General features: G+C 69.1%; 103 protein-coding genes and 2 pseudogenes (1 of these 105 running past the window's edge). 59 read left to right on the plus strand and 46 right to left on the minus strand.

The genetic code is table 11. The features are described 5' to 3' along the window. Nucleotides 1-510: 510 nt before the first annotated feature. From ACZ5IK_RS26295 to ACZ5IK_RS26305, 3 genes are all read right to left on the minus strand, one after another. Entirely contained in the window at nt 511-1440 is a 930-nt protein-coding gene (locus ACZ5IK_RS26295) for a S66 peptidase family protein (RefSeq protein WP_465490099.1), read from the minus strand. Nucleotides 1441-1452: 12 nt separating this feature from the next. After that, nucleotides 1453-1848: an ATP-binding protein gene (locus tag ACZ5IK_RS26300; protein WP_465490100.1), complete on the minus strand. Its 396-nt coding sequence runs from the start codon at nt 1846-1848 to the stop codon at nt 1453-1455. 76 nt (nt 1849-1924) lie between these two features. Beyond that, the gene (locus ACZ5IK_RS26305; RefSeq protein ID WP_465490101.1) at nt 1925-2350 is read right to left on the minus strand and encodes a Rid family hydrolase; all 426 of its coding nucleotides are present in this window, start codon (nt 2348-2350) and stop codon (nt 1925-1927) included. Nucleotides 2351-2442: 92 nt separating this feature from the next. Between ACZ5IK_RS26305 and ACZ5IK_RS26310 the strand changes: the two genes are divergently transcribed. The 5 genes from ACZ5IK_RS26310 to ACZ5IK_RS26330 all read left to right on the plus strand — a co-directional run bounded on the left by ACZ5IK_RS26310 (nt 2443) and on the right by ACZ5IK_RS26330 (nt 7911). Then, on the plus strand, nt 2443-2919 hold the full coding sequence (locus tag ACZ5IK_RS26310; protein WP_410598491.1) for a MarR family winged helix-turn-helix transcriptional regulator: 477 nt from the start codon (nt 2443-2445) through the stop codon (nt 2917-2919). A gap of 191 nt (nt 2920-3110) precedes the next feature. After that, nucleotides 3111-4001 carry an 8-oxoguanine DNA glycosylase OGG fold protein gene (locus ACZ5IK_RS26315; protein ID WP_465490102.1) on the plus strand — a complete coding sequence of 297 codons (891 nt, stop codon included), beginning with the start codon at nt 3111-3113 and terminating at the stop codon, nt 3999-4001. Between the two features lie 9 nt (nt 4002-4010). After that, nucleotides 4011-4265 (plus strand): hypothetical protein, encoded by a 255-nt coding sequence (locus ACZ5IK_RS26320; RefSeq protein ID WP_465490103.1) that lies wholly within the window; start codon nt 4011-4013, stop codon nt 4263-4265. Nucleotides 4266-4490: 225 nt separating this feature from the next. Beyond that, nucleotides 4491-6908: an ABC transporter permease subunit gene (locus ACZ5IK_RS26325; protein WP_465490104.1), complete on the plus strand. Its 2418-nt coding sequence runs from the start codon at nt 4491-4493 to the stop codon at nt 6906-6908. A 28-nt stretch (nt 6909-6936) separates the two neighbouring features. Next, nucleotides 6937-7911 carry a glycine betaine ABC transporter substrate-binding protein gene (locus tag ACZ5IK_RS26330; RefSeq protein ID WP_465490105.1) on the plus strand — a complete coding sequence of 325 codons (975 nt, stop codon included), beginning with the start codon at nt 6937-6939 and terminating at the stop codon, nt 7909-7911. On the opposite strand, the gene ACZ5IK_RS26335 is transcribed toward ACZ5IK_RS26330, so the two are convergent. From ACZ5IK_RS26335 to ACZ5IK_RS26350, 4 genes are all read right to left on the minus strand, one after another. Then, nucleotides 7904-9037 carry a hypothetical protein gene (locus tag ACZ5IK_RS26335; RefSeq protein ID WP_465490106.1) on the minus strand — a complete coding sequence of 378 codons (1134 nt, stop codon included), beginning with the start codon at nt 9035-9037 and terminating at the stop codon, nt 7904-7906. The genes ACZ5IK_RS26330 and ACZ5IK_RS26335 overlap by 8 nt on opposite strands. Before the next feature lie 44 nt (nt 9038-9081). Beyond that, a complete protein-coding gene (locus ACZ5IK_RS26340) occupies nt 9082-10035 on the minus strand; it encodes a hypothetical protein (protein ID WP_465490107.1) in 954 nt (317 codons plus the stop codon). After that, entirely contained in the window at nt 10032-10370 is a 339-nt protein-coding gene (locus ACZ5IK_RS26345; protein ID WP_465490108.1) for a PadR family transcriptional regulator, read from the minus strand. The genes ACZ5IK_RS26340 and ACZ5IK_RS26345 overlap by 4 nt, the downstream gene beginning before the upstream one ends. Nucleotides 10371-10459: 89 nt before the next feature. Further along, on the minus strand, nt 10460-10939 hold the full coding sequence (locus tag ACZ5IK_RS26350) for a MarR family winged helix-turn-helix transcriptional regulator (protein ID WP_465490109.1): 480 nt from the start codon (nt 10937-10939) through the stop codon (nt 10460-10462). Nucleotides 10940-11026: 87 nt separating this feature from the next. On the opposite strand from ACZ5IK_RS26350, the gene ACZ5IK_RS26355 reads away from it, so the two are divergent. Continuing rightward, nucleotides 11027-12310, plus strand: coding sequence for an amidohydrolase family protein (locus ACZ5IK_RS26355; protein WP_465490110.1), 1284 nt, complete (start codon nt 11027-11029; stop codon nt 12308-12310). Between the two features lie 178 nt (nt 12311-12488). Here ACZ5IK_RS26355 and ACZ5IK_RS26360 read toward each other — a convergent pair whose 3' ends face one another. Further along, nucleotides 12489-13472: a GlxA family transcriptional regulator gene (locus ACZ5IK_RS26360; RefSeq protein WP_465490274.1), complete on the minus strand. Its 984-nt coding sequence runs from the start codon at nt 13470-13472 to the stop codon at nt 12489-12491. Nucleotides 13473-13587: 115 nt separating this feature from the next. Here ACZ5IK_RS26360 and ACZ5IK_RS26365 point away from each other — a divergent pair, with 115 nt between their 5' ends. Both ACZ5IK_RS26365 and ACZ5IK_RS26370 read left to right on the plus strand, forming a co-directional pair. Continuing rightward, nucleotides 13588-14568 carry an NADP-dependent oxidoreductase gene (locus ACZ5IK_RS26365; protein WP_465490111.1) on the plus strand — a complete coding sequence of 327 codons (981 nt, stop codon included), beginning with the start codon at nt 13588-13590 and terminating at the stop codon, nt 14566-14568. A 302-nt stretch (nt 14569-14870) separates the two neighbouring features. Further along, nucleotides 14871-15551: an alpha/beta hydrolase gene (locus ACZ5IK_RS26370; protein ID WP_465490112.1), complete on the plus strand. Its 681-nt coding sequence runs from the start codon at nt 14871-14873 to the stop codon at nt 15549-15551. 121 nt (nt 15552-15672) lie between these two features. On the opposite strand, the gene ACZ5IK_RS26375 is transcribed toward ACZ5IK_RS26370, so the two are convergent. Together ACZ5IK_RS26375 and ACZ5IK_RS26380 are read right to left on the minus strand one after the other, a co-directional pair. Further along, nucleotides 15673-16416 (minus strand): SDR family NAD(P)-dependent oxidoreductase, encoded by a 744-nt coding sequence (locus ACZ5IK_RS26375; RefSeq protein WP_465490113.1) that lies wholly within the window; start codon nt 16414-16416, stop codon nt 15673-15675. 16 nt (nt 16417-16432) lie between these two features. After that, on the minus strand, nt 16433-16786 hold the full coding sequence (locus ACZ5IK_RS26380) for a hypothetical protein (protein WP_101608416.1): 354 nt from the start codon (nt 16784-16786) through the stop codon (nt 16433-16435). Between the two features lie 85 nt (nt 16787-16871). Between ACZ5IK_RS26380 and ACZ5IK_RS26385 the strand changes: the two genes are divergently transcribed. Further along, nucleotides 16872-17228, plus strand: a complete 357-nt coding sequence (locus ACZ5IK_RS26385) for an ArsR/SmtB family transcription factor (protein WP_465490114.1) — start codon at nt 16872-16874, stop codon at nt 17226-17228. Nucleotides 17229-18079: 851 nt separating this feature from the next. On the opposite strand, the gene ACZ5IK_RS26390 is transcribed toward ACZ5IK_RS26385, so the two are convergent. From ACZ5IK_RS26390 to ACZ5IK_RS26405, 4 genes and pseudogenes are all read right to left on the minus strand, one after another. After that, a complete protein-coding gene (locus ACZ5IK_RS26390) occupies nt 18080-18286 on the minus strand; it encodes a hypothetical protein (RefSeq protein WP_465490283.1) in 207 nt (68 codons plus the stop codon). An 81-nt stretch (nt 18287-18367) separates the two neighbouring features. Beyond that, nucleotides 18368-18490: pseudogene (locus ACZ5IK_RS26395) on the minus strand (ATP-binding cassette domain-containing protein); the annotation flags it as partial. Beyond that, nucleotides 18484-18642: pseudogene (locus ACZ5IK_RS26400) on the minus strand (hypothetical protein); the annotation flags it as partial. The pseudogenes ACZ5IK_RS26395 and ACZ5IK_RS26400, both read right to left, overlap by 7 nt. Before the next feature lie 141 nt (nt 18643-18783). Then, nucleotides 18784-19524, minus strand: coding sequence for an SDR family oxidoreductase (locus ACZ5IK_RS26405; RefSeq protein ID WP_465490115.1), 741 nt, complete (start codon nt 19522-19524; stop codon nt 18784-18786). Nucleotides 19525-19551: 27 nt separating this feature from the next. Between ACZ5IK_RS26405 and ACZ5IK_RS26410 the strand changes: the two genes are divergently transcribed. After that, nucleotides 19552-20151: a TetR/AcrR family transcriptional regulator gene (locus ACZ5IK_RS26410; RefSeq protein ID WP_465490116.1), complete on the plus strand. Its 600-nt coding sequence runs from the start codon at nt 19552-19554 to the stop codon at nt 20149-20151. Here ACZ5IK_RS26410 and ACZ5IK_RS26415 read toward each other — a convergent pair whose 3' ends face one another. From ACZ5IK_RS26415 to ACZ5IK_RS26425, 3 genes are all read right to left on the minus strand, one after another. Then, nucleotides 20152-21036 carry an alpha/beta fold hydrolase gene (locus ACZ5IK_RS26415; RefSeq protein ID WP_465490117.1) on the minus strand — a complete coding sequence of 295 codons (885 nt, stop codon included), beginning with the start codon at nt 21034-21036 and terminating at the stop codon, nt 20152-20154. Between the two features lie 181 nt (nt 21037-21217). Continuing rightward, nucleotides 21218-22162, minus strand: coding sequence for a sensor histidine kinase (locus ACZ5IK_RS26420; protein ID WP_465490118.1), 945 nt, complete (start codon nt 22160-22162; stop codon nt 21218-21220). A 101-nt stretch (nt 22163-22263) separates the two neighbouring features. Then, nucleotides 22264-22923 (minus strand): response regulator transcription factor, encoded by a 660-nt coding sequence (locus tag ACZ5IK_RS26425; protein ID WP_465490119.1) that lies wholly within the window; start codon nt 22921-22923, stop codon nt 22264-22266. Between the two features lie 100 nt (nt 22924-23023). On the opposite strand from ACZ5IK_RS26425, the gene mptB reads away from it, so the two are divergent. From mptB to ACZ5IK_RS26440, 3 genes are all read left to right on the plus strand, one after another. After that, nucleotides 23024-24442: a polyprenol phosphomannose-dependent alpha 1,6 mannosyltransferase MptB gene (gene mptB, locus ACZ5IK_RS26430; RefSeq protein ID WP_465490120.1), complete on the plus strand. Its 1419-nt coding sequence runs from the start codon at nt 23024-23026 to the stop codon at nt 24440-24442. Nucleotides 24443-24457: 15 nt separating this feature from the next. Next, nucleotides 24458-25552 carry a winged helix DNA-binding domain-containing protein gene (locus tag ACZ5IK_RS26435; RefSeq protein ID WP_465490121.1) on the plus strand — a complete coding sequence of 365 codons (1095 nt, stop codon included), beginning with the start codon at nt 24458-24460 and terminating at the stop codon, nt 25550-25552. 339 nt (nt 25553-25891) lie between these two features. After that, complete coding sequence (locus ACZ5IK_RS26440) at nt 25892-27766, plus strand: Calx-beta domain-containing protein (protein ID WP_465490122.1); 1875 nt, start codon at nt 25892-25894, stop codon at nt 27764-27766. Nucleotides 27767-27819: 53 nt separating this feature from the next. On the opposite strand, the gene bla is transcribed toward ACZ5IK_RS26440, so the two are convergent. After that, nucleotides 27820-28737, minus strand: a complete 918-nt coding sequence (bla, locus tag ACZ5IK_RS26445; protein ID WP_465490275.1) for a class A beta-lactamase — start codon at nt 28735-28737, stop codon at nt 27820-27822. Between the two features lie 95 nt (nt 28738-28832). On the opposite strand from bla, the gene ACZ5IK_RS26450 reads away from it, so the two are divergent. The 8 genes from ACZ5IK_RS26450 (at nt 28833) to ACZ5IK_RS26485 (ending at nt 37024) form a co-directional block, all read left to right on the plus strand. Continuing rightward, on the plus strand, nt 28833-29723 hold the full coding sequence (locus ACZ5IK_RS26450; RefSeq protein ID WP_465490123.1) for a LysR family transcriptional regulator: 891 nt from the start codon (nt 28833-28835) through the stop codon (nt 29721-29723). Next, entirely contained in the window at nt 29720-30622 is a 903-nt protein-coding gene (locus ACZ5IK_RS26455; protein WP_465490124.1) for a serine hydrolase, read from the plus strand. The genes ACZ5IK_RS26450 and ACZ5IK_RS26455 overlap by 4 nt, the downstream gene beginning before the upstream one ends. A 78-nt stretch (nt 30623-30700) precedes the next feature. Next, on the plus strand, nt 30701-31156 hold the full coding sequence (locus ACZ5IK_RS26460; protein WP_465490125.1) for a flavodoxin family protein: 456 nt from the start codon (nt 30701-30703) through the stop codon (nt 31154-31156). Nucleotides 31157-31186: 30 nt separating this feature from the next. After that, entirely contained in the window at nt 31187-31804 is a 618-nt protein-coding gene (locus ACZ5IK_RS26465; RefSeq protein WP_465490126.1) for a LysE family translocator, read from the plus strand. Between the two features lie 42 nt (nt 31805-31846). Next, on the plus strand, nt 31847-32824 hold the full coding sequence (ppk2, locus tag ACZ5IK_RS26470; RefSeq protein WP_465490127.1) for a polyphosphate kinase 2: 978 nt from the start codon (nt 31847-31849) through the stop codon (nt 32822-32824). 347 nt (nt 32825-33171) lie between these two features. Next, nucleotides 33172-33972, plus strand: coding sequence for a siderophore-interacting protein (locus ACZ5IK_RS26475; protein ID WP_465490128.1), 801 nt, complete (start codon nt 33172-33174; stop codon nt 33970-33972). 158 nt (nt 33973-34130) lie between these two features. Beyond that, nucleotides 34131-35900: an alpha/beta hydrolase gene (locus ACZ5IK_RS26480; RefSeq protein WP_465490129.1), complete on the plus strand. Its 1770-nt coding sequence runs from the start codon at nt 34131-34133 to the stop codon at nt 35898-35900. Between the two features lie 206 nt (nt 35901-36106). Next, nucleotides 36107-37024: a helix-turn-helix transcriptional regulator gene (locus tag ACZ5IK_RS26485; protein ID WP_465490130.1), complete on the plus strand. Its 918-nt coding sequence runs from the start codon at nt 36107-36109 to the stop codon at nt 37022-37024. On the opposite strand, the gene ACZ5IK_RS26490 is transcribed toward ACZ5IK_RS26485, so the two are convergent. Next, nucleotides 37009-38286 carry a PucR-like N-terminal domain-containing protein gene (locus tag ACZ5IK_RS26490; RefSeq protein WP_465490131.1) on the minus strand — a complete coding sequence of 426 codons (1278 nt, stop codon included), beginning with the start codon at nt 38284-38286 and terminating at the stop codon, nt 37009-37011. The genes ACZ5IK_RS26485 and ACZ5IK_RS26490 overlap by 16 nt on opposite strands. Nucleotides 38287-38476: 190 nt before the next feature. On the opposite strand from ACZ5IK_RS26490, the gene ACZ5IK_RS26495 reads away from it, so the two are divergent. From ACZ5IK_RS26495 to ACZ5IK_RS26515, 5 genes are all read left to right on the plus strand, one after another. Then, entirely contained in the window at nt 38477-39883 is a 1407-nt protein-coding gene (locus tag ACZ5IK_RS26495) for an MFS transporter (RefSeq protein ID WP_465490132.1), read from the plus strand. A 169-nt stretch (nt 39884-40052) separates the two neighbouring features. Next, complete coding sequence (locus ACZ5IK_RS26500; protein ID WP_465490133.1) at nt 40053-41813, plus strand: fatty acyl-AMP ligase; 1761 nt, start codon at nt 40053-40055, stop codon at nt 41811-41813. Then, nucleotides 41810-48256, plus strand: coding sequence for an SDR family NAD(P)-dependent oxidoreductase (locus tag ACZ5IK_RS26505; protein WP_465490134.1), 6447 nt, complete (start codon nt 41810-41812; stop codon nt 48254-48256). The genes ACZ5IK_RS26500 and ACZ5IK_RS26505 overlap by 4 nt, the downstream gene beginning before the upstream one ends. Continuing rightward, nucleotides 48253-49836, plus strand: a complete 1584-nt coding sequence (locus ACZ5IK_RS26510) for an acyl-CoA carboxylase subunit beta (protein WP_465490135.1) — start codon at nt 48253-48255, stop codon at nt 49834-49836. The genes ACZ5IK_RS26505 and ACZ5IK_RS26510 overlap by 4 nt, the downstream gene beginning before the upstream one ends. A gap of 13 nt (nt 49837-49849) precedes the next feature. Then, a complete protein-coding gene (locus tag ACZ5IK_RS26515; protein ID WP_465490136.1) occupies nt 49850-50827 on the plus strand; it encodes an alpha/beta hydrolase in 978 nt (325 codons plus the stop codon). A gap of 147 nt (nt 50828-50974) precedes the next feature. On the opposite strand, the gene ACZ5IK_RS26520 is transcribed toward ACZ5IK_RS26515, so the two are convergent. Genes ACZ5IK_RS26520 through ACZ5IK_RS26530 form a run of 3 tightly spaced genes read right to left on the minus strand, consistent with a single transcriptional unit; the run spans nt 50975 to nt 52921 of the window. Then, a complete protein-coding gene (locus tag ACZ5IK_RS26520) occupies nt 50975-51934 on the minus strand; it encodes a pyridoxal-phosphate dependent enzyme (protein WP_465490137.1) in 960 nt (319 codons plus the stop codon). After that, nucleotides 51931-52575 (minus strand): helix-turn-helix transcriptional regulator, encoded by a 645-nt coding sequence (locus ACZ5IK_RS26525; protein ID WP_465490138.1) that lies wholly within the window; start codon nt 52573-52575, stop codon nt 51931-51933. Before ACZ5IK_RS26525 ends, ACZ5IK_RS26520 begins: the two co-directional genes overlap by 4 nt. Beyond that, nucleotides 52568-52921, minus strand: a complete 354-nt coding sequence (locus tag ACZ5IK_RS26530; protein ID WP_465490139.1) for a RidA family protein — start codon at nt 52919-52921, stop codon at nt 52568-52570. Before ACZ5IK_RS26530 ends, ACZ5IK_RS26525 begins: the two co-directional genes overlap by 8 nt. A 113-nt stretch (nt 52922-53034) precedes the next feature. Between ACZ5IK_RS26530 and ACZ5IK_RS26535 the strand changes: the two genes are divergently transcribed. Then, a complete protein-coding gene (locus ACZ5IK_RS26535) occupies nt 53035-53796 on the plus strand; it encodes a GntR family transcriptional regulator (RefSeq protein ID WP_465490140.1) in 762 nt (253 codons plus the stop codon). Nucleotides 53797-53842: 46 nt separating this feature from the next. Here the strand turns inward: ACZ5IK_RS26535 and ACZ5IK_RS26540 are convergent, their stop codons facing one another. Continuing rightward, nucleotides 53843-55192 carry an SLC13 family permease gene (locus ACZ5IK_RS26540; protein ID WP_465490141.1) on the minus strand — a complete coding sequence of 450 codons (1350 nt, stop codon included), beginning with the start codon at nt 55190-55192 and terminating at the stop codon, nt 53843-53845. A 152-nt stretch (nt 55193-55344) separates the two neighbouring features. Between ACZ5IK_RS26540 and ACZ5IK_RS26545 the strand changes: the two genes are divergently transcribed. The 4 genes from ACZ5IK_RS26545 (at nt 55345) to ACZ5IK_RS26560 (ending at nt 60568) form a co-directional block, all read left to right on the plus strand. Then, on the plus strand, nt 55345-56511 hold the full coding sequence (locus tag ACZ5IK_RS26545) for a pyridoxal-phosphate-dependent aminotransferase family protein (RefSeq protein ID WP_465490142.1): 1167 nt from the start codon (nt 55345-55347) through the stop codon (nt 56509-56511). A gap of 10 nt (nt 56512-56521) precedes the next feature. Continuing rightward, nucleotides 56522-59440: an FAD-binding and (Fe-S)-binding domain-containing protein gene (locus tag ACZ5IK_RS26550; RefSeq protein ID WP_465490143.1), complete on the plus strand. Its 2919-nt coding sequence runs from the start codon at nt 56522-56524 to the stop codon at nt 59438-59440. After that, nucleotides 59440-60177, plus strand: coding sequence for a fumarylacetoacetate hydrolase family protein (locus ACZ5IK_RS26555; RefSeq protein WP_465490144.1), 738 nt, complete (start codon nt 59440-59442; stop codon nt 60175-60177). The genes ACZ5IK_RS26550 and ACZ5IK_RS26555 overlap by 1 nt, the downstream gene beginning before the upstream one ends. Nucleotides 60178-60364: 187 nt before the next feature. Beyond that, entirely contained in the window at nt 60365-60568 is a 204-nt protein-coding gene (locus tag ACZ5IK_RS26560) for a hypothetical protein (protein WP_465490145.1), read from the plus strand. A gap of 69 nt (nt 60569-60637) precedes the next feature. On the opposite strand, the gene ACZ5IK_RS26565 is transcribed toward ACZ5IK_RS26560, so the two are convergent. Together ACZ5IK_RS26565 and ACZ5IK_RS26570 are read right to left on the minus strand one after the other, a co-directional pair. Then, on the minus strand, nt 60638-62206 hold the full coding sequence (locus ACZ5IK_RS26565; protein WP_465490146.1) for a multicopper oxidase family protein: 1569 nt from the start codon (nt 62204-62206) through the stop codon (nt 60638-60640). Beyond that, the gene (locus ACZ5IK_RS26570; RefSeq protein WP_101608389.1) at nt 62203-62583 is read right to left on the minus strand and encodes a hypothetical protein; all 381 of its coding nucleotides are present in this window, start codon (nt 62581-62583) and stop codon (nt 62203-62205) included. Before ACZ5IK_RS26570 ends, ACZ5IK_RS26565 begins: the two co-directional genes overlap by 4 nt. Before the next feature lie 80 nt (nt 62584-62663). Between ACZ5IK_RS26570 and ACZ5IK_RS26575 the strand changes: the two genes are divergently transcribed. Further along, on the plus strand, nt 62664-63599 hold the full coding sequence (locus tag ACZ5IK_RS26575; RefSeq protein WP_465490147.1) for a LysR family transcriptional regulator: 936 nt from the start codon (nt 62664-62666) through the stop codon (nt 63597-63599). Here the strand turns inward: ACZ5IK_RS26575 and ACZ5IK_RS26580 are convergent. The 3 genes from ACZ5IK_RS26580 to ACZ5IK_RS26590 all read right to left on the minus strand — a co-directional run bounded on the left by ACZ5IK_RS26580 (nt 63589) and on the right by ACZ5IK_RS26590 (nt 66727). Continuing rightward, nucleotides 63589-64647 (minus strand): S1 family peptidase, encoded by a 1059-nt coding sequence (locus tag ACZ5IK_RS26580; RefSeq protein ID WP_465490148.1) that lies wholly within the window; start codon nt 64645-64647, stop codon nt 63589-63591. The genes ACZ5IK_RS26575 and ACZ5IK_RS26580 overlap by 11 nt on opposite strands. 368 nt (nt 64648-65015) lie before the next feature. Then, nucleotides 65016-66146: an SGNH/GDSL hydrolase family protein gene (locus tag ACZ5IK_RS26585; RefSeq protein WP_465490276.1), complete on the minus strand. Its 1131-nt coding sequence runs from the start codon at nt 66144-66146 to the stop codon at nt 65016-65018. An 8-nt stretch (nt 66147-66154) separates the two neighbouring features. Next, nucleotides 66155-66727, minus strand: a complete 573-nt coding sequence (locus tag ACZ5IK_RS26590) for a TetR/AcrR family transcriptional regulator (protein ID WP_465490149.1) — start codon at nt 66725-66727, stop codon at nt 66155-66157. A 119-nt stretch (nt 66728-66846) separates the two neighbouring features. Here ACZ5IK_RS26590 and ACZ5IK_RS26595 point away from each other — a divergent pair, with 119 nt between their 5' ends. Together ACZ5IK_RS26595 and ACZ5IK_RS26600 are read left to right on the plus strand one after the other, a co-directional pair. Beyond that, nucleotides 66847-67695, plus strand: a complete 849-nt coding sequence (locus ACZ5IK_RS26595; protein WP_465490150.1) for a hypothetical protein — start codon at nt 66847-66849, stop codon at nt 67693-67695. A gap of 18 nt (nt 67696-67713) precedes the next feature. Continuing rightward, nucleotides 67714-68751 carry a hypothetical protein gene (locus ACZ5IK_RS26600; RefSeq protein ID WP_465490151.1) on the plus strand — a complete coding sequence of 346 codons (1038 nt, stop codon included), beginning with the start codon at nt 67714-67716 and terminating at the stop codon, nt 68749-68751. 213 nt (nt 68752-68964) lie between these two features. Here ACZ5IK_RS26600 and ACZ5IK_RS26605 read toward each other — a convergent pair whose 3' ends face one another. Beyond that, entirely contained in the window at nt 68965-69360 is a 396-nt protein-coding gene (locus ACZ5IK_RS26605) for a hypothetical protein (RefSeq protein ID WP_465490152.1), read from the minus strand. 129 nt (nt 69361-69489) lie between these two features. Here ACZ5IK_RS26605 and ACZ5IK_RS26610 point away from each other — a divergent pair, with 129 nt between their 5' ends. Next, the gene (locus tag ACZ5IK_RS26610; protein ID WP_465490153.1) at nt 69490-70350 is read left to right on the plus strand and encodes an endonuclease/exonuclease/phosphatase family protein; all 861 of its coding nucleotides are present in this window, start codon (nt 69490-69492) and stop codon (nt 70348-70350) included. 247 nt (nt 70351-70597) lie between these two features. On the opposite strand, the gene ACZ5IK_RS26615 is transcribed toward ACZ5IK_RS26610, so the two are convergent. Together ACZ5IK_RS26615 and ACZ5IK_RS26620 are read right to left on the minus strand one after the other, a co-directional pair. Then, complete coding sequence (locus ACZ5IK_RS26615) at nt 70598-71014, minus strand: Dabb family protein (protein ID WP_465490154.1); 417 nt, start codon at nt 71012-71014, stop codon at nt 70598-70600. Further along, nucleotides 71011-72183, minus strand: coding sequence for an MFS transporter (locus tag ACZ5IK_RS26620; RefSeq protein WP_465490155.1), 1173 nt, complete (start codon nt 72181-72183; stop codon nt 71011-71013). Before ACZ5IK_RS26620 ends, ACZ5IK_RS26615 begins: the two co-directional genes overlap by 4 nt. Before the next feature lie 117 nt (nt 72184-72300). Here ACZ5IK_RS26620 and ACZ5IK_RS26625 point away from each other — a divergent pair, with 117 nt between their 5' ends. Further along, nucleotides 72301-73065, plus strand: coding sequence for an EI24 domain-containing protein (locus ACZ5IK_RS26625; RefSeq protein WP_465490156.1), 765 nt, complete (start codon nt 72301-72303; stop codon nt 73063-73065). Here ACZ5IK_RS26625 and ACZ5IK_RS26630 read toward each other — a convergent pair. Beyond that, on the minus strand, nt 73028-73666 hold the full coding sequence (locus ACZ5IK_RS26630; protein WP_465490157.1) for a DsbA family oxidoreductase: 639 nt from the start codon (nt 73664-73666) through the stop codon (nt 73028-73030). The genes ACZ5IK_RS26625 and ACZ5IK_RS26630 overlap by 38 nt on opposite strands. A gap of 54 nt (nt 73667-73720) precedes the next feature. Here ACZ5IK_RS26630 and ACZ5IK_RS26635 point away from each other — a divergent pair, with 54 nt between their 5' ends. Continuing rightward, entirely contained in the window at nt 73721-74191 is a 471-nt protein-coding gene (locus tag ACZ5IK_RS26635) for a MarR family winged helix-turn-helix transcriptional regulator (protein WP_465490158.1), read from the plus strand. Here ACZ5IK_RS26635 and ACZ5IK_RS26640 read toward each other — a convergent pair. Continuing rightward, the gene (locus ACZ5IK_RS26640; RefSeq protein ID WP_465490159.1) at nt 74180-75598 is read right to left on the minus strand and encodes an MFS transporter; all 1419 of its coding nucleotides are present in this window, start codon (nt 75596-75598) and stop codon (nt 74180-74182) included. The genes ACZ5IK_RS26635 and ACZ5IK_RS26640 overlap by 12 nt on opposite strands. Nucleotides 75599-75802: 204 nt before the next feature. Between ACZ5IK_RS26640 and ACZ5IK_RS26645 the strand changes: the two genes are divergently transcribed. Genes ACZ5IK_RS26645 through ACZ5IK_RS26665 form a run of 5 tightly spaced genes read left to right on the plus strand, consistent with a single transcriptional unit; the run spans nt 75803 to nt 79028 of the window. Continuing rightward, nucleotides 75803-76282 carry a hypothetical protein gene (locus tag ACZ5IK_RS26645; RefSeq protein ID WP_465490160.1) on the plus strand — a complete coding sequence of 160 codons (480 nt, stop codon included), beginning with the start codon at nt 75803-75805 and terminating at the stop codon, nt 76280-76282. Then, complete coding sequence (locus tag ACZ5IK_RS26650; protein ID WP_465490161.1) at nt 76272-77462, plus strand: PPE domain-containing protein; 1191 nt, start codon at nt 76272-76274, stop codon at nt 77460-77462. Before ACZ5IK_RS26645 ends, ACZ5IK_RS26650 begins: the two co-directional genes overlap by 11 nt. Further along, the gene (locus ACZ5IK_RS26655) at nt 77459-77758 is read left to right on the plus strand and encodes a hypothetical protein (RefSeq protein WP_465490162.1); all 300 of its coding nucleotides are present in this window, start codon (nt 77459-77461) and stop codon (nt 77756-77758) included. Before ACZ5IK_RS26650 ends, ACZ5IK_RS26655 begins: the two co-directional genes overlap by 4 nt. After that, complete coding sequence (locus ACZ5IK_RS26660; protein ID WP_465490163.1) at nt 77758-78486, plus strand: hypothetical protein; 729 nt, start codon at nt 77758-77760, stop codon at nt 78484-78486. The genes ACZ5IK_RS26655 and ACZ5IK_RS26660 overlap by 1 nt, the downstream gene beginning before the upstream one ends. Then, on the plus strand, nt 78483-79028 hold the full coding sequence (locus ACZ5IK_RS26665; protein ID WP_465490164.1) for a hypothetical protein: 546 nt from the start codon (nt 78483-78485) through the stop codon (nt 79026-79028). The genes ACZ5IK_RS26660 and ACZ5IK_RS26665 overlap by 4 nt, the downstream gene beginning before the upstream one ends. On the opposite strand, the gene ACZ5IK_RS26670 is transcribed toward ACZ5IK_RS26665, so the two are convergent. Next, entirely contained in the window at nt 79003-79812 is an 810-nt protein-coding gene (locus ACZ5IK_RS26670) for a helix-turn-helix transcriptional regulator (RefSeq protein WP_465490165.1), read from the minus strand. The two genes, ACZ5IK_RS26665 and ACZ5IK_RS26670, sit on opposite strands and share 26 nt — an antisense overlap. Before the next feature lie 97 nt (nt 79813-79909). Between ACZ5IK_RS26670 and ACZ5IK_RS26675 the strand changes: the two genes are divergently transcribed. Further along, nucleotides 79910-80680, plus strand: a complete 771-nt coding sequence (locus ACZ5IK_RS26675) for an ESX secretion-associated protein EspG (RefSeq protein ID WP_465490166.1) — start codon at nt 79910-79912, stop codon at nt 80678-80680. Here the strand turns inward: ACZ5IK_RS26675 and ACZ5IK_RS26680 are convergent. From ACZ5IK_RS26680 to ACZ5IK_RS26700, 5 genes are all read right to left on the minus strand, one after another. Continuing rightward, on the minus strand, nt 80675-80956 hold the full coding sequence (locus tag ACZ5IK_RS26680) for a hypothetical protein (RefSeq protein WP_465490167.1): 282 nt from the start codon (nt 80954-80956) through the stop codon (nt 80675-80677). The two genes, ACZ5IK_RS26675 and ACZ5IK_RS26680, sit on opposite strands and share 6 nt — an antisense overlap. Continuing rightward, nucleotides 80953-81219, minus strand: coding sequence for a YbaB/EbfC family DNA-binding protein (locus ACZ5IK_RS26685; protein WP_465490168.1), 267 nt, complete (start codon nt 81217-81219; stop codon nt 80953-80955). The genes ACZ5IK_RS26680 and ACZ5IK_RS26685 overlap by 4 nt, the downstream gene beginning before the upstream one ends. Beyond that, nucleotides 81216-82244 (minus strand): CHAP domain-containing protein, encoded by a 1029-nt coding sequence (locus ACZ5IK_RS26690; RefSeq protein ID WP_465490169.1) that lies wholly within the window; start codon nt 82242-82244, stop codon nt 81216-81218. The genes ACZ5IK_RS26685 and ACZ5IK_RS26690 overlap by 4 nt, the downstream gene beginning before the upstream one ends. 17 nt (nt 82245-82261) lie before the next feature. Further along, a complete protein-coding gene (locus ACZ5IK_RS26695) occupies nt 82262-82978 on the minus strand; it encodes a transglycosylase SLT domain-containing protein (protein ID WP_465490170.1) in 717 nt (238 codons plus the stop codon). 96 nt (nt 82979-83074) lie between these two features. Continuing rightward, the gene (locus tag ACZ5IK_RS26700) at nt 83075-86059 is read right to left on the minus strand and encodes a 3-keto-alpha-glucoside-1,2-lyase-like domain-containing protein (protein ID WP_465490171.1); all 2985 of its coding nucleotides are present in this window, start codon (nt 86057-86059) and stop codon (nt 83075-83077) included. 350 nt (nt 86060-86409) lie between these two features. Here ACZ5IK_RS26700 and ACZ5IK_RS26705 point away from each other — a divergent pair, with 350 nt between their 5' ends. Genes ACZ5IK_RS26705 through ACZ5IK_RS26730 form a run of 6 tightly spaced genes read left to right on the plus strand, consistent with a single transcriptional unit; the run spans nt 86410 to nt 94600 of the window. Further along, a complete protein-coding gene (locus tag ACZ5IK_RS26705) occupies nt 86410-87723 on the plus strand; it encodes a hypothetical protein (RefSeq protein ID WP_465490172.1) in 1314 nt (437 codons plus the stop codon). Next, entirely contained in the window at nt 87720-88775 is a 1056-nt protein-coding gene (locus ACZ5IK_RS26710; RefSeq protein WP_465490173.1) for a hypothetical protein, read from the plus strand. The genes ACZ5IK_RS26705 and ACZ5IK_RS26710 overlap by 4 nt, the downstream gene beginning before the upstream one ends. A gap of 1 nt (nt 88776) precedes the next feature. After that, the gene (locus ACZ5IK_RS26715) at nt 88777-91809 is read left to right on the plus strand and encodes a hypothetical protein (RefSeq protein WP_465490174.1); all 3033 of its coding nucleotides are present in this window, start codon (nt 88777-88779) and stop codon (nt 91807-91809) included. Between the two features lie 58 nt (nt 91810-91867). Beyond that, nucleotides 91868-92395, plus strand: a complete 528-nt coding sequence (locus ACZ5IK_RS26720; protein ID WP_465490175.1) for a hypothetical protein — start codon at nt 91868-91870, stop codon at nt 92393-92395. 9 nt (nt 92396-92404) lie between these two features. After that, nucleotides 92405-93265, plus strand: coding sequence for a DUF3592 domain-containing protein (locus ACZ5IK_RS26725; protein WP_465490176.1), 861 nt, complete (start codon nt 92405-92407; stop codon nt 93263-93265). A gap of 21 nt (nt 93266-93286) precedes the next feature. Then, entirely contained in the window at nt 93287-94600 is a 1314-nt protein-coding gene (locus ACZ5IK_RS26730) for an MFS transporter (RefSeq protein WP_465490177.1), read from the plus strand. On the opposite strand, the gene ACZ5IK_RS26735 is transcribed toward ACZ5IK_RS26730, so the two are convergent. Together ACZ5IK_RS26735 and ACZ5IK_RS26740 are read right to left on the minus strand one after the other, a co-directional pair. Further along, complete coding sequence (locus ACZ5IK_RS26735; protein ID WP_465490178.1) at nt 94593-95408, minus strand: MBL fold metallo-hydrolase; 816 nt, start codon at nt 95406-95408, stop codon at nt 94593-94595. The two genes, ACZ5IK_RS26730 and ACZ5IK_RS26735, sit on opposite strands and share 8 nt — an antisense overlap. Nucleotides 95409-95491: 83 nt before the next feature. Continuing rightward, the gene (locus tag ACZ5IK_RS26740) at nt 95492-96088 is read right to left on the minus strand and encodes a DUF6801 domain-containing protein (RefSeq protein WP_465490179.1); all 597 of its coding nucleotides are present in this window, start codon (nt 96086-96088) and stop codon (nt 95492-95494) included. 227 nt (nt 96089-96315) lie between these two features. Here ACZ5IK_RS26740 and ACZ5IK_RS26745 point away from each other — a divergent pair, with 227 nt between their 5' ends. Beyond that, nucleotides 96316-97116 (plus strand): adenylate/guanylate cyclase domain-containing protein, encoded by an 801-nt coding sequence (locus ACZ5IK_RS26745; RefSeq protein WP_465490180.1) that lies wholly within the window; start codon nt 96316-96318, stop codon nt 97114-97116. Here the strand turns inward: ACZ5IK_RS26745 and ACZ5IK_RS26750 are convergent. The 3 genes from ACZ5IK_RS26750 to ACZ5IK_RS26760 form a co-directional block, all read right to left on the minus strand. Next, entirely contained in the window at nt 97109-98503 is a 1395-nt protein-coding gene (locus ACZ5IK_RS26750) for a Gfo/Idh/MocA family protein (RefSeq protein WP_465490181.1), read from the minus strand. The genes ACZ5IK_RS26745 and ACZ5IK_RS26750 overlap by 8 nt on opposite strands. A 174-nt stretch (nt 98504-98677) precedes the next feature. After that, nucleotides 98678-99373, minus strand: a complete 696-nt coding sequence (locus tag ACZ5IK_RS26755) for a nitroreductase family protein (protein ID WP_410598570.1) — start codon at nt 99371-99373, stop codon at nt 98678-98680. Between the two features lie 48 nt (nt 99374-99421). Then, the gene (locus ACZ5IK_RS26760) at nt 99422-99814 is read right to left on the minus strand and encodes a hypothetical protein (RefSeq protein ID WP_465490182.1); all 393 of its coding nucleotides are present in this window, start codon (nt 99812-99814) and stop codon (nt 99422-99424) included. Nucleotides 99815-100163: 349 nt separating this feature from the next. Here ACZ5IK_RS26760 and ACZ5IK_RS26765 point away from each other — a divergent pair, with 349 nt between their 5' ends. The 3 genes from ACZ5IK_RS26765 (at nt 100164) to mprA (ending at nt 102868) form a co-directional block, all read left to right on the plus strand. After that, nucleotides 100164-100883 (plus strand): S1 family peptidase, encoded by a 720-nt coding sequence (locus tag ACZ5IK_RS26765; RefSeq protein WP_101608353.1) that lies wholly within the window; start codon nt 100164-100166, stop codon nt 100881-100883. Between the two features lie 343 nt (nt 100884-101226). Beyond that, nucleotides 101227-102204, plus strand: coding sequence for a hypothetical protein (locus ACZ5IK_RS26770; RefSeq protein WP_465490183.1), 978 nt, complete (start codon nt 101227-101229; stop codon nt 102202-102204). Between the two features lie 262 nt (nt 102205-102466). Further along, the gene (mprA, locus tag ACZ5IK_RS26775) at nt 102467-102868 is read left to right on the plus strand and encodes an MprA protease, GlyGly-CTERM protein-sorting domain-containing form (RefSeq protein WP_465490184.1); all 402 of its coding nucleotides are present in this window, start codon (nt 102467-102469) and stop codon (nt 102866-102868) included. Here the strand turns inward: mprA and ACZ5IK_RS26780 are convergent. After that, nucleotides 102849-103388 (minus strand): CGNR zinc finger domain-containing protein, encoded by a 540-nt coding sequence (locus tag ACZ5IK_RS26780; protein ID WP_465490185.1) that lies wholly within the window; start codon nt 103386-103388, stop codon nt 102849-102851. The two genes, mprA and ACZ5IK_RS26780, sit on opposite strands and share 20 nt — an antisense overlap. Nucleotides 103389-103452: 64 nt before the next feature. Here ACZ5IK_RS26780 and ACZ5IK_RS26785 point away from each other — a divergent pair, with 64 nt between their 5' ends. The 6 genes from ACZ5IK_RS26785 to ACZ5IK_RS26810 all read left to right on the plus strand — a co-directional run bounded on the left by ACZ5IK_RS26785 (nt 103453) and on the right by ACZ5IK_RS26810 (nt 111304). Continuing rightward, entirely contained in the window at nt 103453-104091 is a 639-nt protein-coding gene (locus ACZ5IK_RS26785) for a haloacid dehalogenase type II (RefSeq protein WP_465490186.1), read from the plus strand. Nucleotides 104092-104163: 72 nt separating this feature from the next. Further along, nucleotides 104164-104661: a hypothetical protein gene (locus tag ACZ5IK_RS26790; protein ID WP_465490187.1), complete on the plus strand. Its 498-nt coding sequence runs from the start codon at nt 104164-104166 to the stop codon at nt 104659-104661. Beyond that, on the plus strand, nt 104661-106043 hold the full coding sequence (locus tag ACZ5IK_RS26795) for a hypothetical protein (RefSeq protein ID WP_465490188.1): 1383 nt from the start codon (nt 104661-104663) through the stop codon (nt 106041-106043). Before ACZ5IK_RS26790 ends, ACZ5IK_RS26795 begins: the two co-directional genes overlap by 1 nt. After that, nucleotides 106040-107410: a VWA domain-containing protein gene (locus tag ACZ5IK_RS26800; RefSeq protein WP_465490189.1), complete on the plus strand. Its 1371-nt coding sequence runs from the start codon at nt 106040-106042 to the stop codon at nt 107408-107410. Before ACZ5IK_RS26795 ends, ACZ5IK_RS26800 begins: the two co-directional genes overlap by 4 nt. A 19-nt stretch (nt 107411-107429) precedes the next feature. Next, nucleotides 107430-108542, plus strand: coding sequence for an AAA family ATPase (locus ACZ5IK_RS26805; RefSeq protein WP_465490190.1), 1113 nt, complete (start codon nt 107430-107432; stop codon nt 108540-108542). Beyond that, nucleotides 108539-111304, plus strand: coding sequence for a DUF5682 family protein (locus tag ACZ5IK_RS26810; RefSeq protein ID WP_465490191.1), 2766 nt, complete (start codon nt 108539-108541; stop codon nt 111302-111304). The genes ACZ5IK_RS26805 and ACZ5IK_RS26810 overlap by 4 nt, the downstream gene beginning before the upstream one ends. Nucleotides 111305-111348: 44 nt before the next feature. Here the strand turns inward: ACZ5IK_RS26810 and ACZ5IK_RS26815 are convergent, their stop codons facing one another. After that, on the minus strand, nt 111349-112541 hold the 3' portion of the coding sequence (locus tag ACZ5IK_RS26815; protein WP_465490192.1) for a carotenoid oxygenase family protein. It continues 274 nt past the right edge of the window; 1193 of the gene's 1467 nt are visible here — the last part of the coding sequence; the start codon falls outside the window, past its right edge; it ends in the stop codon at nt 111349-111351.

A 112541-nucleotide genomic window follows, 5' to 3' on the forward strand; every position in this document is an offset into this window, starting at 1 on the left:
GTTAGAACGCTCTTTACCACTCACGACCCTCTCGTACGACTACGCAAAGCGCCCAAATCAGGCACTTCGATCCCGGCTGGCGTCCTCTGTAGACGGTCGCGCCCCGGGTTCGGTGGTGGCGACTTATCCAGCCTGATCGATCAGAGCGACAGTCATCGAAGGGCGCATTCCAGGATCAACTTAAGCTGCGTGGCAAGAGGGTTAGAACCCGCATTGCCACTCACGACCCTCGTCGCGAAGTGAACATATGGGCATTAATCAGGCATTTGTCCACCTGAAGATGTCCTATGTGGACAGTCGGACTGCGATCTACTCTCGTCGGCCTGTTCAGATCCGCCCCGGGCACGACCCGACCGCGAAACACGATGTCGCGAAAGCCACTTTCGGGACATCAGATGTCCCGAAAGTGGCTTTCGCGACATGGCCGCTCGGCATCGGACGCGTCGAAGGACGCTTTCGTCCCGTCGCCGGCCTCGCCCACGAACAAGCCACCCTGCCCCCCAATAGATCTCAGCGCACCGCCGGTTCGACGGTGAGTGTTCCCGACTCCGTGTCCAGGACGGCGGCCGGTCCCAGCGGGAGGGAAAGCGGGTCCGGGCCATGTCCGACGTCGAGCCCGCCGAGTACCGGCACCCCCAGTGAGCTCAGCCGGTCTTTGAAGACGTCGACGAGAGTCCACTCGCGATCGACATAGCCCTCGAAACCGGGAAACCGGCCGAGGGCGACACCCCGCACGCCTTGGAGCGCGCCGGATCGGATCAGCTGGGTGAGCTGGCGATCGACCTGTCCGAGACCGATGGCGCGCTCGGCTTCGAGGAACAGGATGGTTCCCGCCAGGGAAGGCAATCCGACGCCGATGGCGTGGGCGACGGTGCTGAGATTGCCGCCGACGAGGTGGCCGGCGGCGGTGCCGGATACTTCGGCCGCGACGGTCATGGCGCGCGGGTCGCGGCGCAGGGTGGCGGGTTCGCCGCTCATCAGCAACCGCCGCGTCGCGTTCGCGGACCTGGAGCCCGCCAGGAAGCCATGGATTCCGGTCAGTCCGCACTGCCGCCAGAGCGCGAGGTGCAAGGCGGTGATGTCACTGAAACCGACCATCGGCTTGGGGTCGGCCCGGACCGCGGCGAAGTCGATCTCGTCGGCGATGCGGTACGCGCCCGCGCCGCTGCGGGTGGCGATCACCGCGCGGACACCGGGATCACGGAACGCGTCGTTGAGATCGGCCAGACGGTCTTGGTCACGGCCCGCCATGTACCCCCACTGGTCGAGCGCGTGCGCGCCGACTTCGACCACGAGGCCCCAGCCTTCCAGGACCGCCGCGGACTCGGCGAGCAGCTCACGGCTCGGAAAGCTGGCGGGGGACACGAGGCGAACGCGATCACCCGGCCGCAGCATCGGTGCCACCAGAACACGGCGTTCGGTGCTTCGCGAGCCTGCCACCCGATGATCGTGTCAGAGCACCGGGATCTCCGCCCACACCGTTTTGTACCCGGCGCCGCTGTCCACACCCCAGGTGGTGCTGATCGCCTCGACCAGCGCGAGCCCTCGCCCGTGGGGGCTCGCCGGATCCTGTTTCGTCACGCGGCGTGGCTTCAGCCGCGGGCGGCGGTCGTCGACCTCGACGCGGACCACGTCGCGGCCGGAGGAGACGGACACCCTCAGTTCGGCGACGCCGTCCGCGTGTTCGTGCGCGTTGGTGAGCAGTTCCGTGGTCAGGAGTTCGGTGTCCGCCATGGTGGTTCGCCCGACGCCATCCAGCTGATCTCGCAGCCAGGCCCGGACCTGTCCCAGCGGCGGGGCGACGCCACTGGGAAATTCGTAAGCTTGCCTTGTTCCGGTTGTACCCACGCGTGTCTCCTTAGCGGGTTTCCCAGCTGGGCCAAGAGCATGGGCGCAGTGGGGGAGTACCCAAGGAGGACGGGGTTCACACGCGGGCGGGATCGGCGATCGCGGTGACCCGGATCTCCACTCGCATCTTCGGGGCGCCGAGCGCGGGAACGCCGATCTCGGTCCAGATCGGCGCCCGGTCGCCCATGTGCTCGCGGAACTGTTCGACCATGACGCGGTTGTGGGTCTCGCCGATGAAACCGGGGGATTCCGGGACGTGGTACGAGTTCACGGCGATGACGTCACGCCAGGTGGCGCCCGCGGTGGCGAGGGTCCGTTCGATGTTCTCGAAGGCCCGGACGATCTCGTCCTCCAGCGACTCCGGGAAGGTGAGGTCGTCGTCCCAGCCGCCCTGTCCCGAGATCTCGATGCGATCGCCGACGCGCACCGCTTGGCTGTAGCGCATCTCGGCCAGCTGCCGGTCGCCGTATCCGGGGGTGACGAAGAACTCCGGCTCGGTCATGGTGGATCCTTTCATTGACTTCATGCTTGAAGTCAACGTAGCACAGGATGACTTCACGTGTGAAGTTGCGCGATGCTGGGTAAGGTTCCGCCATGGCCACCTCCGACCAGGACGACGCGTTGTGGCTGAACCCTGCCGAAAAGGAGGCCTGGACCGGCCTGGTCTCGCTGGTCCTCCTGCTGCCGGGGAAGCTGGAGTCGCCGCTGCAGCACGACGCGGGGCTGACGCTGTTCGAATACCTGACCCTCAGTCATATTTCGGAGGCTCCGGAACGGCGTCTGCGGATGAGTGAGCTGGCCTACCTCGCCAACGGTTCGCTCTCGCGTCTGTCCAATGTGGTCAAACGCTTCGAGCAGCGGGGGTGGGTGGAGCGCTCGCCCGACCCCGATGACGGCCGGTACACCCTCGCCGCGCTCACCGATGACGGTTACGACGTGGTGGTGGCCGCGGCGCCCACGCACGTCCGGTCCGTGCGGGACCTCGTGCTCGACCCCTTGACCGCCGAGGATCAGCAGGCGCTGGCCCGGATCGCCGCCAAGCTGCGGACGAGGCCGGTCGACCTCGCCTAGGGCGTGTTTCATAAGCCATGTTCGCGGTCTCCGCGCCCAGGTGGCCCCTGACGGCACGGGCGGACGCGGCCGAGTACGACCCGGTACGAGGCCGATCCGCCCGCACCGTCAGGAACCACCTGGATCACGAAGCCCATCGAACAGACTTATGAAACACGCCCTAGGCCGACCCTCTTTGCCGGAAGGAACGTGTGACAGCCGAACCGCGTGAGACGCCGATACCGTCCGCATTGACCCATGCCGTCCGGCGATGGCGGGACCACGGCGAACCTTCGCAGCCGGCTTCCCGCTGGTCCCGCGGTTCCTGGCTCAAACGGTTCCCGGATCATCATTCGTTCCTCGACGCCCTGCCGGAGCACATCGATCGGGCCGAAGCGACACGGCACGCCGAGCGCGCCACCACACCGGAGGGCGCCGAACCGGCCTTCCTGGTCGCGATGATCTGGGGATACGGATCGGTCGGCTACGGCGCCTGGCGCACGGCGCGTGTGCTGGCCGAGAACCCGCACGCGGTCGATCGGCTGACGGAGGTGGCGCTCGTCGCTCGAGATCGCGGCGGCGTCGCCGCGTTCCACGAACTGGCGGGCAGGCCGCTGCGGTATCTCGGTGTTGCCTTCGGTACCAAGTACCTCCGGTTCGTCACCGCCGCGCTGGCTCCCGCCGACGTCGGCGCCCCGATCCTGGACGCCGTCGTCCGTCGCTGGCTCGCCACTCACGCAGGCCTGCGCCTGGACATCGACGCATGGCGGCCGGCCGTCTACGAAAAGTACGTCGCGTTGCTGGGGGCGTGGTCCGAGGAGCTCGACCTGACCGTGGACACGGTGGAGCAGATGATCTTCCGGTCGGCGATCAGCCAGGAAGGGTCGGCACTGTGGGGAGAGCGATGGGCGAGCTCCGACGAGTCGGTGACGCCACCGTCGCCCACGCAACTCGCGGAAGCCGCACTCCTCGAACTCGAGAGACTGTTCGACACAGCGGACACCGCACGCGCGCAGGAAGCCAGGCCCCACTTGGACGAACTGGCGCGGATCATCCCGAGAGGCTGGGCGGCCGAGACCCGGCAACCGCCCCGCGACGTCTAGCATCCGGGCATGAACAGGGCTGGGGAAGATGACCTCGTCATCGAATTCGTGCCGCCTTTGATCGCGCTGTTGCTGGCCGCGGAGCGCTCGAAGGGTGGTCCTCTCACGGAGGAGGAGGTCCTCGAAATCCGTGATGGGGCAACGTGCATCCGCTCGCCGAAGTCGTTGTCCGAGGCGATGGCGGAACAGCGCGGCTACACCGACCTCGACCCCGAGCGGTGCTGGGAGCAGTGGCAGTCCGTGCGGACCGAACTGACGGAGTGAGCGCTTCGTCGGCCGCGGCGCCCACCCTGGCGATCATGGCGTGACGCGGCCGAAGGTGACCGCCTGCTCACATGCGGTTCACGCCGAGCTGTGGACAGGAGCCCCGCGGGCATGTTGGCTTGAGACCCGGCCGTACCTGGCGTGGTCGGTTGTTTCTGCCCTGCGACGTCGAGGAGTGGCGCCCTGAGCCTGTCGGAGTACCTCCGAGCGAACTGGATCGACGTCGTGAACGACGCGATCCTGCACGTGGATCTCACCCTGGCGGCGATGGCGCTGGCCGTGCTGGTCGGCATGACGATCGGCCTGCTCACCTACCGGCGGCGGTGGCTCGGCGCGATGGCGACCACGACGACGGCGGCGTTCCTGACCATCCCGTCGATCGCGCTGCTGGGCATCCTGATCGGCCCGTTCGGACTGGGGCTGACGAATGTCCTGTTCGCGCTGGTGCTCTACGCGCTTCTGCCGATCACGCGCAACACGATCGTCGGGCTGCGTGGCGTCGACCCGGCCGTGGTGGACGCGGCGCGCGGGATGGGGTTCGGCCGCGCGCGGCTGCTGTTTCGCGTGCGCCTGCCGCTTGCCTGGCCGGTGATTCTGTCCGGTATCCGGGTCTCGACGCAGATCACGATCGGTATCGCGGCCATCGGCGCGTATGTCAAAGGCCCTGGCCTCGGCAACGAAATCTTCGACGGGCTCGGCCGGTTCGGCTCGGTCAACTCGCTGAACCAGGTACTCACCGGGACGCTCGGGATCATGGTGCTGGCGCTGCTGTTCGACCTGGCCTTCGTGGTGGTCGGCAAGCTGACCACACGGCGGCGACCCCGTGCCCTGAGAGCGGCGGCTTCGGCGATGCCGGGGGGAGCGGCCGGAAAGGGCGGCGAGACGATCGAGCTGCGGGACGTCAGCAAGCTCTACCCAGGACGAGCGGTACCGGCGGTCGAAAGCCTGACGATGCGCATCCCCGCGGGTGAAATCGTCGTGCTGACCGGTCCGTCGGGGTGCGGCAAGACGACGACCATGCGGATGATCAACCGGCTCGTCGAGCCCACCGCGGGCGTCGTCACGATCGGCGGCACCGACGTGTCGGCGCTCGACCTCGACGAACACCGGCGCAACACCGGCTACGTCATCCAGCAGATCGGGCTCTTCCCGCATCTGCGAGTGGACGCCAACATCGGCGTGGTGCCGCGGCTGCTCGGCTGGACTCGACGCCGCGTCTTCGACCGTGTGCGCGAGTTGCTCGACGTCGTCGGCCTGACCCGCGAGCACGGCGTCCGGTACCCACGTGAGCTTTCCGGCGGTCAGCAGCAGCGTGTCGGGGTGGCGCGGGCGATGGCCGCGGACCCGCCGGTCATGCTGATGGACGAGCCGTTCGGCTCCACCGACCCGATCACGCGCGCCCGGTTGCAGGACGAATTCCTTCGCCTGCAAAGGGAAGTGCGCAAGACGATCGTGTTCGTCACGCACGACTTCGACGAGGCGCTGAAGGTGGGCGACCGGATCGCCGTGCTGCGGCCGCGGTCGGTGATCGCTCAGTACGACACGCCCCAGGCGATCCTCGCCGCGCCGGCGGACGACTACGTCGCGAGCTTCGTCGGCTCGAAGCGGAACTTGAAGCGGCTCGCGCTGATCCGGGTGGGTGACCTGGGCCTCCAGCCGTCGGCCGAGCCGGACGGCCTGCCTTCTGTCCGCCCCGATGACACCCTGCGGGACGTGCTGGACGTGATGGTGCGGACCGGCAGCACCGCCGTCGTGGTCACCGAGGACGGCACCGCGCAGCCACTGGGGGTGTGCGACGTGCCCAGTCTCGTCGCGGCGCTGAGATCCACCGAAGAGGGGCCCACCGGCGAGGCGCCCGCGCCCGCGATCCCGGACGCGGCGGAGGCGCCCGGGCCGGACACGACGGTGCCCGCGCGGCCTCGACGGCGCCGGCTCGGCCTGCTGGTGCGTCCGGTCCTGCTGACCCTCGCCTTGCTGGCGCTCTTCCTGATCGTGCGCGCGCAACCGCTCGACTCGATCGAACAGCGCTTTCTCAACCCCGGCGAGATCTTCACCGAACTGGGTGCGCACCTGCGGCTCACCCTGATCTCGACGGTGTGCACCATCGCCATCGCCCTCCCGCTCGGCATCCTGCTCACCCGCGCCGGCGCCCGCTGGGCCCGGCCCCTCGGCCTGGGGCTGGGCAACCTCGGCCAGGCGATCCCGTCGATCGGGCTCGTCGTGCTGCTCGCGCTCTGGATCGGCACGGGCACCGCGACGGCGGTGGCGGCGCTCGTCGTCTACGCCACCTTGCCGGTGCTGCGCAACACGATCGTCGGGCTCGACGGCGTCGACCCGACCCTCGTCGACGCCGCGCGCGGCATGGGCATGGGCAAGGCGGCCATCCTGTGGCGGATCGAACTGCCGCTGGCCGTCCCGGTGATCCTCGCCGGTATCCGGACCGCGCTGGTGCTCACCGTCGCGAGCGCGACGCTGGCGACCTTCATCGGCGCCGGCGGTCTCGGCGGAGGGCTCGTCGCCGGGATCGGTTTGTACCGCCCGATCCTGAGTCTGACCTTCGGCATCATCGTCGCCGCACTGGCGCTCTTCGTCGACTGGCTGGGGCTGGTCGCCGAGGAGGTCCTGCACCCGCGCGGCATGTAGCTCGACCGACTTCAAGGAGGACCAACCCATGCGGATGCTCCAGCGCACGACCGCCGCCGTGCTCGCGCTCGTCGTGACGACGGCGCTCGCGGCAGGCTGCACGATCGGCAAGGACGAGACCGGCGCCCAGGTGGGCGCGGGATCCATCCAGAAGATCGACGCGCTGAACGGCGCCAAGATCCGCGTCAGCTCCAAGGAGTTCGACGAGCAGCTGCTGCTCGGCCAGATCGCCCTCGTCGCATTGCAGGCGGCCGGAGCGAGCCCGGAGGACAAGACCAACATCACCGGCTCGAGCAACGTCCGCCAGGCGCTCACCAGCGGCGCTGTCGACCTGTACTGGGAATACACCGGCACCGCCTGGATCAGCTACCTCAACCAGACCAAGCCGATCAATGATCCGCAGGCGCAGTACGACGCGGTCAAACAGGCCGACAACGCCAACGGCGTCACCTGGTGGGCACGCTCGCCGGCCAACGACACCTACGCCCTCGCCGGGAACCCGGCGACACTGGCCCGGACCGGCGTCAAGACGCTGTCCGACTACGCGGCCCTGGTGAAGCGGGATCCGGCAGCGGCCGCGACCTGTATGGGCCCGGAGTTCAAGAGCCGGGACGACGGGTTCCCCGGCCTGGCGAAGACCTACGGGTTCACCCTGCCCGACTCGCAGGTGCACCTGCTCAACGACGCCGTCGTCTACCCGAGCATCGGCAAGGGGGACCCCTGCGGCTTCGGCTCGGTCGCCTCCACCGACGGGCGCGTGGCCGGGCAGAACCTCACCGTGATCGAGGACGACAAGCACTTCTTCCCGACGTACAACCCCGCGATCACGATCGCCACGCCGATCGCTCAGAAATACCCGCAGCTGGAGCAGGTCTTCACGCCGATCGCCGCGAAGCTCGACACCGCGACGCTCACGGACCTGAACAAGAAGGTCAGCGTCGACGGCCAGAAGGCCGCCACGGTCGCTCGCGACTGGCTCAAGTCGGCGGGCTTCATCAGCTGACGTTCCCGCCGGCGTGCGGAGGGCCCACCAGCGTGACGTCGCGGGGCCGGTAGCCGTCGAAGTAGGGCATCGGCGGGTGGGTGAGGATCAGCAGGATCACGGCCAGCGCACCGAATCGCGGCAGGTCGAGTTCTCGTCTGCCCAACCGGAGCCACAGTACGAGGACGAAGTTCGTGATGAGCAGGAATCCCCAGCGTGCCTCGTCCCATCCGCCGAAGGCGAGCAGCACCGGCGCCACCACCGCGGCGAGCGACAGCAGGGTCGCCGCCGAAGGCCGGTGCAGCATCAGGAAACCGGCCACCACCACCAGCAGGATCGGCAGCAGATAGAGCAGGACGCCGGTGATCGAGTAGAGCTGCCAGCTCTGCGCCTGGGTGCGGTCGAACAGTTCGAGCGCGTCGGCGCGGTAAGGGAAACCCGCGTTCGCCAGTACCTGCTGGAAGCTCTGCACCGCACCCGCCTCGGCAGGCGGCACCGCCAGCACCACCAGCCCGGCGGCCACGGACGGCACGAGAACCGCGCAGGCCTTCCGGAACGGAAGCTTCCGCAGTGCCACGAAGCCGAAGACCGGAACCACCGTGAGCAACGCGATTTCGTGCGTCAGCACGGAAGCCACCATCAAGGCACCGGCGGATATCGGCCGGTTGCGGTGCAGCGCCCACAAAGCGGCGAACAGCAACAGGTACACCACCTGGTCGAGGTAGCCGACCTCGTGGAACAGGTAGCCGCCGGTCGGCAGCAGCAGCCAGCCGATGACGAGGAATCGCCTGCTCACCGAAGAAGCGCGGAAGAACGCGACCACCAGTGCCGTCAGCACCATCAGCAGCACGGCGAAGCCCGCGACGGCGTACACCACGTAGTGATACCCGAACAGCGCCGCGAACGGCCGCAGCACGGTGCCGACGAGGAACCGGCGGTGAAACCCGTCGGTCAGCGAAACGGATTCGAGCGTGACGGCCCAGTCCGAAGGCGATCGGAATCCGGTGTAGGCCGCGAGCAGCAACACGACCACGAACACCGCCGCGGCCACTCGTCGTGGCCCGTTCTCGAGCGGGAGCGCCCGCGATCGTGGTAGATCGAGCGACTGTAATCGGGCGTGAGAGGGCGCCACAGGAATGGTGCTCATAAGAACAAAATCCTTGCGTGAGAAGAAAAAGATACCGAGAAAACTCAGTGATTCACGACGGTCCGGCGGTAGTCACGGATTCCGGTGACGGTCAGGGCCGCCACGACCAGCCCGGCCAGGCTGACTTGGGCGATCGTAAGCAGGTCGAAAGTGATGATCCCGCGCTTCAGCACCAGGGTCTGCGCCACCACCAGCGCAAGACACACGGCCAGCGCCAGCGTCCACGCCGCCGTGCGCTGGTCGATGCGGCGCCGGAGAAGCAGGTATCCGGCACCGGACAGCGCGCACAGCCAGACGAGAGGGGACGTCCCGGAGAGCCCGCTGAGGTCGTTCGCGAAGAGGTACCCGGCTGTCACGGCGGCGACCAGGCTTCCGCCGATGGCCCACCACCACGGGCGCGCCGGCGGCAGCGGGGCGTCGGCATGGAAGGCCAACAGCAACAGCACCAGCGGAAGCCACTGCGGTGCGTAGTTCACGACCAGCTCTGGGCCGAGGCTGAGCGAGTACCTGGTCAGGCCCCAGAGCGCCCCGGCGGCCAGAATCGCGACGGCGGCGATCCGCGCCGCGCGGCGCCACCCGTCCACCAGCAGGGCGAGCGGGACCAGGGCGATCACCAGCAGGACGAGGTGCCTGCTCAGGTCGGACCTCAGCGCGGAGTGCATGAGCGGGGACAGGTCCCCGCCAGGATGCGCGAGCATGAGCCAGAGCCGGTCGCCCGCGTGGCCCGCGGATTTGAGCACGCCCCAGAGCAGGCCGAGGAGCACACCCACCCGCGTCAGGTCACCCAGTGCGACCGTGCGGGCGGGTGCCGCCCGGCCCGCGAGCCGCGTCCGCACACCCAAGGCCAGCAGGGCCCACAGTTCGCTCCACAGTGCCGCGCGCGCCCGCTCTCCGTGCAGGTCGAGCAGGGTGCCGACCATCTCGTCGCCGCGTTCGGCGCGATACCAGACCGGGAGTACCCGCACCAGCGTGCGGTACTGGGCCTCGGCGCCGATCATGCCCGCAGCTCCGCCGCCTGCGGCCACTGGCCGCGGGCTCGCAACACCGTGCTGGCGGCCTCGACGTTCGCGGCCAGCCTGCGGGTCTGATCGGCCAGTGCCGCGTTGCCCGCCCCGGTCAACCGGTAGTAGCGCCGGAGCCTGCCCTGGTGGATCTCCTCACGGTCGTGCTCGGCCCAGCCGTCGGCGACCAGCCTGTCCAGCACGCCGTAGAGCGTGCCGACCCGCAGGCGCACCCGCTCCTCGGACAGCTCCTGCACCCGCTGGACGACGCCATAGCCATGCCGCGGCTCGTCCGCCAGCGCGATCAGCACCAGGAACGTCTGCTCGGACATACTTCGATCCGCCATGAGTTCATATATATCACAAGCCGATATATAGCGGCGGGCGTTGCTTCGTCACCTAAAGACGGTTCGCCGTCAGGTCACGACCGGTAGCCGGGCGCCTGGTCCGCGGCGGATACGGGGCTGTCCGCCTCGTCAAGATTGGCGACCAGTCTTCTCAGCAGGTCCAAAAGGAGAGCGACGTCGTCGGCGCTGAAGCCTCGCAGAGCCTGATCGTTGGTCTCGAACAACGCCGAGTGCACCTGCGTGAGCTTTGCTCGTCCGGACTCGGTCAGCGAGATCAGGCTGACTCGTCGATCGTGCTCGGCAGGGGTGCGCCGGATGAGACCGTCGCGGTCCATCCGGGAGAGCAGCTGCGCCATGGACGGCTGCTCGATCCGGGCCAGCTCCGCCAGTTCCTTCTGGGAGAGCGCGTCGGCCTTGCTCAATGCCGCCAGTACGGGCATTTGCGCGAAGGTCAGCCCCAGTGGCCGCAGGCGCCGGTCGTTGATCCGGGACATCGCGCGCGAGGCGATGTTGATCAGCGCGGCGGGCGCGGAGTCGAACCTGGGGAGCGTCACGCCGGAAGTATATAGGATCCTATTGACCAATTACATAGGTGCCTATACGGTTCAACTCATAGGAACCTATGTAATCGAGGAGAGACCGTGATCATTCGCAACGTGACCGTCATCGACGGGCTGGGGGCCGCCCCGATCGCCGATGCCGAAGTGGTGGTGACCGACGGACGGTTCAGTGCCATCCGTTCGGCGTCCGACGCACGACCGGTGACCGAGGGCACTCCCGTGCTCGACGGGAGAGGTGGCTACCTGGTGCCGGGTCTGTGGGAGAGCCATACCCATTTGGGCGGGTTCGCCATGTTCAAGCCCGAAAACGAGCGGGCGAAGTATGTTTCGCAGCTGCTCACCGACTTCCTGGAGGTCGGGGTGACCACTGTCGTCGACCTCGGCGGTCCACTGGAGATGGAGCTGGCCGCCCGCGACTACCGGAACAAGGCCACCGACGCCGCTGCACGGTTGTTCTTCGCCGGGCCGGTGTTCACCGGTGTGGAGGGCTGGCCGATCCTGGACGATCCGAAGCGCGCCCCCATCGCCCACCAGATCGACGATGCCGACGTCGCCTATCGCCAAGCGCTGGAGCTGGCCGATCAGGTCGACTTCATCAAGTGCATTTACGACGGCGAACCCGGCGCTCCGGACAAGCTGCCCTTCGACGCCCTCAAAGCCATCGTCGCGGCCGCGCACGAGAAGGGCAAAAAGGTACTCGTGCATGTCCACGAACGCATCGATCTTGAGGAGGCGGTGGCCGCGGGCGCGGACGGCATCGAACACGCTTTCCAGCCGCAGGAACCCGGCAGTACCGCGGAGGCCCGCGACGTCGCCGCGCTACTGGCGGAAACGAACACCTATTACTGTCCGACGCTGGTCACCTGGGAGCAGCTCGCGAACAACGGCGACGCCGACTATTTGCGGCAGTTGGTCGACGACGGTTTCGCCACGCACGACGACATTCCGGAGATCACCGCCCGCCCGATCTACGGGCGTGAGTTCCCCCGGCATTCCGCGGAGGACTCCCACATCCGTTTCGACTACGCGATGCGCACGTTGGGATTGATGCACGACGCGGGAGTCAAGATCAGCGCGGGAAGCGACGTCGCCCTGTTGATGCCCTCGCCACCCATCGCACTCTTGCGAGAACTGCACTTGCTGGCAAAGGCGGGGCTGCCGCTGCCCGCGGTCCTGGCGGCCGGTACCCGGCATTCGGCCGAGAAGATCGGTCAGCAGGCGGCCATCACCGTCGGATCCGTCGCTGACGCGCTGCTGCTCGACGCCGACCCCTACGCGGACATCGCGCACCTGATCGACCGTTCCCACCACATCGGGACGGTGCGGGCCGGGCGGCCGAGCTGGGATGGGCACCTCGCGCGCTGACTCGCCGACGTCTGCTGTCATGCCGATGGGCGAGCGTTCGTCGTACGTCCGTTACTGCCGGTGCCCCAGGTCTGGTGGCTGGTGATGGCTCGACGGCCAGCCAGGACAGGCGAGGTGGGCTCGTATGTGCCCGTGAACCGGGGTGGTCGCGGTCGAGCGACGGTCTCCTTGGCTTGGTTTACCCGGTCGCGTCCGGAGCCGGGTCCGACGCGCGGAAGGTGCGCCGGTAGGTCGACGGGGCGACCCCCGCTTCCGCCGCCAGATGTCGACGTAGCGAGGTGGCGGTCGCGAAGCCGACCTCGTGGGCGACTCGATCCACCGGGAGGTCGCTGGACTCCAGCAGGTGCCGCGCCCGCCGCAGCCGGTGCTGGGTCAGCCAGCGACCGGGACTCATGCCGGTCTCCTCTCGGAAGCGCCGGGCGAAGGTACGGGTGCTCATTGCCGCGTGGGTGGCCAGTTCGTCCAGTGACAGCGGCGATTCGAGGCGCTGCAGCGCCCAGTCTCGCGTCGGCCCGGTGCCGGTCGTGCTCGCCAACGGCACGGGCTTTTCGATGTACTGGGCCTGACCGCCGTCCCGGTACGGCGGCATGACGCACTGGCGGGCGACCTGGTTGGCCACCTCGCTGCCGTGGTCCTGGCGCACCAGGTGCAGGCAGACGTCGATCCCGCTCGCTGCCCCGGCTGAGGTCAGCACGTCACCGTGGTCGACGAACAGTACGTCGGCATCGAGCTCGACCTGCGGGAACACTTCCTGGAAGTAGTCGGCCAGCGCCCAGTGGGTGGTGGCCCGCCGCCCGTCCAGCAGACCGGCCGCGGCCAGCAGGAAGGCACCGGTGCAGATGGACACCAGACGGGTGCCGGGGCGCACGCGGGACAGGGCTGCGACGGCCCGCGGGTCCGGGGCGGCGGCCGAGGCCAGGGAGATCGCGTACGGCGGGATGACGAGGGTGTCCGCCTCGGGCAGTACCTCGGGACCGTGTCCGGGGGTGACGGTCAGGTCCGCGTCGGTGCGTACGGGCTGTCCGTCCACGCTCGCGGACAGGACCTCGTAGCGGCCACCGGCTGATCCCAGAACCCGGTGCGGGATACCGAGTTCGAAGGGGTAGACGCCGTCGAGGACGAGGACGACGACCTTGTGTGCGTCCGGCCGCAAACGGCGCATCCGACGGTCGAGCTCGGCCACGCGGTCGGCAGAGTCGGAGGGCATGGCAAGAACATATCGGAACATGACCTTCTTGCCATCGTCGCGGATCGGGGCGTCCGGCCAGGATGACCACATGACCTCGACCGAAACCGCCGAACACCCCGGCCCCACGGGCGCCCCGGTGATGCTCGCCCTGCACCAAACCGCCCTTGGTGGTCCCGACGTCCTGCGGCTGACCGAACTCGCGCGGCCCGCACCCGGCCCGGGAGAGATCCTGGTCGCCGTGCACGCGGCCGGACTCAACCCCACGGACTTCAAACACCGCGCTCACCGCATTTTCCTGCCGCCACCGCCGATGATCCTGGGGTGGGACGTCTCCGGCACCGTGGTGGAGACCGGCGTCGGCGTCACCCTGTTCCGGCCCGGTGACGAGGTGTTCGGCATGCTGCCTTACCCCTTCGGCGCCGGTTCCCACGCGGAGTACGTGACCGGTCCGACTCGCGCCTTCGCGGCCAAGCCCGCCGGGATCGACCACGTCCAGGCGGCCGCTTTGCCGCTGGCCGCGCTCACCGCCTGGCAGGCTCTCGTCGACACCGCGGACCTGCGGGCGGGGCAACGGGTGCTGATCCACGCCGCGGCCGGCGGTGTCGGTCATCTCGCGGTGCAGATCGCCAAGGAGCGCGGCGCGCATGTCACCGGGACCGCGAGTGCCGCCAAACATGACTTCCTGCGCGAGATCGGTGTGGATGCCTGCATCGACTACCGCACCGAGGATTTCACCGACACTGAACAACGGTACGACGTCGTCCTCGACGCTTTCGGCGGGGCAACCGCGACCCGTTCGGTGGGCGTGCTCCGTCCCGGCGGGGTCCTGGTGTCCCTGGCGCCGTTCGCCGAAGACACCCAGGCCGCCGCGGAGAAGGCGCAGGTCCGCGCCGTCATCCTGCTCGTTGAGCACGACCAGGCCGGAATCCGCGCTGTCGCAGGACTCGCTGACCGGGGAAAGCTCCATGCGCACGTCTCCGGCACCTTCCCCCTCGCCGAAGGCGCCCAGGCTCACGCCCTTGGAGAGACCGGCCACACCACAGGCAAACTGGTCATCACCGTGCGCTGACGCCGATGGCCGGCCATCGCCCAATTCCGCGTCACGGTCAGCTCAGGGAAGAGCCAGTATCGGGTCCGTCCCTGAGCTGGTGATCTCCGACGGGCTCGCCGTGCCCTGCCCGACGCCTGTACTGTCCATAATGGACTGGAGACCCATGGTCAGTCGCATCGCCACCTGGGCTCATATCCGAAGGCGCGTGGGCCAGCCCCGCGGTTATCCGAGAATTCGCTTGGCTGAGTGTCCGGTACGGACGCGCGTACTGGCAGCGTGTCTATCATGATCGCTGGCCCGCGCCGGAAGGAGATCCACCCGTGACCACTTATCTGCTGGTACCCGGCGCCTGGCACGGCGGCTGGTGGTACGACCCCGTAGTCCCTGCTCTCAAGGAGGCCGGGCACACGGTCGTCGCGCTCACTCCCTTGGGCCTGGATCCGGACGCGAACCCGCCACAACAGGTGATCACCCTGGACGACCACGTGCACCAGGCCATCCAGGCACTGCGGGCAGTTCCGGCGGAGGCGGACGGCACGCGTGATGCAGTCCTCGTCGGCCATAGCTACGGCGGAAGCATCATCAGCGGTGTCGCGGACGCCGAATGCGACCGAATCCGAGCACTGGTCTATCTGGACGCTCTGATGCCCGAAAACGGGGATTCCAGCTGGTCGATGACCAACGACGAGGAACATGCCTGGTACGTCGACGGGGCGGCCCGTACCGGAGCTTTCGTTGACCCCTTGCCGTTTTTCGACAAGCGTGCACGCCCGCACCCGCTGGCCACACTGATGCAAGCCTCGAAACTCACGGGGGCGTGGCGCGGCGTACCTGTCAAGCACTATGTCGAAGCAACAGGGTGGCCTGGCGAATCCCCGCTCGCGACGGTGACGGCGAAAGCACGCGCCGACGAACAGGTCACCGTGCATGCCTGGGACACCACACACAACTTCATGCGCAACGCCTCAGAGCTGGTCCTGAAGCTCATCATCGACCTCTAACCGCGGCACCTGCGCGCAGGTGCCGCGACCCTCGGTACAGACCACATCCCGACGGTCGGGGGTGAGTCTCTTTCGGTGGGACGCGAGTGCCTCGTGGTCCTGCTTCACCTCGCGTGGCGGGTCAGCGCATGAGGACGCCGCCGTTGACGTCGTAGGTGGCGCCGGTGATGAAGCCCGCGGCGTCGGAGGCCAGGTAGGCGACGAGCCCGGCGATCTCGGCGGGTGCTGCGATGCGTCCGACCGGGACCTGGGCGGCGAGTTCCGCCTTCTTGTCCGTGCCGATGGTGTGCACCATGGGGGTTTCGATCATGCCGGGTGCGACGGCGTTCACAGTGACGCCATCGGGCGCGAGTTCGGTGGCGAAGCTGCGGGTCATGGCGATCAGCGCGGCTTTGGACGCGCCGTAGTGTGCGCCGGTGGGGCGGGCTTGCTGGCCGGACAGTGAGGCGATGTTGACGATGCGGCCGAACCCGCGTGCTCGCATGCCTGCGGCGATGGTGCGGGTGAGGAAGAAGGCGGCGCGGACGTTGACCGCGAATACGGCGTCCCATTCGGTGGGGTCGATGTCCCATAGTCCGCGCATGGGCGCCATGGCGGCGTTGTTGACGAGGATGTCGACCGGGCCGAGCTGCTGTACGGCCTCGGCGCAGGCGTTGTCGAGCCGGTCGAGGTCGGCCAGGTCCGCGGTGATCGCGACCGCGCGGGAGCCGAGATGTGCGGCGGTGTCGCGGTTGGCCTGTGCGTCGTGGTCGAGCAGTGCCACCTGCGCGCCGTGGGTGTGCAGGGCTTCGGCGATGGCGGCACCGAGGCCGTGGGCGGCCCCGGTGACCATGGCCGTCCTGCCGGAGAGGTCGAGGATGTTCATGTGGTGTCCCCGGGTGCTAGTGGGTGGCGAAGAACAGGTCGTGGCCGATGCGCGCGTCGATCTCGAGGTAGCGCCACAGCGGGAACCCGTCGACCCGCTCGGTGCGCACGATCCCGCAGACGGCCTGCACGGCGGTCAGGTCGGGTGCGTCGGCGAGGACATAGGAGACGGGCTCACGCGCGCCGGTGCCGACCTGGAGGAGGTCCTCGTCGAGGGTTCCGAGCACGGTGATGCCGAAGCGTTCGCCGAGCCGGTCGAACGCCGGCGGGAGCGCCTCGATGACCCGGGTCTGCTCGTCGGCCGGGGCGGCGTAGAACTCGCGGGTCACCCAGAGACGGAACAGGACACGCAGCTGACCGGATGTGGACATGCCGCTCCCTTCGCTTGCCACACAGGCATTGGTAGAGGATTATCGAACTGTCGCGACAGTATCAAACAGTTAGAAGGTTCTCTAAATGACGCGGGACACAGGGGCGCACCGCGCGGCCGCGGCGGACGCGGATCAGCCGGACATCGACGGGATCAGGCTCGACGCCGTACTGCAGGCCACGGCCGACCCGATCCGCAGGCATATGCTCGCGGTACTTGCCGAACGCGGTGAAGTGACGGCCGCGGAGATGAACCTGCCGGTGACCCGGGCCACCGGCAGCTACCACTGCCGGATCCTGCGCCAGGCCGGCTGGACACACACCCGGGTGCATGGCCGGGAACGGTACCTGTCGCTACGCCGCGAGGACCTCGACGAGCTCTACCCAGGCCTGGTGGACGCCGTGCTCGCCGCGGAACGGACCGAACAGACACGACCGAGATGAGCCACGACAACCAGACAGCCTCACGCCGTCCACGCAGAAGACGCGGAGAAGCCCGCCGTTCCCGGGATGAGACCAGGCGTCCGGGCTCGTCACGTTCGATCAAACCTTGCCGTGTTCAGTCGAACCCGCAGCCTGTGGACGCGCGGCCGGATAACAGGACGCCAAGCGAAAACCGTCGCGAGGACCGAGACACTCACGCCGCACTCGCCCGGTCCACCGAACCCGATCGCCCCTCGAACCCGTTACAGCCAGCAGCCCAGAACAACCGACCGTAACCCACACGAGCCCTTCTCGCGGTCGACGACCGCAAGGCCGGCCCGGTCGTCATGTTGGAGCACTACGCGGAAGGCTGCCACGGCCGGGTATTCGTGTGGACCCAACCGACGGTCGCCTTGACGGACACGTTCCTGCGGACGTGACTGTCCGGTCATGCCGCTGAGGTCGCGTCCTTGACTGCATCCCGCGTCCTGGGGTCAGCGCCGGGGGCGTGTTCCGGGCACCCAAACGACCCCTTTGCCTTATCCCTCAATACGCTCCAGGAACGCGCCGTGGCGGCGACTGTCGACAAAGGGGGCGGGGATGGTCATCAGGCGGCTGAAGCGAAAAGGATGTCGTTGCGATCCGCAGTGGCCGTCGCTGGTCACAGCGCAAAACGGCTATTCGATGCCCGCGATTCCGGACGAGCACGGCAGCCCGTGGACCCGGATGAATGATCTTCGTGCGCAGTGCGGAGTCTGCGGTGCCACCTACCCCGGGAACTTCGTCATAACACCGGGCACACCTCCTCCGTTCGGCTGGGCGAGAGAATCGGAAAGTTAGAGGCATCCATCCGCAGTTCATGCCGATGGGGGTCATCGCCCGAATTCGCGGAAGAAGCCCTGTACGTACGGATCGGTGAGACAGCGGATCTCGGTCGTGGGTCCGGCGACGGTGATCCGGCCGTTGCGCAGGAACACCATGCAGTCGGCGACGCCGGTGGCGGTCAGCAAGGGCACCTCCTGCGTGATGGCGAGTACCGCGGGACCGGAGTTCGCGTACTCGCGCAGGGAGCGCCACACCTCGTACGCGAGGCCTGTATCCAGGGAGGCGGCGGGTTCGTCGGCGATGAGCAGATCGGGCTCGGGCAGGAGGGCGGCGGCCAGCGCGGCTCGCTGGATCTGTCCGCCGGAGTGCTGGTCCGGATAGAGATCCAGCGCGTCGACCGGATAACGGGCAGGCTGCCGGTCAGTGCGGCGGCGATCATGGATTTGCCGGACCCGGATTCGCCCAGCAGAGCGGTGATCCGGCCTTCTGGCACGGCAAGGTCGACCGCGTCGAGAACGGTTTCACTCCACTGGCCGGTGTCGATGTGGACGGTCAGGTCACGCAATTCGGCAGTCACCATGCAGCCTCCCTGGTACCCCGTCATGGTCATCTAGGACAATTCCAGGACGACGCCGTCCTCCGCCTCGTCACCGCCGGGGCCGTGGTCCCGGACGATATCGACGATTTCGTCGAACAGCGTTCAGGTTCCCGCGCCAGGAAGGTCATCGCTGCGGCCGGACATGATCCGAGCTCAGCCTTGGCGAGCCGGTCGAATGGTCAGGTCCCCGATTTCGACATCCTCGGGCTGGTCGATCGCGAAGGCGATCGCCCGCGCCACCGCCGTGGGGTCGATCCCGAGATCGGCCATGCTCTGCCGGACCTGTTCGCGCACAGCCGGATCCTCGACGGCGTTGTCGACGAGCTCGGTGCGGACGTAGCCAGGGGAGATCGACGTCGTCCGGAGAACGCCGTCGGTGCTCTCCTGGCGCAGGCCTTCCAAGAGAGTGCGGACGGCGTTCTTCGTCCCGGCGTACACCGCCTGGGTGGGGACGATCTTCAGCCCGGAGGTCGAGACGACGGTGACGAGGTGGCCACTGCCTTGACGGCGGAACACCGGCAGGGCCGCGGCGATGCCGTGCAGGATGCCCTTGACGTTCACGTCGACCATCGCCGACCAGCCTTCGACGTCGAGGTCGGCGATCGTGCTGATCTTGCTGATCCCCGCGTTGCCCACCAAGACGTCCAGGCGGCCGAAGCGCTCGACGGCGACGTCGACCAGCGCCTTGAGATCGCCGGGATCGGTGACGTCCACCCGGGTGGCGGCCGCCTTGCCACCGGCGGCTTCGATTTCGGCGACCAGCCGGTCCAGCCGGTCGGTGCGGCGGGCGCCGAGGATGACGGCCGCGCCGAGTGAGGCGAGGTGGCGAGCTGTCGCTTCACCGATCCCGCTGCTGGCGCCGGTGATGGCCACGACCTTGCCGTGAATGGTCACGAGGGATCCTCCGCTTAGAATGGATACATGTCCGATTACCCCGGCGAGCCTAGCGGACACGTGTCCGCTTCAGTCAAAGGCGGCGGTCCGCTGCGTGCGGACGCGCAGCGCAACCGAGAACGGATCCTGCGAGCGGCGCACGAGCTCGTGCGGGAGCCGGGGGAGCTGAAGCTCAACGCGGTCGCGAAGGCCTGCGGCATCGGACAAGGCACGCTGTACCGGCATTTCCCGACCCGCGAGGACCTTCTCGTCGAGGTGTATCGCCGCGAAGTGGACGACCTGGTCGCCGCGGCTCCGCGTCTGCTGGCCGCTCATGAACCGCTGGACGCATTGGCTGCGTGGTTCGACCGGGTGGCCGCCTACGCCAGGGTCAAGCGTGACGTGTTCGCCGCCGTCGAGGCGGCGACGTGGCGTGACCTCGCCGCCCACAGTCTCGGCCCGATCGGTGAGGCGGTCGAACTGCTGCTGGCCGCCGGGCGCTCGGCGGGCAGTGTCCGCGACGACGCCGAAGCCCGCGACGTCATCGTGCTCATCAGCTGGTTGTCGCGGTTGGACGACGCCGAGCTCGACGCGCGCGGGCCGCGGTTGCTGTCGATCCTCGTCGACGGTCTCCGCCCGCATGGGTAGTCACGACCCGGGCAGTGCCGCCGTCCAGTCGCGGATCGCGGCGACGAACTCCTCGGGTGCGTCGGACTCCACGTAGAGGCCGGCACCTTCGACGATCACGGTCTTGTGCTCGGGGAAGGACGCTTCCAGGCGCTCACGTTCCTGGGTGCGGAACCCGACTTGGGCGTCACTCCACACGATGAGGGTCGGCAGGTGGGTGAGGTCGGCGAGACCGGCCTCGATCTCGGTGAAGAAAGCCCGGCTGCCGATCATCTGGCCGGGAAGTACGGCCGAGGCCTGACGCCGCCCGGGGGTGTCCATCGCCCGGCGGTAGTGGGTCATCTCGGCCGCGGTCACCTTGCGCCTTCGGTGGCCCAGGGGGACGAACGCTTTGACCACGAGGTTGAACCGCCGGGCCAGGAAACGGATCGGAGGTCCGCCGGCGATGCGGGAGAAGGATTCGAAATGGAGGATCCCGTTGACCGGCCAGGCCCAGCTGTTGGCGAGCACCAGCCGATCGAAGACGCCTGGCCGTCGCCGCGCGGCGGCCAGGCCGATCGGGCCGCCCCAGTCCTGTCCGACCAGGGTGACCCCGTCGAGGCCGAGCGCGTCGACGAACCCGGTGACCACGTCGGCGTGCTCCTCGGGCAGATATCGGTAGCCGGGTTTCGGCGTCGACAACCCGAAGCCCGGATAGTCGAGAGCGACGCAACGAAAGTCGTCGCGCAGCGCGCTGATCACGTCGCGCCAGAGGAACGACCAGGTCGGGTTGCCGTGCAGGAGCAGCAAAGTCGGACCCGAACCCTCGTCGACGTAATGCACGGTGTGCCCGTCGATATCGACGAAGCGGCTCTCGAACGGGAACAGGCTGTCGTCGACCCAGGAGGGTCGCGCGCTATCGGCCATGGCGGCCCCCTCTTGGCTCGGCCTTCCGGTAAATTTGAGCTTGTCACGCACGCCCGGTGCACGCACGCACGGTACCGGGACCTGATCGACGGACTCCCCGGCATCGCGACCAATCTGCTCGCAGATCGGCTCCGCGACCTCGAGTCCGTCGTCCTTACCGTTTTCGCCGCCTGACAGGGGTTCAGGGCAGGACCACGTCGACCCGCAGACCGCCGTCCTCGCCGGGAACGGCGGTCACCCGGCCGTGGTGCGCGGTGGCGATCGAACGCACGATGGACAGCCCGAGCCCTGCTCCGTCGCGGTGGTTCGTGCGATCGGCGGTGAGGCGGCGGAAGGGCTGGAAGAGCGAGCCGACCGCTTCGGCGGGCACGCGCTCGCCGGAGTTGCGCACGCTCAGCGCGGGCTCGACCCCGACGACCACCTCGACCCGGCCGCCCGGCCGGTTGTACTTGATCGCGTTGTGCACCAGGTTGGCGATCAGCCGTTCCAGCAGGACGGCCTCACCGGACACGGTGCGCTCGGCGATCTCGCGGCGCAGGGTGAGCTCGTGCTCGGCCAGCCGCTCGTCGAACTGTGTGAGCACCGAGTCCACCAGCTCGTCCAGCCGCACCGGCACGCTGCCGGGCAGCCCGCGGTCCGCCTCGGCCAGCACGAGCAGTCCTTCGATCAGCCGCTCGTTGCGTTCGTTGACCACCAGCAGTTGCGCCGCCAGCCGCTGGACGTCGTCGCCCCCGCCGGTGACCATCGCGACCTCGGCGAGCGTCCTCTGCACCGCGAGCGGCGTACGCAGCTCGTGCGACGCGTTCGCCGCGAATCGGCGCTGCCCTTCGAAACCGGCCGCCACCCGGTCGAGCATCCTGTTCACCGCGTCGGCCAGCGCCCGCACTTCGCCGTCGGTCTGCTCCAGCCGCATGCGCTGGCCGAGGTTCTGCGGCCCCAGCAGCTCGACGGTGGCGGTGAGCTCGGGCAACGGCCGCAGCACCCACGACGCCACCGGACGCCGTAGCCAGATCAGGAGCACGGCCGTCGCGACGAGCGGCAGGCTCCACAAGAGCCCGCCCGCCACATCGGCGCAGCCGGTGTCCCGCGGGCAGAAGTCGTGGTCCGCAAAGGTCCCGAGCACCATGCCCGCCGACTTGGCGAGCGGGTAGCCCAGCAGCAGAAGCGCGAGCAGGGCACCGAGGAAAACCAGTTCGACGCGGCCTCGTATCGACGCCCGTGCCCGCCTCAGGTACCCAGCCGGTAGCCCGCGCCGGGCACCGTGTGGATCACCCGTGGTGCGCCGAGTTTCTTCCGCAACGTCATCACCGTGACCCGCACCGTGTTCGTGAACGGGTCGGCGTGTTCGTCCCATGCCTTCTCCAGCAGCTCTTCCGCGCTGACGGCCCGTCCCTCGGCCCGCAGCAACACTTCCAGGACGGCGAACTCCTTGGGAGACAACGACAAGGGCCGTCCGTCCCGTGACGCGAACCGCTTCGCCGGGTCCAGTTCGACGCCGGCCCGGTCCAGCACCGGCGGTAGCGCCGGACGGGCTCGCCGGGCCAGCGCGTGCACCCGGGCGACGAGTTCGGCGAAGGCGAACGGCTTGGTGAGGTAGTCGTCCGCGCCGAGGCCGAGCCCGTCGACGCGGTCACGGATGCCCGCCGCGGCCGTGAGCATCAGCACGCGCGCCTCCCCGTCTCCTCCGGCGATCTTCCGGCAGACCTCGTCGCCGTGCACCAACGGGAGGTCACGGTCGAGCAGTACGACGTCGTACCGGTGGACCGCGACGCGTTCGAGCGCGGCATCGCCGTCGTAGCAGACGTCCACCGCCATGCCCAGGTGCCGCAGACCTTCGGTGATGGAGTCCGCCAGCATCCGTTCGTCTTCGGCCACGAGTACGCGCATCAACCATTCCCCACGTGGCCCAGTAGAACGCCGGACGGATAAAGGCCCGATAAAAGCCGATCTTAACGGCCCGGGATCACCGGCTGGCTAGACCTGCCGCATGATCTTCAACGGAAAGAGCGTCGGGACGGCCGGATCCGTGCTGATCTCGCTCGGCGCGTTCGGGGCGGGTGCCACCTTGCGGCACGGTCCCGTGCTGCCCGGGCACGTGCGTGCGCTCGCCACCGCCGTGCTGTACCTCGGTCTCGCCCTGCTTCTGGTGGCTTGGGTCCGGTTAGGACACTTGACACGCGCGGGGCGGACGAGCGCGCGCGAGGTCGTGCGGACGGCCTGGCTGTGGTCCGTCCCGCTGTTGTGCGCGCCGCCGTTGTTCAGCACCGATCTGTACACCTACCTCGCGCAGGGCGCGGTGGCACACGCCGGCCTCGATCCGTACACGCACGTTCCCGCCGAAGTTCCCGGTCCGATCACCGCCAACGCCACCGGCGACTGGTCGTACATTCCGTCGCCGTACGGGCCACTGCACCTCCTGATCGTGAAGAGCGTTCTCGCCGTGACCGGCGAGAACCTGGTCCTCGGTGCTTTCCTGACCCGGCTGGCGATGGTGGCAGGGTTGGCCTTGCTCTGTTTCGCGGTGCCTGTCCTGTGCCGTCATCTCGGCGCCCGGCCGGAAGGCGCGCTGTGGCTGACGGTGGCGAATCCGCTGCTGGTGCTCTGCGTGGTTTCGGGCGGGCACAACGACTTACTGATGGCCGGACTGCTCGCGGCCGGCGCGGCGCTCGTGCTTTCTCATGCGCCGGTGGCCGGGTTCGCGTCGGTCGCGCTGGCCGCGGCGGTGAAGGTTCCCGCGGCAGTGGCGTTGCCGTTCCTGGTGTGGGTGTGGGTGGCGAAAAGATCAGGCGGACCGGTTTCGCCGCGTGGGTTCTTCGCCGTGTGCGCGGCAGCTGTGTCCATTGTGGTCGTCACGTTCGGGTTGTGCTCCGTCGTCGCCGGGGTCGATCTCGGCTGGATTCGGGCGATGAGCGGGAATTCGCGGCTGGAACCCTGGCTGTCGATCCCGACCGCGTTCGGCAAGCTCGGCAGGGCGGTGCTGCCCGGCTCCGTGGACGCCGTCGCGGCGTGCCGGATCGCGGGCTTGGCCGCCCTCGCCGTTTTGGTGACGTGGCTGTGGTGGCGTTCACGGGCGGGCGGTGCGGCGGCGGTTCGCGGCGCCGCGCTGGCACTGCTGGCGACGGTCGTACTGGCGCCGGTGGTCTTTCCCTGGTACTTCGCCTGGCCGCTGGTGCTCGGGGCGGCGGCCGCGTGGACGGTCCCGCGTATCGCTGTCGCGGCCGCCGTCTCGACCTGGCTTGTCGTGAGCACCCACCCCGACGGGGCGACTCTGCTGCCGCCGTGGGGATTCGGGGTGCTGGCGGTGGTTTCGGCGGGCGTCGGCGTGCTGACGGCGTATGGCCCGGAGAAGAGGACACGAACTGACCGCATCTCCTGCGATAGTTTGTCGCAACCCCTTCGACGGTGAGGAATTCGTGACCCGATGACCGTATTGGACACCCGGGCACTCAACCGGGCGACGCTGGCCCGGCAGCTGCTGCTCGATCGCGCCGACACGCCGGTCCTCGACGCCGTCGCGCACCTGTGCGGCCTGCAAGCGCAGGAGCCGCAGGGACCGTTCGTCGGGCTCTGGTCGCGGCTGCGCGCGTTCGACCCGGCGGCGCTCTCCGACCTGCTGACCGGACGGCGGGTGGTGCGGACCCATCTCATGCGCCGCACCGTGCACCTCCTGACCGCGGAGGACGTTCTCGCCTGGCGCGCTCGCCACGATCCGATGCTGCTTCAGCGGGTTCTCGGGGTCTATCGCCGTGAGCTCGACGGGGTGGACCTCGACGAGCTCGCGGAGGCGGGGCGCGCGGTGCTGGCGGCCGGCGAGCCCCGGTCGATGAGCGAACTCGCGCGGGCGGTGGCCGAACGCTGGCCGGAGCCGGGGACGCGGGCATTGGGGGAGGTGCTGGTCGCCGCGCTCATCCCGATGGTGCAGCTGCCGCCGCGCGGACTGTGGCGGACGAAGGCGGGAGTCCGCAACGCCATGGTGTCCTCCTGGTTGGGGCGCGACGTCGACCAGGCCTCTTCGGACGGTGCCGATCCGGTGGGCCAGGTCTTGGTCCGGCGTTATCTGGCCGCGTTCGGTCCCGCGGCCACGGCCGATCTGCGTGCCTGGTGCGGTGTGGCCGGATTGCCCGCCGCCGTGGCGGCGATGCGGGAAGAGCTGGTGTCCTTCCGCGACGAACGCGGCCGGGAGCTGCTGGATCTGCCCGAGGCGCCACGTCCCGGCGCCGACATCCCCGCCCCGGTGCGGTTCCTGCCCGCGTTCGACAACGCGATCCTCGGCTATCACGACCGCGGCCGGATCATCGACGACGTCCACCGTGGGCTGTCGGTCGCCGGTGAACGCGTCGTCCTGGTCGACGGCCGGGTCGCCGCGAAGTGGACGGTCGTGGACGGCACCGTGGTCGTCACCCCGTTGCGGGAGCTGGCCCGCGCCGACCGCGCCGCGATCGCGGATCAGGGACAGGAACTGGCGTCGTTTCTCTCCGATAAGGACAGTGACCGCGTCGAAATCGTGTCTCGCTGAGATATCGGCGGGCGGACGACGTTGCGACATTCGGTGAATACTCGCCGGTGAACTCCGGACGAACTCGATTTTCGTCCGGCGAGGTGAGCACGGAAAACGCAGGAATATCCGGCGCCTCTCACGCCAAAGAGTGAGAGGCGCCGAAAGTCCTTCAACAGGACGGCGCAGTGCGGACATGGTCTGCGTAGCCCGCTTTCACGCCGATGACTCGTTGAGCGCCTTGACATACGGCGCTCCGGGTGACATCCGGGTCAAGCGCTAACGAAAAGCCGGGTATTCCGTCTTTCTCAGGCAACCCACAGGAATTCCGGCCGCCGCCGGGTCTCGAAAGGGAAGTCCATGACGCGAAGACCACTGCTCGTCGTTTTGACCGCCGTGACGGCGATGCTCGCCTCCACCGCGGTCGCCGCCGCGGCCCCACCGGGGGTGGACCCGGCCACGGTCGACCTCACCCTCGACGCGGGGCAGAGCACGACCGTGACCAAGAACGTGACGACCTCGGCGGTGCCGCCGAACCCCGACCTGGTCCTGCTCGCGGACACCACGGGCAGCATGGGCGGACCGATCGGCAACGTGCGGGCGAACGCCAACGCCATCACCGGTGACGTGCTCGCCGCGCAGCCGACCGCGCAATTCGGCGTCGCCGAGTACAAGGACTTCACCGACTCGGTGCCGTTCAAGGTCAATCAGGGCATCACCGGGAACACCGCCGCGGTCCAATCCGGCATCAACCAGTGGGTGGCGTCGGGCGGCGGCGACACGCCGGAAGCGAACCTGAACGCCCTGTTCCAGCTGGCCACCGGCGCGGTCACCTTCCGGCCGGACGGCACCCGCATCATCGCGTGGTTCGGCGACGCGCCGTCGCACGATCCGAGCGGCGGGCACACCCTGGCGCAGACCATCGCGGCACTGCAGGCGGCGAAGATCCGCGTGGTCGCCGTCAACGTCGGCGGCCTCGACGCCACCGGGCAGGCCAGCGCGATCACCTCGGCAACGGGTGGTGTGCTGCTGAACAACGTCCCCGCGGGCCAGGTCTCCCAGGCCATCCTGGACGGCATCAAGTCCATCGAGGTCACGGTGACCCCGACGGTGACCAGCTGCGATCCGCAGCTCACCGTCACGAACGTCCCCAGCAGCGTCAAGGTGACCAGCGGCGACGTCGCCACGTTCACCGAGACGATCGCGGCGTCGGCGAGTGCCGCTCCCGGCACCTACCACTGTGTGGTCGACTACCAGGTCGACGGCATTTCGCGCGGATACATCGAGACCACGACCGTGCGCGTGTTCGGCTTGAGCGTCGACGACGTGACGGTCAACGAAGGCTCGGGTGGTGCCCCGGTCCCGGCGACCTTCACGGTGTCGCTGCTCGGCGGCCCGAGCCCGAATCCGGTGACGGTCCAGTACTCGACGGCCAACGGCACCGCGACCGCGCCCGCCGACTACTCGACGGCCAGTGGCACGGTGACCTTCGCACCCGGCGAGACGACCAAACCGGTGACCGTCCAGGTCGTCCCGGACACCGTCGACGAGCCGAACGAGACGTTCACGGTGAACCTCTCGGCCCCGTCGGGCGCGGGCCTCGTCGATCCGGCCGGTGTCGGCACGATCCTCGACGACGATCGTGACGGCGTCTTCTCCTGCACGGGAACGGCGGCGAACGTGCTCGGCGTGATCGTGGCCCAGGCCAACCCGGCGAACCTGCCTTGTGCCGACGACTCCCGCACCGTCGCGGCCGCGACGCTCAACGCGGGCCTGATCAAGGTGGACACCCAGGTGCTGACCGCGTCGACCGATCTCACGCCGGACAACCAGTCGGTGGCCCCGGCCGTGGGCGATCGCGCGCTGGCGTCGGCCAAGATCGACAAGACGGTGATCAGCACGCTCGGGCTGACCGTCGAACTCGGCGTGATCCAGTCGCAGGCCACGGCGACCTGCCAGCCGGCGCCGGGCGGTCTCGCCCCGGTCCTGGCGGGCAGCTCGAACGTCGCCTCGCTGAAGATCAACGGCCAGGCGATCGCGGTGGGCTCGGCCCCGTTGACCATCCCTCTGGTCATCGGTTCGCTGAAGCTCAACGGCCAGACCGTGGCGAACGGCGTCGTCAAGCAGCAGGCCGTCGCGCTGGAAACCGTGCTCACGAAGATCGTGCTCGCGGAATCCCAGGCCGACGTGCACGGCACCGCCGCACATCCGGCGGGCAACCCTTGCCGCCGCTGATCCGGTGAAGCCGGCCGGGGCGGACGGGATTCCTGTCCGCCCCGGCCGGTGTGTCAGGAAAGAGCCTTGACCGCCGCCGCCGTGGCGTCCGCGAGGAGCTTGTTGTCGATCTTGGCGTCCGCGGTGGCCCGGTCGGTCAGGACCGAGATGACGATCGGGGCCCGGTTCGGCGGCCACACGACACCGATGTCGTTGCGTGTTCCGTAGCCCGCCGTGCCGGTCTTGTCGGCGACCGGCCAGCCGGGGACCCCGGCGCGGATGTTCGTGTCGCCGGTGGTGTTGGCGCGCATGATGTCGACGAGAACCTTGCGTTTGTCCTCGGGAAGCACGTCGCCGAGGGCGAAGGCGCGCAAGCTCACGGCGAGGGCGCGAGGCGTGCTCGTGTCCCGGAGATCTCCTGGAGCGGTGTCGTTGAGCAAGGGTTCGATCCGGTCGGCGTGGCTCGTGGTGTCGCCGATCCCGCGCAGTACCGCGTTGAGGCCCTCGGGGCCGCCGAGTTCGCGGAAGAGCAGGTTGCCGCCGGTGTTGTCGCTGTAGCGAAGGGTGGCGTCGATGACAGCACGCAGCGGCATACCGGTCGCGACGTGCTTCTCGGTCACCGGCGAGTTGGAAACCAGGTCCTTTTGGCTGTAGGTGACCGTCCGGTCCAGATCGGCGAGTGACGTCCGCTGCAGGACACCGCCCGCGGTGAACACCTTGTGCGTCGAGGCGTAGGCGAACCGCTCCTCGGAGCGGAAGGCGACCTCGCGGCCGGTCGCCGTGTCCACCGCGTACACCCCGAGCCTGGCGGCGAAGGCGCGTTCCAGCTGCTCGAAGTCGGCTCGCCCGTCCGCGGCGACCGGGGTGGCGGCGGGGGCGGCGGCAGGCGGCTGCGCGGGAGCGGGCGTGGAACACGCGGCGAGTGACACGACCGAGAGCGCCAGGAGCGCGGCTCGGCCTGTCCACCGGCGAGAAGTGACGGACACGGTGATTCCTTTCAAGATCGTTCGATGTCCGCAGTCTGGCCATCGCCGTTCATGCTGTCCAAGACATGAATGGCCTGTTCCATGCGAAAGCCGCATAGTATGTGGTCGTGGACCTGATCGGCAGCTGCCGGGCGTTCGTGAGCGTGAGTGAGGCCGGGACCTTCACCGCGGGAGCCGCGCTCGCCCGCATCCCCCAACCGGTGGCGAGCCGTCGGATCGCCGCGCTGGAACGGCACTTCGGCGAGCGGCTGTTCGACCGCTCCACCCGGCGCGCCCGGCTCACCCCGTTCGGCAGGGACATGTTGCCGTCGGCGAAGCGGCTGGTGACCCTGGCCGACGCCATGCAGCACGACGCGCAACGCGCCAAACTGCGTCCGCTGCGGCTCGCGATGCCGGAAACCTGCACCACTCGCGAACTCGCCGAACTCGACGCGGCGGCACGGGCGCTGGACGTCTTCCTGGAATTCCGGCAGGCCCCGCCGCGGGAACGGGCCGAACTCGTGCGCACCCAAGAGGTCCGTGCGGCTCTCACGGCCGTTCCGTTCGAAGAGGGTGCATGGCGAGTCCCTCTCGGTGTCGCCGGTGGAGGCAGGCCCCGAACGGGTTCGTTCCACCTGGAAACACTGCGTGTCGGCCGGTCCGGCCGGACGCCCCGGCGGGTCTGGATCCAGCCGGAGGACGACGTCCCGCATCTCCGCGACCGCTTGTTCCGGATCCGCGACTCGGTGGGGTTGCGGCCGGCGCAGGTCGCCGTCGCCGATTCGCTGACAGCGGCCGCGGCGGCCGTGTTCGGCTCGGACGATCTGCTGCTGTGTTCGACGGCCCAGGCCACCGAACTCGGCCTGGCCTGGCAGCCCATCGGGGAGATCCGGCTCGCCCGCGGTTTCGAGATCACGGCGGGGCTCGGCGAGGACGCGCAGCGGCTCCGTGCACGTTTGTGGTCCGACATCGCCCGGTGTCTCGGCGCGGACGAAACCGAGGAGACGACATGAACGCGGAAACGCTGCTCTCGCGGTTGCGCGCCGAACTGGACGACGGCGGGCTGCGGGGCTCGTTCCTGGTACGCGACCTGCGGACCGGGTATGAGATCGGCATCGACCCCGACCTGGAGTTCCCGAGCGCCTCGCTGGTGAAGATCCCGCTCGCCGCGGCGACCCTGGAGCGGATCCGCCGGGGCGAACTCGACGGTTCGGCGCCGATCGACGTCCAGCCGGGCCGCTCCACCGCGCCCGGGCCGACCGGGCTGACCCGGTTCCGGCATCCGGCCAGGGTGGCGATCGACGACCTGCTCTACCTCAGCATGGCCATCAGCGACGAAACCGCGGCCGACACCCTCTTCGCGCTGACGTCGCCCGCCGAAGTCACCAGGATGACGCGCGACTGGGGAGTTTCCGGGATCACCGCGCGGCATTCGGTCGCGGACCTCAGTGACACGCCCGCGGAACGCTTCGACCCCACGGACGTCCACCTCGCGCACGCCCTCGCGATCAACGCGGGCACCGCGGGGCAAGGACATCCCGTTCCCCAGCTCGACGTCACGCGCGCGAGTTCCGGCTCGGCCCGCGCGTTCACGGGCCTGCTCGAAGCGCTGTGGACACCGTCCAAAGTGGACGACGGGGTGGCGTCGAGGGTGCGTGAACTGATGGGGCTCAATCTGTTGCGTCAACGGCTGAGTCCCGACTTCGTCTCCGATGCCACGAAATGGTCGTCGAAGACGGGCACGCTGCTGAACCTGCGGCACGAGGTCGGGGTGGTCGAACACGCCGACGGCGGCATCTACGCGATCGCCGCGCTGACCGAATCCCGGGTGCCCGCGGCGATCCAGCCGGAGGCCGAGGTGCTGATGGCCCGTGTGGCGCGGGCTCTGCGCGACCACCTGCGCGCAGGGTGACGCAGGACACGGCACTGGGTGTCACGGTCTCGACCTCTGTCCGGTCCACAAGGAAAGGACCGCGAACTGGAGGATCGGATGAAGGTCGTCATCGTGTGTGTTTCGGTGTCCCACGGCAACACGGAAAAGGTCGCCGAGGTCATGGCGGGGGTACTCGGCGCCCGTGTCGTCAGTCCCGAGGAGGTCGACCTCGCCGACCTCGATTCCTGCGATCTCGTGGGGTTCGGATCGGGGATCTTCGGCATGGACTTCCATCCGCGGCTGAGCCGGTTCGTGCGGGAGATGCCGGAGAAGCGGGGACGGAAGGCGTTCGTGTTCAGCACGAGCGGTCTTCCGGAGCCGCGATTCCGGCGCTACACCCGGCGTCTGTCGCGGCTTCTGGGCCGGAAGGGGTTCGACGTGGTGGGTGCCTTTTCTTGCCGGGGCTTCGACACCTGGCTCCCGTTCAAACTCGTCGGCGGGATCAGCAAGAACCGCCCGGGCACGGCTGATCTCGACGCCGCGCGGCGCTTCGCCGAGAGCCTCGGGGGTTGATCGAGTCCGATCCGGGGTACTCGAATGTCGATGAGCACGGCAACTTTGGCGGTTTTCGCCGGTGTGGTCATGGTCGCCTACGTGATCCCCGGACCGGACTGGGTGGTGATCCTTCGCCATTCGGCCCGGAGCCGCCCGGCGGGACTTGTGGCGGCGGCGGGTGTGCAGTGCGGCCTCGCGGTGCACATGGCCGCCGCGGCCTTTGGTGTCTCGACTGCGCTGTTGCACAGCGCGGTGGCCTTCACCGTGCTCAAGATCGTCGGCGCGGCTTACCTCGTCTACCTGGGCGCACAGGCGCTGTGGAGGTCTTGGCACGACAGCGGTTCCAGGAAGACCGAGAAGGAGGAACCGCTGCCTGAAAGGATTTTCCGCCAGGCGTTCCTGTCCAACGTGCTCAACCCGAAGGCCGCCCTGTTCTTCGTGAGCGTGCTGCCGCAGTTCGTCGACCGGGAGGCCGCGGTGACCCCGCAGGTGCTCACCCTCGGCCTGCTCGACATCGGCCTGGGGGTCCTGTGGTGGGGCCTGTTCGTCCTGCTCACCGCCCGGCTTTCGGGTCTCATGCGCCGGAGCGGCCCGCGCAAAGTACTTGACCGGGTCACGGGCACCGCGCTCGTCGGACTCGGTGGCGCGCTGGCGGCCACGAACTGATCGCCGCGTTTGCGCGCCGCCGGACCCGGGTATCAGCGGCATGTGCTCGACCCATCGCCTGATCTCGCCGCGCACTTCCCGGAACTGAGGGACCAACGCCTCGTCGTCGACTACGAGGACGCCGACGACCCGGTCCTGCGCCGCCCGGACGGCTCCCCGATCGACACGTGGCGGGAGAACTATCCGTACCCGGCGCGGATGTCGCGCGAGGAATACGACGTGGTGAAACGGTCGCTGCAGATCGAACTGCTGAAGCTGCAGTACTGGATCAAGGACACCGGCGGCCGCATGGTGATCCTGTTCGAGGGACGGGACGCGGCGGGCAAGGGCGGCACCATCAAGCGGTTCACCGAACATCTCAACCCGCGCGGCGCGAGGGTGGTGGCGCTGAACAAACCCTCCGAGCGTGAGCAGGGTGAGTGGTATTTCCAGCGGTACGTGAACCATCTGCCCACCGAGGGCGAGATCGTGCTGTTCGACCGGTCCTGGTACAACCGCGCCGGTGTCGAACGGGTGATGGGTTACTGCGCGGACGACCAGTACGAACGGTTCATGCGGCAGGCGCCGACCTTCGAGCGGATGCTCGTCGACGACGGGATCATCCTGGTGAAGCTGTGGTTCTCGGTGTCGAAATCCGAGCAGCGCACCCGGTTCCTGATCCGGCAGGTCGACCCGGTGCGCCAGTGGAAGCTGAGTGCCAACGACGTCGAATCGCTGGACCGCTGGGACGCCTACACCGAGGCGAAGGTCGCGATGTTCCGTTCCACCGACACGGAGATCGCGCCGTGGACGGTGGTCAAGAGCAACGACAAGAAACGCGCGCGGGTCGAGGCGATGCGCAGCGTGCTCGCGCGCGTCGACTACGCTGACAAGGACAAGGACACCGTCGGTGAGCCGGATCTGAAGGTGGTCGGCGCCGCGGCGACCCTCCTGGAAGAGGGGGAGGACGAAGCGTCGCTCAGCCCGACCCCGATCGCGCGGCTGGAGAACCCCGATCACGGGCCGGGCCTGCATCCGTAATCGGGCGAGTCTCCCTAGGCAGCGACGTGCGTCCGGTGAGGCGTGGGTCCAGTACCCTGCGGCGCCGCGCTGCTGTCTACCGGGCAAGGCGTGAAGGTCGAGTTTCTCCGGCTGAGCCGAGGGAAGGGGTCCTTCACGCGCCACCCTTGTGACTTCACGGACCACGGTCCTGACCCAGCCGCCGTAGGTACCCTGGTCGCCCCGCCCGGCAAACGTGAGCAACCCGCCCCGCCGGCCGCGCAAGCCCTGGTCCGGACGCCTCCCGTGAGCCGGTGAAAGCGAGTACCCAAGAACTGAGGAAATACTCATAATAGTGTCATGACCTGCGAAAACATCTGGGGCGCGAAGTGATCCCACGCCTCCAGACCCCGACCTCGCGCAAGATGATCACGCTCGAAGTGAAGGAGCGCGTCAGCCTGAGCCCGAACTTCACGTCGGTCACCCTCGGCGGCCCGGCCTTGAAGGACCTCGTCGTGACCGGCGCGGATCAGACGGTGCGGCTGTTCTTCCCTCGCGAAGGTCAGCACCGCCTGCGGATGCCCAGCTTCTCGAACGAGGCCTGGATGCCGGAGCTGATGCTGCTGCCCAAGTCGGTCCGGCCCTGGGTGCGCACCCTCACCATCCGCCGGGCGAGGCCCGCCGACGACGAGGTCGACATCGAGTTCGCACTCCACGGCAGCTCGCCGATGAGCGACTGGGTACGGCGGGTGAAGCCAGGGGATCCGGCCGGCATTTTCGACATGGGCACGACCTACCGGCCACCGGACGACGTCGGCAGGCAGTTGATCGTCGCCGACGAGAGTGCTCTTCCCGCCGCGTTGGCGATTCTCGACGACGCCCCGGAATCCCTTGCCGCGGAAGTCTTCCTGGAAGTGCCCACCGCCGCCGACATCCGCCGGCACGAGAGCACCGACGGCGTCCGCGTCCATTGGCTCAGCCGGGACGATCCGGGACGTCGTCCGGGAAGTCTCGCGCTCGAGGCGGTCCAGCAGGCGTCGCTGCCGCCCGACCGGTTCTATACGTGGGTCGCGGGGGAGTCCCGTCTCGCGACGGCGGTGCGCCGCCACCTGGTGTCCGAGCGGGGTGCGGTGAAAGCGGACATCGCTTTTGCCGGATATTGGCGACACGGCTGGTCGAGCCCTGGCTGAACTCGGCGGTGTCGGTATCCTGCCATGTCGGGTATCCGCCATCACCCGGACGTGTAGGAAACCTGATCACCTGTCTTTACTTCACGTACGGACGTCGGGGGCTCCTGTCGAAAGGGATCATGGTGATCAGTAGTACGAGAAAGACGCGGAGAGGCACGGTGGCGGTGATCGCCGGCGCCTTCCTGGCTTCGGGCCTGGTGCTGGCTCCCGCGGCGGGTGCGGCTCCCTCCGCCAAGGCCGACCCGGACACCGCGGCGCTCGCGGGCGCGCTGACCAAGCAGGCCGTGGCCTGGGGCGAGTGCTCGTTCCCCTCGGTGGCTCCGGCGACGGAAGCCGCGCTGAAGAAGGTCAAGGGGCTCGCCTGCGCCACCATCCAGGTGCCGCGTGACTGGCACGACCCGCAGGACGGCAACACCATCGGCGTCCGTGTCTCCAAGACCGCGACCGCGTACCCCGGCACGGGACGGCAGGGGATCGCGCTGGTCAACCCGGGTGGACCCGGCGGCGAGGGCCTGCCGTGGGGTGCCGCGATGGCGATGCGCAGCCCGGTGCTGGCCTCGCAGTACGACTTCGTCGGCTTCGATCCGCGCGGCGTCGGTCTGAGCACCCCGCTGACCTGTACCTACACCGTCCCGGACAGCACGGATCAGAACGTGATCAGCCGGGCGAAGGTCGACGGCTGCCTGAAGAACCCGCTGACGAAGTTCATCACCACCGAGCAGACCGCGTACGACATGGACTTCATCCGGGTGCTGCTCGGCGAGAAGAAGACCAGCTACATCGGTTACTCGTACGGCACGTGGCTCGGCACCTGGTACGCCACCACGTTCCCGAGCAAGGCGCACCGGTTCCTGCTCGACTCGTCGACCGACGCGAGCCGCTCGACGCTCGAGAAGACCTGGGACCTGCAGCCGCGCAGTCGTGACCGCCAGTTCCAGGAGGCGCTGCTGCCGTACATGGCGCGCAACGACGCCAAGTACAAGACGGGCACCGACCCGCTCGAGATCCGCCGCAACTGGGAGAAGGCGGGCGGCACCCGGGAGTTCGCGGGCATGCTCTACGCCGCCTGGTTCATCATCCCGGCGATGTACGACACCACGCAGTACCCGTCGGCCGCTTCCATGGTCGCCGCGCTGGCCAAGAAGCCCGCTACCACCGGAACCGACGCGGAGAAGCTCGAACAGGTCGTCGCCGAGGCGCTGACCACGCCCGGCCTGACCGACGCGAACAAGGCGTTCCTGACCAAGGCCAAGGGCAACGCGCTGGAGGCCATCGCGAAGAAGGACTCGGTCGAGCGCAAGGCCTCCTACCAGGGCGGCGCCGAAGTCGAGACCTGGGACGCCGCGTTCGAGGCGATCCGCTGCCAGGACGGCCAGTGGAACCAGAACCTGCACTACTGGAATTTCTGGCAGGCCGACCTGACCGTGAACGCGCCGTTCATCGCGCCGATCATGGCCCAGTCGGGCGCGCCGCTGTGCGCGTTCTGGCAGACCAACAACGCCAAGCCGGCCCCTGACGCGAAGACGTTCCCGAAGCTGCTGATAGCGCAGACCGAACTGGACGCGGCCACGCCGTACGAGGGTGCGCTCGCCACCGCGAACGGCCTGCCGGGCGCCAAGATGATCAGCGTCGACAACGAAGGCAGCCACGGGATCTTCCCGTACAACACCGACTGCGTCGACGACCCGATCGTCGCCTACTTCCAGACCGGCCTCACCCCGAAGAAGAAGTTCACCGGCTGCCAGGGCCTGCCCCTGCCGGGTGAGGAGAAGACGGTCGAGGTCGGCGGCAACCTCGGGCACGACGGGAAGATCAAGATCAAGATGATCACGCCCCAGGTGCGCAAGGCGAACGAGATCGTCCGTGAACTGCTCGAAGGCACCGCCACTCCGGAGGCCGACGAGAAGGGGATGCCCGCCAACAGCTAGTCCCCGAAGGCGCTGAACGAGACTCCCGCGAGCCGTGCCGGCTCGCGGGAGTCTCTTCGGCGTGGATCTGTGATCCTTTCGTTACCGGTTCAGGCGCACGAACCCGGCGCTTTCCCCCTCAAGAACAGTGAGCGGACACCGTGGTTCCGCGAGGCTTGACATCGATGTCACGCCGTTCAGTCCTGGGGCGGGGGAGGAGAAGCGTCATGCTCGCCGAGTCGCGGGGCCTGTCGATGGAGGCCGAGCAGCTGTATCGGGCCATGCTGGACGGGCGCCCGATCACGCCCGGCGCCGAGCTGGCCGAGCTGGAGCGGTTCGGCCTGGTCCGGGCCGGTGCGACCGGGGTCGAGGTGTGCCCGCCGCGGGCGGCGCTGTCGGCGTTCGCCGCACAGCACGAGGCCGCGGCCATCCGCGCGCGGGAGGCGGCCGAGGTTCTCGGCGCCGCCTACTCGTTGAGGACCGGCCGGGACGCGGACTTCGTCGAGGTGCTGCGCAGCCGGGACGAGGTGATCGCCACCTTCGAGGCCATGCAGACGCAGTCGGGCGTGGACATCGTCGCGCTCGACCCCGGGTCGTACATGAGCCCGAAACCCGAGGTGAGCACGGTGCAGCCGGGATCGATGGCGCGCGGCATCGGCTACCGCGTCGTCTACGACTCGTCCGTGCTCCAAGACGACGACGGCTTCGCCCAGGTGCAGTCGAGTATCGCTCTGGGGGAGCAGGCGAGGGTCTTCCCCAGACTGCCCCTGAAGCTGGTGATCGCCGACAGCAACCGCGCGCTGATCGCCGTCCCGAACTCCGACGCCGGTGACGTGCTGGCGCTGCTGATCCACCCGTCGATGCTGCTGAGCGCGCTGATCGAGCTGTTCGAATCGTTCTGGCGGATGGCCGTGCCGGTGCGGGCGGGCGGTCCGGACGACGCGGAGGCGGCACAGGAGCCGACTCTCGCCACCCGCCGTCTGCTCGCCCTGTTGAGCGGGGGCATGACCGACGAGGCGATCGCCCGCGAGCTCGGCATCAGTGAACGCACGGTGCTCCGGCGGATCAGCCGTCTACAGCAACTACTGGGTGCGCAGACCCGGTTCCAGCTCGGCGCGCAGGCGTCCCGTCAGCGCTGGCTCTGATCGTCCGAAGTGGACTCTTCCGGTGGGCGCGTGCCCAGGAGCTGGTGTGCCCGCAAGGTCATCTGGATCTCCAGGCGCTGCGCGGGGTCCGCGAGACGGTCGCCGAACAGGTCGCTCAGCTGGCTGACCCGGTAGCGCACCGTCTGCGGGTGGATGCCGAGCGCCTGCGCGATGTCCGGCGTGCTCCCGTTGTGCTCCAGCCAGGCCAGCAACGTCTCCGCGAGCCGGATCTGCTGTTTCACCGTCAGGCCGGAGAACGGCGCGAGCACCTTGTTCGACACCTCGTCGAGCAGGAAGCGGTCGAGCAGGAGCCAATGGGTGGCGAGGTGGTCCGAAGTGCGGGTCACCGGCCGGTCTTCGAGTACGCCCCGGCTCACCAGGTCGAGCGTGCTTCTGGCCCAGCGCAGCGAATTCGCGGCGTCGGCAGGGTGGACTCGCGGGCCGACGGCGGCACGCCAGCCCGGCAGCCTGCCGTCGAGGCCGCGCAGATCGCGACCCGGATTCGGGGTGAGCAAACAGGGTTCGTTGCCCTCCAGATCGAGCAGGACGTCATCGGGGACGCGCGGAGCGGGGATCTGGTGTTGTTCGGCGCGTGGGTCGAGCGCGACGACGCAGACCCATTCCGGCATTTCCCACTTCGCGGCCTTCGCCATCGTCGCGATGGTCGCGGGGGAGGATGGAGGAGTGGCGAGGAGCAGTTCGAGCAGCCGTCTCCGTCGCCGTTCGAGCGTGCCCGTCGCGGTCGCCTGCGCGAGGGTGTAGCCCTCCACCGAATGGGACGAGATCTCGTCCACGTAAGCGAAAATCGCCTCCGCGCCGATGCAGAGGACGGCCGGGGGAAGGCGGTGTGCCTGGCCGAACTTCGCCACGTAGCGAAGCGCGGCGCGGCCCCCGGCGCGATAAGCGGCCTGCAGCGTGTTCAGGCTTCCGCCGTCGCGGTGCACGCGCTTGCCGACCTCGACGAACAGCCGTACCCAGTCGTCCGGGGGTGAGCCGAGACCTCCGATGCTGTCGATGCAGCTGACCACCGCCTGCTCGATCGCCCGCACGATGGTCTTGCCGAACTCGCCGTCCAGTGGTTTCCCGTACTCGGGGACGGCCTCTTGGATCTCTTCCAGGATCCGCCGCGCGAGTGGATCGGCGTGCGGCCGGAAGCGCCGGGCCACCTCGGCGGGCAGTGAGCACCAGAGCAGTTGTGCCTGCCCCGCTCCTCGGGGCCGCGGGACGAGATCTCGTCCGGGATTCGTGGCCGTTCGGGTCATGGCTACTCCTTGCCGCACGACGACGTACGCGCACGACATGTACTCACATGGGTGAGGAAGTTGGCAACCGCCGTAGGGGGTTTATGCCGCCGGTACCAAGAAGGGCAGCGAAAATTGTCACTCGGGAGAGGGGTCGCGTTTCGTGAGTGGTAAAGACGGTTCTAACCGTCATTACCACTCACGAGGTGAAATGAAATCGACGCTGGTCATGATCGCGCTCGGGGCGTTCGTCACCACCCTCGACAACACGATCGTCGCGGCGGGCGCGCCTTCGATCGCCCGCGACCTCGGCCTGGATCTGCCCGCCCTGCAATGGGTGAGCATCGGGTACATGCTCCCGTTCGCCGGATTGCTGCCGGTGGCGGGCACCCTGGTGGACCGCTGGGGACAGGCCGCGACCCTGAGGGCCGGGCTACTGGCGTTCGGCGCCGGCGCGGTCGCGGGCGGACTGGCCACGACGGCGTGGCTGGTGATCTCCGCGCGGGTACTGCAGGGCGCCGCCGCGGCGTTCCTCGTGCCGGCCCTGCTCAGCCTGCTTCGCACCAATCTCGACGCGCGAAGACGGGCTGTCGGCGCGACGGTGTGGACGGCCTGTCTCGCGGCCGCGCTGGCGCTCGGCCCGACCCTCGGCGGCGTGCTGAGCGAATACCTGGGCTGGGGCTGGATCTTCTTCGTCAATCTCCCTTTCGTGGCGGCGATGCTGATTTTGCTGCGCCGGGTCGCCACCGCCGGTCGCGATCCGGCGACGGGCAGGCCCGCCGTGCTCTCGATGCTGGTGGTGACCACCGGGATGGTCCTGGTCACCGCCGCCGTGGTGGAACTGGGCGAGGGCGGCGCGCTGCTGCCCGCGGTGCTCGGCGCGGCGGGAACGGGCTTCGCGATCTGGTTCGTGCTCAGGGAAAGACGCGCGCGCGAGCGGCTGGTCCCGGCGGAACTGACCGGTCAACGGGTCTTCGTCGGCGCGCTCACCGTGCAACTGCTGTGGGGTCTGGGGGTTTCGGGCGTCTTCTTCTTCACACCGTTGCTGCACCAGGAATCCCTCGGACTCGGCCCGGTGCTCGCCGGATTGCCGCTGGTCGTGGTGGCGGTCGCGGTCGTCGCGGCGACACCGCTGGTGCCCTGGGCGGTACCGCGATTCGGTCCACATCGGACTGTCGCGGCGGGGCTGGCCACGGTGGCCGCCGGACTGCTCGCGCTCGCCGCGGTCAACCATCTGCCGGAAGTGCCGCCGAGGATCCCCGGGCTGGTGCTGATCGGGGCCGGATCGGCCCTGACGACGCCGCTGACCTCGTACGCATTGGAAATCGTGGCCGAGCGGCACGCTGGCACCGCCTCCGGCCTGCTCACCGCGTCCCGGGAACTGTCGAGCGCGCTGGGTGTCGCGCTGATCGGGACGGTGCTGGCGGTGGTGCGCACGGCGAATCTCGGCGACGGCACGGCGTCCGCGCTGGCGAGTGGCTACACGGCGGGCCTGCTGACCGCGGCGGGGCTGGAACTCCTCGGCGCGCTGCTCGCGCTCCGGCTGCTGAACGACCGGGCCGGCCAAAGTCCGTCCCGAAGTGACAAGCGGGGTACCACGTTTCTCTCTTCCCGGTGAGCATGGCCGCGGCGCCGCCGGTGTTTCCCGCTCCTTTCATTGACACTCTTCCCGGGTGATCCATACAGTTCCGGACAGCTCAAGAACGGTCTCCGGAATGGAATCCGCTTTCGGCAACGGTGCCGTTCAGAATTCACCTGCTCCTGCTCACGTCGTCAAACGAGGGGCTATGGAAACCATTTCGGAAACGGTCGTCGCCGCCCACGGGCGGGATCACGCTCCCGGCGGGGAGTCGTTCGCGACCCTGCTGGAGTACTGGGCGCGGCGGCTCGGCGACGAGATCGCCGTGACCTACCTCGACCACCGTGCCGGCGCGGACGGCCGGGCGATCAGTCTCTCGTGGCGCGAACTCGACGACCGGGTCGATGTCCTCGCCACCCGGCTGGCCGCCTTCTCCGCCCCGGGGGAACGGGCGGCGATCCTGGCGCGGCAGTCCGCGGACTACGTTGTCGCTTTCCTCGGCGCGATCCGGGCCGGGCTGGTCGCGGTCCCACTGTTCGCCCCGGACCTCCCCGGGCACGCGGGCAGGCTGGCCGCCGTGCTCGCCGACTGCGAGCCCCGGATCGTGCTCACCACCGCCGACGGAATCGACGACGTCTCCGGTTTCCTCGCCTCGACGGACATCGAGCGCCCCGCGGTGCTCGCCGTCGACACCTCAGCCCCGGTCGCGGCCGGTGAACGTTCCTGGCCGCGACCGGAACCGGACGGACTGGCGTACCTGCAGTACACGTCCGGTTCGACGCGGACCCCGGCGGGCGTGATGCTGACCCACCGCAACGCGCTCACGAACGCCCGCCAGGCCTGCGACGCCTACGCGATCGAAACCGGGACGACGTCCACCGTCAGCTGGCTGCCGCTCTTCCACGACATGGGCCTGATCCTCGGCATCGGCGCGCCGATGGCCGCGGGCGCCGCCTCGGTGCTGATGGATCCGCTCGCGTTCCTCGAACGCCCGTCACGGTGGCTGCGCGCGCTCACGGCCAGCCCCGGCGCGATCAGCGCGGCGCCCAACTTCGCCTACGCCTACAGCGCTTCCCGCGTGACCGAGGACGAGAAGAGCTACCTCGAACTGAGCCGGGTCGTCTCGCTGATCAACGGAAGCGAGCCGGTGCTGCCCGCGACCATCGCGAAATTCCACGACGCCTTCGAGGACTGTGGGCTGCGTCCCGAAGTGCACCGTTCCTCCTACGGGCTGGCCGAGGCCACCGTGCTCGTCGCCGTCACCGAGGCGGGCGAGGCGCCGCGGCAGGTCACCTTCGACCGCGAGCGGCTCGCCGCCGGGATCGCGATCCCCGCCGCCCCCGGCGCGCCGTCCACCACACTCGTCTCCTGCGGATTCCCGGCGGGCCAGCGGATCCGCATCGCCGATCCGGTCACCGGCGCGCTCGTCGAACCGGGCAGGGTGGGGGAGATCCAGGTCAACGGCCCGAACATCGGCGTGGGCTACTGGGGACGGCCCGGCGAATCCGCCGCCGTCTTCGGCCTGCCGCCGATCGATCCCGAGTCCGGCGCGGGCTGGCTGGCGACCGGGGACCTCGGCGTGCGCCACGGCGGTGAGCTGTTCATGACCGGCAGGCTGAAGGACCTCGTCATCGTCGACGGCCGCAACCACTACCCGCAGGACCTCGAACAGACCGTGGAGACCCATCCCGCGGTCCGGCCGCATTCCGCCGCGGTCTTCGCGATCGACCACGGAGACGGCGAGGCGGCGGTCGTGGTGCTGGAACGGGCCAAGGCGATCGACGCCGATGTCACCGTGGCGGCCGCGGAGATCCGAAGAGCGCTCTCGGCCGCGCACGGGCTGCGCCCGCATGACGTCGTCTTCCTCGCCCCGGGCGAAGTCCCGCGCACCTCCAGCGGCAAGATCAGCCGGGCGCTGTGCCGGAAGTCCTATCTGGACGGTGCGCTCACCGCACGGCGGCTCGGGTGACCGCGGAGATCCGCGCCTGGCTCGTCGCGCGGGTGTCGGAGCGGACCGGGCTGCCCGCGGACCAGGTCGACCCGGACCGTCCGCTGCACGAAAGCGGGCTTTCCTCACGGGAGTCGATGGAGCTGGCCGCGGATTTGGGCCGGTACCTGGGCCGCCCGCTGGCACCGACCCTGGTGTGGCAGTACCCGACGATCGCTGCCCTCGCCGAGCGTCTGTCCACAACGGACGGTGACACCGTGGCGACCGTGGAAGGCCGGGAGGAGGAGCCGATCGCCATCGTCGGGGTCGGCTGCCGTCTGCCCGGCGGGGCCGGATCCCCGGAGCGGTACTGGCGCTTCCTCGACGCCGGGCGCGACGGCATCCGCGACGTCCCCGAAGACCGGTGGGAGGCGTTCGGCGACGACTTCGACTGGGTGCCAGGCCGGGGTGGATTCCTCGACGACGACATCGCCGGTTTCGACGCCGGGTTCTTCGGCATCACGCCGGGTGAGGCCGAAGCGATGGACCCCCAGCAGCGGATGCTGCTCGAGGTCGCCTGGGCGGCGTTGGAACACGCCGGGATCCCGCCGTCGAGCCTGCGGGGAACGCGGACGGGGGTGTTCGTCGGGCTCTCGGCCGGTGAGTACGGCCACCTGACGATGGCCGACGCCACCGCCGTCGACGTCTGGTCCGCCACCGGAGCCGCGACGAGCATCGCCGCCAACCGGCTTTCGTACCTGTTCGACCTGCGCGGTCCCAGCCTCACGCTCGACACCGCCTGCTCGTCTTCGCTGGTGGCGGTGCATCAGGCGGTGCAGAGCCTGCGTCGCGGAGAATGCGGGACCGCGCTCGCCGCCGGGGTGAACCTGCTGCTCTCACCCGCGGTCACCGCGACCTTCCAGCGTGCCGGGGTGCTCGCCCCCGACGGTCACTGCAAACCGTTCGACGCCGCCGCCGACGGCATCGCCCGCGGCGAGGGCTGCGGCGTGATCGTGCTCAAACCGCTCAAGGCCGCTCGCCGCGCGGGGGACCGGGTGCTCGCGGTGATCCGCGGCAGCGCGGTGAACTCCGACGGCCGGTCCAACGGCCTCGTCGCGCCCAGCCCCGGCGCGCAGGCCGCGCTGTTGCGGGACGCCTACGCCGCGGCGGGCGTCGAACCGTCCTCTGTGGACTACGTGGAGGCGCACGGGACCGGTACCGAGCTGGGGGATCCGATCGAAGCCGTCGCGCTCGGCGAGGTGCTCGGAGCCGGCCGCGAACCCGGCCGCCCGCTCCTGATCGGCTCGGTGAAGGGCAACCTGGGTCATCTCGAAGGTGCGGCGGGGATCGCCGGGCTGATCAAGGTCGTCCTCGCCATGGTCCACCGGCGGCTGCCGACGACCCCGCACCATCGCGAACCCAGCCCGCATATCGACTTCACCGGTCTCGGCCTGCGGGTGGTCGGTACCGGGACGGATTGGCCGCGGTACTCCGGCGTCGCGCGCGCCGGGATCTCCGCGTTCGGCTTCGGTGGCACCAACGCCCATGTCGTCCTCGAAGAGTGGCCCGCCGCGTCGTTCGCCGCCCGCGGGACCGAAACCGAAGGCCCGCGGGTGTTCGCGCTGTCGGCAGGGTCGGCCGAAACGCTCCGCGCGCGGGCCGCCGATCTGGCGGACTGGCTCGAAGACCCGGCCAACGCCGCGGTGCCGCTGGACACGGTCGCCGCGACGCTGGCGCGGAGCCGGGACCATCTGCCGGTGCGCGGCGCGGTGGTCGCCGGGGAACGCGGCCAGGTCGCCGCCGCGCTGCGGGAGATGACCGCGGTGGAGACCGGGCCCGTGCTCGGCGTCGTGTTCGTCTTCTCCGGCTACGGCTCCCAGTGGCCAGGGATGGGCCGCCGCCTGCTGAGCACCGAATCCGCTTTCCGCGCGGAGGTGGAGGCACTCGATCCCGTCTTCCAAGCCGAGGCCGGATTCTCTCTGCGCGAGGTGCTTTCCGGCGAGCGCGACCTCCCGGACCTCGGCGCGACACAACTCGCGTTGTTCGGCATGCAGCTCGCTCTCGCCGGACTTTGGCGTGCGCACGGCGTCGTCCCGGCCGTGGTGCTCGGGCATTCGATGGGCGAGGTGGCGGCCGCCGTCGTCGCCGGCGCCCTGGGCGTCGCCGGCGGCCTGCGCGTGATGGCCACGCGGGCCCGGCTGCTCGCGGAGGTGGACGCGGCCGGTGACGGCGCGATGGCCGTGGTCGAGCTGTCCCCGGCCGAACTGGCCGAGCTGGAAGCGGAGTTCCCCGGGATCACCGTCGCGGTCTACGCCTCGCCGGTCCAGTGCACCGTCAGTGGCGGCGCGGAGCAGGTCGAGGCGCTGGTCTCGCACGTCGAGAGCCTCGGCAGGCTGGCGAAGCGGCTGCCGGTCGGGGGCGCGGGCCATTCGGAGGCTGTCGACGCCGTCCTCGGCCGGTTCCGTGCCGAGCTCGGCGGGCTCTCGCCGCGGCCCGCTGAAATCCCTTGCTACAGCAGTGTTCTCGACGATCCGCAGCGGACACCGGTGTTCGACGTCGAGTACTGGGCGGCGAACCTGCGCCGTCCGGTGCGATTCAGCCAGGCACTCGCGGCCGCGACCGCCGACGGATACGGCGTGTTCGTCGAGATCTCGCCGCATCCGGTGGCGCTGGCCGCGATCGAGCAGAGCACCGGGGCGCTGGCGCTGCCTTCGGCGAGCCGCAAAGTCGACGAGCGGAAGGCGTTCCTGACCACGCTCGCCCGGCTCCACACGCTCGGACTGCCCGGTGTGCTCGACGCCCGCGGCCCCCGTCCGGTCCCGGTGGCGCTGCCCGGCCCGCGCTGGCGCCACCAGCGGTTCTGGCCCCGGCGCCCGGCCTCCCGGCCCGGATCCGGTGGCGCGCATCCGTTGCTGGGTGTCCACATCGAACAGCCGACCGGCGGCGGTCACCTGTGGCGGGCCGACGTCGGGACCGCGGTGCTGCCGTGGCTGGCCGACCACGCGGCGATGGGGGTCCCGTTGTTCCCCGCCGCCGGTTTCCTGGAGCTGGCGCTCGCGGCGGCCAAGGCGGTCCTGAGGCCCGGCGGGCAGCTTCGCGTCGGCGGCCTCGAACTGCACCGGGTGCTCCCGCTCGCCGCGCACACCGAGGTGACGACCAGTCTCAGCACCGGCTCCGGACAGTCCGAAGTGGACGTCTACGCCCGGTCCGCGCACGGCGGCTGGATCCGGCACGCCACCGCCCGCGTCCGTGACGGGGAGACCGCGGTGGTGCCGTTCGGGGCTGTCGCGGACGATGCCCGGCCTGTCGACCTCTACCAGGTGCTCGCCGGGATGGGGCAGAGCTACGGTCCTGCCTTCCGCGGGCTGCGCGGGGTTCTGGCGGCGCCAGGCCGGGCTTCGGCGTCGATCACGATGCCCGCCGACCACCCGGCCTACCTCCTGCACCCGGTGATCGCCGACGCCTGCCTGCACGCGCTGGCCGCGGCCGGAGGGGACACGCTGCGCGAAGCCGACGGCGTCTTCCTGCCGCTGACCTTGGGCGAGGTCGTCCTCGCCGGCGACCCACGCCGCGGTGTCCGCGTCGACGCCGTCCTCGACTCGCTCGATCCGGGGGGTGACGGCCTGGTCGGCAGCGTCCAGCTGGTCGACGCCGACGACGTCGTGCTGGTCGAGTTCCGCGAGGTCTATTGCCGCCGGTTCCAGCGTTCGGCGCTGCCGGTGCCGATGACGGACCTGCTGTTCGAGACGGTCTGGAGGCAGGTCGAGCTGCCGACGGCGGAACCGGACACTCGCAGCTGGCTCGTCCTGCACGACGACGCGCCTTGGCTGACGGCGCTGCGCGACAAGCTCGCCGAGTTCGGGGACGAGCTGGTGACGGCCCCGCTCGGAGACCGCGCCGCGCTGGCGGAACTCCTGCGATCGCGCGACGTGACAGGCGTCCTCGCGTGCGTCCCCACCGCGGACGATCTCGACCCGATGCGTGCCGCGCGAGCGGTCGCCATGCTCTCCGGTGTCCTCGCCGAACTGGCCGAAGCGGCGTCCGCCCCGCGTTTGTGGCTGGTCAGCGCGGGCGCGTCGGCCGTCGAGCCCGGCGAGTGTGGTGATCCCGGCCAGGCCTGCCTGCGCGGCCTGGTCCGGGTCCTCGCCTTTGAACATCCCGAGCTGCGTGCGAGCCAGGTCGACTTCGACGCCGAGCCCGATCCCGCCCGGCTGTGGGTCGGCAGGCTGGTGGCGGAGATCCGCGCGGACGCGCCGGACGACGAGATCGCTTGGCGCGAAGGCGTCCGCTACACGCGGCAACTGGACCGGCCGGAACTCGGCGATCCCGTTCGCGAAACCGTGGTGCGCGACGGTGCCTACGTGATCACCGGCGGTCTGGGCGGCCTCGGCCTGGTCGCGGCGGAGTGGCTGGCGGGACGCGGCGCGAGCAGGCTGGTCCTCTCCGGACGTCGCGGTGCGAGCGCCGATGTCGAACCGATACTGGCGGATTTGCGTGAACTGGGCGCCGACGTCCGTGTCGTCGCGGGCGACATCGCCGAACCGGGGACGGCCGAAGCGGTGGTCGCGGCGGCCACGGAAGGCGGTCTGCCCCTGCGAGGCGTGCTGCACGCGGCCGGTGTGCTGTCCGACGGCGCCGCCATCACCCTCGGGACCGAGGCCGTCGAGGCGGTCTGGCGGGCGAAAGCCCTGGGAGCGTGGCGGTTGCACGAGGCGACCACCGGGCACGAGCTCGACTGGTGGCTGGCGTACTCGTCGGCGGCCGCGTTGTTCGGGTCGCCGGGTCAAGCCGCCTACGCCACCGCGAACGCCTGGGTCGACGCGCTCGTCGAGTGGAGACGGGCCGCCCGGCTCCCGGCGGCGACCATCGGCTGGGGAGCCTGGGGTGAGGCCGGAGCGGCCGTCGGCAGCCGCAACCCGGTGCTCGAACCACTCGGTACGGAGGAGGCCCTGTCCGCGATGGACGCCGTGCTGGCGCGTGATCGCGGGACGACCGGGATCGCCCGCGTCGACGCGGGAACCGTACTGGCCCTGTTCCCGCGGCTGGCCGGACGCCCATTCTTCGAAATCCTGGTACCTGGCGAGGAACCGGCCGCCGGACCATCCACTTGGGACGGACTGGACGCGCTGCGGGCGGTCCTGCCGGAAGCCGCCCGCGAGATGCTCGCCGACTACCTGGCCGGGCTCGTCGCCGGAATGCTCGGCCTCGCCGCGGACGAGATCGACAGGCACGTCGCGCTCACCCGGCTCGGCTTGGATTCCCTCACCGCCATGCGCGCGAGAGGTGTCGTGGAACGCGATTTCGGCCTGCCGCTCCCGATTCCGTTGCTGTTGCGCGGTGCCAGCCTCGCCGAACTCGCCGACCATCTCGCCGAAGAGGCCGGATTCGGCGGGGCGGCTCCGCGGTCCGCAGTCCCGAACGTGGTGGTCGGGCCCCGTGATCCGGCCGAACGCTGGGTCGCCCGGCACTGGCAGGCCGAGCTGGGCGGTGCGGAACCCGGTGTCCACGAAGACTTCTTCGACGCGGGTGGCGACAGCGACGCCGCCGAGCGGTTGCGCGAGGTGTTCGCCGGGCAGCTCGGAGCCGTCCCCGACCGGCTTTTCGCCACGCCGACCATCGCCGCGATGGCCGACCTTTTGCGTGACCGGATCGAGGGACGCGGAGGCTGCCCCGTCCGTCCGCTGCGCGAAGGCGGTACCGATCCGGTGTTCCTGTTCCATCCGGCCGGTGGCCCGACCAGCGTCTACAACGGGCTCGTCCGGCTGCTGCCGGAGGGCAGGCCCGTCTATGGGCTCGAACGGATCGACGACGAGGACACCGTCGAGGGCAAGGCGGAGTGCTATCTCGAGCTGATCCGCGAAATCCAGCCACGGGGCCCGTACCGGCTGGGCGGCTGGTCGTTCGGCGGTTGCCTGGCCTACGAGACGGCCCGGCGGCTGACCGAGGCGGGGGAGCGGGTCGACGTCGTGTTCATGATCGACAGCATCCTGCCGCTGCCCGCTCCGGGGAAACCGGCACACGAGATCCTGCTGGAGCGATTCGACCGGTTCGCCGAGCACGTCGAGCAGACCTACGGCGTGCCGCTGGACATCCCGCGCGAAGAGCTCGTCAAGCTCGGCGACGACGACCAGATCCGGCTGGTGATCAGCAGACTGGCCGTGCGGGTGCCCGGGATGGGGCAAGGAGTGCTTCGGCACCAGTACGAGTCCTATGTGGACGCGCGGGTGGCCGAGCGCTACCACCCGGAACCGTACGCCGGGCCGGTGCTGCTGATGCGCGCGCAGGAGCCGCATCCGCTGACCACCACCCTCGACCCGCGCTACCTGCGCACCGACGACGCCCTCGGCTGGGACGCCTTCTGCGCCGACCTCGAGGTCGTGCGGGTCCCGGGCGACCACCTGTCGATGATCGATCCGCCACACGTCGAGGTGGTCGCCGCGGCGCTCACGGCCCGGCTCGCGGCACCGAGGGCGGCGCGGCCATGACCGACGTCCCGTTCGCTCCGACGACGGCGTTCCGGATCGCCGATCTCGCCGCCCGCCAAGAGGAAGCCGTCCGGATCGCCGAGAAGCGAGCTGTCGACCGGCAGCACGCCAAGGGCAAGCTGACCGCGCGCGAACGCATCGACCTGTTGCTGGACCCGGGTTCCTTCGTCGAACTCGACCAGTTCGCCCGGCACCGGTGCACCGAATTCGGGATGGACGCCAACCGGCCCTACGGCGACGGCGTGGTGACCGGGCACGGCACCGTCGACGGCAGGCAGATCTGCGTGTTCTCGCAGGACTTCACCGTGTTCGGCGGCAGCATGGGCGAAGTCTTCGGCGAGAAGGTCCTCAAGGTGATGGATCTGGCGATGACGCTGGGCTGCCCGGTGGTCGGGATCAACGATTCCGGCGGCGCCCGGATCCAGGAAGGCGTCGTCTCACTGGCCTACTACGCCGAACTCGGCAGGCGCAACGCGCTGGCCTCCGGCGTCATCCCGCAGATCTCGCTGATCATGGGCCCCTGCGCCGGCGGCGCGGTCTACTCGCCGGCGATCACCGACTTCACGGTGATGGTCGACGAGACCGCGCACATGTTCGTCACCGGGCCGGACGTCGTGCACGCCGTCAGCGGCGAGCGGGTCACCGCCCAGCAGCTCGGCGGCGCCGCGGTGAACAGCGAGATCTCCGGCAACGCCCACCACCGGGCCGTCGGCGAACAGGATGCGATCGACTGGGTGCAGACCCTGCTCGGCTACCTGCCGTCCAACAACCTCGACCCCGTCCCGGACTACGCCGACGAGACCGCCCCCGAACTCACCGTCGCCGATCTCGAACTCGACAGGCTGATTCCCGATTCGCTGAACCAGGCCTACGACATGGCCGAGGTGATCCTCCGCCTCGTCGACGACGGCGAGTTCACCGAGGTGCACAGCGCCTTCGCGCCCAACATGATCTGCGCGTTCGGCCGGGTGCAGGGCCGCACGGTCGGCGTCGTCGCCAACCAGCCGCGGCATCAGGCGGGCGTGATCGACATCGACGCCTCGGAGAAGGCCGCGCGGTTCGTGCGGTTCTGCGACGCCTTCAACATCCCGATCCTGACCCTCGCCGACGTCCCCGGTTATCTGCCCGGCGCGGACCAGGAACGGCACGGCATCATCCGCCGCGGCGCCAAACTGATCTACGCCTACGCCGAAGCGACCGTGCCGAAGGTGACCGTCGTGATCCGCAAGGCCTACGGCGGCGGCTACGCGGTGATGGGCTCGAAGCATCTCGGCGCGGACGTCAACCTGGCCTGGCCCACCGCGGAGATCGCGGTGATGGGCGCAGAGGGCGCGGTGCGGGTGCTGCACCGGCGCGAACTGGCCGCGCTGCCACCGGAACAGCGGTCCGTCGAACAACGGCGGCTCACCGAGGCGTACCGCAAACGGCATTCGAACCCGTACCTCGCCGCGGAACGCGGCTACGTCGACCAGGTCATCGCGCCGTCGCAGACCCGCCTGCAAGTGTCGAGGGCGCTGCGCGCGCTGCGGACCAAACGACAGACCCTCCCGGCCAAGAAGCACGGAAACATCCCTTTGTGAGCAAGGAGAAGCGATGAACCGAACGTGGCGGTGGGGGCTGCTGGTGTTGTCCATGGTCGCCTTGCTGGGCAGCTCGATCCCCGCGAGCGCGGCCCCGACGCGGGCCACCGCGGACAACGGCGCGAAGGTCGTCGAGGAGACCTGGCTGGACGCGCGCACGGTCGACCTCAAGATCAGCTCGCCCGCGCTCGGCACCACCGGCATGGTCCGCCTGTTCGTCCCGACCGGCTGGGCCGCGCAACCCACCCGGACCTGGCCCGCGCTGTACCTGCTGCACGGCTGCTGCGAACCGGTCGACTACCGGTCGTGGGACCAGTTCACCGACGCCAAGGCGTTCACCGCGGACAAGGACGCCCTCGTCGTCATGCCGACCGGCGGACCCGCCGGGATGTACACGAAGTGGTGGAACTTCGGGCTCAAGAGCACGCCCGATTGGGACACCTTCCACACCTTGGAAGTACGGCAGATCGTCGAACGCGGATACCGGGCGGGCACGCGCCGGGCGATCGCCGGACTGTCGATCGGCGGCTACGGCGCGCTCGCGTATTCGTTCAAGCACAAGGGAATGTTCGCCGCGGCGGCGTCGTACAGCGGTGTGCCGAACACGCTGAATCAGGGAGCGCCCCTGTTCATCCAGGGAATCCTGGCCCGCGCGGGGATCTTCAACTACCTCGAACTCTGGGGGGACAGCTGGGGGATGCGGCCGCTGTGGACGGCGAACAACCCCTTCGATCACGTCGACGACCTGCGCGGCACGGCACTCTACGTCTCGTGCGGAACCGGGAAGACCGGCCCGCTCGATCCGCCGGGGCAGTCCGACTTCTTCGAACCGGCGGCGCTGACTTCTTCCGTGAGTTTCACGGATCGGCTGAAGTCCAAGGGGATTCCGGTGACCGTCGATTATTACGGCGACGGGACCCACAGCTGGCCCTACTGGCAACGGGCGTTGCGCAACTCCTGGCCGGTACTGGCCGGCGGACTCGGCCTCTGATCGGGCGCTCCCGAGCATGGCGTGGCTGCTTGCCCACCCCCTTGTCGGCTTCGGGTGTCGCGAAAGCCACTTTCGGGACATCAGATGTCGCGAAAGTGGCTTTCGCAACGCCACCAGTGGGGGTCGCATGCCGGGTGACCGCCGCTGTCAGCGTGCGATCAGTTCCGCGAAGCGTTCCGGGCTGACGTTCCCACCGCTGATGATCACCCCGACCCGGCCCGACACCGGCACCTGACCGCTGAGCAGCGCGGCGAGACCGGTCGCCCCGCTCGGCTCGATGACGAGCTTCAGCCGCTCGAACGCGAACCGCATCGCGTCCCGGATCGCGTCGTCGGTGACCAGCGCGATGTCGTCGACGAGTTTCCGGTTGATCGAGAAGGTCAGCTCGCCGGGGATCTCGGCGGCCTGGCCGTCGGCGATCGTCCGGGGGACCGGGATCGAGACGCGTTCGCCCGCTTCCAGCGAGCGTTTGGTGTCGTCGCCCGCCTCGGGTTCCACGCCGACGACGCGGATGCCGGGCTGGACGGCCTTCGCGGCGGTCGAGCTGCCCGCGATCAGGCCGCCGCCGCCGATCGGGACGACCAGGGTCTCCAGCGAACCGGCCTCCTCCAGCAGTTCCAGTGCCGCAGTGCCCTGACCGGCGATCACGTGCGGGTGCTCGTACGGCGGGATGAGCGCCAGGCCGCGTTCGGCCGCCAGCGCTTCACCGATCGCGACGCGGTCGCCGGTGTAGCGGTCGTAGGTGACGATCTCGGCGCCGTAGCCCGCGGTGGCGTCCTTTTTGGACTGCGGGGTGTCCTCCGGGATCAGGATGACCGCGCTGCTCCCGAGTTCCCGCGCGGCGAGCGCGACGGCCTGGGCGTGGTTGCCCGAGGAGTAGGCGGCGATGCCCTTGGCCAGCTGCTCCGGCGAGAGCCGGGAGGCGGCGTTGTACGCGCCGCGGAACTTGAAGGCCCCGACGCGCTGGAGGTTCTCGCATTTGACGAAGACCTCGGCGCCGACGCGGTCGTCGAGGGTGCGGGAACGCACGACAGGGGTCCGGTGCGCGACGCCTGCCAGGCGGGCGGCGGCGTCACGGATGTCGTCGATGGTCACGGGGGCGGTCATGATGCTCCTTGATCACGGATTTCGGAGAGATAGTTGTAGGCGGACGCGCGCGAGATGCCGATCCGCGCCGCGACCTGCGGCACCGCCCGCCGCACGGCGAAGACGCCGCGCGCGTGCAGGCTGCGGAACAGGTCGAGGCGTTCTTCGCGGCTGAGCGCGGCCCAGGGTTTGTTCAGGCGCAGCTGATGCTCGTCGACGATCGCGTCCACCACCGCGTCGACGTCGTCGCCGAAGGTGGTCGTCGGCGTTTCGGTGGCGGTGCCGACGTCGGCGAGTTCGCCGACCAGGGTCCGCAGCTGGCCCAGCGCGGTGACGTCGAGGTTCACGCACAGCGCGCCGAACACCGAGCCGCCGCTGTCGCGCAGCAGCATGGTCGAAGACTTCACCAGTTTCCCAGACGCCGTCCGGGTGACGTAGTTCAGTTCGTCTTCGGCCTCGTCACCGCGGGCGAGCAGGCCCATGCCGATCTCGCTCATCGACCCGCCCACGCTGCGATCGGTGACCGAACCGGCGATCGCCACCACGGACTTCTCCGGACGCCGGAAGTCGTGCACGACGACCTCGCAGAACGAGCCGAGTGTCGCCGCGATGCCGTCGGCGACCGGCGCGAGCGCGTCGAGGATCGCGTCCTGCTCAGACATCGCGTACCCGGGCGAGGGCCTCGACTTCGACAGCGCCGCCGTAGGGCAGCGACGCGACGCCGACGCACGTGCGGGCGGGCCGCGGCTCGGCGAAAAACTCTTCGTAGACGCGGTTGAGGCCGTCGCGGTCGACGATGTCGATCAGGTAGACGACGACCTTCACCACGTCGGCCCGGCTCGCGCCCACCGAACTCAGCGCGGCGTCGAGATTGGCGAAGGCCCGCGGGCATTCGGCGTCGAATCCGCCGGGCACCAGGTCGCCGGTCTCGGTCACGCCGAGCCGTCCCGACACGGAAACCAGGTCGCCGCTGCGGAAGGCCGGGGGATACGGATGCTCGTTGGTCACGAGACTGACTGTATAAGCCTTGGACTAAAAGTCCAAGCGAGCGAAAAGTGACGTACCGCTCACGCAAGGGGAAAGTGATTGATATACCGTATACGGAAAGGGAGGGGGTCTCGATGACCACGAGTTCGACGACCGCGGCTTCGGCTGACGTGGTGCGGCACGAAGACGGCCGGATCGTCGCACCGCCGAGTATGGCCGATCTGGCCACCCAGGCGCTGCGCGCGATGATCCTTTCCGGCGAACTCCCGCCCGGCACACGGCTGGTCGAAGCCAAACTCACCGAGCGGCTCGGCGTTTCCCGTCCGCCGCTGCGCGAAGCGTTGCAGGTCTTGGCTTTCGAGGGGCTCGTCGTGCCCCATCCTCGGCGCGGTGTCATCGTCCGCCCCCTGACCCGGCACGACGTGTACGAAATCATCACCCTGCGCGAAGAGCTCGAAGCCTTCGCCGTCCGGATCGGGATCCCGGTCCGTTCGCCGGAGCGGCTGCAGGCCTGCCGGAACGCCTTGGCCGCCTTCGAGCAGGCCGGCCTCGACGGTGACGAGGGTGTCTTCACACAGCGCAAGTACGACTTCCATCAGTCGATCGTGGCGCTGGCCGGGCACGAGCGTGTCACCGAGGCGTATCGCGCCCTTTCCCTGCAGATGCAGCTGTGCATGGCGCTCAACCGCAGTGCCCGCCGCGACGGCGAATCGCTGATGCAGAACGTCGAGAGGCATCGCGAACTGCTCGCCGTCATCGAGGAGGGCGATCCCGAGGCGGTCTTGAAGGCGCTGGCCGCCCACGGGCACGGCAGTTTCCTCGACGCGGTGGTCGATCAGCTCGACGGCGGCAGCCCCGAATCCGAGCAGTGGCTGGCCGACCGACGATCCCGCTGAGGTCCACATCGGACGGTCTCGGCAGACCGTCCGATGTGGAGGTATCTCAGCCCCAGCCGGGCAGGATGAACAGCAGCCAGGTCGTGATGGGCGCGATCGCGCACATGCTGAATCCCCAGATCATCAGTCCCCGGAACGTCTTGTCGTTCTGACCGGCCGGCGCGTTGGCCACGACGAGGGCGCCGCTGGTCGAGAACGGCGATGAGTCGACGACCGAAGACGAGATGGCCAGCGCGATGATCATGCTCACCGCGCCGACCTCGCCCGGCAGCAGGAACGGCACCGCGAGCGGGATGAGCGCGCCGAGGATCCCCGTCGTCGACGCGAACGCCGAAACCACCGCGCCGATCGCGCAGATGAGGATCGCGGCGAGCAGGGGTGAACCGATCCGCGTCACCAGGTTGCCCAGCCAGTCGATCGTGCCGACCCGTTCCATCAGCGAGACGAACGTGACGATCCCGCAGATCAACAGCACCGTCGGCCACGCCACCTCACTGACGGCCGCCTTCGCCGAACCCGGCGAGACCAGCGATAGCACCGTCGCCACGGTCAGCGCGGTGAACCCGACGTCGAGTTTGAACACCAGCGCGCCGACCGCGAGTGCCGCCAGTCCGATCAGGGTGAACACGTGGTCGCGAGTGAGCGGAAGACGCTCCTCAGGTTCATCGGTTCCGCCGCTGGAAGGCGACGGCGCCGGGATTTCGGTCATGGTCGCGCCTGCCGAAGCGCCGCTGAGTGCGAGCGCCGCGGCGGGCTGGGCGACCACCTCGGTCTTGGCGGCCGAAGATCGGCGGATCAGTTCGCGGCCGCCGAAAAGGAAGAACACGATGACACTCAGCAGCAGGTTGAAGACGAAGGAAGATGCGAACAACAGCCCCGGATTGCTCGGCAGGTTGTCGCGCGCGACGACGCCGTTGACGATGCTGCCGAAAATGCTGATGGGGGAGAAGCCGCCCGCGCTGGCGCCATTGATGATCAACAGGCCCATCAGCATCGGGTTGATCGAGTAGCGGCGGGCGAAACCCATGCCGATCGGGGCGATGATCGCCACGGCGGCGGGCACCACCGCGCCGACCGCGGTCAAGGTCGCGGTGACCACGAACATCACCCAGGGGATCAGGGCGATCTGCCCGCCGACGGCGCGCACCACCAGGTGCACCAGCCGGTCGACGGTGCCGTTGCCTTTGGCTATCGCGAACAGCAGCGTCACCCCGACCAGGATGATGAAGAGATCGCCGGGGAACCCCGAAACGATGTCGTCGGTGCTTTCCCCGACGAACGCCGTGCCGATCACGAACGCCGCGACGAACGCCAGCGCTCCCATGTGGACGGGGAGCACGGTCGCGATCAGGAACACCAGGGCGAGCGCCACGACTGTGACGAGTTGTATGGACATCTGAATCCTCTGCGGTCGGCGCTGACACATCCAGGGACTTGAAGTTGGTGCCGGTACCCCCTCGACGGAGTTCGGTACACGGTATACCTTTCAAGCAGCGAGACCAAGGTTTCGCTCTGTGGAACATCTCGATGCCGAGCGTGGAGGCGCACATGACATACGCAGCCGGACGTCACTTCCTGCAGATCCCGGGCCCGACGAACGTCCCGGACGTGGTGCTCCGGGCGATGTCGGCGGCCACCATCGACCACCGCGGACCCGAGTTCCAAGAGCTGGCCAAGCAACTGCTGCACGACATCAAGCCCGTCTTCGGCACCACGAACCCGGTGGTCGTCTACCCCGCCACCGGGACCGGCGCGTGGGAGGCGGCCCTGACCAACACGCTCAGCCCCGGTGACACCGTGCTCGCCTTCGAGACCGGTCACTTCGCCACGCTGTGGCAGGACATGGCGCGGGGCCTCGGGCTGCACGTCGACTTCGTGCCGGGGGACTGGCGGCACGGTGCCGATCCCGAGGTGGTCGCCGAGCGGCTCGCCGCCGACACCGCGCACCGGATCAAGGCGGCCTGCGTGGTCCACAACGAGACCTCCACCGGCGTCACCAGCCGGGTGCCGGAGATCCGCGCCGCGATCGACGCCGCCGAACATCCCGCGTTGCTGCTGGTCGACACCATCTCGTCGCTGGGGTCGATCGACTACCGGCACGACGAATGGGGGGTCGACGTCACCGTCGCGGGCTCGCAGAAGGGCCTCATGCTCCCGCCGGGCATGAGTTTCAACGCGATCAGCGACAAGGCCCTCAACGCCGCCAAAACCGCGTGCCTGCCGAAGATCTTCTGGGACTGGGGCCCGATGCTCACCGCGAACGAGCGCGGCTTCTTCCCCTACACGCCCAACACCAACCTCATGTACGGCCTGCGGGAAGCCTTGCGCCTGCTCTACGACGAGGGTCTCGAGAACGTCTTCGCGCGCCACGCCCGGCACGCCGCCGCCACGCGAGCCGCCGTGCGCGGCTGGGGGCTGGAGGTCCTCTGCCAGGACGAGCGTGAACATTCCGGTTCACTGACCGCGGTCCTGGTCCCCGAAGACGTCGACGCCGACAAGGTCCGCGCGATCATCCTCGACCGGTTCGACATGTCGTTGGGCGCGGGACTGGGCAAACTCGCCGGGAAGATCTTCCGGATCGGGCATCTCGGCGCGTTCAACGACCTCACGCTCGCCGGCACCCTCGCCGGTGTCCAAATGGGACTCACGCTCGCCGGTGTCCCCGCCGATCCACGCGGGCTGCAGGACGCCCTCGAACTGCTGCAGAACGACTGAGGACCCGCCGATGACAGCCGAACTGACCCGCACCAACCCGCTCGAAGACGCGCTGTCCGCGCGGATCAAGGGTGAAGTCGCCTTCGACGACTACACGCGCCACCTGTTCTCCCGCGACGCGAGCATGTACTCGATCATGCCGCGTGGCGTCGTGTTCCCCCTCGATCACGAGGACGTCGCCGCGGCCGTCGCCACCGCGGCGGAGTTCGGCGTGCCCGTCGTCCCGCGCGGGGCGGGCACCAGCCTCGCCGGGCAGACCGTCGGCCCCGGACTGGTGCTGGACCTCTCCCGGTACATGAACCGGATCATCGATCTCGATCCCGTCGCGCGCACCGCCATCGTCGAACCCGGTGTCGTCCAGGACCAGCTGAACATGGCGGCGGCCGCCCACGGGCTGATGTTCGGGCCGGACACCTCCACCAGCAACCGCGCCACCATCGGCGGGATGGTCGGCAACAACTCGGCGGGTTCCGGGTCGCTGACCTTCGGCATGACCATCGACCACATCCGCGCGCTGGACGTCGTCCTCGCCGACGGCTCCACCGCCCGCCTGGAACCGGTGAGCGAGACCGAACGCGTGCGGCGTGCCGAGGCGGACACCCTGGAAGGCCGCATCTACCGCGAACTGCCCGAACTCGTCACCGCGCACGAGGACGCCATCGCCAAGGGTATGCCGGTGTTCTGGCGGCGCGCCTGCGGCTACCGGCTCGACCGCATCTCCGGATACGGCGACGGCAATCCCTTCGACCTGGCCAAATTCGTGGTCGGCGCCGAAGGCACCCTCGTGCTGGCCACCCGGATCGAAGTCGATCTGGTGCCCAAGCCGAAGAAGACCGTCTACGCGGTCGGGCATTTCGACACCACACACGGCGCGATCTCGGCCACGCTCGACGCGCTCAGCTGCGAGCCGCATCAGGTCGAACTGATGGACAAGACCATCCTCGACCTGTCGCGGGAGAAGATCGAGTACGCCGATCTCGGCAACCATCTCGTCGGTGACCCGGCGGCGCTGCTGTTCGTGTCCTTCTCCGGTGACGACGAGACCGTCCTGGCGGCGAAACTCGACGAGGTCGCCGAACTCTGGGAGCGCGACGGGCACGGCTACCACACGCTCAAGCTGGTCACGGCCGCCGAGCAGGCGGCGCTGCTCAAGGTGCGCAAGTCCAGCCTCGGATTGCTGATGGCGGCGGGCGAGGGCACGAAACGGCCGCTGGCGTTCATCGAGGACACCGCCGTCGACCCCGAGCACCTGGCGGAGTACACCGCGCGGTTCAAGGGGATCCTCGACGAGCACCGGCTAGAAGCCGGGTTCTACGGCCACTGTTCGGTCGGCTGCCTGCACATCCGGCCGTTCGTCGACCTCACCGACCCCGCGCAGGTCGACACGATGCGCGTCGTCGCGGAGAAGATCAAGGACCTCGTCGCCGAATTCGGCGGTGTGAACTCGTCCGAGCACGACGACGGCCTCGCCCGCTCGGAGTTCAACCGCGAGATCTTCGGCGACGAACTCTACGAAGCCATGCGCCAGGTCAAGAAGCTGTTCGACCCCGCGGGCACGATGAACCCCGGCAAGATCGTCGACGCGCCCCCGATGACCGACAACCTGCGCGACCGCGACGCCCTGCCGCCCGCGCCGCCGTTGCGGACCATGCTGTCGTTCGAGGTCATCGGCGGAGGCGGGATGCGGGACGCCGCCGACCGTTGCATGAACATCGGGCTGTGCCGCAAGACCACCGCCGGCGTGATGTGCCCGTCCTACCAGGTCACCCTGCAGGAGGAGCACTCCACGCGCGGCCGCGCCAACGCCTTGGTCAAGGCGCTCTCCGAGCCGGACCCGAAGGCCGCGCTCGGCGGGGAGCGGCTCAACGAGATCCTCGACCTGTGCCTGATGTGCAAGGCCTGCAAGAGCGAATGCCCGATGAGCGTCGACATGGCGTCGCTCAAGGCCGAGACGCTCTACCAGCATCACGAGGAGCACGGCACCCCGCTGAGGTCGCGGATCTTCGGCTCGATCCGGTTCCTCAACCGGATGGGCTCGGCCACCGCGCCACTGTCCAATGTGCCCGGCCGGATCGGCTTGCTGCGCAAGGTGATGGAGCGGACCGTCGGGATCAAGGCCGAACGCCCGCTGCCGAAGTTCGTCCGGGACAACCTCGTGCGCTGGAACCGCCGTCGTACCACGGCCCCTGGGACGGCGGGCACGGTGAACTGGCTGGCCGACTCCTTCACCACCTTCACCGAACCGCAGATCGGCAAGGCGGCCATCGAGTTGCTCGAAAACGCGGGCTGGGCGGTGGAACTCGCTTCCGGCGGCTGCTGCGGGCGGTCGAGCCTGTCCAAGGGCCTGCTCGACGACGCCAAGAAGAAGGCCACCGGCTTGGTCACGTCGCTGGCCCGCGACACCGAACCCGGATCGCCGATCGTCGGATGCGAGCCGTCGTGCGTGTTCACCCTGCGGGACGAGACTTTGGCGCTGCTGCCGGAACTTCCCGAAGCACAGCAGGTCAAGGAACGAGTCCGGCAGGTCGAGGAGTTGCTCGTCGAGGCGATTGACGACGGCAGGCTGAAACTGCCGGAGCGATCGTGGCTCAGCGGGCGGCGCGTGGTCTTCCACGGCCACTGCCATCAGAAGGCGGAGGTCGGCACCGCCGCCACGATGGCGCTCCTGCGCCGTATCCCGGGGTTGGAGGTCGCCGAGATCGACTCCGGATGTTGCGGGATGGCGGGTTCATTCGGCTTCGAGGCCGAGCACTACGAGACCTCGATGGCCGTCGGCCGTGACCGCCTTTTCCCGACGCTGGAAAAGGAACCGGAGGAGACGCTGGTCGCCGCCACCGGGGTTTCGTGCCGCCAGCAGATCTTCCACGGAGCGGGCCGGACGGCGTGGCATCCGCTCGAACTCGTCCGCGAGGCGCTTGGTGGTTCGTGATGCGCCTGATTCGCTTCGATACCGAGGGAACCGCCCGGACGGGGTGCGTCGAAGGCGAGGTCGTCCGCGCCTACGACCCGATCACCGGTCCCGGCGAGATCGTCGGCCCGTTGTCCGGTGTCCGGCTGCTCGCGCCGTGCGATCCGCGCACGATCGTCTGCGTCGGCAGCAACTACGCCTGCCAGCTGAAGGAAAAGGGCCGTCCCTGGCCGGAACAGCCGGCGCTTTTCCTTAAGGCGCCCAACGCCGTCACCGGCCCTGGGCAGCCGATCCTGCACCCGCCCGAGGTCGAACGCCTGGAGTACGAGGGCGAACTGGCGGTGGTGATCGGCAAGACCGCGCGGAATCTGACCGTCGAGGACGCCGCCGAGCACATCCTCGGCTACACCTGCGCCAACGACGTCACCGCGCACGACTGGCGGGCCGACGGCCAGTGGGCGCGGGCCAAGAGCGCCGACACGTTCCTGCCGCTCGGGCCCTGGATCACCACCGACATCGAGAACGGAGACCTCGCGGTGACCACCCGGATCAACGACCGGACCGTCCAGCGGTCCAGTACCAGGGAGATGATCTTCGGCGTGCCCGAGATCCTCGCGTGGGTGACCCGCTGGTTCACCTTGCGCCCCGGCGACGTCGTGCTCACCGGCAGCCCGGCCGGTGTCGGGCCGATGAAGCCGGGGGACGAGGTCACCGTGGCCATCGAGGGGATCGGCGAGCTGACCAGCCCGGTCCGCTGAGGGCGTCGTGAACTGCGTGTTACTCGCGGGTAGTCGTCGAGGTTAACGGGCTTCACTCGAACGAGCGACGGCTGTTTCATGATCATCAAATGGCGGTGACATGCCTTGTCCGGCCTTCGATGATCAGGACATCCTCCTCGGCGTGCGGTCCCCTGTCCGCACATCCCCAGCCGAGAGGACGAACACCATGAGCGACACCCGAAGCACCACCCGCCGGTGGACGAAGCGCGGTCTGGCCACCGGCCTGCTGGCGGTGCCGATGCTCGCCGTCTTCGGTGGCTCGGCCTCCGCGGCGGAGCTGACGCCGATCGCCGAGTACCTCGACAGCACCATCGCCGGTCTCTCGGCGTCGCTGGTCCAGGCGCTCGCGACGCTGCTCGGCGTGGGCTGAGCCTCAGGCGTGTCAGGAAAGGGGCTTTCAGGACGAAAAACGTCTTGAAAGCCCCTTTCCTGACATCCGTCAGACCACTTCGAAGTTCGCCATCATCGCCATGTCCTCGTGTTCGGCGTTGTGGCAGTGGAAGACGTAGCGGCCGCGATAGCCGTCGAAGCGGGCGATAACCTCGACCGACTCGCCGGGACTCAGATCGACGGTGTCCTTGATGCCACCGTCGAACGGTCCCGGCGGGCGTCCGCCGCGTGAAAGGATCCGGAACCCCACCAGGTGCAGATGCACGGGGTGATGGATGTCGGCGACGAACCGCCAGATCTCCGCCTCGCCGAGGCGCGGGCTCGCCGACATCAGGTCCGGCGAGAACGGTTCCCCGCCGATCACCCAGCCCTCTCGTCCGTGGACGGTCCCAGCACGGAACGAGAACTCGCGCGTGGTCGTGGCCTGCTCGCGAGTGAGCGGCGGGATTTCGCCCAGCTTCGCCGGAACCCGGCTTTCGTCCGGCGCGCGGCGGGCGACGACGAACCGCATGACCTGAGCGGTCGAGCCGGTGCCGAGCCGGTTCACCAGGGTGACTTCGGTCCCGACCGGATACCGGCCGAAGTCGACGACGAGGTCGTACCGTTCCGCAGGGCCGATGGGCAGATGGTCGTGTTCGCGCGGCGCGTCGAGGAGGCCTTGGTCGGCGCCGATCTGGACGAACCCGCCCCCTCCGGGCGGTGGCGGGTCCAGTGCCAGGTCGTAGCGGCGGGCGTTGGAGGCGTTGAGGACCCGGAGGCGGTATCGCACGGCCGCCACCTCGTGTACCGGCCACGGCGCGCCGTTGACGAGGATCACGTCACCGAAAACGCCCTCCACGTAAGCACTTTCCACCCCCGGCGTGGTCCGCAGCGTCCGGTCGAGAGACGGATACGCGAAGGCGCCGTGCTCGTCGAAGGAGCGGTCGGCGATCATCAGCGGCAGTTCGCGCTCCCCGGACGGCAGTCCCAGTGACTCTTCCTCGTCGTCGCGGATGAGATGGAAACCGGCGAGGCCCCGGTACACGGCGGGACCGGTGAAGTCCATGCGATGGTCGTGGTACCAGAGGGTCGCGGCCCGTTGCCGCAACGGGAAAACGTAGTCACGCGAGCCGTTCGAGACCTGGGCGCGGGCATCGGCCATGCCGTGCCCGGCATGGCCCGCGTCCCAGCCGGACAGCGGCAGGACGAGGTCGGTCGGGTAACCGTCGGAGTCGGCGGGCGTGTGCCCGCCGTGCAGGTGGACGACGGTCGGGACGGGAAGTTCGTTGCGATGGTGGACCACGGCGGTCCGGTCCCGCCGCGATTCGATCGTCGGGCCGGGGAAGATCCCGTCATAGCCCCAGATCGGGGTCGCGACGCCCGGGAGGATCTCGGCCGTCGCGGCCCGCTGGGTGATCGTGTGGTGATCGGCGTCCGCCGTCCTTTGTGGACGCGAGACCGGCGGGATCGGCAGCGGTACCCGGAACGCTTCCGGCAGGGGGAGCCCGCTACGCAGCAACTCGCCGGTGCCCGGCGAACCCTGCGCGAGCAGCCGGGGAGCGGTGAGCCCCGCGGCGAGGAGGACACCCGCTCCGCCGGCGAGCCCGAGGAACGTCCGGCGGGGAAGCCCGCGGCTCATCGGTCCACCCGCCAGATCCCGATGGTCGTCAGCACCACTCCGGTGACGAGGGCGACGCCGAGAGGGATGTGCAGGTCGAGCGCGCCCGCCATCCCGGCGAGGTACTGCGCGGTCTCGCCCGCCGCGAGCAGCAGGCTGACCCAGAACAGCCAGCGCGGCCCGCGGACCAGCCACAGCACCAGTGCCGCCAGAATCTGGGCGTACGCCAGGTACGACACGGCGTCGGCGCCCCACTTGTGCAGCCAGAGCATGTCGTAGTCGCCGCCGAGATAGCCGCCGGCGAACACCGGCTGGCCGATGATCGCGACGGCGTGGGCGCTCACGAGCACCCGGTTCACCACCAGCGTCCGGCTTCGGGTAGTCACGGTTCCACTCACGCGAACGAACGTAAGAGCCGGGGCCTTATGCTGTCCAAGACAAGATCGGCTATCTGTTCATAACAGGCGAGGCATCAGCAGTGGATCTTCTGGCGCTCCGGTACTTCCAGACGGTCGCCCGGCTCGAACACGTCGGCCGTGCCGCCGAGAAGCTGCGTGTCGCGCAGCCTTCGCTCAGCCGGACGTTGGCGCGGCTGGAGCACGACCTCGGTGTCCCCTTGTTCGACCGGCACGGCCGCCGGATCCGGCTCAACCGGTTCGGCGCCGCGTTCCTCCGCCGCGTCGACCGGGTACTGGCCGAACTCGACGACGCCCGGCAGGAACTCGACGACGCCGCCGGGCTGGAACGCGGCGCGGTCACCGTCGCGGCCGAAAGCCTGCTCGTCCTCACCGAACCGCTTCGCACCTTCATTCCCGGTCATCCGCTGGTGGACGTGCGGCTGTCCCAGGCATCGGCGGAAGGCATGGCGGAGAAGCTGCGGTCTGGCGACGCCGACCTGTGCGTCACGTCGCAACCCTTGTCCGGTAACGACATTCGCAGCCGAGTGCTGCTCGACGAACCCGTGAAGCTGTGTGTGCCGTCCGGTCACCGGCTCGCGGGACGCGGTCGCGTCGGCCTCACGGATCTCGAGGGCGAGCCGTTCCTCACCACGCGGCCCGGCTACTGGCAGCGCGCGCTCGCCGATCACCTTTTCGCGAAGGCCGGTCTCGAACTCCGCATCGTCTGTGAGGGCGACGAAGCCGCAGTGCTCTTCCAGCTCGTCGACGCCGGTCTCGGCATCGCGTTCGTGCCTTCCGTCGGGCTGCGGTCCGCCATCAGCCCGACGGTGGTCTGGCTCGACGTCGACGACCCCGAATGCCGTCGCGTGCTCAGCGTCGCGTGGCGCGAGGACACCTACCTTTCCGCGGCCGCCCAACGCTTTCGGGATCACACTGTCGAACACTTCCGCGAACAGGCCGAAGCCGGGCCCGGTCGAACCGACCTGGACCCGGCTTCGGGAGGTGTTACGGGTTGAGCGTGACGCTGTAGGCGCTCAGGGCCTCGCCGATCGGCTGGAAGTACGAGGTCCCGCTGCCCTTGCCGGAGGTGATGCCCAGGCCGATGCTCCCGGAGAACAGGCAACCGCCCGAGTCACCGGGGTTGACCAGCGCGTTGGTCTGGATCAGCTGGTACACCGAGCCTTCGGCGTAGTTCACGGTGACGTTCAGCCGCTGCACCGATCCCGAGGTGAGGCGGGTGGTGCTGCCGCTCTTGCTGATCCGCTGCCCGACGGTCGCGGCACCGGCGGAGGCGATCTTCTGGGTCGAACCGTTCCACAGGGTCACCGCGCCGGGGCCGCTGCCGGAGGTGTTGCGGATCAGGCCGTAGTCGTTGTTCGGGAAGCTGGCACCCTGCGACGGCCCGACGTTCCACTGCGAAACCGCGCGGGTGCAGTGACCGGCGTCGAGGATGTAGTTCTGGCCGCCCTTGTTGGTGTTGAACCCGACCGAGCAGCGGGTGCCGCCGCCGGTGATGGCCTCACCGTTGTAGATGGCGGTGTGCATCTCGCCGGTGGTCCGCTCCACGCGGACCCGGTCACCGAGGGCTTCGGCGGCCTTCACGAGGGCCTCGGAGCCCTTTGCGGCGTCGGACACGGTCAGTACTACCTGGTTGGTCTTCGGGTCGAGGCCGATCGACGTGTGCGTGACCGTGGGCAGCGCCTGCAAGGCGTTCTGCGCGCTCGAAAGCGCCGCGCTGGAGTGCTTGACCACGCGGGCCTGCGCGCCGGTCGCGGTCACCTGGTCCGCGGCGGCCTGGTCCAGCACGTTCACCACGGGCCTGGCGGAGTCGTCGAGGTAGCCGTCGGCGGCACGGGAACCGAGGGAGGCGGTGACCTTCTGCACCGTTTCGGCTGCTGCCGTCTGCGCCCGCAGGAAGTTCGTGGCGGCGGCCTGGCTGACCCCGGCGTCCGAAGCGAGGGACGTCACCGCTTCACTCTGCACGGTGGGGGAGTAGCCCTCGATGGTGGTGGCGGTGGCCGTGGACGGGGCGAGGAAGCCGATGACCGCGGCTGCGGCCACCATGGTGGTGGCGGTACGGGCTAAGGGGTTTGTGCGCATACCGGGAACTCACTTTCGCGAGGGAGGATCCAGCGCGAAGGGTGGCCGCGCTGGACGCGGTGGGTGGCCGGGCACGGCCAAGATGGCCCGGCACCGGTGATCCGGTCTCGATCATGGTGATCGTGCCGACCGGTGCGGGGTACCGACTTTCGTTGGACAGGAAGAAAGATAGGTATCGCACCGATCGGCCTACCGACCTATTCGCGCACAGCAAACGGCGCCGTAACACCGATGTGATCACACGCCCGGCCTAGAGACCGTTCTCCGCGCCACCGATCCGTGAAGGGATACGGGGTTCTCTACGGGGTCGTGAGCGTTTCCCTTGTCCAGGATCAGTCGTCGAAGGCGAGCCGGGCGAAGCGTTCCCCGATGAGCCGGTGCGTGGCCGCGTCCGGATGGAGGTCGTCGGGCAGTGGCATGGCGGCCTGGTCCGCTTCGCCGTACAGGGTGAGGCCGTCGAGGTAACGCAGGTTCGGATCGGTCGCGCTTCGCTCCTTGACGATGCGGGCGAGCTCGCCGCGGATCGTGGTGAGCGTCAGCTTTCCCGCGGCGGTCTCGGCGGGGTCGCCGGTGGCCTTGAACCGCAGCTTTCCCTCGCTCATCGCGACGGCGCAGGGTCCCGGCGTGTGCTCGTGAATCGCGCAGTGGATCGGCGAGACGACCAGCAGCGGCGTGGTGGGGTGCCCTTCCCGGATGGTGTCGAGGAAACCGTGCACGGCCGGGACGAACGCGCGCAGGCGCATCGCGTCGGAGTTGACGAGGTTGATGCCGATCTTGACGCTGATCAGGGCGGCGGGTGTGTCCCGCATGGCGCGGGCGGTGAACGGGTCGAGCAGCGCGCTGCCGCCGAAACCCAGGTTGACCAGCTCCACCCCGGCGAGGGCCGAGGCCACGGCGGGCCACGTTCCGGTCGGGGTCGCCGCGTTGGAGCCGTGACTGATGGAGCTGCCGTGGTGCAGCCAGGTCTTGCGACCGCCGGTCTGTGCACTGTGGACGGTCGCGTCGGTGCGCAAGGCGACCAGCTGAGTGGTTTCGTCGTGCGGCAACCAGATCTCGACGTCCTTCTCGTCACCGGGCAGGCCGGCGAAGCGCAGGGTGCGCACGGGACCGGGCTGGGTTCGCATGCTGCCGTCGGTCATGTCGATGGTGAGCGTGTCGCCTTCGGTCACGCTGGCTCGTCCGGCGAGGCTCCCGTCGACGAGCAGTTCGTAGACGCCGTCGGGCCGGGGCGGCACGCCGACGTAGACCCGCTTGGTGGCGATGACGTCCAGTTCGACGTGTGTGGCCGTGGTACGGAAGGCCAGCCGGACACCGGACGGCTGCGATTCCGCCATGGCCAGCTGGCCGTCGGGGATCTGCTGCCGAGCCCGCGCGGGCAACCGGTGGGGGAGTACGCCGCGTTCCGTGCGCTCCAAGTCGAGGGCGCCGCGGACGAGGTCGGAGGTGATCGGGGTGGTGAGCATTTCCTTGTTCATTTCCTTCGGGGCCAAGCGCGCAGCAGGACGTCGAGCGCGTCGAGGATTTCGGTCCAGCTCTCCTGCGAGCCGGGGGTGCTGTGACTGAAGCCGCCGGCGGACTCCAATCCGACGAAGCCGCTGAAGACACTGCCCAGCAGCCGTACGGCGTGTGTCTGGTGCGGTTCGGCCAGGTCGTAACCGCGCAGGATCGCGCGCATCAACTCGGCGTGCCGGACGCCCGCGCTGGTGACGGCTTGTTCCGGGGCGAGCCGGAACCTCGCGGCGGCGAACCGGCCGGGATGTTCGAGGGCGTAGTCGCGGTGGACGTTCGCCAAGGCGATCAGCGCGTCCCGGCCCGCCAGACCCGCCACCGCTGTCGCGGTCAGATCGGCGAGTTCGGCCAAGGCCAGCAGGGCGATCCCGGTCTTCAGCTCGTGGGCGCTCTTCACGTGCGAATACAGGCTCGCCGTCTTGACGCCGCATCGCTTGGCGACCTCCGTCGGGGTCACCTGCTCGAAGCCGACCTCGTCGGCCATCTCCGCTCCCACCAGGACCACGCGCTCCGTGGTCAGCCCTGCTCGCACCATGTTCGCCAGGCTACCATAGTCCATTCGGGATTTGCCTAATGCTCTTAGGAAGCAAAACCTGGGTTCGGTAGCGGCCGCCCTGACGGAAGCTGGGCGCAGCTCGAACGGAGGTGAGCGTGATGAACACAGTGGACCCGGCCCAGGCCCGGCGCGACCGCATCGAGCGCTGGAGGGGAGACCGGCGCCTGCTCGTCGGCGCGATCGTGGCCTCGGCCGTCGCCGTGGTGAGCGGATTCGTGGCCGGGCGCGGGTTCGGCTCCTTCGTCGAGGTGTTCCGGACCATGGCGATCGACAGCGTTTTCGACGACCGCGCCGACGGTGACCCGCCGTATGGCGTGGTGTGGGGAACCTTCGCCGTCTTCGGCGGTATCGCCGGGGTGTCCCTCGCCAGTACCGCCATGAAGCGCTACCAGGGCCGCCCGTCGGGGCCGGTGTTCCCGGTCGTCCTGCTGTTCGCCGCGAGTACCCTCGGCACCTGGGAATCGTCGCGGGAGTGGCTTCCGCCGCTCGCCGTCGGCATCGCGGTCGACCCGGTCTTCCACACGGACGAGAAGTGGGGATTCTGGGGATGGCTGCTGTACTACGCGGACCGGTGGGTGCCCGCGCTCATGCTCGTCCTGACCTTTTTCGTGCTGTGGTACGCCATCCGCGTCTCGCGCCGGTACTCCGAGATGGTCCGGACCAGGGACTGGCTGCTGGCCTACGGCCGCCGGGTACCTGCTCAGATCGTCGACGTGAAGGTGCACGTCGGCGGGGACGAATCGGGAACCAGGGTCGTCGGCACCACCGTCACGCTGTGCTTCGTCGACGTCGCGGGTGTCCGGCACTGGGTGACTCGCCGCACCCGGGACACCACCATCGCCACCGCCGAAGTGCTGTTCGACCCGGCGTCACCGGCCGACGACAAGAAGATCTTCGTGGCGCTCCGGCGCTGCCCCGCCCTCAGCGACTGGCTGCCCGCGGCCTGAAAGTCTGGAGTCACGTTCATGTCGGCTGTCCCCGAACCCGCCCGCCCTGGCCCGCTCGCCCTCGTCCGCGGATTCCTGTCCGGGATCGTCATCGGGACGACCCTGTGCGCCTTCGTGGTCGGCATCATCATCGAGTACGTCCCGCTGATCATCGCCGGTCTGGGGCTCCCCGTCGTCTACGGAATCCTGCTCTACCTCGCCGGGGCACCGCGCCGCGCCCGCGAGGCGGCGATCGTCCCGGTGGTCGCGCTCGCCAAGATCGAGAGCCTGCGGGCCAGCGGCACGGAATCGGGCGACATCCCGGTCGACTTCGACCTCACCGTCGCCCCCGACGGCGCGGCGACGTACCGCCTCAAGATCCAGCACGGCGTCAACCTGGTGGACATCCCGAACCACCGGCCCGGCGGCATCCTCGTCATCCAGTACCCGCCTGACCGGCCGTGGAAGGCGCGGATCGTGGACCGGCCGTCGCCGGAGTGGGAGCGCCGCGCCGCCGGCGCCGTGATCGAATCCGCGCCGGAGACCAGTCTGGTGCAAGAGCGGCCGGAGGGCTGCGGATACGGTGCGCTCACGCTCTTCGGAGTGCTGCTCGGGGCGGCACTCGTGCTGTTCCTGTTCCGTGCGGAACTGTTCGGCCCGGAGTCCCGTACCGGGTCGGAAGAGACGCAGTCCTCGACGTCGTCCAGCGTGACCACGTCTTCGTCGGGCTCGGCCACCGTCACCGTCGGACAATCGCTGCTGGGCGAGGGGGAGTTGCGCCGGGCGATCGACTCGCTGGCGCAGGCCGCGGACGTTTCGCAGGTGGTCACCGTGGTGGTCGAAGAGCGACGGCTGACCGTGGTCTTCGCGCCGAGCGACGCCCAGGTGCCGCGGTTCGACCTCCGCACCCTGGCCGTCGACGGCCTCCCGGCCCTGGTCAAGCGGGCGACGACCACGATCGACGTCGGCTCGCCGCAGACCTGGCAGGTCACGATCGTCCCGTTCGGGAACGTCGTGAGCAGCCGCGTCATCGTGACCGGTCCCGGGGGGAGCGGCTCACTCGCGGATGGTGGCTAGGGCCGCGCCTGTGGTCGTGACCTGGCCTGCGCGAGGGTGAGGACTCAGCGATTGTCGGATGTCGACGATGTAGGAATCGGGACGTTGAGTGTCCCGATTCCTACATCGTCGAGGCGGGTGTTTTGGTCTGCACCCGTCGAGTGGGGAAGATTGAGGACGTTGAAGGTCCGGAATCTTCCCCACTCGCCCACGTCACCTTTGGCCTACCCCTGGCTAGAGCCCGCGATGAGCCTTCCACTTGTGGAGGAGGTCCAGCGCGGCCTTCTTGCCGTGCTCGGACTTGATGCTGTGGGCGAGACGCTCGGCGTCGTCGAAAAGGCTGCGGCCGAGAGTCTTGTCCGTCCCTGCCGCCGTCCAGGCGACCGTGATCAGCGCGGTCGCCGCGTCGTAGAAACCGTCGCCGCCTGCATCGGGGATGGCCTTCGCGATCCGTGCGGCTCCGAGAGGGTCGCTCGCGGCCGCCCGCTCGGCGATGCCCTTGCCGGTGGGGCCGCGGAGATCCATGTCCGTCATGGACCGGAGGACCTCTTCGGATCGGGCGAGATCCGTGAGCGCCAGCTCCCGCGCGAGCCGCGACAGCTTGATCTGGGAGTCGCCTAAGGGATTCACGCGGACGAGCCTGCCAGTGTTCGTCCGGCGTCACAGCCGGACGGCGGCGCGTTCGCCCGAAGTGTCCAGTCGTTGAACACTCGTCTGACGGCTGGACTTCGCCCCGACCCACCGGTAGACCAAGATCCCGTGACCTCTGCCAAACGCCGCCTCGCGGGTGTCCTCGCCGTCCTCTTGCTCACGATGGCCGGCACCGCCGCTCCGGCCTCGGCCGCCACGAACCTGACCGTGCTGAGCTTCAACATCTGGATGCAGGGCTCGCACGGCGGTATCGGCTCTGTGGTGAACCAGATCCGGGCTTCGGGCGCGAACGTGGTGGCGCTTTCGGAGACCGGCGGCGGCGCCACCGAAGCCATCGCAGACGCGCTGGGCTGGCAGCACACCGAGCCCGGCTGGGACATCGATGTGATCAGCGCGCTGCCGATCCAGGACACCGACTGGAAATCGTGGAACGACACGGGCGCGCGGGCCATCACGGCGAAGATCGCCGGGGTCTGGGTCTACTCGATCCACCTGGACTACACGAAATACGGCCCGTACAACGCGTGCTTCGACAAGGACGGGGTCAGCACGATCCTCGCCGACGAGACGAACCGCCGCCGTCAGGCCGAGCAGATCGCGGAATGGACGGGCAGCAGCCCCGGCATCGTCGCCGGCGACCTCAACAGCCCGTCCCATCAGGACTGGACCGCGGCCGCCAAGTCCAGGCACTGCGGCTACGAGGTGGCCTGGCCGACGACGAAGGCGTTCACCGCTCGCGGCTTCACCGATTCGTACCGGAAGCTGCGGCCCGACCCCGTCGCCGATCCCGGCGACACCTGGTCGCCGGTGGTCAAGGACAACCAGGGCAGGCCGGAGCCGCAGGACCGGATCGACTTCGTCTTCTACCGCGGCGGATCGATCACGCCCAAGAGCACCCGGACCTTCGGCGGCGGGTCGGGCTGGCCGTCGGACCACCTGGCCGTGCTCAGCGCGTTCACGGTGTCCTGACGGGGAGTTCGCGCACTCCCAGCTGCTCGAAGAGCCAGAGGATGTCCGCGTTGATCCAGTATTCCGCGATCAGCCCGTCGGCCACGCGCAGGATGTCCTTGCCGTGGAAGGAAACGCACCGGCCCGCCGTCGAGCGGGGCCGCGTGCCAGGTGAAGTCCTCGGGCACGGTGGTTTCGGTCAGCGCCAGGTCGCCGTTCCAGATCGCCACCCAGGACTCGGCCAGTTTCGCGAATGCGCCCGTCATCGTCAGTCGCTGTGCTTTCCCGGGGCGGCGCTGCCGGAGTACTCGCCGAGATCGGAGACCAGCTTGGTCAGCTCGGCGTCGTTGTCGTAGCGGCGCTGGTGCAGTTCGGCGATCTTCGTGGCCATCTCGGGGTCCGGGTCGTCGGTGATGTCGAAGGACGCGAACTTGTCGACCAGCGGCAGCCCGACCCGGTCGGTGTTCCGGTGCGCCGGGTGGATGAGGTACTCCCAGTAGCCTTCGAGATCCTCGATCACGAAGACGGCGCCCCATTCGTACTCGCCGCCGAAATCGCGGCCGACGACGAAGGATTTCACCGACGGGATGACCCGGCCCTGATTGCGGAGGCTTTCCAAAGCTTCCTCGACCTGTTCCGGCGAGGCGCCGGGCCGGAGGGTGAAACGGTTGCCGTGGTAGATCATCGTGCTTCCTTTCGTTTCGAGAGAAGAGCGGCGAGTGCCGCTCCGGTCGCCATCGCGATGCCGGTCGAGGTGAAGGCACCGTCGATGCCGATGGTCTGGATGAGTGGCTGGACGACGAGCGGGGACAGGAACTGCCCGAGGAAGATCCCGGTGACCAGGCCGCTGAGCACCCGGCCGCGTTGCCCGGGACCGGCGAACTCGGCCAGGCGCAGGTTGAGGTTCGGGACGACGAAGCCGACGCCGAAACCACCGACGAGCAGTCCGGCCACGACCTGGACGACGGTGCCCGCCGTTCCGATCACCAGCCAGCCCGCGCCCAGGAGGGCGACGCTGACGGTGGTGATCGCCGTGGAGTTCAGTCGTTTGCGCAGGCGAGGGAAGGCGAGGGCGCCGGCTACGCTGGTCAGCGTGCTCCCGGCGACCACGGCGCCGATGGCGGCGGGACCGCTGCCGAAACCTTCCAGCAGGAACGGCAACTGCGTCGGCGCCATGTAGAAGACCAGCGTCGCGACCAGGGCCAGGACGTACACGCCGATGATGCGCCCGGGCAGCCGGGCCCGCTGGTCTTCACGCACCGTGGGATCGCTCCGCGGCGGTTCACGCACGGAGACGATCGCGAAGACGGCCACGATCGCCGAGGCCGAGTACATCCAGAACGGTGCCTGCCAGTTCACCGTGGCGAGCAGCCCGGCCAGCGGCAGGAAGACGACACCGCCCAGGCTCGCGAACGCCTGCTGGAGCCCGAGGAAGGACGCGCGGCCGGAGCCTTCGAACCAGTCGGTGATCAGGGCGCTGATTGCGGTCATGATCCCGCCGACGGCGAGCCCGAGCCCGGCCCGGGTGACCAGCAGCAGGGAGAGGTCGCTCACGAAGAACCCGGCCGTGCCGGTGATCGCGTAGAGCACGAGCCCGGCCAGCAGCAGCGGTCGGCGCCCGACGCGGTCGGCGACGATCCCGGACAGCGGCGCGCTGATCGCGATCGCGAGCGAGGTCACGGTCAGCGCCAGCCGCACGAGAAGCCCGGAGCCGGGTGTACCGGCGAAGACCTCCCGCATCGCGGGCAGGCTGGGCGCGATGATCGCCGCAGCCATGATGGTCAGCGTTGCCGCCGCCAGCACGGTGCCGCGGGCCAGGCGTGTCGGCGTCAAGGTGGCTGCTCGGTTCGTCACGCCACCAACCTCGCAGCGGCGCCCCGGGCTCGCGTCGGTGAAAATCGCCTATCTCCGCGGTTCGCCGACGCAGCCGGTGGGGGCGGTCGTGATCACGGCCCCTGGTAGAAATGTCCGATGCGGGATTTCTTCAAGGGTTTCCGGATGTTCGGGCAAGGCCTGGGCATCCTGCTGCGGTCACCGAGACTGCTGCTGATCGGGGCGCTGCCCGCGGTGCTGACCACGCTGCTGCTCCTCGGCGGAGTCGTCGCGCTGGCGTTCTGGATCGACGACCTTTCGCTGCTGCTGACTCCCTTCGCGGATGACTGGGACGAGGGTTTGCGGACCGCGGTGCGGGTGGCGGCGGGTGCCGCGGTGTTCGGGGTGGCGCTGGCCGTCGCCATGATCGGGTTCACGGCGATCACCCTCGCCATCGGCGGGCCGTTCTACGAGCACATCGCGGAGAAGGTCGAAGACGATCTCGGCGGCGTTCCCGGCGCGGTGGAGTTGTCGGGGTGGCGGTTGCTGGTGATGGGCCTGAAGGACGGTCTGCTGCTGGTCCTGCGCTCGCTGATGTTCACGATCCCGCTCCTGATCGCAGGCTTCATCCCCGTGGTGGGGCAGACCGTCGTGCCGGTCCTGCTGGCACTGGTCACCGCGTGGTTCCTGGCGCTGGAACTGATCGCCGTGCCGTTCTACCGGCGGGGGATGGATCTGAAGCAGCGTCGGCTGGTGCTGCGGAAGCGCCGTGCGCTCGCCCTCGGGCTGGGGCTTCCTGTGTCGCTGCTGTGCCTGATCCCCTTCGCCGCGCTGATCGTGATGCCCATGGGCTTCGTCGGTGGGGTGCTCGTCGCCCGCGAAGTCCTCACGCCGACCGTGCGTGAACCTCACGAAGTACGCTGAGGAAGACGTCGACCGACTCCGCGCCGGAGATGCCGAGGGTGCGGTCGAAGACGAAGAACGGCGCTCCGCCGGCACCCAGTCGCCTCGCCTCACGAGCGTCTTCCCGGACCGCGTCGGCGTAGTCGTCTCCGGCCAGGACCTGGCGCGTCTCTTCGGCGTCCAAGCCGATCTCGACCGCTAGGCGGACGAGGGTCTCGGTGTCGTCGAGGATCTCACCGTCGACCAGAAGCGCGTGCAGCAGCCGTTCGTGGGCACGGGCGCCGAGCCCGTGCCTTCCCGCGAACTGCGCGACACGGTGGGCGTCGAAGGTGTTGCACAGGTAGGCACTGTCGAAGTCATACGTCAGCCCCTCGGTCGCCGCGGGCGCGTCGACCTTGCCGACCATCGACCGCACCTCGGCGAGGGTTCCACCCGTCTGCTCGATGAGAGCCTCGTAGAGCGGCCGGGCCGCGCCGTGCGGGTAGTGCGGGGCGAGTTGGAAGCTGCGCCACACGACCTCGACGTCACCAGCGTGTTCGAACCGGCCGATCGCTTTGTCCAGGCGGCGTTTGCCCAGGTAACACCACGGGCAGCCGACGTCGGACCACACTTCTACCCGCATGTTCCACCTCCGGGAATACTCTGTCGAGAAGACGATCTGTGCTCACGCGCTAGCATGGGCCGGGTGACAGGTTCGGCGATCGACGCGCTCCCGCAAGGGCTGGATGACAACCTCGGCTGGCTCCTCGGGCAAGCATGCCAGGCGCACGGATCCGTTCTTGAGGACGCGGTCTCCGAGGTCCCGCACGGCTTGCGCGGCTTCCAGGCCCTGTGCGGCGCGGTGCGCGGGAGCGCGCGAAACCAGGCGCAGCTGGGCAAGCAACTCGGCATCGACCGCACGGTGATGGTGTACCTGGTCGACGACCTGGTGTCCGCCGGGCTGGTGGAACGTACGGTGGACCCGGGTGACAGGCGGAACAAACTGGTCCTGGGCACCGAGGCGGGCCGGAAGCTGCTGGACAAGACCAAGGAAGCGATCCTGGCCGCGGAGGCCGAGGTGCTGGCTCCGTTGACGGGGAAGGACCAGGACCGGTTCCGGGAGATGCTGCGCGCCGTCGTCGCGCATAACCTGCGCTCAGCCACGTGAGAGGGACTCCGTCCGCGCCGGCACGAACACGAGTGCTGCGATGACGGCCAGCACGACGAAGACCGCGCTCCCCAGATAGGCCACCCGGAAGCCGGACGCCGCCGCTTCCCGTTGTCCCACACCGGTTTCGGCCAGTGACGAGGTGCGGGAAGCGGCGACGGTCGCCAGTACGGCGGTGCCCATGGCCGCGCCGATCTGCAGGGTGGTGTTCACCAGACCCGAGGCGACACCGGTGTGTTCCGGCGATCCGGCCGACATGGCGGTGCCGATGACGGCGGGTACCGCGGCGCCCATCCCGATCCCGGCCAGCAGGAGCGGCGGGAGCACGTCGGTGGAGTAGAGCCCGTCGACCGGGACCCGGGTCAGCAGCGCCAGTCCCGCCGCCGCGACGAGGAGACCACCGGCGAGGACAGGGCGGGTGCCGAAACGGCCGATCAGCCGCGGCCCGAGCCAGAGCGCGACGACGGCGTTCGTGACCGGTGTCGGCAGGAAGGCGAATCCGGTGGTGAGCGCGTCCAGCTCGAGAACCTGTTGCAGGTAGAGGGCGGTGAGGAACTGCAAGCCCATCATGCCCGCCACCATGAGGATCATGACGATGTTCCCGCCGGTCACCGGGCGGGAGCGGAACAACCCCAGCGGCATCAGCGGTATCGGCGCCTTCTTCTGGCGAAGGACGAAACCCGCCGGCAAAAGCACCGCGAGCGCGAGCGAGGACCAGCGCCGGACGGGCTCGCCGGTGTCGACGATGACGTAGACCAGCAGCATCGCGCCCGAGGTCACCAGCGCCGCTCCGATGACGTCGACACCCGCTCGCAGGCCCGCGCCGCCGTCGCGCTCGATGACCGCGAACGTCGCGAGGACGACGACGATGACGATGGGCACGTTCACCAGCATCGTCCAGTGCCAGCTGAGACCCTGCGTGAGCACGCCTCCCAGGATCATGCCGAGGGACGCCCCGCCCGCCTGGACGAAGCCGAAGAGCCCGAGTGCCTTGCCCTGCTCGGGTTGTCCGGGGAAGAGCGTGACGATCATGCCGAGCGCGACCGACGTGGTGAGCGCGCCACCGATGCCTTGCAGGCAGCGGAAGGCGACGAGCGTGGCCTGGTCGCTCGCCAAGCCACAGAGCAGGGACGCGACAGTGAAGACGGTCAGCCCGATCACGAACACCCGTCGCCTGCCGATCAGGTCACCCAGCCTGCCGGAGAACAGGAGCAGCCCGCCGAAGGGCACGAGGTAGGCGTTCACGATCCAGGCCAGATTCGACGGAGTGAAGCCGAGATCGGCCTGGTTGGAGGGCAAGGCCACCACCGCGATCGTGCCGTCGAGCACCACCATCAGCGAAGCCAGGCACAGCACGACGAGTGCGAGCCGTCGTGACCGGCCACGCGGGCCGGGGTCGTCGAACATCGGTTGGACCCCCTCGATATTCATCTGACTTGCAGATCATCTGTGAAACAGACTATAGGGGTGGCGCGACTGTGTTGCCAGGGCCTTGTTTCGTGCCGGTTGACCGGCTGTGCACGGTTCGTGTCCCGGCGTGCATCCGGCACTGGTCTTGGCACGCCGGAACGGGGAGGATGTCCGCGTCGGTGACGAGAGGGAGCGCACGACATGGTCAAGGTGCACAACAAGGCGGAGGCCGAGCGGATCCGCGAAGAGCTGCGCGAGCATCGGCGGCCGTCCGGTCCGGTCGGCAAGGCCGATCAGGTCGAAAAGCCGACGGGTGAGGGCGCGGCGGAGATCGTCGCCGACGGCTCGAACCGCATCGAACTGGACCACGCGGAGATCGCGGACGCGCTGAAGGCGTTGGACGACCGCCAACAGGTGCTGGAGGAGCACTTGGTGGAGGCCCGCAAGCTGGGGACCCCGCTGGCCGACGGCAAGGGCCCCGTGTCCGTGCCGATGCGCCGGTCGTTCGCCCGCCGGGGCGGGGCTGAGGAAGGTGGGGTGCAGGTCGCGCTCGAGTCCTATCTGGCCGAACTCGCCGCGTTCCGTGCCGCGATCAGCCTGGTCGCCGAGCGGCACGTCCGCACCGACGAAGCGAACGCGTCCGCCGTCGACGCCGTGGTGAGGGGGACCGATGGGCCGTGAGTACTACACCGAAAAACATCCGCTGAGCGCCCGGGCAATTGCCAAGCAGAAGAAGGTGGCCCGCAGCCGGGAGGCCAACCTGAAGGAAGGCGCGTTCGGGAAGATCAACTGGGAGTGCTACCACCACAGTCAGTTGTGGGACATGATCAAATCCGCCGAGCCGTCGAAGCTGACGGAACAGACGGATCGCTGGAATGAGCTGGCCCTGGGCATCGACACGGTTACCGCCGAGGTGCGGATCATCGTGCAGAAGCTGGCGCTGTCCTGGCACGGCCCGTCTTCGGCGCAGGCAGCCGAGTCCGCGCACCGCCTCACCACCTGGGGCAGTGAGGCCGCACAAAGCTCCCAGCACATCGGCGACGGCCTCGACGCCTACACCTCGGCGGTCACCGAAGCCCGCATGAAGATGCCGGAGCCGGTGCACTACGTCGCCGAACGCCTGTTCCGAGAGGGCTACGCGGTGAAGGCGCTCGACGGTCCGAATGGCGCGTACATGATGGACGCGCTGCTCGACGACCAGCTCCCGACCAAACGGGAGGCGGACCGGGCCAAGGCCGAAGCCGTCCGGGTCATGGAACAGTACGAACACGCCAGCCACGACGTCCGGCACCGGCTCCCGCCGATGTTCGAGGCCCCGCCGAAAGCGGCCGAAATCCAGGTGCCGCAGCCACCCGTGGCACAGCCCGTCGCACCCGTCGTAGCCGTGCCGCCCCGGCCCACGCCTGGTGCACCGCCGCCAGTCCCGGCCCCGGTTCCGTCACCGGACACCTCCGGACCGGACGTCGTGAACCCCGATGACAGCGCCACGTACGCGGCCTCGGCCGGAGTCGTCGACCTCCCGCCCGGAGGGACGGCCGGTGTCGGCGGACCGGGATACGGTCCCGGTTCCTCCCTGCCTGGAGGTGCCCTCTCCGTCGAGGGCGCAGCCAGAGGCGGTGGCAGGGGAACTGGCGCGGGTTTCGTGGGTGGTTTCGGTGGCGCGGCAGCTCCGGCCGCCGGGGGATTCGGCCAGGGTGCCGCAGGTGCCCGAGGCGGCGCCGGGGGAGCGGGATTCGGCATGTACCCGCCGATGACCGGCACCCAGCGGGAAGAGGAGAAGGAACACCGCGACCGCTACGGCAGCGGATACGACCTCCTCGACGATCTCCCGCCCGCCTATCCGCCGGTGTTCGGCGAATGAGCGGCTACCGCGCCGAGCCGGAGCGACTGCGGGTGCTCGCGCGGCGGTTCGAAGACGTCGCGGAAGACCTGGGCGACGCCGCGCGGCTGACGGACGGCGTCGCCGCGGGTGATCTGGGGCCACCCGGGATCGCACTCGCACTCGACGCGCTGATCCGGCCTTGGTCGGGCTCCTTCGCGGCGACGCGCGCCGAGTTCGCCGGTGCGGCGGCCGGGATCCTCACCGCGGCGAAGTCCTATGAGGACACCGACGACGACGCCGTCCGGGCACTGCGGCGTGCGGACGGGGGCTCCTGATGCCCGAGTTCAGGGGTCTCGGTTTCGACCCGGTTCCGGGCGACGCGGACGCCGTCGCGGCCGCTGCCCAGCGGTGTTCGGAGGCGGCCGCGAAACTCGACGCGGCGACCGCCGTCCGGATCGAAGTGCCGCGTGAATGGGAGGGTGACGCCGCCGGAACCGTCGCCGCCCGTGCCGCCGCGGCGAGGACGGCGCTCGAACCCGCGCCCGCCGTTCTTCGTGCCACGGCGGACATCCTCACCGCCTGGGCGGGCACCGTCGTGGCCGGAGTACGGCGAGCCGAGCAACTCGACCGGCGGGCTTTGGCGCTGCGGCGGGCGCTCACCGAAGCGGCGGACGCCGTCGAGATCGCGGAAACGGCAGTCCAGTTCGCCGTCGGCGCGGCGGCGGCACAGGCCGATCTCACGGCGGCGAAAACGCGCCACGAGGACGTGCGGCGCGAACTCGACCGTGTCCTGGAGCAAGCCCGGGCGCTGGAAGCGAGCCACCGGGCCGAAGCGTCGCGCGTCGAAGCCCGGCTGAGGGCGCTCGGCGAGCCCGGATCGGCCTTGGGTGAAGCACCGGGCGGCACCGCGCTCTTCGCCGAAGTCACCAGCGGCATGGAACGGTTCTCCTTGCTGGGCAGAGAACTCGCGGCTTCGCTGGCCCGCGCTCCCGGTCCGGCCGTCACCCCGCCTTCCGGCGCGGTCGGTGCTTTCGCGGCGGCCGTTTCCCTGGGTGGCCGGTGAAACTCACCGCGGTCCCGGGAATCACCCCGGTCTCCCTGGCGTCGGTGGAACGCACGACGGCCGAACTGCACGCGCTGCTCATCCGGCTCCGCGGCCCGGACGCCGAACGCGACCTCGGGCTGGAAACCGCCGCCATCCAGGCCGCCGAACGCGCCCACGAGCACCGCGCGGGCCTGCTGGCGGTCGCCGAGCATCGCGACGCCGACCCGGCGTTGCTGCTCGCCGGGTCGATCCCGGTCGAGCGGCCGCTGAGCGTCGAGGCCGCCGCGGAACTGAGCTGGTTCGCGGCCGACACCACGCCGGGGATCCGCGAGGTCAGCACCGCGACAACGGCTCGCGGATATCCGGTGGTGATCGTCGAGCGCATCGCCGTGGACGGGCCGGGCGCGCAGTTGCAGGCCGTCGTGCTCGACCCGGAACGCCCGCGTGTCGCGGTGTTCACCCTGCACTCGCCCGGCGGCCGCGGCTGGCTGGACGTCGCCGCGCTCGCGGGCACCCTCGTCGCGGGAGTGGACCTCAGTGCTCCAGCGCGCGTTCCCTGAACTCGCGGGGCGTGTCCCCGACAGCCTTTCGGAAAGAGCGCGAGAAGTGGGCCGCGCTGGCGAAGCCGCAGTCCTTGGCGATCTCGGCGATCCCCCGCGCGGCCTTCGCCGGATCCGCCAGCAGGGTCTTCGCCCGCTCGACCCGCAACCCCTTGATCCGTTCGGAGATGCCCTGCCCGTCGTCGAACAGCTGGTAGAGCCGACGTCGGGAGATGTACAGCGCCTCGGCCACCTGATCCGCGCTCAGCGAGGGATCGGCGAGATGGTCGCGCATGTACCGGACGGCCTCGCGCCGGCGGGTCGCGAGCGCGTCGGCGCGGTCGAGTTCGGCCCGCAGCACACTGCGCAGCACCAGTTCCGCGAGTCCGCGCAGGTGATGGCTGAGACCGTGCGGATCGAGCGACGGGCCGACCGCGAGGACGTGGGCGATCGCGCTGGAGAACAACGTGCGCAGCGGCGCGTCGACGTCGACGGGGCGGAACATCAATGGGCGCAATTCGGTGAAGGACAACGAGAGTTCCGCCGCCGGAAGGGTCAGCATGACGACGCCGCGCCTGCCGGGCGCTTCGCCGTCGTGCCCGCCGACCGGCAGCACGTGCAGAACACAGCCCGCGAAGCCGAGTTTCGCACCGTCCTCGGCGACAGCCCGTGGAACCGTGCACCGCAGGAGAAGCTGGATGCCGTCCGGGCCCGCCTTGCGGTCGCCGAGGATGGCCGCACGCGCCGCTGCGGCGCCGGAGGCACGGACGATCAGCTGTCCGGTCGCGACTTCTGGTTCGGTCATGGGCACCGTTCGCGGATTCGTCGGGTTTTCGCGTTCATCTTCACCGTTCGATCGGTATCGTGCCCGCCGAGTGGCGGCGAAAAGGGGAGGGGTGGCCATGGCGCGGCGTTCGGGCAGTTCGGCGGGCATCGTCCTGTCACATCTGGAATTCGACCTGCTGTGGGCCGATCTCGGAAACGGTGAGCTGCCCTACCCGCTCGAAGTGGCCTCGCACGGCGAAACCATGGACGAACGGGACGAACTGGGCGAACAGGTCTTCGCCGGGCTGACCGAGGCGGGGTTCACCAGCGGTGACGACGTCGACCCGGCGATCGAGGACCTGTTCGTCCTTCTGGGCTCACCCGCGCTGTCGGTGGACGCGCTCGTGCTCGGCGAACAGCCGTGGCGGATGCTCGCGGCCGTCCGGGGCGCTCATGGCGTGCTGGCGGTGCTCGACGAAAAGGACCTGGTCCTCGAACCGTTGCGGGCGAACGACCTGATCGTCACCGTCGGCCGGATGCTCGGTGACGGCGTGCCCGGGCCGGGAGAGCAGATCCGATTGCCGCGAGCCGCTTTCTCGGCGGCCATGGACGGCTTCGCGAGAGCGGGTTACGACGGTTTCGAACGCGCCCTGGCCGAAGCCGGGATCACCGGGCGGAGCGTGCGGCCCCTCGCGACGATGGTGACGTCGGCGCGGTACGGGGCCGGGCAACTCGCGGTCAACGGCGGACGCGGCCGGAGCCCGGTGCTCAGCTGGTTCGACACCGAGGCCGGCCGCTACGCCGTCACCCACGAGAACGTCGGCGGGGAGCCGTGGGTGATGGTCACCCCGGCCGACGCGGACTGGCTCGCCGGGCGCCTGACGTCGATGATCGACGACGTCTCATGACCACGCGAGACCGTCCACAACGGACTCACCGGCGTCGAGTGCCATGACCGTGGCCGTCGCGGCGAGCCGGAGCACGAGCGCGGACAGGTCGCTCGCGCGCGAGGTGAGCGCGAGCCGGTCGAACCGCAGCCCGACCGGCTTCCCGTACAGGTCGACCGTCACGGTGACGCCGTCGCTACTGGCCTCACCGGTGACAGCGGCCAGCCGTCCGCGGTAGTCGGTGTCCGGGGTTTCGGCGTCTTCGAGCAACTGCTCGACACTGCGTTCGTCGATCACTGCACCCTCCAGGTCTCCGGAGTCGTCTCTTCGACGGCTTCGGCCAGTTCAGCGCTCGTACCGAGGCCCAGCGAGTCCGCGTCGTCCAGTTCGAGACGTCGGCTCGCCTGAGCCGTCGCCCGCTCGACGAGACCGAGGATCCGCTTCGAGAGTTCCTGAGGGCCGAGCCGCAGCGCGGCCTCCTCGATCCGCAGATCCCGCAGCGCCCCGCCCGGTTCGACCTCGACCGTGATCACGCGGTCTCGCGCGCTTCCGGTGGTCACGGGCGCACTCCGCCGTAGAAGGTGGCGCTGGACAACGTGTGCGTGTTGCGGCGCACGGAGTCGCCCGAGTTGCCCTCGATCATCGTCACCTTGTTGCCTTCCACCTTCTCCACGATGCCGATGTGGGTGCTCGTCGACGGGCTCTGCGGCCCGGTCCCGAACAACAGCACGTCGCCCGGTTTGGCCTGCTTCAACGAGTTCTTGCTGTAGGCCTTGTCGTGCTGCTGACCCCAGCGGTAGACGTCGCCGGTGAAGGGCAGGATCGGGATCTTCACCCCGGCCTTGCGCCACATCGCGGTGGCGAACGACGCGCACCACGGCGCGGTCGGGCCGTAGGGATTCCGATTGCTGCCCGGAGGGTTCTCCCGGGTGCCGAGCTCCTTGCGTGCCGCGGAAACGACCTTCTGCCCGCGAGTGGATGCCTTGGCGGCTTCGGTCTTCTCGTGGCCTGACGAGTGGTCCGCGACCTGGCGGTCGGCGACGCCGTCGTGCCGGAGCTCCTTGCGCAGCGCCCGCAGCCGTTTCGCGGCGTCGGTGAGTTCGCCGTTCACCTTCCGCAGCGTCGCGGCCGACTGCTTCGTGTACCGCGGCGCGAGATCGGCGGCCGCGGCGATCGCGGTGACCATCGCGGCCCGCGAGCCCACCCCGGCGGCGTCGTCGAGGAGCTTCTTGGCCTTGCCGATGTACTCGTCGGCGAGCCGCTGGACCGCGGTGTGCCCACCATCCACAGTGGACATGACGCGGGCGACGACCCGTTCGGCGTCGGTGCTCGCGTCGGCGGTGGTGCGGATGTCCTTGCGCAGCCGCATGGTGGTGCGCTCGAACTCCTCCGACGCCTTGCCGTCCCAATGACTCAGGACGACGTCGGTCTCCTTCTTGTGCAGGTCGTGCTGGTCGTGCAGGGTCTTCGAGACCTGATGCAGGGCGAACTGGACGCGTGCGGCGTCTTCGGCCTTGCCCGCGAGCTTGTTGCGGTGCGCCAGGATGTCCGCGGCGAAATGCCGGGCGGTGGCGAGGGTGTCCATCGAAGTCTCCAACGCTTTCAGGCGAGCCGGTCCAGGCGCGCGGCAGCCGAGGAATCACGGTCGTGGTAGGCCTTCCCGGCCTTGGCGGCGGCGTCCGCGAGCCGGTCGGCGGACGCGCCGACCGCCTTGACCTGGCCCTGCAGGGCGGCACCGAAGTCACCGAGCGCGTCGGCGAACCCGGACTCCTTGCCGATCTTGCCGAAGCTGTCGTCCGCGATCGACCGGACGTCCTTGACCTGGTTCCCCGAGGCCGAGGTGAGTGCGTCGCCGACCCGGCGAGTGCGCCGCACGAAGCCGTCGAGGGTCTGCTTGTCGACCCGGATCCGCCCCATACCGGTGCCGGTCGAATGCCCGCCGGAATGCTTCCGCACGGCCTCGGCCACCTTGCGCGCCGCGGGCAGATGACGCTTGTAGGCGCCGTTCGTGTAGGTCGACCACGGGGTCCACGATTTGCCGTCGCCGGAGATCTTGTTGGCCGCCTTGGCGTTGGTGGTGGCGTCGAACAGTTCGGCGTTCGAATCCAGGCCGAACTGCCTGCGCCGTTCCGGCCCCATCGCACCCAGCATGTTGATCTGCCAGAGCCCGTAGGAGTCGTCGGGCGGGGTGGCGTTGTGGGCGCGGGTGTTCCCGCCGGACTCGGCGAGCGCGACCGCCACCGCCGTGGTCAGCCCGTCACCCCGGAAACCGGCGTCGTAGGCGTGCCGGGCGATCTGCTCCGGGGTCAGCTTGGTCATGGGACGAGCTTGACCGCCTGTGCGCGCCGGGGGAACCGGCGTTGCACGCGTGGACACGTGCGTTGCACAGGCGGTCAGCTCGGGCTAGGACACGGCCTAGCCGATGGGCTCGATCCAGATGTTGCGGAACTTCGGGTTCTCGCCCGGGTCACCGTGGTCCTGGAGGCGGATCGCCCCCGGGCCCGCGCTCTCCGGGATGTTGTCGCCCGTTCCGCCGTCGATCGCCACGTCGTTGTGGACCACGACACCGTTCCAGACCACCGTCACGCGGGCATTGTCGGTCTTGTTCCCGGCGCCGTCGAACCGGGCGGCGCGGAAGGTGACGTCGTAGGTCTGCCAGGTTCCGGGAGCCGTCGCCATGTTCCGGTCAGGCGCCTTCTTCGAGTAGATCGCGCCCGCTTCGTTGTTGGCGAGCGTGGTGTCCCCGAAGGATTCGAGCACCTGGAGCTCGTAGCGTTCCTGGAGGTAGATCCCGCTGTTGCCCCTCTGCTGTCCGGTGACCTCCGGCGGATAGTTCGGCTCGTTCCACTCGGCGTGCAACCGGAAGTCGCCGAACTGCTGCTTCGTGCGGATGTCGCCGCCGTTCGACTCCATCGCACCGCCGGACACCGGCCAGGTCGCGGCACCACCCGCGCGTTTCTCCCAGGCGTTCAGATCGGTGCCCTTGAACAGCTGGATGCGCTGGGACTCGGTGACGGTGAGGCTGTCGAGGTTGACGTTGCCCGCGTCGCCGCTGTCGTAGCGGTAGGAGATCGTGTTGTTACCGGCGGCGAGAGTGAGTGTTTCCGGTTGGGAGTTCCAGGTGTCCCAGTTGCCGGTGCTGGCCAACCTGACCTGTTTGACCTTGGTGCCGTTGACGTAGACGGTCACGGATTTGGTCCCAGGGGCCGGATCCGGGCCGTTCGAGTAGCGCAACGCCGCGTTGTACGCACCGGCTTTTGGCGCGTTCACGGTGAACGTCGTCGCGGCGCCCTGGTTCCAGTATCCGTCGACGAACCCGGTGCCCGCGTAGCCGGCGTGGTTCGTGTTGGTCGCGGCGCCACCGCTCAGCGCGGCCCGCTCCGCCTCGTAGGTCGTGCTCGCCGGCGGGCCGCCGACCAGCGAGTTGAGCGTGTACCACGCCTCCGTGCTCCACAGCGCCGCGCCGGATTCCGCGGCGAACGGACGCGGGGACCGGACGTGCACCACGTGCCCGGCCTTCAGCCCCGCCACTTGCAGCGTGACCTTCTTGCGGTCGGGGGACAGGCTCGCGGAGGTGACGGACAAGGTCTGCTCGTCGACCTTCGGCCCGCCGTACGCGGCGGTGGGCTGGTAGCGCCACTGCTGCGCCTGGTACTTCGCCGCGAGGTTCTGCGCGGTGTCGGCCGACAAGGGCTGGGTGTACTCGAGTTCGAATCCGCCCGCGACGGCCCGCATCGCGCGGATGTCGAAGGCGTTCGTGCCGTTGGGCGTCACCTTCTGGAGGCCGTAGGCGAGCTTGCCGGGCTGGCCCCAGTTGCCTCCGCCGTCGATCCCACCGGTGTAGATCGCGCCGTCCGGCCCGAGGCTGATCCGGCTGACGCCTGACTCGAGTCCTTGGGTGAGGCGGAAAACGGCGCCCTGGTACTCGCCGTTGACCTTCTCCAGGAAGGCCCGCTGGAGTCCGCCGTAGGTGACGTCGCCGTACACCATCTGCCCGGCGAAGGGGCCCTGCGAGAGCATGACCATGTTGCTCGGCGAGTTCGCGATCTCGTTGTGCGGCAGCCACAACACGGGCGCTGTCACCGGCTTGGAGTCGAACGGGCCCGGGGGATTGGTGTAGTGGTTGAAGAAGCGGTCCTGCTTGACCCGCACGAGCTTGTTCGCCGGGAGCCAGCCACCCTGGTTGTCCGTGACGAAGACGTCGCCTTCCGGCCCCCAGCCGATACCGTGCGGCGTGCGCAGCCCGCCGGCGACGTAGGAAACCTGGCCGGTGGCCTTGTTGACCTTGATCGTCGTGCCGCGGTTCGGCGCGGGTTGCGGGTCGGTCGTGGCGCCGCCGTAGTTGATGGACACGGAAAGGTTGGCGTAGAAGAAGCCGTCCTTGTACAGCAGGCCGAACGCGAACTCGTGGAAGTTGCCGCCGAACGGCCAGGTGGCGACCGTGCGGTAGTTGTCGGCTACTTCGTCGCCGTTGGTGTCGTTCAGTTCGACGAGCCGCGTCTTCTCCGACACGTACAGCTTGCCGTCGACGTACTTGACGCCCATCGGTTCCTTCAACCCGCTGGCGACCCGCTTGGTCTGGACCTTGCTCGGGTCCGTGTTGCCGCTGACGTTGCTCAGCACGTGGACCTCGCCGAGGACCTTGTCGGACCCGCCCCAGGTGGCGATGGCGAGCCGCCCGTCGGGCAGCCAGTCCATCCCGGTGACCTGCGGCTGGAAACCGTTCGGGCGCAGGTTGGTCAGCGTGAAGCCGGGGTGGACGGCGTTGAGCGGCAGGCCGTCACCGGGTGAATCCGCGGCGCCCTCGCACTCCTTGCGTCCCGGCGAGGTCACCCGGACGACGTCGGCGTCGGTGCTGAGCACCGAATTCGGCACGAGCGCGAAGCCCGCCGCGCCCGGCGGCCGCCATTCGAGGGTGACCTGCTGGTCGGCGGTGTTGTCGAAGTGGTCGATCCGCAGCGCGTGATACCCCGTGCCCAGCTGGACCGAGCCGGTCGCCGGTGTCCCCGAGTGCAGGCCGTCGTGGTTGATCACCGTCTGGCCGTCGATGCGCAGCCGGGAGCCGTCATCGCTGGTGAGGCGGAACTCGTACTGGCCCGCGGTGGCGATGTTGACGTTGGCGATGACCTCGGAGACGAACTGCTCGTTGAGCCCGAAGTCGGCCGTGCCGGTCCAGTTGATCGTCGGCATCAGCTTGTCGACGTTGGGCGTCTGACCGGACTTGATCACGCAGAGCTTGGTGATCTCGCGTTGGAGGTCGTACGTGCGGAGCGTGACGCCTGGTTGCTGGGGTGGGATGGCCGCTTCGGCCGGGGCTGCGACCAGCCCGGACAGGCCCGTGACCAGCGCCAACGAGGCGACTATGGACCGGTTGAAGCGCTTGCGGACAGACGGAAGCATCGTTGCTCCTCGGGTCGGCGGCGGAGCACCTCTGTGACGTCGCTGAACCTAAGAGGACTTTCGTCCGAAGTCAACGAAAGTGTGTACAACTCGGACGAAAGTTAGGCCTAATGGTCGCGCTGCACTTCGCGTGTCGGCTCCGGTCACCCTGAAGTACGTGATGGCCCCCTTCACTGCGCTAGACGCAAGGAAGGTGGCCTTCACGTAGTTGGGGAAAGTAGTGAAGGCCTCCATCGCTACTCTCAAGGTAGGCAAGGGGCCCTTCATGGCCCGGACCCTTCGCGATGGCGTGAGTGACGCGGGTACTGCGCCAGGCTCCGATAGAGTGAAACAGCGCGAGGGGAGGGCGTTTGACGACGGGATCGGGCGAGTCCCGGCTGCGGTCGGCCGTTCTCGCGCAGGCATGGGCGAGCGTCCCCGGGGTGGAGGTCCTGTCGTCGGCGGACGGTGGCCCGCTCACCCGGACGATCAAGAAGATCATCGACCCGCTGGTGATCCGGACGGCGGCGCGTCCCCGCCTCGGCCGTCCCGTGCTGGACCCGGCCGCCGCGGCGGAGCTGACGGAACTGCTGCTGGCCGACGCGGACAGGTTGCGCGCGACGGCCGCGTGGTTCACCCACCTGAAACGGCAGCGCCGCGCCCTGCGTATCACGGCGGGCAACGTCCAGGACGTGTGCTTCCCGCTGGCGTACGAGCTGGCGACCGGTTTCGGCGCACCGGGTCCGGACGCGACGGCGACGGCCGAGGCGGCGTTGCGCGAGCTGCACGGTGAGGGCGGCGTGGCGGGCGTCGATCAGCTCACCGGATATCTCGCGGATCCCCGGCTGTCGGCCGATCTGACCGCGGAACTGCGTCGCCGCTGGCACGCCGAGTCCGCCGCGCCGCAGGACATCACCGCGCTCCAGGCGTTCGTCGAAAGTCTTTCGGACACCACCTGGCGAGCCCTCGCCGATTCGGAGACCGGGCACGCCCTCGGGCTCGCGCTGCGAAGGCAGGGCGGGGCGAAAACCTTGCGCACGGCCGTGCAGGAGATCTCCGGGCTGCCCGTGCCGGACCTCGGCCTTCAGCGCGGGGACCGCACCGCCGTCCCACCGTTGAACCGGCGTGACGAAACCGGCGCCGAACTTCTCGAACGCAGCGTCGAACGGCGGGTCCGCGCGACCTTGCGCCGTCTTTCCCCGGACGAGCGGGGTCCCGTCGCCCACCTCGTCGACGACGAACTGGCCCGTGTCGCGGCCGGTTTCGGGCTCGGTCTTCCCGCGCTGGCGGCCTGTTTCGCACTCGGTGTCGTCCTCGCACCCGCGCTCCGGCCGCTCGACGGCGTCGCGCCCGCGGGTGTCCCTGAATTCGCGCGCCGGCTCAACGCCCAGGTCGCGCGGGAGGGTTACGTCCTGCACGCCCGCCGCGCCCTGGCCGGGGCCACGCCGCTCACCCCGCGGCCCGACGCCGAACTCCTGCGCGATCTGCGTGAGTTCGCCAAGCAGTTCCTCAGCAGGCTGTGGGTCCGGTTGCACGGGTTCGACGTCCGCGGCGATCTGCCCGCCGACGCCGCCGACGTCCGCGACCTCGTTACCGGCGTGGTCCGGTCGACCTCGCTGGACCTGCGGACGAAGGTGCGCCGCGCGCTCGTGGCCCGCCTGCCGGATCTGGAGGCCGTCTCGTGACGCATCCGGTGCACAGCCCCGTCGTCGCGGCGGACGGCGCTCTCATCCGCTTCGCCCTCGCGGACCTGCTCGGTGGCCGGGCGTCCTCGATGCGGATCGAACTCAGTGATCCCGGGGCCGCCGAACCGTGGCTGACCCGGCTCGTGGGTGCGGAAACCAGTCTCACCGTGCTCGGCCAGGGTCAGGCGGATCTCCCCGCGAGCCCGGAACTGGGCAGGCTCGCTTTGCTGCTTTGGCTGCGTCGCTGGTGGCCGGCGAGCCCGTCGCTCGGAGTCCCGTCGCTCGACCCGGCGTTGCTGGACCTCGAAACGGCGGTCGCGACGGCGGCGGTCGAGGATCTGGCAGAAGGCCTCCTCGACGCTTTCGAAGCTTCCCCCGCCGAGCTGTTCGACACGGCGATCGCGGACGACGCCCTCCTGGCCGCCGCGCCGCCGGTCGCCGCCGACGTCCGGGGGCTGTGCACCCGCCTCGCGGCCTGGTTCGACGAGCAGGACGACGTCGTGCGCGCCGAAGCGGCGGCGGAAGTGTTGGTGCGCCTGGAAACGGCGGCACCGGGCCAGCGTGCTTACGCGCTGGCCGCGGGCACCGAATCGGGCGTTCCCGGCGAAGGCGTCCTGGCGGGCGGACGCGCGAGCGTCGACTGGGCGCGGGTGCCACCAGGAGTCCTGGATGCCGCCGAGGGCACGGTGACCTGGCGGATCGTCACGGCCGCGGCCGCCACCCGGCTCGAAGTCGACGTCGCGGGGGCGTTCGCCGACGCGACTCTCACCGCTGTCGCGACCCATGACGGCGAACCGTTCGCGGAGATGCCCCTGGCACTCGGCGCCGGGCGGTTCACCGGGACGGCGGACCTGGACGACGCCGCGTCCCGTCTCGCGGCGAGCGTCCACAGTGGACGCATCGGGCTCGTCGTGGGCGTGGCCGCCGAAGGGGTCGTCGGGACCACGGCGGAGGACCGGGTGGCAGTGGTCGCGCTCGTGCGGGCTCGGCCGCCGGAAGACCGGACACTCGCCGAACGGGCGGCGGCCGCTTCCACCGAAGAGGAGTTCTGACGTGCTCGTCGGCATGCCGCCGCCCCAGACCCCGCCGGACCGCCCGCTCCCGCCCGAACTGAGCCCCGCGACCTCGCATGGCTACAACTGCCGTTGTGTCGCAAGGCATTTCGAGCTCGACCCGGCTCCGTACGGCGAGGTGCCCGCGTGCTCGCTGTCCGAACGCCAGTACCGCAAGCTGCTCATGGAAGCCGCCAAGGTCCAGGACCAGGCCAAGCAGCTCGCCGCGCTGCGGAACGTCGCCGGAGCGCACCGGAAGTACGCCCGGATGCGGGAGATCGCGCAGAAACTCGACCGGACCGACCTCGACCTCGCCGCGGTCAGCGATCTGGCCCACGTCTGCTACTCCGCAGGGGATCTGCGCAACGCAAGGCAATGCGCGGAGGCCGTGCTCCAGGTCTTCAAGGTGAGCGCCGCCGCCATCGTCCACTTCGGACAGTACGCCGAAGCGCGGATGATCGAAGGCTCCCGGGAGGTCGCGGAGCGCGTGCTCATCTCCCTGGCCACGGAGGCGGGTGACGTCGCCGAGGCACGTGAGCTGATCGCCGGGCAGCGCCGCCGGGCCGCGTTCCGCAGGGAAGCGGGGCCGGAACAGTATCCGCCCGAACTGCTGGACGTCCACGGTTCCGACGAGATGGAACTGCGGATCTTCGACGTGCGCGTCCAGATCGCGGCCGGGGATCTGGCGGGTGCGCGGGTCGCGCTCGAAGAGATCCTGGCGGCGCTGGAGGCCATGGCGGAGATCGACGAGATCCGCGATCGGGCCATCCAGCAGCAGGCCATGGCCAGGGCCGAACGCGCCAGGATCCGCCAGGCGGGCGGTGAGGACGCGGACGCGCGGGCCGACCTGCTGAGGCTGAGCGCTCAGCACGCGGGCGCCCCGGTGGCCGCGAAGGCCGACATCGGGTTGGCGGAGGCCCGGGCGCTGGCTGGCGATTTCCCCGGCGCGGTCGCCGCGATCGTCGCCGCCCGTGACGAACTCGCCGCGGCGGGCCTGACCGGCGACGTCGCGGAGGCGAGCCACGCACTGGGCACATTGCTGCTGTACACGGGCGACGTCGCGCAGGCGAAGGAACAGTTCGAGCACGCGAAAACGATCCGGACGGCCAACGGTGACGTCCCCGGCCTACGGCTCGTCGACACGGCACTGGCCCGCTGCGCGGCGGCGGAAGGCGACTGGGCGACGGCCGACGAATACGCGACTCGCGCCAGGAAATCGGCGCGGGAGTCGGGGGACTGGTCGGATCATCTGCACACGGATTTCGTGGCGGCCACGATCGGGTTCGCCCGCGGCGAAGACCTGCGGGCGGTGCTGGATCTGGTGCTCCCGCTGACGCTCGCGGCGGCGGAGTACCGGTTCGAGTTCGTCTCGCCACAGGCACGCACGGCCTGGGCGCGGGACATCGCGGCTCCGACGATGGGGCTGGCGCTGGCGTTGCTGACCCAGTTGAGGGAGCCGAGGCTGGCGGCCGAGCTGATCGAGCGCACCTGCGCCGTCGGCGCGTACACGGGGGTCGAGGGGCCGTCGCTCGACCTGACCGGGACACTGCCGACCCTCGAAGTGCTCCCGTCCACTGAGGACGATCGTCTTCCCTTGGCGGCACTGGGTTCTGTCACGTCGTCCCTCCCGCTCCGGCTCGCTCCGCCGCCCGCCCTGCGCTGGTCGCCGTCCTCGCCCATGGAGCTGGATCGGTGGCATCACCTGGCCGGCGAGCGGTATCGCCTGCCGGGGCTCGCCGCCGAAACCGTCGAGACCTGGCCCGCCGACCGGCCCGGACGTGAAACCTTCCTCCTGCGTTACGCCGACGCCGGGCACACCTTCCTCACCTGGCGGACCACCGAAGACCTCGACACCGTCCACACCCATCCGATCGAGTTCGCCTTGGTCGGGACGGCCCGCGAGTACCTGGACGCCGCCTCCCCGACACCGCACGAAGGCGAGAGCGTGGCCGACGCCGTCCGGCGCTCACTGGGCGAAGAGGCCTTCGGCAGCTTCGCCGGTGAGCAACGCCTGGCCCGCGTCCTCGCCTTCAATCTTCTGCCCGCCGACCTGGTCGGGCGGCTCCGGCGTTCCGCGGCCGAGGGAAACCGCCCACTCCTGCGGATCCAGCCGTCCCCGAGCCTCGCCGGTGTCCCGTGGGGGCTGCTGGCGCTGCCCGACCGGCGGGCCGACCACGTCCTCGACATCAGTGAACTCGGCGCCTGTTTCGACAGCGACGAGCGCGTCCTCGACGTCGCCGACGTCTCACTGCTCGCCCCGGCCGGGATCCCGCGCCGTCCGCCCGCCGCCGACGGCCCGCCGGTCTACCTGCTCGATCCGCGGATCCCCGGTCAGAGTGCCTTCGGCGAGCTGGGTTCCGTGCTCGGCAAGCAGGACGCGACGTCGCCGCTGATCCGCCATCTGGACGCGCGGCTCGCCGAAGGCCCGGTCCTCCCGGAGGTCACGCGCGGGCTCGATCTGGTCCGCCGCACCGACACCGACCGCCGTCTGCTCGCCGAACTCCTGTCACGGCCCTGTTCACGGCTGGTGTTCGTGGGACACGTCAGCCGCGTGCGCGACGAGTACGGCGCGCAGACCGCGCTGCACCTGTCCTGTTCGGCCGACCTCCCCGGATCGGCCGCACCGATCGGACCGCACCGGCCGTACACCGCCGCCGACCTGGCACTGTCCGAAGTGGACACCATGCCCGCGCGGGTCGCGCTGATCGGCTGCGCCAGCGCGAGCGATTTCGGCCTGGCCGAACCGTTCGGCGTACTCCTCGCCGCCGTCGCGGCCGGAGCGGGGCTGGTCGCGGCCACGGTCTGGGCCCTGCCGACGTCGGCCGCCGTGCCCGGTTCGGACCCGATGTCGGAACTGGTCATCGCCGTCGACACCGCACTCGCCGGTGAGGATCCGGTCACCGAGCTGAACGCCTGGCAGCGGTCCCGGCTCGCCCGCTGGCGCGAGAAGCCCGAACCTGCGAACTCTCCGGTCTTCTGGGCGCCTCTGACCTGCCTCGACGCGACCGACGACGGGAAAACCTGGGTTCGGTAGCGGTCCGCCCCGCCGAAGCTGTGTCCATCGAGAACGACACAGCGAAAGGCGGGACCCGATGTTCAAGAAGATCCGCGACAAGATCAACGACGCGACGCAGCAGGGCATGGCGCGGGGCGAGCAGGACTTCCAGCGGCACGCGGAGCAGTTCCGGCAGGCGGCCGCCGCGCAGGGGCACGACATCACCCCGCAGCTGCCGACCCCGCAGCTGGCCGCGCAGGCGTTCCGGAACATGAACGCGGACCCGGACATGGCGGCGTTCCTGGCGCTGCCGATGGACGAGCAGTTGCGCCAGCAGCAGGAACTCCAGGCCTACGGCACCGAACTGCGGCGGCTCTACGACACCTGCGAGCCCGCCACCCTCGTGGTCCGCGGACTGGAGCCGACCGGCCGGAGGATCGCCGGGCAGGCGCAGTACACCGCGACGCTCGAGGTCATCCGCGCCGACGGCACCACCTATCAGACGGTGGCCCAGCTGATCACGCCGCTGGCGACGATCCAGCAGTACGCGCCCGGCACCCGTCACGAAGCCCGCGTCGACCCCGCCGACCCGGCGAAGGTCGCCGTGTTCGGCCCGATCGGTTAGGCGGCTGAGATGTTCGGATCCTTCGAGTTCGGCCTGCCGGGAGATCCCCGGCAGGCCCGCCGTCCCGGCCTGCGCCTGTGGCTGCTCGGCGTGCCCACGACGCTCGCCTGGGCGGTCGCGGGCTGGTCGGGCTCCCTCGGGCTGCTGGACGGCTTCCGGCTGATGTCGCTCAACCGCGTCGACGCGTGGGGGGCCGACGCGGGCCCGGCGGTTTCGCTCGTCCTGCTCTTCAGTATCTCGATCACGGTCGCCTCGTCGCTCGGGTTCGCGATGCTGTGGGGCGGCGGGATGTCACTGCGCGGGATGGGCATCGGCTTCCGGGCGAGCAGCCTGGCCGCGTCCCTCGGGGTGGCGCTGGGCAGCGGCGCCGCGATTCCCTCGTGGACACCGCCCGAGTCGGTGGGACAACGGCTGCCGTTCGGCGGCGGCGCGGCCGAACCGTGGACCGACGTCGACTGGGTCGTCTACTACGAACCGTATCTCGTGCCGGCGGTGGCCGGGGTGACCGCGCTGGTGATGGTCATGGTGCTGGGGCGGGCGTTCGTCACCAAGGTGGAGGCGGACGACCGCGCGCAGGCGCTGGCCCAGTCCGGGCTCCAGGTGATCGGGCAGGTCATCGGTGTCGAGTTCACGAACGTCTGGGTGATGGGGAATCCGAGGTTCACCGTGCAGGTCCGGTACCCGACGGACACCGGGGAGCGGACGGTCATCACGACGATGATCACGTCGCCGTTGCAGGCCCCGTCCCGCGGTTCGACGGTGAAGGTCACCTACGACCCGAGCAATCCCGACTCGGTCCAGGTCGATCCGGACCCCGCCGATCGGGCCGCGGGCGGGAACCTCGGTGCCTTCCTGCCCCCGATGTTTTGACCGCCCTCTACACTCCCGCGGATGGACGAACAGACGGCAGAGGTGTCCACCTCTCAAGCGGTCCGCAAAGCGATGATCCGGCTGGTCCCGTTCCTCGGGCTGCTCTATCTGCTCAACTATCTCGACCGGGTCAACGTCGGGTTCGCGGCGCTCACGATGAACGCCGACCTCGGCATCAGCTCGGCCGCCTACGGGCTCGGCGCCGGCCTGTTCTTCGTCGGGTACTTCTTCTTCGAGGTACCCAGCAACGTCATCCTGCACAAGGTCGGCGCCCGTATCTGGATCGCGCGGATCATGGTCACCTGGGGCATCGTCGCCTCGGCCACCGCGTTCATCCAGGGCGAGGTCAGCTTCTACATCGTCCGGGTGCTGCTCGGTATCGCCGAGGCCGGGTTCTTCCCCGGCATCATCCTGTACCTGACCTACTGGTTCCCGCGTAAGCAACGAGCCAAGATCGTCGCGCTGTTCTTCCTCGCGGTGCCGCTCTCGTCGGTCATCGGCAGCCCGGTTTCCGCCCTGCTCATCCAGAACGGCGAAGGCATCCTCGGCTTCGACGCGGGCTGGCGCTTCATGTTCTTCGCCGAAGGAGTGCCTTCGATCCTGCTCGGCGTGGCCGTGTTCTTCCTGCTGCCGAACCGGCCGAAGGACGCGAAGTGGCTGACTCCGGTGCAGCGCACGTCTTTGCAGTCGGCCATCGACGCGGAAGACACCCGCGAGGTCGGCAAGGAGGTGAGCACGCGATCGGCACTGACCGATCCGCGCGTGCTCGCGCTGAGCGCCGTCTACTTCGGAATCATCTTCGGCCTCTACGTGCTCGCGTTCTTCCTCCCACAGGTGATCAAGGGCTTCCAGCAGCAGTTCCAGACCACCTACACCGTCGTGGAGATCGGGCTCATCACGGCGATTCCCTACGCCGTGGCCGCCGTGGCGATGGTGCTGTGGGCGCGCCATTCCGACCGCACCGGCGAACGGGCGGGGCACGTCGCCATCGCCGCGTTCGTCGGCTCGGTCTCGATCGCCGTCGCGCTGTACCTGGGTTCGCCACTGCTGGTGATGATCGCGGTCACCCTCTGTGCGATCGGCGTGTTCACCGCGATCCCGGTGTTCTGGCAGCTGCCCAACGCCTTCCTCACCGGCGTCGGCGCCGCCGCCGGGATCGGCCTGATCAACTCGTTCGGCAACCTGTCGGGCTTCGTCGGTCCCTATCTCACCGGCTGGCTGCAGGGCCTGACCGGCAGCTTCCGTGCCGGGATGTGGGCCGTCGCGTTCTTCATGGCGATGGCGGGGTTCATCGCGTTGTCCTTCCGCCGCAAGGAGCAGAACGCGATCAAGTGAGGTGGTCGAAGTCGCCGCTGACCCACCGGATGTGGGTCTCGGCGCTTCGGTGCACGACGGCGCGCGCGTCACGGTCGATGGTGTCGCCACCGAGGGTGTAGAGCCGGTCGTAGGAGAAGTCGTCGAGCCGGTCGACGATCCGGCGAACCACGGCGGCGGACATCGGGATGTGCTTGGGGAAGTTCCGCTGGAACGACACCCAGTTCGGCGCGAGTCCGCCGGTGATCGTGTCGCCGGCCAGGATGCTGCCGTCCGGCGTCCTGGCCACGGCGCTGCCCCGCATGTGCCCGCCGAGCCGGACGAGTTCGAGGCCCGGCAAGGGTTCGGCGTGCTCGTCCCAGAACTCGAACGCCGGATCGGGCGCGGGCAGCCACTCGCGGTTGCGTTCGTTGACCAGTACCGGGACCCCGCCGAGAGCGCGGCTCCAGCCGAGCTGGGCGCCGAACATGTGCGGGTGGCTGGTGGCGATCGCGGTGACGTCACCGAGGCCGCGCACGAGGTCGAGCACTTCGGTGTCCAACCAGGACGGCGGGTCCCAGAGCAGGGCGCCCGCCGGGGTCACCGCGACGAACGACCAATGCCCGATCGCGAAATGCGGCTCCCGCTTGATGCTGTGCAGGCCGCGGCCGTGATCGCGATGCAAGGTCTTGTGCGGCGCGGAGATCAGTTCCTCGTGTGTCCACCAGCGTCCGGTGTGCGCGCCGAGGTCACCGGCTTCCTCGATGCCGACCTCACCACGGTCGAGAACGCATCGGGGCGGCTCCGGGGTGGCGGGATGTTCGATACCGCACCTGTCGCAAATCCACATGATCGACAGCGTGCAACCTCCAGCGCGCTGGAGGTCAAGACGCGTCTTTCCCCCGGCTCGGCGAGCCGGGGGAAGACGGGTGATCAGCTGACGGTCGTCTTGCCGAGGACGGCGTCCTGGTCGGGCGGGTCGAGCGCGAGCTGGACGTCGAACTCACCGAGCGAGCTGTCGGTGATGATGTGCGAGGTCGCCGCGGGGTCCACGCTGCTGGTCGCCTCACCGGCGGGGGTCCCCGCCGGGATGGTGAAGTCGACCTGGCCGGACGCGGTGAACTTCAGCGGCCCTTCGGCGGGCACCTCGGTGTCCGGGATGGGCAGCTCGATGGGGATCGCCACCTTCTGGTCGCCGAGCGCGACGTTGACCTTCGAAGTGATCGTGCCGGAAAGCTTCTTGGCGCCGACCAGCCGGAGTCCGTCGCCCGCGGCCTGCCCGGAATCGACGTCGAGGGTGAACGGCACCGAAATCGGTGTTCCGGCCTGGGCGGTCGCCGGGATTTCCGCCTTGACGACCACGGCCACCTGCTGGTCGCCGATGATGGGGAAGCCGCCCTTGTACGTGAGATTCTTTTCGACGGCGGCCGCGGTTCCCGCCGCGGTGAGCATTACCGTTCCGGCGACCGCGGCCGCGATCCCGGCCGCGCAGAACCGGCGAACACCCTTCCGTACGAGGGTTTCCGTCATGTCAGGTCCTTTCGTCGTTGAATGGGCTCGCCGCCGAATGTAGGTGGAAAGTCACCAACGAGGAAAGGGAAAGATCTCGCGCATTTTCTTTACGCGCCGTTCTTGTCACGTGTATGCGGAATGGTGCGAACGTTAATTGTCACGCGAAAGCGCAAAGGGGAAATGAGGTGGCGATTCTTGTCACCCCGGTGACAGGTGCTCCGGTCGGGGGGTGACCGACTATGGTCATGATCGTGACCGACCGACCCGAGCCATGGCACCTCCGGACCCGCAAGTTCCTGCGGGCGACGGACCAGCGTGGCGAACTGGTGCGCGGCGCGCGGTTCCTCCGCAAGCTCGTCCCGGGGGAAGACGCGCCCGGTGACCCGCTGGCGCCGTCGACCGGCCGTTCGTCGGACAGACTCGCCCGGCTGCTCACCGAGGCGGGAGCCGATCGCCCCAGCGCCTCCCGTGAGCTGGGGCTGGCCGCGGTGCAGGCCTGGCAGGCCGTCCGCCGGTCCGGGAACCAGCCGTTGGCCGCGAACGGCATTACGGTGCTGTTCACCGACCTCGTCGGCTTCTCGACCTGGGCGTTGCACGCCGGCGACGACCGCGTCCTCGAGCTGCTCCGCGCGGTCGCCGACGTCACCGAGTCGATCGTCACCGGGCACCGGGGGAGCGTCGTCAAGGGGCTCGGCGACGGCGTTATGGCCGTGTTCGCCGACCCGGGCGAGGCGGTGAACGCCGCCTACGAGACGTGTTCCGCCGTGAGCGTGATCAAGGCGGAGGGCTACCTGCCGCACCTGCGGGCGGGCCTGCATCGGGGCAACCCACAGCGGGTCGGCAACGACTACCTCGGCGTCGACGTGAACATCGCCGCCCGGATCATGGCGGCCGCGGACGGCGACGAGGTGCTGGCCAGCGGAAGCGTGGTGGAAGAACTCGACGCGGACGCCGTCATCGTGCGCCCGCGCCGGAACTTCCGTGCCAAGGGGACCCCGAAGGATCTCCAGGTCTACCGCGTCGTACCTCGCTATTCGGCTACTTAGGCATGTCCGACGGCTGCGAATCCAGCCCCGCCCGGGGCTTCGACCAGCCACCGCGCGTGAAGTCCGGCACCGCGACCGGTTTCCCGCCGCGGGCCAGCGAGACCACGCTCAGCGGTACGGGCGAGCACCAGGCCGCGGAGTCGTAGACGTCGATGTCGGGTACCAGCCCGGCGCGCATCTGCTGCACGATCCGCCATTGCAGTACGTAGTCCATGCCGCCGTGACCGCCGAGGTTCGGGTCGTCCTTGAGCTTCTTCCAGAGCCAGTGATCGTGGCGGTCGCGGTACGGCCCGAAGTCCTTCCACGCGTGACCGCTGTGGTCGGGCTCCACGTAGATACGCGCGGGGTAGTCCTCCACGATGCCGCGGCTGCCCGCGAGACTGTTGATGCGGCTGTACGGACGCGGCGAGCTGACGTCGTGCTCGGCGCGGATGATCCGCCCCTGCTCGGTCTCGATCAGGCAGCTGACCAGGTCACCGTTGATGTAGGTCTCTTTCCACGACGGGTGACCCGGCGGCATGTGCCGCTTCCGGTAGTCGGCGAGCCCCTTCGGCTCGGTCGCCGTGGCGCGCAGCGTGGCGAACCGGTCGCCGCGGTTGACGTCCATGCAGGCCGCGATCGGGGCGAGCCCGTGCATCGGATAGAAACTCGCGGTGCTGCGGGTGTGCCACTTGCGGCGCCACGCGTCGGTGTAATACGTGTCGGAGAACAGCAGTTCGCGCAGGTCGTGCAGGTAGCCGCCGTGCCCGTTGGTGACCTCGCCGAAGACGCCCTCGTGCGCCATCTTGAGGATGGCCAGTTCGTTGCGGCCGTAGCTGCAGTTCTCGGCGAGGAACAGGTGCTTGCGGGTCTGCTCGCTGGTGTTGACGAGGTCCCACAGCTGGTCGAGCTCGGTGGCGATGGGCAGCTCGATCCCGACATGCTTGCCAGAGACCAGCGCGGCCTTGCCCTGGGGGTAGTGGAACTCCCACGGCGTCGCGATGTAGACGAGGTCGATGTCGGTGCGGGAGAGCATCTTCTTGTAGGCGTCGGCGGATCCGCCGTACTCGGCAGGCCGCGGTCGCCCGTCGGCGGCGAGCTTGTCCGCCGCGGCCTTCGCCCGCTCGGCGCGGATGTCGCAGACCGCGGTGACCACCGCGCCCGGTACGGCGCTCCACCCGCCGATCATGGACATCCCGCGGTTCCCGAGCCCGATGAGCCCGATCCGGACGGTCTGGTGCCGCTCGAACGGCACCCCGATCATGCTGCGCTGACCAGGACGGCGAGGTGAACTTTCCGCACCGGTGGTCTCTGCGGCGTCGGCGCTCACCGGGATCGCGGCGAGCGCTCCGGCGGCGAGCGCGCCACCGAACAGGGTCCGCCGGGAAACAGAGGGCAGGTCGGCCATGAAGAACACTCCTTCGTGTCGCCTTCGGTGCCCAGACTGTGTCCAATCGCCGCCAGATATGTCAAGAGATGCGTCAAAGTGAGCAGTAAACTGCACTAATGCGCAGTTTGACTGTGTGGAATCGGATGTTTCGCGCAACCCGGGTGCGCGTACGCACCCGGGTCACGCGCGGGGTCAGCGGCGGATCAGCACCTGGTCGATCGACTTGCGCACGAGGTTCGGCACCACGCAGTCGTCCGCCGGGTAACCGACCGGAATGACGGCGAACGCCTTCTCGTTCTGCGGCCGCTCCAGAAGCTCGCCGAGGAACCGCATCGGCGACGGCGTGTGCGTCAGCGCGGCCAGCCCGGACAGGTGCAACGCCGTGAGCAGCATCCCGACCGCGATGCCCACCGACTCGTCGACGTAGTAGTGCTTGTGCTTGGTGCCGTCCTCGTCGAGGAAGTAGCGCTGCTGGAAGACCACGATGAGGTACGGGGCGTCGGTGAGGTGGGTCTTGACGGCGTCGGTGCCCAGTGGCCGCAAGGCGGACAGCCACTCCTCGCCGAGCCTGCCCTCGTAGGAGACGCGTTCCTCCTCCTCGGCGGCCTCGCGGATCCGCTGTTTGGTCGCGGGGTCCTTGATGAGGGCGAAGGTCCACGGCTGCTGATGCGCGCCACTGGGCGCGGTGGAGGCCACCGCGATGGCGTCCACCAGCACCTGCTCGGGCACCGGGTCGGTGGAGAACATCCGCACGGTGCGGCGGGTGTCCATGCGGCGGCGCAGATCGGCGGCGGTGGCCAGCGATTCGTCCGCGGACATGCGGGCGGGGTGGTAGGGCACCGGCTCGAAGGGGTCGCCGTAGGTCGGGGTCCACTGTGCTGCGGTCATGATCCCGATTGTGATGGTGGACAGGGCTTTCCGGAAGCCTTGTAGTGCTCAGTACCGTTTCTTCGGGCGTTGGAACCAGTCTGCGGCGCGCTCGGCCAGCTCGGCGGGCGAGGCCTCGTTCGTCAGCCAGGACAAACCGTCCGCCTCGCCGACGTCGATCAGAGCCACCTCGGCCCGTACGCCGTCGTCCCAGTTCAGGCAAGCCGGGCTCCAGCCGCCGCGGATACCGCGCTTGTCGAAGTCCAGCCGTAAGGTGTCGCAAATGCTGCCCTCGTAGAGGATGTCCAGTGAGACCAGGAGCCAGGGAGTCCCGTCTTCGTCTTCGTGCAGCCAGTAGTCGAGCTCGGGTACGAGTGAGTCGAGCTCTCGCATGAAGGCGACCTCGTCGGGGGTGGGCCGGCGATCGCTGGTGCCGCCCCAATCGATCTCGATCGCGTCCACCTCGGCCGTCCTCCTTTTCGCCCATCTTTCCGTTCCGTCGCATCAGTCCCGCTGCGCGATCGTCGCAGGAGGAATGCCTTGAGGCCACTCAATTTGACACTATGTCCCTAGAGTTATGCCGCCATCTGTCTGGGTAGACGGCCGCCGATCGGGCCATACATCGCCCGGCCGGCATAGACGGCATGGCCCGGATACCCGGACCAAACACCTAACGGTAGCCGAAACGGAAAGATAGGTACCTTCTACGCGACTTTCGGAGGTGTCCGATTTCCTTTGCCGCGTAACAGAATCGGCCGATCCTTCCCTCGGTACGCGGCAGTGTCCCTCGCCGCAGAAATGAGTCGGAACCATGCGACTGCGCTCATTCGCCCTTATCGCCGGCACCGCCTTCGCGGCGATGCTCGGCGTGACCGCCCCCGTGGCGTCCGCCGCGGAACCGTCCTCCGATGTCCAGCCGATGATCATCGGCGGCCAGAACGCGTCGAGCGGCCCCTGGGCAGCCAGACTCTTCGCCAACGGCCGGCAAACGTGTACCTCGACGATCATCGCGCCGCAGTACATCCTGACCGCGAAGCACTGCGTGGCCAGCGCCGGCACGTTCACCTTCCGGATCGGCAGCCTCGACCAGCAGAGCGGCGGCACCATGGCCACCGGCTCGACCGTGACCCGCCATGCCAGCGCGGACCTCGCGATCGTGAAGCTCACCGCGCCGGTGACGGCCACGTACTCGCCGCTGGGCACCACCGCCAACGTCTCCGTCGGCCAGACCGTGCAGGTCTACGGCTGGGGCGCGACCAGCCAGTGCGGCTCGGAGATCAACTGCCAGTCGCGCTACCTGAAGGTCGCCAACGTCCGGGTCACCTCGGTCGCGTGCCGTGACTACAACGGCGGCATCGCGGTGTGCGCGAGCCGCGGCGACGGCATCACCGCCGGTGGAGACTCGGGTGGCCCGATGTTCGCCTCCGGCCGTCAGGTCGGCGTCGCGTCGACCAGTGACCGCCAGACGACCACGGCGTACACGAACATCACGCGGTACCGGCCCTGGATTCAGCAGATCGCCGGCGTCTGATCCTTTGGTGTGAGCGGAGCCCTTCTCGGCGGTTGCCGGGGAGGGCTCCGGATTTTGCTGTATCGCGGCTCTTGTTGGCTAGCTTGACGTGTTCTGGTGCGTCGGGGTTCTGTTGCTGCTGACCAACGTTATGGCTGGGCGATAGGAACACGACTGGTTCCCACCTCAAGCCCGGACCTCTGGGTGATCGCGACGAACTACGAAATTCGAAGCCGTCTCGTAGACGAACGTCTGGTTCTTCCCCTGGCTCAGCCGCCGACGCGCTAGAGTCTGCTCGTTCGTCACCATGAGTCTGGGGGCTTTGATGAATCTTCGTTTGTTGTCGACCGTGGGCAGTGCGCTCGTGGCGACCACTCTTTTCGCCGCGCCCGCGTCGGCGGATGCCGCGGTCACCGATCTCGGCTTCCTGCCTGGAGCGGACCGGGGCATCGCGTCGGCTGTCAATGCCGCCGGTACGGCCGTGGGGTCGGCTGGTAGTGAGTTCAGCTGGCAGCACGCGGCGAGATGGAACACCGACGGCACGATCACCGATCTCGGGACGTTGCCGGGGGGTACCGTGAGCGGTGCCAGAGGTATCAACGATGCCGGTGTGGTCGTCGGCTCGTCCTCGTCGGATGCTGACAATCTCCAGCACCCGGTCGCCTGGGGCCCGAATGGCGCGATCACCGCCCTCGGCCTGCCGCCGGGTTACGGCGACAGCTGGGCGGAAGACGTCAACAACGCCGGTGTGATCATCGGATACGGGTTCAACGGATCCGCCGGTTTCACCCGCGGCCTGCGTTGGGACGCCACCGGCGGGTTCAGTGAGCTTCCGCCCCTGCCGGGGGGATACACGACGAGCATGGGAGCCGCGGTCGGCGCGGACGGCACGGTCGTCGGCACCTCGATGGGAGGCGGTCTGCGGGTCCGCGCCACTCGCTGGAACCCCGACGGCACGGTCACTGACCTGGGAACCTTGCCTGGTGGAATCGACAGCCGCGCCAACGGCATCAACGCCCTCGGGCAGGTTGTCGGCTACGCCCGCGGTGCGGACGCGATCCAACACGCGGTCCGGTGGAACACCGACGGCACCATCGCCGTCATCGGCTCCACGGTGAGCTGGGCCAACGACATCAACGACGAGGGCGTCGTCGTCGGTGTGTCACAAAGCCCATCCGGTACCTACCAGCCGGTTGCCTGGAACTCGGATGGAAGCACGATCAGTCTCGCCGTACTCCCCAGCGACGAAACCGGTGCCGCTTGGGCAATCAATGGTTCCGGTACGGCGGTGGGTCAGAGCGGCAATCAGTACCACCCGGTCAGGTGGAGTGGACTCGGCTGACCGCGCGCAGAGAAGCGAAGCAGCTCCTAAGCCACGGGCCGCTGATTCGCGGGAGATGACGATGCCATCGGCTCACCAGTGAGTTCTGTCGTTCCTTGAGAGCTCACTGGTGAGGACCTCGCCTTGGCCGAAGGCGGGGTCCAAGCGGGACATCTGTAACGACATTCATCGGTTCGCATCGGGAAGGACGAGGGGTTCGAAGCCCCCGAGGCGTAAGTCAGCCCGCTCTCGTAAGCGATGATCGCCAGCTGGGCTCGATCACGTGTCTGCAGTTTCGACAGCGTTCCTGTCGTTCTTCGCCGCTAGAGCCATCCTCGGTGACCGGCCGCGGCCCTTCAACCCATGGGATTCGGTGGGTGATGCCATCCCGTCCGTGGCGGCGACCGGTGTCGCCGTGGTCGTCGCCGCTCTCGTCGCACTGGGGCTCGGACTGCTCCTGCGCTCGACGACCAGAACTCTGGTCACCCTCGGCGCTGTGCTGCTGGTGATCCCGATTTTCGCGCACTTTCTCCCGTCATCGCTCGGAGAACGTGTCGCCTCGTTCATGCCGTCGAATCTGCCGCCACAGCTGGCAGGGACGAACGACGCATACGTTCTTTCGCCGATCGGGGCGGCGCTGGTGCTGATCGCCGGATTGGCCGCTTTCAAACGTCGCGATGCTTGAAGCGTGCCCGGTGGTTGGCCACGTTGACGCGGTTCCCGCACAACCCCGGCATGCAATAGCGACGCCGCCCGGGCCGCGTAGTGTCGATGAACGCGCCGCGGCAAGTAGGGGCGCCACACGCACGAAACCTTTCGGCGCCGAGAGTCTGGACGACACCGAGGATCCCGATGCCGCAGATCAGGGACAGCGTGTCGGTGACCGTCGCGCCCGGTTGTGGCGATACGGCCCATCGCGAGCTGTCGCCGTGAAGGGTCACGTGGCCGGCCGTCGAGGTGAGCGCAGACGCTCCGGAGATTAGGTGTGCTCGGTCCGGCTGATCGATCAGTTCCCGCACCGTGGCGCGCAGCCGATGGACGGCCCGCAGTTCGCCGGGCCGGGTGGGGGCGGGCAGAGAGTGAAGGTCGGCGAAGGCGGCCAGATCGGGCAGGTGTTCTTCGCCGTGCCAGACCTCAGGAGAGGTGAGGACCAGCTCAGTAGCGATGCCCGCCGCCCAGACGTAATTGTCTAACGCTACTTGCATCCCTTACCAGCCTCTCGTACGTTCGCGGTTAACCGTTACTTTAACCCTTACCGGGAGGTTGTCCGTGGAGATCGACGCCTTGGTGTTCGACATACTCGGCACGCTCGTCGATGAACCGGCCGGGATCCGCGCGGCCATCCGGGAAGCCCAGCCGGATGCTGACGCGTACGAGCTGGTCGAACGATGGCTTGCCCATCTCGAAACCGAGCAGCGGCGCATCGTCGCAGGGGAGAGGCCGTACGCCGCGAGCGATGTCCTCGACCGCGAAGCCGCCGAAACGGATACGCTCGCGAAGGCGGGCCGCAGGATGCCGCCCTGGTCCGACACCGTCGAAGGGCTTGCCCGGCTCGCTGAGCACTACCCTCTGATCGGGCTCTCCAACGCCAGCCGGACGACCCTGCTCCGGATGAACGCCCACGCGGGCCTCCGCTGGCATCAAGCGCTCTCCGCCGAAGAAGCACAGTCCTACAAGCCGGACCCGGCCGTCTACGAACTGGCCGTCAAGGTATCCGGCGCCCCGCCGGAGCGGCTGCTGATGGTCGCCGCCCACGCGTGGGATCTGCGGGGCGCGCAGAGCGTCGGTTTGCGGACCGCCTATGTCGCCAGGCCCGTCGGGGACCCTCCGTCGGAGACCGATCGCTTCGACTTCTACGCCGACGACCTCCTCGATCTGGCCGCTCAGCTCGGCGAACGGCACGCTTGATCAGAACTGTCGGTGCCTCCCGCTAGGTTCATCCCAGTCCCCACCGAGGCACCCCCGCAAGGAGAAGATGCGTTGTCAGACTGGGAAAGAGCGAGCACGGCACGGGTGTTGGCACCCGCTCGCCCGCGCAAGCTCGCGAAGGTCCCGTTCGTCGAACTGGCCGACGGACGGGTGCAGGGCGTGGTGTCCAGCGGATCGGACATCGGGCGGGTGTACGTCTCGTCGGTCGCGGCGAGTACGTACGAATTCGCCTGCAGTACCAACAACAACCGGCCCTGTGGCGGGGTGCGGGGAATGTTCTGTAATCACATCCTCGCCTTGCTCAACGAAGCCACCCTTCAATACGGCGCCGAGCGCGTCGCGCGCTATTTGCGTGTGGAGCCTGACGAATTGACCGCGCAAGCCATCTCGCAGACCATGAGCGCGACCCGGCCGTCCCAGGGGGACAACACCGCCGCCGCGTCCGTGTTCAGCCAGTTCCTGCGGCACTTGGCGTACCTGGAATTCGAGCCGTCGACGGCGCCCGTGCCGGAACTCCAGTGGTTCCCGCCGACCAGGGCGGTGGTGTGATGCGCACCGATCTGCTCACCGACCCCATCGCCGGTCTCGACGAGGCGTTGGCGACCGTCGACGCCTTCGATCAGGTTCTTGTCGCCGGACTGCTTCGCCCTCAGCGGATCGCCGGATTGACCGAGCTGGCGGACGCCGTCGCCGGATCACCGCTGGCGGCGCGGGTCACCGAGGCTGCCGAGAAGACAGCGGCCGGTGCGGCGGGGGAGGAACACTTCGTTTCCCTTGCTGCGGCGCGGATCGCGGTGTTCGGCTCGGTGCATGACGCACTCGTCGCCCGGGTGGCCGAGGCGACCGGCCGAACGTCCGATGAGGACACCGTCCCGGGCACGGCCGGTGCCGAGTCGCCGAATTTGCTGGCCGCGGCTCGTTCCTGGCTGTCGGACCTTGCCCGGGCAGGCTGGCAGGGGATCGACCACGATCTGGTCTCGGCCTCGGCGCCGGTGATCTCCGCACTGCTCGCGGAAGCGGGCCTTCGACGGCTGGCCCTCCTGCTCGATGGCTTCGCGGCCGAGCTTGCGGCGTCCTGTCCCGGTGCGGCGCTGGATCGCATCCCTGTCCGGCGCTGGGGTGACCTGTGGTCGCGCGGGATGCTGCTGACCGTGCCCGGCGTGGTGGCGACGCCTGCGATCGGGACCGTCACCGGCCGTCTGCTCCCGCTCGGGGTGGACCTGCTGGAGCACTCGACGGCCGCGCAGGCCCAGGTCCATGGGGTGGTCGAACCGGAGGACGGCACCGCGCCACGCCTCGTCCGCGCGAGCGTGACCGTGCCGAAGCCGGACACGATCATCGGAGCCGGGATCTGGCAGTTGCTGCGCCCGCATCTGTCCCTGCTCGCGGCGGCAGGCGAGGGGCGCTCGATGGACCTCGTCGACATGCCGGTGACCGCGGAGGGCGACCTTCTCTGGCAGGACGAGTTCGCCCGTCTTGGCGAGCCCGCGGACGCTTTCGCCACCGCGCGTGTCATCCTGCCGAAGGTCGTCATGCCGTCGGTCGCCGCACTGGACCGGCATCCGGCGCGTATCGCCGTCCCCGTCTTCCTGGAGGGCTACAGCACTGAAGGCGACGAGGACGCGCTCTCGTTCACGTTCGCGGGGAACCACCTCGCCGTCGAGACCGATCGCATCCCTGCCGCCGGTCCGCTGACCCCGAAGGCGGTCGCGGGATCGAGCGCGTGCATCGGCCTGATCCGGTGGGATGACGGCGGCTTCCGGCTCCAGCCGCTCGCGGTGGAGACCACCGTGCGCAAGAAGACCACGGCCGTCCACGCCGGGGCGTGGGCCGGGGGCACCACGGACAAGGCCGGGGTGAAAGCCGAGAAGGCGGCCACCGACGCCGCGGCCGTGCTGCGCGAGCGTGCCGGAAGGCTGTTGCGGAAATGACCGAATCCGAGGACAACCGCCGCCAGGTCCTGTACTGGCGGCTGCTCGCCCGGCTCTTCGACAACGACGAGCAGGCCGCGCTCGAATCGGCGAGTGTGGCCGTGGTCGAGGACATCGGCCTGCCGTCCGCGTTGCTGGACCCGAACGTCGCCGTCGACTCGATCGTCCAGCGTCATCCGGAGCTGGCCGCCGAGTTCGACGGGTTGATGGTTCCCGAAGCCGAGGACGGCCGGGACAAGGCCGCGGAGGTGCGTCGTGCGGCACTGGTCTCAAAAGTGCTGCTCAACGTCTTCGCCCCGGCGCCCCCCACGGTGACCGCCAGCCAGTTGTCCTGCTGGCAGGCCGACGCGGGCTGGTTCGAGCGCGCGCTGGGCTGCCGTCCGGGCGAGCTGCGTGGCGGACGCCCGGGCGGAGCCCCGACCGGTCTCGGCGGCACCGGCGGGGGCGGCGCTCCTGACCTGAGCACGCTGCTCCCGGCGATCGGTCCGGAGCTCGGTGGCATCGAGGCGGATCTCGTCAAGCGGATGCATCTGCGCGAGGTCCTCGCCGATCCGGCGCTCGCGGCGAAGCTGAGCCCGAGTATGTCGCTCATCGAACAGTTGTTGCGGGACAAGGACAACCTGTCCGGAGTGGCGCTGGCCAACGCCAAGTCGCTGATCCGCCGCTACGTCGACGAGATCGCCGAGGTCCTGCGAACCCAGGTCGAGAAAGCCTCGACAGGCAAGGTGGACCGCTCGGTCCCGCCCAAACGCGTGTTCCGCAACCTCGACCTCGATCGCACCATCTGGAAGAACCTCACGAACTGGAGCCCGGAAGAGGAACGGCTCTACGTCGATCGCCTCTACTACAAGCAGACCGCGAAGAAGACCACACCGCAGCGGCTCATCGCGGTCGTCGACCAGTCCGGTTCCATGGTCGACTCGATGGTCAACTGCGCCGTCCTGGCCTCGATCTTCGCCGGACTGCCCAAAGTGGACGTTCACCTGATCGCCTATGACACCCAGGCGCTCGACCTCACGCCGTGGGTGCACGATCCGTTCGAAACCCTGCTGCGCACCAACCTCGGCGGCGGCAACGACGGCATGGTCGCGATGGGTCTCACCCAGCCGAAGATCGCCGAGCCCGCCAACACCGTGGTGGTCTGGATCTCCGACTTCTACGAGACCCGCGTCGAGCAGCTTTTCGAGAGCATGGCCGCGATCCACCGGTCCGGGGCGAAGTTCATCCCGGTCGGCTCGGTCACCAGCGCCGGACGAGGCAGCGTGAACCCGTGGTTCCGCGAGCGCTTCAAGGACCTCGGCACCCCGGTGATCTCCGGCCACATCACCAAGCTCGTCCACGAACTCAAGACCTTCCTCACCTCCTGAACTTCTCGAAAGGCACGACATGTCCGACGTCTTGCGCGCCCCCGCCGAACTCAAGTACGCCGAAGAACTGGATTGGCTGGAGTCGGTCGACGACAACCCCAAACCGTTCGCCTGGCGCCTGTCCCCGAAGATGGTCCGCCTGTTCGTCCTCGGCGCCGAGCGCGCCGACGGCCTCGACCGTGAGATCTCGCAGAAGTGGTTCGGCGACCGGAGCATCGTCGAGCGGGCCATCGTCACCCTCGCGTCCGACCGCGGGCTGCTGCTGATCGGTGACCCTGGTACCGGCAAGAGCTGGCTCGCCGAATTGCTGGCCGCGGCGATCTCCCGGAACTCCACGCTCGTCGTGCAGGGGACCGCGGGCACCACCGAAGACCACATCAAGTACTCCTGGAACGTGTCGATGGTCATCGCCAAGGGCCAGTCCCGCGATTCGATGATCCCGTCGCCGATCATGACCGCGATGGAGGCGGGCTCGATCGGCCGGTTCGAGGAGCTGACCCGGTCCACCAGCGACGTGCAGGACGCGCTGATCTCGATCCTGTCGGAGAAGTACATCTCCGTGCCGGAACTGGACAGCGACGGCATCGTCTTCGCCAAGCCGGGCTTCTCGGTGATCGCCACCGCCAACAGCCGCGACCGCGGTGTCAACGACCTGTCGTCGGCGCTCAAGCGACGGTTCAACTTCGTCCGCATCCCGGTGGTGACGAACAAGAAGAGCGAGGCGGAGATCGTCCGTTTCCGCACCGAGGAACTCCTGCGCCGCCACCAGATCGAGCTGGACGTGCCGCCGACGCTGCTGGACGTCCTGCTGCGCAGCTTCGGCGACCTGCGCGCCGCGGCGGCGTCGGCGGGCAGCGACGACGAGAAGCTGGAGTCCGCGTTGTCGACCGCCGAGCAGATCGGCGTGCTCGAAGACGCGGTACTGCACAGCAACTTCTTCGGCGAGAGCGCGTTGACCGCGCGTGCACTAGCGTCCTCGCTCGTCGGCTCGCTCGCTCGTCGTGAGCCGGAGGATCTGGCGATCCTCAACAAGTATCTGCACGGTGTCGTCGAGCCGCGCAGCAAGGACGAGGGCGGGGACTGGCCGGAGTTCCTCGACGGCGGCCGCGACGCGATCGCCACCCTCTCGTGAGCGGCGCCTTCGAGGCGCTGCGCGGCCAGTTGCAGGAGGCCGCGGCCGCCTTCGCCGACGGGCCCGGCGCACTGGAGGGCATCCTGCTCGGGCTCGTCGACGACGTCGACCGCGCGGTGCGGGAGCCTCTGGAGATCTTCCCGGTCTGCCACCATTCCCCGGCTTCGGCCGTGTCGATGGCGCGGCGGTTGCGGGAGAAACAGCCGAAGGTGGTCTTCCTCGAACTGTGCGAGGACATGGCGCCGCTGCTGACCGAGCTGCGCAACTGCCGTCTTCCCGTGGCGGTGCAGGCGTTCGCGACGGACGTGAAGGGCTTCCCGGCCGAGTGGGCGCCGCTGTCGGTGGTCGCGCCGATCACCGAGGCGTCGGCGGAATACCAAGCGATCGCGTACGCCCTCGACACGCCGGGCGTCGAACTCGTTCTCGTCGACCGGTCGGCCGACCACGTCTTCCAGTGGGACGAGCGTGAGCCGACCCCGGATCCGGACGCGCCGCCCGCCGAGGAAGAGGCCGCGCTGCACGGTGACGCGGTCGGCGTCGAGATCGGCGATCTGCGGCCGCGGTTCGCCGAACTCGAGGAACACCTGCTGCGGCACGGGCGGGTCCGGCACTGGTCGGAGTGGTGGCACCAATACGTCGAACTGCCGCTCGGCGACAGCGACCACGACACCTACCGCCAGGTCATGTTCCTGATCGGCAGCCTGTTCCGTCGCCTCGCTCCCGGGGACACCCGCCGCGTGCGGGTGGACGAGGATCGCGAGCGCTACATGTGGACCCGGATGCGTGAGCACCTCGCGGCTTCGGGCGCCGATCCCGCGGACTGCCTCTACGTCTGCGGCGCGTTCCACGCGGCCAGCCGGGTCGCGGAGTTCGGCGTCGAGGGCACGGACGGGTTCGTGATCAGCCCGCGCAGCGCGAGCACCTGGCAGTACGGGCTGATCCCGTCGAGCCACACGTCGATCGAGGCGCAGTTCGGCCTCGCCGGGGGATCGGTGTCGATCGCCGCGACCGAGTGGGCGAAGAACCTCAAACGCACCAAGGTCAAGCAGTTCCAGTTGGACGGGCAGGTGGGCGGTCCGAAGCGGAAGAAGGCCGCGGAGCTGCCCTCGCCCACGCCGGATCCGGTGGCAGTGGATCCATCGGATCAGCTTTCCGGGTTCCTGCAACGGCCTCCGGTGCTGGACCGGCTGGACGAGGCCGAACTGCTGGGCTGGTCGGTCGAGGTCGTGCGGGCGGCGCGCCGCAACGGCTATCTGTCCTCGACGGCCGACGCCATCGCGGTGTTCGAGACCTCGATCCTGCTGGCCGGGCTGCGCGACCGGGCGAAGCCCACACCGTACGACTTCCAGGACGCGGCGGTCACGTGCATCGAGAAGGACGTCGTACCGGGCAGGCGCGACGTGCGCCGCATCGTCGAGATCATGATGGGCGGCGACCGGATCGGCCAGGTCGGCTACGACGCGCTGCCGCCGCTGGCTCGCGACGTGCACGACAGGCTCGAACCCCTGGATCTCAAGCTGCAGCAACGAGGCGTGCAGCGGGCGCTGCTCGACATCGCCTCGCGGCCGGAGCTGGAACCCTGCTCCGACCTCTTGTGGATGCTGCGGTACCTGATGCCGCACGGCGCGGCGCGGCCGATCATGGGGGAGCGGCGGCTCGGCGAACGGCCGATCCAGGAGTCGTGGGATCTGGCGCTGGGCACGCACCAGCGAGCCCTCATCGAGCTGGGCTACGAGGGCGTCAGCATCGAACAGGTGCTGGAACAACGTCTTCGCCGCGCGGCCTACCACCCTCAGGGCACCGCGGCGAAGGTGCTCGGAACCGTCGAGGACGCGACGCTCTACTTGCGCAGCGCCCGGCTGGCGGGAGAGCTGGGCACGCGTGCTCTGGAGGTGCTGTCCACCGAGCGAACCGTCGACGGCGCGCCGGAGGTCCTGCGCCGGGTGCGGCGGCTGCTGGCCCACTACCGGACCAGCGAGCCGGTGCTGCCCCGGTGGATCGAGGACTTCGTCAAGACGGGGTACGCGCACTACTGCACGCTGCTCCCGGCGGCCTTCACCGACGAGGAGGCCGGCGTCGAGCAGGTCGCCGCGATGCTGGGCTTCCTGTTCAGCATGGAGGCGCTCGCCTTGTCACTGGGCTGCGACCGCACCCAGCTGGAGCTGGCGATCGCCGGATCGCATCCGCAGGAGCCGTCGAAGGTGGCGCTGCTGTGGGCGGCGCAGGTGCAGCTCGGGCATCTCTCGCGCGCGGAACTGCGTGAGCGCTGCGCCGGGCTGCTGGCCAACCCGATGGTGCTCCCGGCTTATCCGCGCTACCTCAGCGGGTTCGTCCACGCGCTGGAACCGGCTCCGGGGCTGGCCGACTTCGTCGTCGAGGCGGTGTCGAACGCCTTCGCCGAGCTCCCGGACAGGTTACTGCTGCCGTGGCTGCCGACCCTGATCACGACGTTGCGGTCACGAGGTGCGGAGCTCGTGCCGCTCCTCGTGCGCGAAGCCGGACGGCTGTTCCCCAGCAGGCTCGCGGCGCTCGACGAATGGGTTCCGCCCTGGAAGAACCAGCCGGAGCCGGTCACGATGGCGAGGAAGACCGGGGGAAGCGGCCTCGCGTTGCTGGCCGCGCATCCGGCGACCTGCGATGCCGTGGCGGATCTGCTGGGCTGCGATGAGCCATGGGGGAGCGCCGGGCCCACGGGCTTGACGCTGCTCGGTCAGTACCCGGACACCGCCGCGGCGCTGGAGGAGGTGCTCACCGGGGTATGACTCCGAAGGTGGTCGGCCGGGCAGCCGGCCGACCACCCGATCCCTCAGTCCGCGACCCAGCTGCCGTGGAAGCCCAGCGGCACCGGCCTCGGCAGATGGACGCGGGCCAACGGCTTCGCGGTGAAGTCCTGCGCCGAGAGGATCACCAGATCCGAGGCGTTGCGGTCGGGATTGTTCACGTAGGCGAGGGCGTAACCGTCGTCTTCGGACTTGCCGCGCGACGACGGTACGAACACCGCCTCGCTCGCGTCGGCGCCTCGGCCGAACCGGTGCACCTCGGAGCGCCCGCTGAACAAGTCGTGCTTGATCAGCGCGTTGCCGAAGGTGTCGGCGGGCTTGTCCAGGTAGACGTCGAACAACTCGCCGGGGGAGGCCGAGTAGCCGTACCGGTGCCGTCGTGACACCAGGCTTTCGTTGACTCGCGGGAACTCCTGCGGCCGGTCGTCGAGGACGCGGCGCCGCACCCGTCCTTGCGCCAGGTCGATCGTCCAGCGCTCCAGCACCGGCGGGCCCGACGCCGACGGGCCACCGAAGCCCTGCTTGCCCGCTACTTCGAACGGCGCCGGCATCGTCGTCAGGTCGACCACCACCGTGGAGCCCTGTTCGTAGGCGTTGAGCGTATGCGAGTAGAACACCGGATCCACGCCGAACCAGCGGACCGGGCCGCCGTCGCGTTTCATCACCCCGACCCTGGCCGGATGATGCGTGTTCCACTTGTAGGGCACGACCTTGCCGGGCTGCGGGTCGAAGGTGACCGGTACGTCGAAGACGACCACATAGTTCTTCGTGAGCCCGAAGTCGTGCATCATCGGACTGTCGGTGACCGGGATCCGGGTCGTCCGCACCACGCGGCCGGTCCGGTCGACCATCAGGTGCCGCACGTGGTCCCAGGTCGGGTGGTAGGTCACCGCGTGCAGTTCGTCGGCGAGGGCGTCGAACTTGGTGTGCGCGGTGTAGGAACCCTCCAGTGAGCCGCTGAAATCGAACGGGCCCAACGTGTTCAGCTCACCGTCGAGTTCGTACGGCGGGGCGCCGGACTCCTGCAGGGTGAGGATGCGGCCGTGGTGGCTGATCACGTGCGTGTTCGGCGCGAAGTCCTGTTCGGGCACCGGCCACGGGTACCGCTCGCCCAGTTTCGCCGCGATACCGGAAGAACGCACCCAGCGGTTGCGGTACCACTCGGCCTTCCCGTCGCGCAGCCGGACGCCGTGCACCATGCCCTCGCCCAGCATCCAGT

Source organism: Amycolatopsis sp. NPDC031561, assembly GCF_055580625.1.

Excerpts from the sequence above, each read along its gene's own strand:
- ACZ5IK_RS26635 (WP_465490158.1), top strand. The coding sequence starts at position 73,721 with ATGGGCCGGGTGACAGGTTCGGCGATCGACGCGCTCCCGCAAGGGCTG.
- ACZ5IK_RS26335 (WP_465490106.1), bottom strand. The coding sequence starts at position 9,037 with ATGAGCACCATTCCTGTGGCGCCCTCTCACGCCCGATTACAGTCGCTC.
- ACZ5IK_RS26690 (WP_465490169.1), bottom strand. The coding sequence starts at position 82,244 with ATGGACACCCTCGCCACCGCCCGGCATTTCGCCGCGGACATCCTGGCG.
- ACZ5IK_RS26805 (WP_465490190.1), top strand. The coding sequence starts at position 107,430 with ATGTCCGACGTCTTGCGCGCCCCCGCCGAACTCAAGTACGCCGAAGAA.
- ACZ5IK_RS26595 (WP_465490150.1), top strand. The coding sequence starts at position 66,847 with ATGAACACAGTGGACCCGGCCCAGGCCCGGCGCGACCGCATCGAGCGC.
- ACZ5IK_RS26515 (WP_465490136.1), top strand. The coding sequence starts at position 49,850 with ATGAACCGAACGTGGCGGTGGGGGCTGCTGGTGTTGTCCATGGTCGCC.
- ACZ5IK_RS26675 (WP_465490166.1), top strand. The coding sequence starts at position 79,910 with ATGGCGCGGCGTTCGGGCAGTTCGGCGGGCATCGTCCTGTCACATCTG.
- ACZ5IK_RS26660 (WP_465490163.1), top strand. The coding sequence starts at position 77,758 with ATGCCCGAGTTCAGGGGTCTCGGTTTCGACCCGGTTCCGGGCGACGCG.
- ACZ5IK_RS26385 (WP_465490114.1), top strand. The coding sequence starts at position 16,872 with ATGACGCGGGACACAGGGGCGCACCGCGCGGCCGCGGCGGACGCGGAT.
- ACZ5IK_RS26780 (WP_465490185.1), bottom strand. The coding sequence starts at position 103,388 with ATGCAAGTAGCGTTAGACAATTACGTCTGGGCGGCGGGCATCGCTACT.
- ACZ5IK_RS26440 (WP_465490122.1), top strand. The coding sequence starts at position 25,892 with ATGACGCGAAGACCACTGCTCGTCGTTTTGACCGCCGTGACGGCGATG.
- ACZ5IK_RS26520 (WP_465490137.1), bottom strand. The coding sequence starts at position 51,934 with ATGACCGCCCCCGTGACCATCGACGACATCCGTGACGCCGCCGCCCGC.
- ACZ5IK_RS26340 (WP_465490107.1), bottom strand. The coding sequence starts at position 10,035 with ATGATCGGCGCCGAGGCCCAGTACCGCACGCTGGTGCGGGTACTCCCG.
- ACZ5IK_RS26380 (WP_101608416.1), bottom strand. The coding sequence starts at position 16,786 with ATGTCCACATCCGGTCAGCTGCGTGTCCTGTTCCGTCTCTGGGTGACC.
- ACZ5IK_RS26535 (WP_465490140.1), top strand. The coding sequence starts at position 53,035 with ATGACCACGAGTTCGACGACCGCGGCTTCGGCTGACGTGGTGCGGCAC.
- ACZ5IK_RS26720 (WP_465490175.1), top strand. The coding sequence starts at position 91,868 with ATGTTCAAGAAGATCCGCGACAAGATCAACGACGCGACGCAGCAGGGC.
- ACZ5IK_RS26765 (WP_101608353.1), top strand. The coding sequence starts at position 100,164 with ATGCGACTGCGCTCATTCGCCCTTATCGCCGGCACCGCCTTCGCGGCG.
- mptB (WP_465490120.1), top strand. The coding sequence starts at position 23,024 with ATGATCTTCAACGGAAAGAGCGTCGGGACGGCCGGATCCGTGCTGATC.
- ACZ5IK_RS26755 (WP_410598570.1), bottom strand. The coding sequence starts at position 99,373 with ATGACCGCAGCACAGTGGACCCCGACCTACGGCGACCCCTTCGAGCCG.
- ACZ5IK_RS26455 (WP_465490124.1), top strand. The coding sequence starts at position 29,720 with ATGAACGCGGAAACGCTGCTCTCGCGGTTGCGCGCCGAACTGGACGAC.
- ACZ5IK_RS26485 (WP_465490130.1), top strand. The coding sequence starts at position 36,107 with ATGCTCGCCGAGTCGCGGGGCCTGTCGATGGAGGCCGAGCAGCTGTAT.
- ACZ5IK_RS26310 (WP_410598491.1), top strand. The coding sequence starts at position 2,443 with ATGGCCACCTCCGACCAGGACGACGCGTTGTGGCTGAACCCTGCCGAA.
- ACZ5IK_RS26320 (WP_465490103.1), top strand. The coding sequence starts at position 4,011 with ATGAACAGGGCTGGGGAAGATGACCTCGTCATCGAATTCGTGCCGCCT.
- ACZ5IK_RS26730 (WP_465490177.1), top strand. The coding sequence starts at position 93,287 with ATGGACGAACAGACGGCAGAGGTGTCCACCTCTCAAGCGGTCCGCAAA.
- ACZ5IK_RS26615 (WP_465490154.1), bottom strand. The coding sequence starts at position 71,014 with ATGATCTACCACGGCAACCGTTTCACCCTCCGGCCCGGCGCCTCGCCG.
- ACZ5IK_RS26670 (WP_465490165.1), bottom strand. The coding sequence starts at position 79,812 with ATGACCGAACCAGAAGTCGCGACCGGACAGCTGATCGTCCGTGCCTCC.
- ACZ5IK_RS26695 (WP_465490170.1), bottom strand. The coding sequence starts at position 82,978 with ATGACCAAGCTGACCCCGGAGCAGATCGCCCGGCACGCCTACGACGCC.
- ACZ5IK_RS26745 (WP_465490180.1), top strand. The coding sequence starts at position 96,316 with ATGATCGTGACCGACCGACCCGAGCCATGGCACCTCCGGACCCGCAAG.
- ACZ5IK_RS26345 (WP_465490108.1), bottom strand. The coding sequence starts at position 10,370 with ATGTCCGAGCAGACGTTCCTGGTGCTGATCGCGCTGGCGGACGAGCCG.
- ACZ5IK_RS26550 (WP_465490143.1), top strand. The coding sequence starts at position 56,522 with ATGACAGCCGAACTGACCCGCACCAACCCGCTCGAAGACGCGCTGTCC.
- ACZ5IK_RS26420 (WP_465490118.1), bottom strand. The coding sequence starts at position 22,162 with ATGGTGCTCGGGACCTTTGCGGACCACGACTTCTGCCCGCGGGACACC.
- ACZ5IK_RS26580 (WP_465490148.1), bottom strand. The coding sequence starts at position 64,647 with ATGGTGGCCGCAGCCGCGGTCATCGGCTTCCTCGCCCCGTCCACGGCC.
- ACZ5IK_RS26740 (WP_465490179.1), bottom strand. The coding sequence starts at position 96,088 with ATGACGGAAACCCTCGTACGGAAGGGTGTTCGCCGGTTCTGCGCGGCC.
- ACZ5IK_RS26650 (WP_465490161.1), top strand. The coding sequence starts at position 76,272 with ATGGGCCGTGAGTACTACACCGAAAAACATCCGCTGAGCGCCCGGGCA.
- ACZ5IK_RS26435 (WP_465490121.1), top strand. The coding sequence starts at position 24,458 with ATGACCGTATTGGACACCCGGGCACTCAACCGGGCGACGCTGGCCCGG.
- ACZ5IK_RS26590 (WP_465490149.1), bottom strand. The coding sequence starts at position 66,727 with ATGGTGCGAGCAGGGCTGACCACGGAGCGCGTGGTCCTGGTGGGAGCG.
- ACZ5IK_RS26750 (WP_465490181.1), bottom strand. The coding sequence starts at position 98,503 with ATGGCCGACCTGCCCTCTGTTTCCCGGCGGACCCTGTTCGGTGGCGCG.
- ACZ5IK_RS26500 (WP_465490133.1), top strand. The coding sequence starts at position 40,053 with ATGGAAACCATTTCGGAAACGGTCGTCGCCGCCCACGGGCGGGATCAC.
- ACZ5IK_RS26490 (WP_465490131.1), bottom strand. The coding sequence starts at position 38,286 with ATGACCCGAACGGCCACGAATCCCGGACGAGATCTCGTCCCGCGGCCC.
- ACZ5IK_RS26795 (WP_465490188.1), top strand. The coding sequence starts at position 104,661 with ATGCGCACCGATCTGCTCACCGACCCCATCGCCGGTCTCGACGAGGCG.
- ACZ5IK_RS26625 (WP_465490156.1), top strand. The coding sequence starts at position 72,301 with ATGCGGGATTTCTTCAAGGGTTTCCGGATGTTCGGGCAAGGCCTGGGC.
- ACZ5IK_RS26655 (WP_465490162.1), top strand. The coding sequence starts at position 77,459 with ATGAGCGGCTACCGCGCCGAGCCGGAGCGACTGCGGGTGCTCGCGCGG.
- ACZ5IK_RS26415 (WP_465490117.1), bottom strand. The coding sequence starts at position 21,036 with ATGGCCGATAGCGCGCGACCCTCCTGGGTCGACGACAGCCTGTTCCCG.
- ACZ5IK_RS26585 (WP_465490276.1), bottom strand. The coding sequence starts at position 66,146 with ATGCTCACCACCCCGATCACCTCCGACCTCGTCCGCGGCGCCCTCGAC.
- ACZ5IK_RS26540 (WP_465490141.1), bottom strand. The coding sequence starts at position 55,192 with ATGTCCATACAACTCGTCACAGTCGTGGCGCTCGCCCTGGTGTTCCTG.
- ACZ5IK_RS26330 (WP_465490105.1), top strand. The coding sequence starts at position 6,937 with ATGCGGATGCTCCAGCGCACGACCGCCGCCGTGCTCGCGCTCGTCGTG.
- ACZ5IK_RS26735 (WP_465490178.1), bottom strand. The coding sequence starts at position 95,408 with ATGTGGATTTGCGACAGGTGCGGTATCGAACATCCCGCCACCCCGGAG.
- ACZ5IK_RS26645 (WP_465490160.1), top strand. The coding sequence starts at position 75,803 with ATGGTCAAGGTGCACAACAAGGCGGAGGCCGAGCGGATCCGCGAAGAG.
- ACZ5IK_RS26375 (WP_465490113.1), bottom strand. The coding sequence starts at position 16,416 with ATGAACATCCTCGACCTCTCCGGCAGGACGGCCATGGTCACCGGGGCC.
- ACZ5IK_RS26600 (WP_465490151.1), top strand. The coding sequence starts at position 67,714 with ATGTCGGCTGTCCCCGAACCCGCCCGCCCTGGCCCGCTCGCCCTCGTC.
- ACZ5IK_RS26800 (WP_465490189.1), top strand. The coding sequence starts at position 106,040 with ATGACCGAATCCGAGGACAACCGCCGCCAGGTCCTGTACTGGCGGCTG.
- ACZ5IK_RS26555 (WP_465490144.1), top strand. The coding sequence starts at position 59,440 with ATGCGCCTGATTCGCTTCGATACCGAGGGAACCGCCCGGACGGGGTGC.
- ACZ5IK_RS26360 (WP_465490274.1), bottom strand. The coding sequence starts at position 13,472 with ATGCGCCGTTTGCGGCCGGACGCACACAAGGTCGTCGTCCTCGTCCTC.
- ACZ5IK_RS26460 (WP_465490125.1), top strand. The coding sequence starts at position 30,701 with ATGAAGGTCGTCATCGTGTGTGTTTCGGTGTCCCACGGCAACACGGAA.
- ACZ5IK_RS26640 (WP_465490159.1), bottom strand. The coding sequence starts at position 75,598 with ATGTTCGACGACCCCGGCCCGCGTGGCCGGTCACGACGGCTCGCACTC.
- ACZ5IK_RS26565 (WP_465490146.1), bottom strand. The coding sequence starts at position 62,206 with ATGAGCCGCGGGCTTCCCCGCCGGACGTTCCTCGGGCTCGCCGGCGGA.
- ACZ5IK_RS26365 (WP_465490111.1), top strand. The coding sequence starts at position 13,588 with ATGACCTCGACCGAAACCGCCGAACACCCCGGCCCCACGGGCGCCCCG.
- ACZ5IK_RS26725 (WP_465490176.1), top strand. The coding sequence starts at position 92,405 with ATGTTCGGATCCTTCGAGTTCGGCCTGCCGGGAGATCCCCGGCAGGCC.
- ACZ5IK_RS26410 (WP_465490116.1), top strand. The coding sequence starts at position 19,552 with ATGTCCGATTACCCCGGCGAGCCTAGCGGACACGTGTCCGCTTCAGTC.
- ACZ5IK_RS26465 (WP_465490126.1), top strand. The coding sequence starts at position 31,187 with ATGAGCACGGCAACTTTGGCGGTTTTCGCCGGTGTGGTCATGGTCGCC.
- ACZ5IK_RS26630 (WP_465490157.1), bottom strand. The coding sequence starts at position 73,666 with ATGCGGGTAGAAGTGTGGTCCGACGTCGGCTGCCCGTGGTGTTACCTG.
- ACZ5IK_RS26305 (WP_465490101.1), bottom strand. The coding sequence starts at position 2,350 with ATGACCGAGCCGGAGTTCTTCGTCACCCCCGGATACGGCGACCGGCAG.
- ACZ5IK_RS26510 (WP_465490135.1), top strand. The coding sequence starts at position 48,253 with ATGACCGACGTCCCGTTCGCTCCGACGACGGCGTTCCGGATCGCCGAT.
- ACZ5IK_RS26425 (WP_465490119.1), bottom strand. The coding sequence starts at position 22,923 with ATGCGCGTACTCGTGGCCGAAGACGAACGGATGCTGGCGGACTCCATC.
- ACZ5IK_RS26545 (WP_465490142.1), top strand. The coding sequence starts at position 55,345 with ATGACATACGCAGCCGGACGTCACTTCCTGCAGATCCCGGGCCCGACG.
- ACZ5IK_RS26700 (WP_465490171.1), bottom strand. The coding sequence starts at position 86,059 with ATGCTTCCGTCTGTCCGCAAGCGCTTCAACCGGTCCATAGTCGCCTCG.
- ACZ5IK_RS26525 (WP_465490138.1), bottom strand. The coding sequence starts at position 52,575 with ATGTCTGAGCAGGACGCGATCCTCGACGCGCTCGCGCCGGTCGCCGAC.
- ACZ5IK_RS26495 (WP_465490132.1), top strand. The coding sequence starts at position 38,477 with ATGAAATCGACGCTGGTCATGATCGCGCTCGGGGCGTTCGTCACCACC.
- ACZ5IK_RS26560 (WP_465490145.1), top strand. The coding sequence starts at position 60,365 with ATGAGCGACACCCGAAGCACCACCCGCCGGTGGACGAAGCGCGGTCTG.